We start from the raw sequence: 113475 nt of genomic DNA, 5'->3' as shown, positions 1-113475 counted from the left end.
CGTGCCCGCCGCCGTCGGGACCCCGGACCCGGGAGCGGACCCGGCCGGTGCCGCCGACGTGCTCGCCCGCGAGCTCGCCGCCCACCTCGACCCGCTGTACGCGGCCGTCGGTGCGCGGGTGTCGGTGTCGGAGCGGGTGCTGCGGGGCAACGCGGTCTCGGCGATCGCCGGGGCGGCCCGGCTGGTCGAGTCGGCCCGGCGCCCGGAGGACTCCGCACGGCCCGGGACGGTCGGCCCACCGCGACGGTCGGGCCAGGCGGGACCGTCCGCGCTCCCCGAGTCCCCGGCATCGTCGCGATCGCCGATGCTGCTGGCGGCGCTCGTCGGGCACCCCGCGCTGCGCGGGCCGCTCCCGGAGGGGGCGACGGGTGCGGTGCGTCGGACCGGCGCCGCGGGCTCCGGCTGGTCCTTCCGCCGCCGGTCGTGCTGCCTTTACGTGCGGGTGCCCGGCGGGGGGCTGTGCGGCGACTGTGTTCTCGCCCCGTGACCGGGCGTGCGGCCACGAGAGGTACCCGAGCGTCGCCCACCCGGGATCGAACCGCGCTGAGGTACCGCTCGTGCGGTGCGTCGGTGCGGTGCCCGGTGGGTGGGGCTCAGCTGGGCAGCTCGATGTCGGCGACCGTCACCAGCACCCGGGCCGGGCGGCCGGTCACGGCGGCGAGCTCCTCGGCGACCTCGCGCCGGACCCGGTCCGCCAGGTCCGCGAGCGGGGTCCCGAACCGGGCCCGGACGGTCACCCGGACCTCGATCTCCCGCTCGTGCACGACGGCGACGACGCCGTGCGCCCGCAGCTCGGCGGGTACCGGGCGGCGGGGCAGCCGGTCGGTGGCCAGCCCGAGCAGCGTCTGCTGCAGGTCGCCGAGCAGCGCGACCACGCCGGGCACCGCGCGGGCCCGGCGGGCGGCGACCCGGGCCGCGGCCAGGTCCGAGACACGGAGACGGACGGTGCTCATCGTCGTGCCACCTCCGGCTCCTCCCACACGTCCTCCACCAGGATGTCGACCTCGGACACCGGGAGCCCGAGGGCGCCGTCCGCGGCCGAGACGACCATCTGCCGGACCCGCGCGGTGACCGAGGCGAGATCGACGCCGAACCGGGCCGTGACCGTCAGCCGCACCTGGACCGGGGGCACCTGCGGGTCGTCGCCGCGGAGCTGCTCGACCCGGCAGCGCCGCGCGCGCACCCCGCCCATCGAGTCGACGACGTGCCGCAGGGCCGCCTCGGCGGCCGGCCGGCCGAGCCAGGCGTCCGGCCCGATCCGCAGCAGCTCGTGCGGCCGCAGCTCGGCGGCGACCGCGTCGGTCACCTGCTCCAGCAGCGACGGCGGCGGCCGCAGCGGCTCGGCCGCCATCCGGCCGACGAGCCCGCTGAGCCGGTCGTGGTCGGCGCGGGCCACCGCGCAGTGCGGGCACGAGCGTTCGTGCTCGTCGAGGGTGCCGGCGTCGGCGTGGTCCCAGACGTCGGCGGCGTCCCGGCCGCAGGCCAGCGGCTCCACCTGCTCTACCGCCATACCCGCATCCTCTCCGCCAGCGCCGTCCGCGCGCGGTGGATCCGGCCGCGGACCGCGGTCTCGGTCGCGCCGGTGATCTGCGAGATCTCCGCGTAGCCCAGGCCCTCCAGCTCGCGCAGCACCCAGGAGGTGCGCTGCTCCTCGGGCAGCTCGGCGAGCGCCCCGGACAGCGCGGTGAGCTCCGCGTCGACCTCCGCCGCCCGCTCCGGTGACCCGGAGACGGCGACCAGCGCGTCCTCCGGTGGGAGCGGCTCGGTGCGCCGGGCCCGGCGCACCAGCGCGGTGCAGCGGTTGGTCACGATGCGGTACATCCAGGTGGAGAAGGCGGCCTCGCCGCGGAAGGTGCCGATCCGGCGCCAGGCGTCGATCAGTGCCTCCTGCAGCGCGTCCTCGGCGTCGGCGCGGTGGCCCAGCACCCGGACCGCGACCCGGAACAGCGCGTCCTGGTGCCGCGCGGCGAGCTCGGCGAACGCGTGGACGTCCCCGTCCTGGGCCCTGGCCACCAGCTCCGCCTCACCGGCCGGCGAGCGGCGCGCGGGGAGCGGGACCGGCCCGGCCGCACCGGGGCGGCCCGCGTCGTCCGGGCGCCGGGCGCCGGGTGCCGCGGGCGGTGGCCCCTCGGGGGGCGTCCGGTGGGTGGCCTGCACGTCCGTCCGTCTCGGTCGGCGGGAGCGTCGGTGTCGGTGTCGGGACCGCGCGGCCCGAGGGTTGAGCGACGGGCGATCGGGTACTCGACCCCTCGAACGACCGTAGCGAGCGGCATCGGCCGTCGCGCGTCGGACACGCAGAGGAAGCGGGTGAGCCCCATGGGTCTCGGAGACAAGATCGACAACAAGGCCGAGGAACTCGGCGGCAGGGCCAAGGAGGCCGCCGGCCGGGCGACCGACGACCGGGAGCTGCAGGCCGAGGGCAAGAAGGACCAGGCCACCGGCAACCTGAAGCAGGCCGGCGAGAAGCTGAAGGACACCTTCAAGAGCTCGCGCGACTGACCGCAGCAGCCCGGCGACGGCGGCATCCCCGATGACGGGGGTGCCGCCGTCGTCGTGTGCGGGGCCTAGGGTCGCGGTGTGACCGACAGCGCCGGCCCGGGGGCCGCCGATCCGACCGGGGAGTCCCTGGTCTCGGCGGTGGCCGCGGCCGTCCTCGCGCACCCGTCGGTGCTGCGCCTCGACGGCGGCCCGTTCGGCTCGGTCGCGTCCTACCTGCCCGGCCGGCGGGTGTGGGGGGTCAAGGTGGGCGACCCCGTCGAGATCGCGGTGGTCGTCGCGCTCGGTGCCCCGTTCACCGAGATCGCCGACGAGGTCGCGCGACGGGTACGCCGGGTGCTCGGCGACGACGACGTCGCGGTGGAGGTCACGATCGCCGACGTCGGCGGAGTCACGGCGGCCGGGAACGCCCGGCCCGACACGCCGTGACGCGCCTCGCCTAGACTCGCGCGGGCCCCCGCCGTCGCCGGGTACGCCCGGCGTACCCGCACCCGGATCGCCGGTGGCGTCCGGATGCGTGTGGAAGCGTCCGCAGGATCGTCCGCCGTCCGCGGCGGGCGGGGGAGTGACAGGACCGGGGCCGCGCGCGGCGCGGCCCGGTGAACCAGCCCGTACCGGCAAGGAGTTCCACCGTGAAGAGCACCGTCGAGCACCTCAGCCCGACGCGCGTCCGAATCAACGTCGAGGTGCCGTTCGACGAGCTCAAGCCCGACTTCGACCGCGCGTACAAGAAGATCGCCCAGCAGGTCCGGATCCCCGGTTTCCGGCCGGGCAAGGCCCCGGCCCGCATCCTGGAGGCCAGGATCGGGCGGGGCCCGGTGCTCGACGAGGTCGTGAACAACGCGATCCCGGCGAAGTACCAGGAGGCCATGGTCTCCGCCGACGACGTCAAGCCGATCGGCCGCCCGGACATCGAGGTCACCGAGATCGCCGACGGCGAGCGCCTGGCGTTCACCGCCGAGGTCGACGTCCGCCCGGAGATCGAGCTGCCCGAGCTGGACGGCCTGGCCGTCGAGGTCGACGAGACCGAGGTGACCGACGACGAGGTCACCGAGCAGCTCGACCAGCTGCGCGCCCGGTTCGGCACCCTGGCCGGTGTCGAGCGCCCCGCGGCCACCGGCGACTACGTCCAGATCGACCTGTCGGCCGCGGTCGACGGCACCGAGATCGAGGAGGCCGCCACCACCGGGTTCTCCTACGAGGTCGGCCAGGGCGGTCTCGTCGACGGCATCGACGAGGCGCTGAAGGGCATGTCGGCCGGCGAGGAGAAGACCTTCACCTCGAAGCTGGTCGCCGGCGAGCACGCCGACCGCGACGCCGACATCACCGTCAAGGTGACGACGGTCAAGGAGCGCCACCTGCCCGAGGCGGACGACGAGTTCGCCCAGCTGGCGTCGGAGTTCGACACGCTCGACGAGCTGACCGCCGACCTGCGCGAGCGGCTCGGCCGGTCGAAGCGGATGGAGCAGGCCGGGCAGGCCCGTGACCGGCTGCTCGACCGGCTGGTCGAGGGCGCCCGGGTCGGCGACGACACCGTGCCGGTGCCGGAGTCGATCGTCCAGGCCGAGGTCGACAACCGCCTGCACGACGCCGTGCACGCCTTCGACCACGACGAGGAGCGCTTCGCGGAGTTCCTGTCCACCCAGGACAAGACCCGCGAGCAGTTCGACGCCGAGTCGCGGGAGGAGGCCGAGAAGGCCGTCCGCTACCGCCTCGTCCTCGACGCGCTGGCGGACTCCGAGGAGGTCTCGGTCAACGACCAGGAGATCACCGAGCGGATCCTCTACCAGGCCCAGCAGTACGGCATGGCGCCCGAGCAGTTCGTCCAGCAGATCCAGCAGGCCGGCCAGATCGGCGCGATCTACCAGGACGTCCGCCGCTCCAAGGCGCTGATCACCGCCGTGCGCTCGGCGTCGGTCACCACCCCGGACGGCACCGCGGTGGACCTGTCCGACCTGCTCGGTGACGACGACGCGCAGGCCCCGGCCGACAGCGACGACACCGCCGACGACACCGCCGCCCCGGCGGCCGACGAGTCGGCGGAGAAGGCCGAAGCCAAGGCCTGAGCAGGCAGTTCGCCCGCGACCACACGCGATGTGGTGCGCTCTCGGCGAACATCGGGCGTGGTTCCCTACGCGGTCCGTCCGGTCCGCGTAGGGTCGGCCACGAACCGGCCCGGAGAGGGTCGTGAACGGGTTCGCAGGACCCACACCGGAGACCGAGAGCGATCCAAGAGGAAGACTTCCGGGAACTGGCCGGGGCGGCGCCGCCGCCCCGGCCCGGGCCCGACTTCGGAAAGCAGGGTGAAGTGAGCCAGCAGGACACCGGCCCGCTCGCGGGCCTCGGGACCGGGCCGCAGATGCGGTCCGGACACAGCGTGATGTCGCTGTCGGACTCGGTGTACGAGCGGCTGCTCCAGCAGCGGATCATCGTGCTCGGGCAGCAGGTGGACTCGGAGATCTCGAACCGGATCGCGGCGCAGATGCTGCTGCTCGCGGCCGAGGACCCCGAGACCGACATCCAGCTCTACATCAACTCGCCGGGCGGTTCGGTCAACGACGGCATGGCCGTCTTCGACACGATGAACCTGATCCCGTGCGACGTGGCGACCTTCGCCATGGGCATGGCGGCGTCGATGGGGCAGTTCCTGCTCTCCGCGGGCACCCCGGGCAAGCGGCACGCGCTGCCGCACGCGCGGATCATGATGCACCAGCCGTCCGGCGGCATCGGCGGCACCGAGGCCGACATCACCATCCTGGCCGAGCAGCTCCGCCGCACCAAGCGGGAGATGGCCGAGCTGATCGCCCAGCACACCGGGCAGACGCCGGAGACCATCGAGCGGGACTCCGACCGCGACCGCTGGTTCTCCGCGCAGGAGGCCAAGGACTACGGCTTCGTCGACCACGTGGTGTCCCACGTCGGACGCATCGTCGGCTCGCAGAACGGGAGCGCCTGATGAGCACCTTCGACCCGCGGCACCCCGAGTCGGCCGCCGACCTGCGGGGCCCCGGCGGCTACGCGCCGGACCCGGCCCGCATGCGGTACGTGCTGCCGTCCTACGTGGAGCGCACCAGCTACGGGGTCAAGGAGTCGAACCCGTACAACAAGCTCTTCGAGGAGCGCATCATCTTCCTCGGTGAGCAGATCAACGACACCTCGGCGAACGACACCATGGCCCAGCTGCTGGTGCTCGAGTCGCTGGAGCCGGACCGCAAGATCTCGCTCTACATCAACTCGCCCGGCGGGTCGTTCACGTCGCTGATGGCGATCTACGACACGATGCAGTTCATCCGGCCGGACATCGAGACCGTCTGCCTCGGGCAGGCGGCCTCGGCCGCGGCGGTGCTGCTGTGCGCCGGGACGCCGGGCATGCGGATGGCGGTCGAGAACGCGCGCATCCTGATCCACCAGCCGGCCACCGAGGGCACCTACGGTCAGGCGTCGGACCTGGAGATCCAGGCGGCCGAGATCTCCCGCATCCGGCGCCGGATGGAGGAGATCATCGCGCGGCACTCCAACCGCACGGCGGACCAGGTGCACGAGGACATCGACCGGGACAAGATCCTGATGGCCGAGGAGGCCAAGGAGTACGGCCTGATCGACGCGATCCTCCAGAGCCGGAAGCTGTCCGTCACCGGCGGACGCTGAGGAGACACCCGGGTCACCGCCGGCCGGGCCGGCCGGCGGTGACCGCCTGCCGACCCGCCCCCGATTTCGGATCGCCGAGTAGTCCCCGGGGGCGGGTCCGGGCAGGTACCGTCTTCCCCACAGGAGTGGGAGACGACGGCACGACGCGAGTACGCCGGACCAGAACTGGGGATCGACACCTATGGCACGCATCGGCGACGGCGGGGACCTGCTCAAGTGCTCGTTCTGCGGGAAGAGCCAGAAGCAGGTCAAGAAGCTCATCGCCGGCCCCGGCGTCTACATCTGCGACGAGTGCATCGACCTCTGCAACGAGATCATCGAGGAGGAGCTGGCCGAGGCCGGTGAGGTGAAGCTCGACGAGCTGCCCAAGCCCGCCGAGATCCACGACTTCCTCGACCAGTACGTCGTCGGCCAGGCCACCACGAAGCGCACGCTGTCGGTGGCGGTCTACAACCACTACAAGCGCATCCAGGCCGGTGAGCGCAGCCGCGCCGCCGGTGGTGACGCGGGCGACCAGATCGAGATCGCCAAGTCGAACATCCTCATGCTGGGCCCGACCGGCTGCGGCAAGACCTACCTGGCGCAGACGCTGGCCAAGATGCTCAACGTCCCGTTCGCGATCGCCGACGCGACCGCGCTCACCGAGGCCGGCTACGTCGGCGAGGACGTCGAGAACATCCTGCTGAAGCTGATCCAGGCCGCCGACTACGACGTGAAGCGCGCCGAGACCGGCATCATCTACATCGACGAGGTCGACAAGATCGCCCGCAAGTCGGAGAACCCGTCGATCACCCGTGACGTGTCCGGCGAGGGCGTGCAGCAGGCACTGCTGAAGATCCTCGAGGGGACGACGGCGAGCGTCCCGCCGCAGGGCGGCCGCAAGCACCCGCACCAGGAGTTCATCCAGATCGACACGACGAACGTGCTGTTCATCGTGGCCGGCGCGTTCGCCGGGCTGGAGCGCCTGATCGGGGAGCGGGTCGGCAAGTCCGGCATCGGCTTCGGCGCCGAGATCCGGTCGAAGAAGGAGCTGGACCCGTCGGCCAGCTTCGCCGAGACGCTGCCCGAGGACCTGATCAAGTTCGGCCTGATCCCCGAGTTCATCGGCCGGCTGCCGATCGTGGCCTCGGTGACCTCGCTGGACAAGGAAGCCCTGGTCAAGATCCTCACCGAGCCGCGCAACGCGCTGGTGAAGCAGTACCGCAAGCTGTTCGAGATGGACGGCGTGGAGCTCGACTTCGCCGACGACGCGCTGGAGGCCGTCGCGGACCAGGCGATCCTGCGCGGTACCGGCGCCCGCGGCCTGCGGGCGATCATCGAGGAGGTCCTCCTCCCGGTCATGTACGACATCCCCAGCCGGGACGACGTGGCCAAGGTCGTGATCACCGCCGAGACGGTCAAGGAGAACGTCAACCCGACGATCGTCCCGCGCCAGCAGCCCCCGCGGCGGGAGCGTCGCGACCGCTCCGCCTGATCACGGAGCGGGGCCGGTCGTGCCGGTTCCGCATCCCGGCATCGTCACGATGTGACCACGACGGCCCCGCTCCGGCGGGGCCGTCGTCGTTCGTCGCCGTGTTCGGCGCACGCCACGGACCGGCCACGGACCCGATGCACGATCGATGCATGATCAGGTTGCCGTCCGGGCGGCAACTACTTAGCGTTGCTCCGTCAACGTTCGATGAAGGAGTACCATGGCCGGTTTTCTGACGCGGGAGCGCATCATCGCTCCCCCTGGATGGAGCAGGTGGCTCGTCCCACCGGCCGCACTGTCCATCCATCTGGCGATCGGCCAGGCGTACGCGTGGAGTGCGTTCAAGGCTCCGCTGGAAGCCGGGCTGGACATCTCCGGGGTCGCCAGCGCGCTGCCGTTCACGCTGGCGATCATCATGCTCGGCCTGTCCTCGGCGCTGTTCGGGACGAAGGTCGACGCCAACGGGCCGCGCTGGGCGATGGTCGTGGCGACCTCGTGCTTCGTCGCGGGGTTCCTGATCTCCGGGGTCGGCCTGCACCTCGGCTGGTACTGGCTGGTCGTGCTCGGTTACGGGTTCGTCGGCGGCATCGGCCTGGGCGTCGGGTACATCTCCCCGGTGTCCACGCTGATCAAGTGGTTCCCGGACCGCCCCGGTCTGGCGACCGGTCTCGCGATCATGGGATTCGGTGGTGGTGCGCTGATCGCGTCCCCGCTGACTGCGTCGCTGCTCTCGACGTTCGGTGCCTCCGGAGACACCCCCTCGGTCCCCGGCATCGGCAACACGTTCCTGGTCATGGGCGTCATCTACCTGGTCTTCATGTCGGTCGGCTGGCTGCTGATCCGCGTCCCGGCCGAGGGCTGGGCGCCCGCGGGCTGGTCGCCGGAGCAGGCCAAGAAGTCCGGGATGATCTCGACCGGTCAGGTGTCGGCGGCCAACGCGATCAAGACGCCGCAGTTCTGGCTGCTGTGGGTCGTGCTGTGCTTCAACGTCACGGCGGGCATCGGCATCCTGGAACGGGCCAACCCGATCTTCAAGGACTTCTTCGCCGGCTCGTCGCCCGCGGAGACACTGGCCGCCGCGGCGGTCGGGTTCGTGTCGATCCTCTCGCTGGCGAACTCGGCGGGCCGGATCGCCTGGTCCTCGCTGTCGGACGTGCTGGGCCGCAAGAACATGTACCGGATCTACCTGGGCGTCGGCGCGCTGCTCTACCTGCTGATCACGCTGATCCCGAACTCGAACCGGGCGTTGTTCATCATCGCGGCGGTGCTGATCCTGTCGTTCTACGGCGCCGGGTTCGCGACCGTGCCCGCCTACCTGCGGGACCTGTTCGGCACCTACCAGGTCGGTGCGATCCACGGCCGGCTGCTGACCGCGTGGTCGACCGCCGGTGTGCTCGGGCCGCTGATCGTCAACGCGATCGCCGACGCCCGCATCGAGGCCGGGATCGAGGGTCCGGCCCGGTACACGCTGGCGTTCTCGATCATGATCGGGCTGCTGGTGATCGCGTTCGTGTGCAACGAGCTGATCCGTCCGGTCGATCCGAAGCACCACCAGCCGGAGTCCGGTGACACGGCGGCCGCTCCGGCCGACCGCCGACGTGAAGGGAACGCAGGCATGAGCACGTACGAGGCGACCGGCTCCCCGGCGTGGAGCCCGCTGCAGTGGGCCGGCGCCGTGCTGGCCTGGGTCTGGGTGGGCGTCCCGTTCGTCTACGGGCTCTACCAGCTGGTCCTGAAGATCCCGGCCCTGTTCGGCTGAGGTCCACCGCACCACGGCCACGCCCCCGGACCCCGCGACGCACCGGCGATCTCGTCGGCGTCGCGGGCTCCGGGCGGCGTGGCCGTTCGCGTTCGGCGGGCACGAGCGTTTCATCCGGCGTTCACCCGGAACGTCCGGATCGCGGTCACCCGTACGGGTTACAACCCCGGGTGTGGTCCTGTCACGACGCTCCCTGCTCCGCGCCACCGCGCTCACCCTTCCGGCCGCCGCGGCGGCCACGGCCCCGGGGACACCCGGGCTCGTCCGCTCCGGGCGCCCGGTCCTCACCCACGGGGTCCAGGCCGGCGACGTCCGCCCCGGGTCCGGCCTGGTGTGGACCCGCGCCGACCGGCCGTCCCGGATGGTGGTCGAGGTCGCCGGCGATCCTGGTTTCCGCGACGTCGTCCGGGTGCCGGGTCCGGTCCTCACCCCCGACACCGACTTCACCGGCAGGCTCCGGGTCCCCGCGACGCACGGGCGGGTGCACTACCGGGTCACGGCCGAGTCCCTCGACGACGGCACCGCCGGCGAGCCGCTGACCGGGTCCTTCCGGGCGGTGCCGGGGCCCGGCGAGCCGGTCCGGATCCAGTGGTCCGGCGACGTCGCCGGGCAGGGCTGGGGTATCGACCGCAGCCACGGCGGCATGCGGATCTTCTCCGCGATGGCCGACCGGAACCCGGACCTGTTCCTGCACTCCGGTGACACCGTCTACGCCGACGGTCCGCTGCAGGAGTCGGTCACCCTGCCGGACGGGCGGATCTGGCGCAACGAGATGACGCCGGAGAAGGCGAAGGTCGCCGAGACCCTCGCCGAGTTCCGCGGCCAGTTCGCCTACAACATGCGCGACGACAACCTGCGCAGGTTCGCCGCCTCGGTGGGCCAGATCGTGCAGTGGGACGACCACGAGGTCACCAACAACTGGTACCCCGGGGAGATCCTCACCGGCGAGGTGGGGGAGAAGTACTCCGAGAAGCGGGTGGACGTGCTCGCGGCCCGCGGGTTCCGCGCGTTCCACGAGTGGCAGCCGCTCGACCCGCGTGCGGCCGTCGACGGGCGGGTGTACCGGAGGCTGTCGTTCGGCCCGCACGTCGAGGTGTTCGTGCTGGACATGCGCAGCTACCGCAGCGCGAACTCGGCGAACACCGGCGCGGGGGAGCGGATCCTCGGCGAGGCGCAGGCCCGGTGGCTGGTGGACTCGCTGGCGGACTCCCGGGCGAGCTGGAAGATCGTCGCCTCGGACATGCCGATCGGGGTGCTCGTGCCGGACGGCGACACCGCCTGGGAGGCCGTCGCCAACGGCGAGCCGGGCCCGCCGAGCGGCCGGGAGTCCGAGATCGCCGGGGTGCTGGCCGGGCTGGCGCGCCGGCGGGTCCGCAACGTCGTCTGGGTGACGGCCGACGTCCACTACACCGCCGCCCACCACTACGCGCCGGAGCGGGCCGCCTTCACCGAGTTCGACCCGTTCTGGGAGTTCGTGTCGGGACCGTTGCACGCGGGCGCGTTCGGTCCCAACGAGCTGGACCCGACGTTCGGGCCCTCGGTCGAGTTCGTGCGCGGGCCGTCGCGGCAGGAGGCGTCGCCGCTGGAGGGGTTCCAGCACTTCGGCGAGATCGATGTCGCGCCCGACGGGTCGGTACTGGACGTGCACCTGCGCGACCAGGACGGTGCCTCGCTCTGGACGACCACGCTGCACCGGGCCTGACCCGGCGCGGCCCCTCGGGCGGGGACGCCGGTCCGTCGGTGCGCCGCTTCGCGGAGCGGTGTGTCGTCGCCACCCGAGAACCCTGATGATCGAGTGCTCTCGTCTCGACGGGCGGTCAGAGCGCGGTGCTCCGGCCCGGGCCGTCCGTGCACAGTGCGGGCACGCTCGTCGTGGGGGGACCCGCGGGCACCGGCTCCGCCTCGTCCGGGTGCCGGGAGCCGGGCATCCCCGCGACGATCGGGGCGATCCCGCCCGGGACCCCGGAGACCGTCCCGCCCGCGGGTGCACCCGGGAGCGCGGCCCCGGGGCCGCCGCCGGTGTCTCCGGCCGTCGCCGGGCCGTACCCGCCGGTGGGGGCCGGTCCTGGCGCGTCGCCGGGCGTCGCACCGCCGCCGTCCTGCGCAACCGGTGCCTCGACGTAGGCCGTCGACAGCCTCCGGTACGGCCGCGACGCCAGCGCGGCCAGGGTCAGCACCAGCCCGAGCGCCCCGGCGACCACGAAGACCAGCGCGATCGCCCGGGCGGTCCCGGTGCCGAACCAGCTCCCGACCGCGGCGGCGCCCGCACCGCCGTCGCTCATGAACGGCACGACCACCAGCTCCGTGAACGGTGCCAGGAGGAACGCCGTCAGCGGCGACGCGGCCTGCTCGACACTCTGCGCGAACCCGAACACGCGGCCCTGCCGGCCGTAGGGCACGACCCGCTGCAGCACCGTCTGCTCGGCGGCCTCGGCGAACGGCATGAGCAGCATGAACGCGAGCATCCCGAGCGTCAGCAGCACGATCGACGCCTGCAGCGGGAACAGCATGGTCGAGGTCCAGAGCACGGCGTTGACCAGCAGCAGGGTCCGCACCGGACGGGTCCCGAGGCCGGTCCGGGCGACCAGCAGGCCCCCGACGATCACCCCGGTCGACAGCGCACCCCACAACAGGCCCCAGGCCTGCACCGACATCATCGACAGGCCGTAGGGGTCCATCAGCGCCATGAACACCCCGCCGATCAGGTTGTTCACGCAGGAGAACACGATCAGCGCCGGGAGCCCCGGCACCGAGCCGACCACCCGCAGCGTCCCGCGCAGGTCGACCCGGCCGCTGCCGGGTGCGCCCGGCTCCGCCGCCGGTGCGGCCGGTACCGGCACCCGGGCCAGGTGCAGCAGTGACAGCGCCAGCACGACGATCGCCAGCACCAGCACCGAGCGCATCCCGTCGAACGCGACGAGCAGCCCGGACACCACCGACGTCACCAGGAACGACACCCCGGTCGCCGTGCCGACGAGGCCGTTCGCCCGGTCCCGGACCCCGGCCGGGACGAGCAGCGTCACCAGCGTCGGCAGCGTGATCGTCCGCAGGTTCCCGGTGATGACGCCGAGCATCAGCGCCACCACGAAGATCCACAGCAGCGGGCTCCCGGCGTCGGAGAACGACTCCGCGGGCGTCACCAGGTAGCCGGCCAGGCAGACCGCGTAGAACAGCAGCGACACGATCGCCGACCCCTGCAGCACGGACTTCTTGGCGAACCGGTCGACGATGCTGCCGAACCAGATCCCGGTCGACGACGTCGCGGCCAGGAAGATCCCGGCGATGATCCCGGTCGCCATCACCGAACGGGTCTCGACGAACACCCAGAACGTCACGGCGAACCACACCGTGAAGTTAACGACCGAGACGGTCAGGGTGCTCGCCAGCAGGTGCGCGAAGGTGCGCTGCGAGCCGTGCCGCAGGTCCAGCCGCGTGGTGTCCATGTCCGTGGTCCTCTCGTCGGGAGCTGTGACCGGCCCGGACGCCGGAACTCATCGCTCCCGCGAGCGACCCTGGGACATGAACGTCGCTTCAGGTCAAGGGATCAGGCGGTCATGTCCAGCGCGGCGATCACCTTCGTCGGCCGGATCCGCACCACGAGTTCGCCCGGCACGCCGTTGCGCCGGCCGAACTCCTCGGCCCGGTCGGCGCCCATGTACCGGGCGCCGAGCGCGGTGGCGGTGCGCAGCAGCTCGGCGGGATCGTCGCTGGTCTCGGCGATGCCCTGGACCTGCACGAACCCGTACGGCGGCGCGGGCAGGTCCGCGGTGAGCACGACCCGCGGGTCCCGGGCGATCGCCCGGCCCTTGGCCGTGCCGGCCCCGGTGTCGAAGACGATCGTGTCGTCCTCGACGAGGAACCAGACCGGGGCGACGAGCGGGCGGCCGTCGGCCGCGGTCCAGCCCAGCATTCCGGTTCGGGTGCCGTGGGACAGGAACGCGACGACGTCGGGTGTGAGGGAGGTCATGGCCGTCGAGCCTAGGACCGGAAATCGGATGGCCGCGCGCGGGAGCCCGTGCTGGAGCCGGGCCGGGAGGGGTGATCGATGACCATCGGGACCGGGACCCGGCCGGGTGTGCGGCAGCCGGTGCCACGCGTCGTCACGGTGCTGGCGCTGAGCATCTTCGTGCTCGGCACCAGCGAGTTCGTGCTGACCGGCCTGCTGTCGGACATGGCGGCGGACCTCGGGGTGACGATCTCCGACGTCGGGTACCTGATGTCCGGGTTCGCCGTGGGGATGATCGTCGGGGCGCCGCTGATGGCGGTGGTGACGCTGCGGCTGCCCCGGTTCACCACCCTGGTCGTCATGCTGGTGGCGGTCGTCGTCCTGCACGTGCTCGGCGCGCTCACCTCCAGCTACCCGCTGCTGATGGTGGTCAGGGTGCTGTCCGCGGTGGCGACCGGCGGGTTCTGGTCGGTCGCGGCCGTCGTCACGGTGTCCTCGGTCGGGCCGGCGGACCGGGCGCGGGCGCTGTCGCGCCTGCTCGCCGGGCTGATCGTGTCCAACATCGCCGGTATCCCGCTCGGCACCGTGGTCGGCCAGCAGTTCGGCTGGCGCGCCACGTTCTGGCTGATCGCGCTGCTCGCCGTGGCCGGGCTGATCGGGGTGGTGGCACTCGTCCCGCGGTCCTGGGGCAGCGGCGAGCAGCGACGGCTGTCGACCGAGCTGACGGCGTTCCGGAGCGGCCGGCTCTGGCTGGCACTGGCGACGACCGCGTTGTACCAGGCCGGGATGATCGGGATGCTCGTCTACCTGGAACCGCTGCTCACCCGGGTCGCCGGCCTCGACCCCGGCTGGGTCCCGGCGGTCCAGTTCGGGTCGGGCGTCGGGGCGCTCGGCGGCATCGTGCTCGGCGGCCGCATCGCCGACCGGTACCCGTGGCCGACCCTGTTCGCCGCGCTCGGCGGTTCCGCGGTGCTGCTGGCGTCGCTCGGGCTCACCGCGGCGCTGCCGGGGGCGGCGCCGGTGCTCGCCGTCGGGCTCGGGTTCGTCGCGTTCGTGGCCGCGGCGCCGCTGAACGCCCGGGTGTTCGCCCTGGCCGGGTCCGCGCCGACGCTGGCGAGCGCGACGAACACCTCGGCGTTCAACGTCGGGAACTCGCTCGGCCCGGCGCTGGGCGGGCTCGCGATCGCCGCGGGCTGGGCGCTGACCACGCCGTCGCTGCTCGGGGCGGTGCTGACCGCCGGTGCGCTGGTGCTGGCCGGGGTCGCGGTGCTCGCCGACCGGCGGACGGGATCGCCGTGGTGAGGCCGGACGGTGCCCCGGCCGCGGGGCCGGGCCGGCAGGCCGACCGGTTCTCCTGCGGCCCGGCGGTCCTGCTCGTCACGGCCGCGATGCTCACCGCCCGGGGCACTGCGCCGGGTGCGGGGCCCACCGCGACGACGGGACCCGACGGGTCGGCCCGGTCCGCGGGACGGGCGCCGCACGGCGCGTCCCCGCCCGCCGGTTCCGCCGGGACCGCCGACGCGCAGCGGGCCGCCCACCGGCAGGCGAACCTGATCTGGCCCCGCCTGCTCGGCACCACGCCGTGGGGGATGCGGGCCTGGCTGCGCCGGACCGCGCCCGGCCGGTACCGGATCCGCCCGGCGACCCCCGCCGCGCTGCGCCGGGCCGCGGCGACCGGGCTCCCGGTGCCCGTGCTCGTCGGCTCGGCGCTGCTGCCGCGGCACTGGGTGCTGCTGCTCGGGACCGCCGCGGACGGCCGCTGGCGGGTGTACGAGCCGGGCGCGGGGACCGTCCGGACCTGCGCACCGGGCCTGCGGGCCCCCGGCGTCGCGCGCGAGCTGGGCTGGCCCCGGCCGTGGGGTGTGCTGCTACCGGTCTGAGCCCGGGACGCCGCCGCGCCCGCCGAGGCGCCGGCTCAGGTCCCCGGCGTGCCGCAGTAGCAGCTCGGTGACCTCGGGGACCCGTTCCGGGGTGAGCCGCTGCCGCGGGCCGACCACCCCGAGCGCCCCGACGAACCGGGAGTCCATCCCGAACACCGGGACCGCCACGGCCGCGGTCTCCGGGCTCCGCTCACCGTCGGACCAGGCGTGCCCGGCCGCCCGCACCCGCTCCGCGGCGGGACCCTCGTCGCCGGTCCACGCGGCGAGCACCCGGCCGCCGGCGCCGCGGTCGAGCGGCAGCACGGTGCCCTCGTCGAGATGGTGGCGCATCGGCCGGTCGGTGTTGACCCGGTACAGCACCACCCGCTGGTCGCCCTCGCGGACGTAGAACGCGGCGCTCTCCCCGGTGTCGGCGGCGATCGCGGTCAGCGCGGGGCGGACGTGGTCGGCGAGCCGGAACGACCGCTGGTACTGCGACCCCAGCCGCCACAGCGTCGGGCCGAGCCGGTAGCGGCCGTCGTCCTCGCGGAGCAGGTAGCCCATCCGCTGCAGGGACGCGGCGAGCCGCAGGATCGTGCTCCGGTAGTACCCGGTGGCGCGCGCCAGCTCGGCGAGCGAGAGCCGGTCGGCCCCGTTCCCGAACGCGTCGAGCAGGGTCAGCGCCCGCTCGACGGACTCCACCCGCTGCTCCCGCGGCTCCTGGCCGGTCCCCGCCACTCGTCCCCTCCGTGGTGCGCCCCGTCGTCCACAGTCTGGCACGCCGCGCCGACGGCCTTGACGACCGTGCCGGACGACACCTAGCGTTCTCTTCAACGCACTAGCATTCTGCTAGACAGAACATTGGAGTGTGCAACGATGGTCGTTCCGGACCGGGCCTCACGTCGCTCGCCGGTGGACGTCCTGGTCAGCGAGGTCGGCCCGCGGGACGGGCTGCAGAGCGTCGCCGCGACCATGCCGACCCCGCTCAAGCACCGCTGGATCGCCGCGCTCGCCGCCGCCGGGCTGCGCGAGATCGAGGTGGCGTCGTTCGTGTCGCCGCGCCGGCTCCCGCAGATGGCCGACGCGGCCGAGGTCGTCGCCGTCGCCGGGGAGATCCCGGACCTCACCGTCCTCGCGCTGGTCCCGAACCTCGTCGGCGCGCGCAACGCGGTCACCGCGGGCGCCCGGTCGATCACGGTCCCGGTGTCGGTGTCGGACGCGCACAGCCGGGCCAACGTCGGGATCGGCACCGACGCGGCGATCGAGCAGCTGGCCACGATCACCGGCCTGACCCGCGACACCCCGGGGCTGCGGGTCGAGGTGGGCCTGTCGACGGCGTTCGGCTGCACGATCGAGGGCCCGGTGCCCGAGGACCGGGTGATCGACCTCGCGGTGCGCGCGGCCGCGGCCGGAGCCGACGCCGTCGGGCTGTCCGACACGACCGGCTACGCCGACCCGTCGGCGATCCGGCGGCTGTTCACCCGGCTGCACGCCGAGCTCGGCGACCGGGCCGGCGGCGCGCACCTGCACAACACCCGGGGCCAGGGGCTGGCGAACGTGGTGGCCGCGCTGGACGTCGGCGTGCGCACCTTCGACTCCTCGCAGGCCGGGCTCGGCGGCTGCCCGTACGCGCCGGGGGCCAGCGGCAACCTCGTCACCGAGGACCTCGTGTTCCTGCTGGAGTCCTCCGGGCTGCGCACCGGCGTCGACATCGACGCGCTGCTGGCGGCCCGGGAGGTCCTCGCCGCGGCGCTGCCCGGCGAACCGCTGCACGGGCACCTCGCCGACGCCGGGCTGACCAAGGGTTTCCGGTACGCCGGCGGTCCGGGCGGGGCCGCCGCATGAGCGCCCCGGACGCCACCGGGGACCGCCCGCTGCCGCTGGCCGGTGTCCGGGTCGTCGAGTTCTCGCACATGGTCATGGGCCCGTCCTGCGGGCTCGTGCTCGGTGACCTGGGGGCCGACGTCGTCAAGGTCGAGCCGGTCGGCGACGGCGACCGCACCCGCAGGCTGCCCGGCTCCGGAGCCGGGTTCTTCGCGATGTACAACCGCAACAAGCGGTCGGTGGCGGTGGACCTGCACAGCGCCGAGGGACTGGAGTACGCCCGCCGGCTGGTCGCGACGGCCGACGTCGTCACCGAGAACTTCCGCCCCGGGGCGCTGGACGCGCTGGGCCTGGGCTACGACGACCTGCGCGAGGACAACCCGGGGCTCGTCTACTGCAGCCTGAAGGGCTTCCTGTCCGGCGCCTACGAGCAGCGCACCGCGCTCGACGAGGTCGTCCAGATGCTGGGCGGTCTCGCCTACATGACCGGCCCGCCCGGACGGCCACTGCGGGCCGGGGCGTCGGTGAACGACGTGATGGGTGGGGTGTTCGCGGCCGTCGGCGTCCTCGCGGCGCTGCACGAGCGCCGGGGGACCGGACGCGGGCAGCTGGTCCGCAGCTCGCTGTTCGAGAACAACGTGTTCCTCGTCGGCCAGCACATGGCCCAGTACGCGGTCACCGGCCGCGCGGCGGCACCGATGCCGGCCCGGCTCTCGGCCTGGGCGGTGTACGACGTGTTCGACACCGCCGACGGCGAGAAGCTCTTCCTCGGTGTCGTCACCGACACCCAGTGGCGCGCGTTCTGCGCCGGGTTCGGTCTCGACGATCTCGCCGCGGACACCTCGCTCGCCACCAACACCGGCCGGGTCGCCGCGCGGGACCGGGTGCTGCCCCGGATCCGGACGACGGTCGGGGCGCTGGACCTCGACGAGGCCGCGCGGCGCTGCGCGGAGATCGGCCTGCCGTTCGCCCCGATCCAGCGCCCGGAGGACCTGGCCGAGGACCCGCACCTGGCCGAGCCGGGCGCGCTGGTCGACCTGACCCTGCCCGACGGCCGCGGGGTGCGGCTCCCGGCGCTGCCGCTGGAGCTGGCCGGGCACCGGCTGCCGGTACGGCACGACCTGCCCGGCCCCGGCGAGCACACCGCCCAGGTCGCCGCGGAGATCGGCTACACCCCGGACGAGGTGGCGGCGGCGGTCGCCGCCGGCACGTTCGGGTCCACCACCGGACCGGGCTGACACCGGCCGTCGGCGCGTCCGGCTCCGCAGGCGCGGGGCCGGTGACGGTTCACGAAGGAGTGATCGTGTCGAAGAGAGGCTTGCTGTCCGCACTCGGCGTCACCGCGACGCTGGTGCTGACGGCCTTCGCGGCGGTCGACGCCGCCGGGTCCGCGACCGGGGCGGACCCACGCTCGTCGCTGACCCTGATGGCCCCCGCGGCCCCGGGCGGCGGCTGGGACCTCGCGCTGCGCGAGGCCCAGCAGGTGATGCGGGCGGAGTCGATCGTCAACAACGTCCAGGTCGTCAACGTGCCCGGGGCCGGCGGCACCATCGGACTGGCCCGGTTCGCCGACATCGGGCCGGACCCGACCCAGCTGATGATCACCGGCACCGTGATGGAGGGCGCGATCACGGTCAACGGCTCGGCGACGACGCTGCGCGACACCACGCCGATCGCCCGGCTGGCCGAGGACTACCTGGTGTTCGTGGTGCCCGCGGACTCGCCGTTCCGCACCCTGGAGGACTTCCTCACCACCTGGCGGGCCGACCCGCACGCGCAGGCGATCGGCGGCGGCGGGCTGGGCGGCGCCGACCACCTGCTGACCGGGCTGACCGCCCGCGGGGCCGGCATCGACCCGGGCCGGATCAACTACATCGCCTACTCCGGCGGTGGTGAGGCGCTCACCGCGCTGCTGTCCGGGACGGTCGCGGTCGGGGTCAGCGGCTTCCACGACTTCTCCGACCAGATCGCGGCCGGGAACCTGCGGGCACTCGCCTTCTCCGCCCCGGAGCCGGTGGCGGGCATCGAGGTGCCGACGCTGGTCGAGCAGGGGGTGCCGGTGACGCTGGCGAACTGGCGCGGGCTCGTCGCCCCGCCGGGCATCGCCCCCGAGGACCGGGCCCGGCTGACCGAGCTGGTCACCGAGCTGGCCGCGAGCCCGGGCTGGGCCGACACGCTGGCCCGCAACAAGTGGTCCGACGCGTTCCTGGCCGGCCCGGAGTTCGACCGGTTCATCGTGCAGGACCAGGCCGACATCGACCGCATCGTCGCGGAGCTGGGGCTGTGAGCGCGCCGGTCACCGATCCCACGGGGGTCTGGCTGCGCAGGCGCTCCGGGCTCCTGATGCCCGCGGTGCTGCTCGCGGCGGGCGTCGTGCTGGCGGTGGGGACGCTGGTGATGGAGGTGCCGTCGACGGCGACGGCGCCCGGCCCGCAGGTCTTCCCGGCGATCGCCGCGCTCGCCTGCACGGTGCTGGCCGTGCTGCTCGCGGTGGACGTGGTCCGCCGGCCGGAGCCCGCGACGGCCGCCGCACCGGGGGAGCCCGGCACCCCGGGCGCGCTCCGGCCGCGGGCGAACCGGCGGGCGCTGGCCGAGGTCGTCGGCACCGTCGTCGTGTTCGTGGCGGCGTTGCAGCCGGTGGGCTGGCTGCTCGCGGCGGCGTTCCTGTTCTGGGGCACCGCCCGCGCGCTCGGCAGCCGGCGCCCGGTGTTCGACGTGTTCGTCGCGCTGTCGACGGCCTCGGCCGTCCAGCTCCTCTTCTCCGGCGGGCTGGGGCTCACCCTGCCGCCCGGGCTACTGGCAGGGATTCCCGGATGACCGTGCTGACGCAGCTGGGCGAGGGGTTCGCCACCGTCCTCACCCCGATGAACATGCTCTGGGTGGTGGTCGGCGCGCTGCTCGGCACCGCCGTCGGCGTCCTGCCCGGCCTCGGGTCGGCGATGGCGGTGGCGCTGCTGCTGCCGGTCACGTTCTCGCTGGACCCGATCGGCGCCTTCATCATGTTCGCCGGGGTGCTGTTCGGCGGCCTGTTCGGCGACTCGATCTCCGGGATCCTGATGAACACCCCGGGCAACTCGACGGCGATCGCCGGCTCGATCGAGGGCCACGCCATGGCCAAGGACGGCCGGGCACCCCAGGCGCTCGCCGCCTCGGCGATCGCGTCGTTCGTCGGCGGCATCGTCGCGGCCGTGCTCGTGGTGTTCTTCGCGCCCTCGCTCGCCGCGCTGGCCACCGTGTTCGGGCCGGCCGAGTACCTGGCGCTGGCGGTCGTCGCGTTCGTCGCGATCTCGGCCGTGGTCAGCGACTCGGTGGTGCGCGGGCTGACCGGGCTCGCGCTCGGGCTGGCCGTCGCCGTGGTCGGCATCGACGGGATCTCCGGCGCCGCGCGGCTCACCGGCGGGCGGCCCGAGCTGTTCGACGGCATCGACATCGTGGTCGTCACCGTCGGGCTGCTCGCGCTGGCCGAGGTGTTCCACCGGGCCACCCGGGTCGGCGCCACCGAGGACCACGGCGTGCTGGTCTCCCGTGGCCGGCCGTGGCTGAGCCGCGCCGAGTTCCGCGCCGCCCTGCCGGCCTGGCTGCGCGGGACGGCGACCGGGCTGCCGTTCGGGATCATCCCGGTCGGTGGCTCGGAGGTGCCCACCTTCCTGTCCTACGGCACCGAGCGGCGGCTCGACGCCCGGCGTGCGCGGCCGATGTTCGGCCGCGGTGCGATCCAGGGCGTCGCCGGTCCGGAGGCCGCGGGCAACGCCACCGCCGGGACGGCGATGGGTGCCCTGCTCGCACTCGGGCTGCCGACCTCGGCGACGGCGGCGATCCTGCTCGCCGCGTTCCGCCAGTACGGCCTGCAGCCGGGGCCGCTGCTGTTCGAGCGGGCACCCGACCTGGTCTGGGCGCTGCTCGCCAGCTTCTTCGTCGGGCTGGTCGTGCTGCTGATCCTCAACCTGCCGTTCGCCCCGCTGTGGGCGGCGCTGCTGCGGGTGCCCCGGCACTACCTCTACGCCGGCATCACCGTGTTCGCGATGCTCGGGGTCTACGCGACCAGCGCGAAGATCCTCGACCTGGTCCTGGTGGTGCTGATCGGCCTGCTGGGGACGGCGATGCGCCGCTACGGCGTGCCGGTCGCGCCGATGCTGATCGCGATCATCCTGGGGCCGCTGGCCGAGACCGAGCTGCGCCGCGCGCTGGCGGTGAGCGAGGGCGACCCGGTCGCCCTGGTCGCCAGCCCGGTGGCCGGGAGCCTGTACGCGGTGCTGGTCGTCGTGGTGGTCGCACTGGTCGTGCGGGCGGTCCGGAGGCGGCGCAATCCCGTCGCGGCCGACTCGTAGACTTGACATGTGACCGAGACCCTGCCAGCGCGTACCGCCGACCTGCCCGCCAAGTGGACTCCTGGCGAGGTAGAGGGCGACATGTACCGCCGCTGGGTCGACGCCGGGTACTTCCGCGCCGACCCGGCGTCGGGCAAGCCCGGCTTCTGCATCGTCATCCCCCCGCCGAACGTCACCGGCAGCCTGCACCTGGGGCACGCGATGGACCACACGCTGATCGACGTCCTGACCCGGCGCCGCCGGATGCAGGGCTACGACGCGCTGTGGCTGCCCGGGATGGACCACGCGGGCATCGCGACCCAGACGATCGTCGAGCGGCGGATGGCCGCCGCGGGCGAGCCGGACCGGCACGCGATCGGCCGCGAGCGCTTCGTCGAGAAGGTCTGGGAGTGGAAGGCCGAGTCCGGGGGCTCGATCCTGGGCCAGATGGAGCGCCTCGGCGACGGCGTCGACTGGTCCCGGGAGCGGTTCACCCTCGACGCCGGGCTCTCCCGCGCCGTCACCACGGTGTTCAAGAAGATGTTCGACGACGAGCTGATCTACCGGGCCGAGCGCCTGGTCAACTGGTCCCCGGCGCTGCGCTCGGCGATCTCCGACATCGAGGTCGACCACATCGAGACCGAGGGCGAGCTCGTCTCGATGCGCTACGGCGACGGGGACGCCTCGGTCGTCGTCGCGACCACCCGGGTCGAGACGATGCTGGGTGACACCGCGATCGCCGTCCACCCCGATGACGAGCGCTACGCCGCGCTGGTCGGCACCGAGATCGAGATGCCGATCACCGGCCGGCGGATCCCGGTCGTCGCCGACGACTACGTCGACCCGGAGTTCGGCTCGGGCGCCGTCAAGATCACCCCGGCGCACGACCCGAACGACTTCGAGCTCGGCCGCCGGCACGACCTCCCGATGCCGACGATCATGGACGAGACCGGCACCATCGCCGGGTCCGGCACCCGGTTCGACGGGATGGACCGCTTCGAGGCGCGGCGCGCGATCCGCGAGGAGCTGGCGGCACAGGGCCGGATCGTCGCCGAGAAGCGGCCCTACCTGCACTCGGTCGGGCACTGCTCGCGCACCGGCGTCCCGGTCGAGCCACGGCTGAGCCTGCAGTGGTTCGTCCGCGTCGAGCCGCTGGCCCGCTCCGCGGCCGAGGCGGTCCGGTCGGGCGAGACCACGCTGCACCCGGCCGAGCAGGAGAAGCGGTACTTCGACTGGGTCGACAACATGCACGACTGGACGATCAGCCGTCAGCTGTGGTGGGGGCACCGCATCCCGGTCTGGTACGGACCGGCCGGCGAGGTCGTCTGCGTCGGGCCCGACGAGCAGCCCCCGTCCGGGGACGGCTGGCGCCAGGACCCGGACGTCCTCGACACCTGGTTCTCCTCCGGGCTGTGGCCGTTCTCCACGCTCGGCTGGCCGGACGCCACGCCGGACCTGGGGCGCTACTACCCGAACTCGGCCCTGGTCACCGGCTACGACATCATCTTCTTCTGGGTCGTCCGGATGATGATGTTCGGGACGTACGTGCTGGGGCAGGCCCCGTTCCGTGACGTCTACCTGCACGGGCTCATCCGCGACGAGCACGGCAAGAAGATGTCGAAGTCCAAGGGCAACGTCATCGACCCGCTGGAGCTGATCGACGCCTACGGGGCGGACGCGCTGCGGTTCACGATCGCCCGCGGCTCCAACCCGGGCACCGACATGTCGCTGTCGGAGGAGTGGGTCGCCGGGTCGCGCAACTTCACCACGAAGCTGTGGAACATCACCCGCTTCGCGCTGGCCAAGGGGGCCGACCCGACGCTGCCGCTGCCCGCCGCGGCCGACCGGACCGACGCCGACCGCTGGATCCTCGGCCGGCTCGGCGAGGTCCGTGCGCAGACCGACGAGCTGCTCGAGTCCTACCAGTTCGCGAAGGCGACCGAGGGGCTCTACCACTTCGCCTGGGACGAGCTGGCCGACTGGTACGTCGAGCTGGCGAAGACCCAGCTGGACGACGCCGCGACCGCACCCGGCACCCGGGCCGTCCTCGGGCACGTCCTGGACGCGCTGCTGCGCCTGCTGCACCCGATCACGCCGTTCGTCACCGAAGCGCTGTGGACCGCCCTGACCGGGCGCGAGACCGTGGTCACCGCGGCCTGGCCGACCGCGGAGGACACCGGGGCGGCCGTCGACCCGGCCGCGGTCACCCGGGTCGCCGACGTCCAGCGGGTGATCACCGAGGTCCGCCGGTTCCGCACCGAGCAGGGCCTGCCGGACCGCCGCTCCGTCGCCGCCCGGCTGCCCGGGCTGGCCGAGGCCGGCCTGGCCGGGAACGAGACCGCGCTGCGGTTCCTGACCCGGCTCGACCCGGCGGGCGAGGAGTTCGCCGCCACGGCGACCTTCGAGGTCACGACGGCCGGTGGCCCGGTCACCGTCGAGCTGGACACCTCCGGCGCGATCGACGTCGCCGCCGAGCGGGCCCGGCTCGGCCGGGACCTCGCCGCCGCGGAGAAGGAACGCGACCAGGCCGAGAAGAAGCTGACCAACCCGAAGTTCACCGAGAAGGCCCCGGCCGAGATCGTCGACGGGATCCGCTCCCGGCAGGCGACCGCGGTGGCCGACATCGAGCGGATCGGCGCCCGCCTCGCGGCGCTGCCGGAGTCCTCGTGACCACGGGACCGGGCGGGCACGGGTACGACCAGTTCGACGAGGAGGACTCGCCGACCTACGGTGGGGACCGCTGGGCCGAGGGCGGCTTCGGTGACGAGGCCACCGCCGACGCCCCGGCGGCCGACGCACCGGGGACCGCCGACGACCCGAACCGCTCCGACGCGGCCACCGCGGACGCGGCGACCGACGAGCCGCCGGAGCGCGACACCCAGGAGGCCGTGATCGCGGCCGTGCTGGACGAGATCCGCGGCGGGGACACCCCGGACGTCGTCCCCGCACAGTCCACCGTGGCCGGGTACGCGGAGTTCCTCGCCGTCGACGCCGCGCTGGACCGGCGCTGGCCGGAATCGGTCATGGAGCCGTCGCTGGACCGGATGCTGGCGCTCTGCGACGCGCTGGGCGAGCCGCAGCGCGGCTACCCGGTCGTGCACCTGACCGGCACGAACGGCAAGACCTCGACGTCGCGCATGATCGACGCGCTGCTCACCGAGGTCGGCCTGCGCACCGGGCGCTACACCAGCCCGCACCTGCAGCGGGCCACCGAGCGGATCAACCTCGACAACCGCCCGGTCACCCCGGAGCGCTACGTCGCGGCCTACCGCGAGGTGGAGCCCGTGGTGGAGCTGGTCGACGCCAAGCGCGGCGACGACCCGGCGCTGTCGAAGTTCGAGGTGCTCACGGCGATGGCCTTCGCGGCGTTCTCCGACGCCCCGGTCGAGGCCGCGGTGATCGAGGTCGGGCTGGGCGGGCGGTGGGACGCCACCAACGTCGCCGACGCCGACGTCGCGGTGATCCTGCCGATCGGCATGGACCACGCCGAGTACCTCGGCGACGACCTGCTCGGCATCGCGCGGGAGAAGGCCGGGATCATCAAGCCGGGATCGGTCGCCGTGCTGTCCGCCCAGGACAAGGACGTGGCCGAAGTCCTCATCGCGCGGTGCGCCGAGGTCGGTGCGCAGGTCGCGCGGGAGGGCGCCGAGTTCGGGGTCCGGGAGCGCGAGATCGCGGTCGGCGGCCAGCGCCTGGACCTGCAGGGCCTGTCCGGGCGCTACGACGACGTCTTCCTGCCCCTGCACGGCGAGCACCAGGCGTCCAACGCGGTGGTCGCGCTCGCCGCGGCGGAGGCGCTCGTCGGGGCCGGGACCGCGCAGCTGCTGGACCCGGACGCGGTGCGGGCGGCGTTCGCGTCCGTCCGCTCCCCGGGCCGGCTGGAACCGGTCGAGGGCGGCCCGGACACCCCGACCGTGCTGCTCGACGCCGCGCACAACCCGGCCGGGGCCGCCGCCCTGGCGACCGCGCTGACCTCGGAGTTCCGCTTCACCCGGCTGGTGGGGGTGCTCGGCGTGCTGCACGGCAAGGACGCCAGGGGCATCCTGGAGGGCCTCGAACCGGTGCTGCACGAGGTCGTCGTGACCACCAACTCCTCGCCCCGGGCGATGGACGCCGACGAGCTCGGCGCGCTGGCGGCCGAGGTGTTCGGCTCCGAGCGGGTCAGCGTGGAACCGGTGCTGGCCCAGGCGGTCGAGCAGGGCCGCGAGATCGCCGAGGAGGGCGGTGCGTCGGGGGTCGGCGTCGTCGTCACCGGGTCGGTCGTCACCGCGGGCGAGGCCCGCGCGCTGTTCGGCAAGGAGCCCGAGTGAGCACCGGCGAGCCGGGGGACGCCCCGCGGATCCCCGGCGTCCCCGACGGCGTGCGACCGCCCGCGACCGACCCGATGAAGGGCGCCCGCGGGGTCGTCGCGGCGACACTGATCCTCGAGGCGATCGTGGTGCTGCTCGCGCTGCTGGTGCTGCCGCGGTTCGGCACCGGCTCGACGGCACTGGGCGCCGTCGTGATCACCGCGCTGGCCGTGGCGATGATCCTGGTGTCCGGTCTGCAGCGGCGCAGCTGGGGGCTGCTCGCGGCGCTCGGCCTGCAGGCGCTGCTCGTCGTCGCGGCGCTCCTGTTCGTCCCGTCGCTGCTGGTGGTCGCGGGTGCGTTCGTCGTCGTGTGGGGTGTCCTCATGTGGATGCGCCGCGAGGTGGAGCGGCGGATGGCGGCCGGGACGCTGCCGTCGCAGCAACAGGAGTGACCGCCTCCGGGGCGCTCACCGGGCGTGGTTACCCTGGCCCGCGTGACTGAACGCACTCTCGTCCTGGTCAAGCCCGACGGTGTCGCGCGCAAGCTCGTCGGAGAGGTCGTCTCCCGGATCGAGCGCAAGGGCCTCGACATCGTGGCCCTCGACCTGCGCACCGTCGACCGTGAGCTGGCCACCCAGCACTACGCCGAGCACGACGGCAAGCCCTTCTTCGAGGAGCTGATCTCCTTCATCACCTCCGGCCCGGTCCTCGCCGCGGTCGTCGAGGGCCCGCGCGCCATCGCCGCCTGGCGGCAGGTCGCGGGCGGCACCGACCCGGTCGAGAAGGCCACCCCCGGCAGCATCCGCGGGGACCTGGCCCTGGAGACCGGGTCGAACCTGGTGCACGGCTCGGACGCCCCCGAGTCCGCCGACCGCGAGATCAAGCTCTGGTTCCCGAACCTGTGAGCGCCGGCGCCCCGGTCACCCACCGGGTCGCCACCCCGCAGCCCGGCGCGGCCGAGGCGCTCGGCGAGCTCTGGATCGCCGTCACCGAGGCCGGCGGCGCCGTCGACTTCGTGCCCGGTGCCGATCCCGGTGAGATCCGGGCCCTGGCCGCGGCCACGATCGACGACGTCCGTGCCGGTGCCGCACACATGATCGTCGCCGGCGAGCAGACCGCGCCGCTGGGCACGGTCCTGCTCGTCCCGGGCCGGGGTCTCGTCGCGCACCGGGCCGACGTCCAACGCCTGATGGTCCGCCCGGACCACCAGGGGACCGGCCTCGGGACGGCGTTGCTGGCCGCGGCCGTCGAGCTCGGCCGCGAGATCGGGGCGGAGCTGCTCACCCTCGGCGCCCGGGGCGGGACGCCGTTGCCGGCGTTCTACGCCGCCCGCGGGTTCGCCGAGTACGGCCGGCTCCCCGGCGGCGTCCGCCTCGCGCCGGGCGACGACCGCGACATCCACCTGTTCGCGCGCCCGCTGGACCGATCCGGGCGGTGATCCGGCCCGGTCCGTCGATCACGTCGCCCGACGGCCGGATGGCAGGCCCGGCCCGCGGGGGTCACCATGTGCGTCATGACCGTGCTCACCCCGCGCCCGACCACCACGGACCTGGTCCGGGGTGCCGTCGTGGCGGCACTGGCGATCGTGCAGGTACTGGTCTCCGCGTTCGGCGGAGCCGGGATCGGGGAGGTGGCCCGTTCCTACGACACGCCGTTGCTGGCGGCGGGCTGGGCCTTCTCGATCTGGGGGCTCATCTACCTGGGGTTCGCGGTGTACGCGGTGTACGCGCTGCTCCCGGCGCAGCGCGGGCGGCCGATCCACCGGCGGACCGGCTGGTGGCTGGCCGCCTCGGCGGTGCTCAACCCGCTCTGGATCCTGGCGTTCTCCGCGCGCTGGGTGGTCGCCGCGGAGCTGGTGCTGGTCGCGCTCGTCGCGGTGCTGGCCGTGGCGTACTCCCGGCTGTCCCGGGAGGAGGCACGTGACCTGCCGGAACGGCTGGCCTTCCGGCTCCCGGTCTCGCTGTACCTCGGCTGGTCCTCGGTCGCGCTGGTGCTGGGCCTGATGGCGGCCGGGAGCTCGGTGGGACTGCCCGCCGAGGGCGTCCTGCCGCAGACGGCGGCGGTGCTGCTGCTGGTGATCCTCACCGCGGTCGTGCTGTCGGTGATCGGGTCGACGTCCGGGTTCGCCGGGTTCGCCGCGGGTGTCGTCTGGGCGCTGGCCGGGGTGGCGGCGAACGACCGCCCGATCGCCGTCACCGTCGTCGCGGTGGTGGCGGCGGTGCTGGTGGCGGTCCAGGCCGTGCGCCGGGTCCGGCGCTCGGTCCAGCCGGCCCGGCTGGCACTGGGCTGAACCCGCTGGGGACGGCCCGGAACGCTTGCTACCGTCCTCCGGGCCACGCAGCACACCAGGGGAGGGCCGGAATGATCACCGGAAGCATCGTCGCCATCGTGACGCCCATGCGCGCCGACGGCGAGGTCGACCACTCCGCTCTCGGCGAGCTCGTCGAGCGGCAGATCGACGCGGGCACCGCCGCGATCGTCTCGGTCGGCACCACCGGTGAGTCGTCCACACTGTCGGTGCTGGAGCACACCGAGGTCATGCGGCGCACCATCGACGTCGCCAAGGGGCGGGTGCCGGTCATCGCCGGTACCGGCGCGAACTCCACCGACGAGGCGATCCACCTCACCCGGGCCGGCCGGGCCGCGGGTGCGGACGGCGCCCTGCTGGTCACGCCGTACTACAACAAGCCTCCGCAGGAGGGGCTCTACCAGCACTTCCGGCGGATCGCCGAGACCGTCGACATCCCGCAGTACCTCTACAACGTTCCCGGCCGCACCGGCTGCGACATGCTCCCGTCCACGGTCGCCCGGCTCGCCGAGATCCCGAACATCGTCGGGCTCAAGGAGGCCAAGGGCGACCTGGACCGGGTCCGCGAGCTCGTGGCGCTCGGCCTGGAGGACTTCGCCCTCTACTCCGGCGACGACGGCACCGCCCGCGCGGCGATGCTGGCCGGGTTCCACGGCGACATCTCGGTGACGGCGAACGTCGCCCCCGAGCCGATGGCCCGGATGTGCAAGGCCGCCGTCGCCGGGGACGCCGAGACCGCATCGGCCCTGGACGCCGACCTGGCCGGGCTGCACTCGGCGCTGTTCTCCGAGCCGAACCCGATCCCGGTGAAGTGGGCGCTGGCCGAGCTGGGACTCATGCCGGGCGGGATCCGGCTGCCCCTGGTCCCGCTGGACGAGTGGCACCACGAGGACGTGCGGGCGGCGCTGCGGTCCGCGGGGCTGCTGAGCTGACGCCCGGCGGGCCGCCCGGCGCCATCGCCGCTCAGCCCTCGGTGGCGTCCGGGGCGGTCGCGGGTGCGCTGGAGGTGCGGACGTTGCGCACGATGTCGCGGCCGAACGTGACGTCGACCCGCTCGGCGACCGCCAGTTCCAGGACCGCGATCATGACCTCGCCGGAGATCCGGCGCATCCGCTCGATCGTCTCGTAGACCCGCGGCCACTGGTCGTCGGGCCGGCCCGAGGCGTCGAACGGCTGCCAGATCTCGCCGAGGAAGAGATCGACGTAGAGCTTCGCGACGGCGTCCGCGTGCTTGCGGAGCTGCTCGACGACGTCGAGCGAGCGGGTGATCGGGATCCCGAGGCCGGTCAGCTCGGCCGCGGCGTTCATCAGCCGCGGGCTGATCTCCTCGTAGGTGTCGTCGCCCAGCTCGCGCAGCAGGCCCATCTTCACCCCGCGCCGGGCGACGCCGACGTCGGTGGTCTCGTACCGCTCGGCGAGCTCCCCGAGCTGGACCAGCTGGCGGTCCTCGGGTGCGAACAGCTCGCGCACGGTCCGGATGAACTGCACGACCTGCTCGGTGGAACCGCCGGTGGTGTCGAGCAGCTTCTTGATGGTGTCGAGCTTGACGCCCTCGTCCTGCAGGTCCTGGATCAGTTCCAGGCGGGCCGCATGGCCGGGCCCGTAGTACCCGGTACGCGCCTTGACCTGGGGCGGCGGCAGCAGGCCCCGGGACTGGTACGCGCGGATGTTGCGCACCGTGACGCCGCTGGTCCGCGCCAGCTCGTCGATCGTGCGCCACTGTTCGTTCGGGTCCGCCCCCTCCATGACACGGAGGCTAGCACCAGTACATGTGACACTAGACTCGGGAAAACTCCACTTGCGATGTGACATCGGTTTGTGGAGAGTCCATGTCATGTTCCGACGCGCTCCTGCGGCACCCGGCCGACGCCGCGGCCTGCTCGCCGCCGTGCACGCCGTGGGTGCCCTGACCAGCCCGCTGCTGCCGGAGGACTTCCTGACCCTGGTCGACCCGCTGTGGTCGACCACGTCGCTGCGCGGCCGGGTCGTCGCCCGCCGCCGGGAGACCGGCCGGGCGGTCTCGGTGGCCATCGAGCCGGGGCGGGCCTGGGCGGGGCACCGGGCCGGGCAGTACGTCGGCCTCGCCGTCGAGGTGGACGGCGTCCGGCACCGCCGGACCTACTCGCTGTCCTCGCCGGAGGGGGCCGAGCACCTCACCGTCACCGTGCAGGAGGTCCCGGACGGCGTCGTCTCGACCCGGCTGGTCCGCAACCTGCCGATCGGCACGATCGTCGAGCTCGACCAGGCGGCCGGGGAGTTCACCCTGCCCGACCCGCTGCCGGAGAAGCTGCTGTTCGTCACCGCGGGCAGCGGGATCACCCCGGTCATGGCGATGCTGCGCACCCTGGACCGGGCCGCCGCGATGCCGGACGTCGTGCTCGTGCACGCCGCCCGCAGCCCGGAGGACACGATCTTCGCCGGGGAGCTGACGGCGCTCGCCGCGCGGCACCCGTCGCTGCGGGTGGTGCTGCGGCACAGCGGGGTCACCGGCCGGCTCGATCCGGGCGGCGTGGACCGGACCGTTCCCGACCGGGCCGACCGGGCGGTCTACGCCTGCGGCCCGGCCGGTCTGCTCGACGCCCTCGACGAGGCGTGGGACGGCGTCCGGGTGGAGCGGTTCCGGCCGGCCGGACGCGCGTCGGTCGAGGGGACCGGTGGTGTCGTCGAGCTCGGCGGGACCCGGGTCGAGGTCGAGCCCGGGCGGAGCCTGCTCGACGCCGGCGAGGCCGCCGGGAAGCTCATGCCCAGCGGCTGCCGGATGGGCATCTGCTTCGGCTGCGTGCTACCGCTGCGCGAGGGCCGGGTCCGTGACCTGCGCACCGGCGAGGAGCACGGCGAGCCCGGCGACCTCGTCCAGACCTGCGTCAACTCCGCGTGCGGGCCCGCCCGGATCGACCTGCCCTGACCCGACCCGCACCACCGGACGCGGTGCACCTGCCGGACCCGCGCCGACCGACCCGCCCCGTCGTACCCGACCTGCCCTGCCCGACGGCACGGCAGCCCGCACCCGGAGCCGCCCGGCCCCGGCCCGATCCGAGGAGGTCCGCCGTGACCGCCGTTGCCGACACCCCCGCCGTCCCCGCCGAGCCCGGTCCCTAGGAGACCGGCCGCGAGCAGCACCCGCAGCGCCCGGTCCTGGAGCTCGTGCCGTCCTCGCGCCGGGAGGACGTGCGCGCGGCCACCGACCTGTCGGCCGAGCAGATCGAGGAGCTGGGCCGCCGGCTCGACGCCATCCGTGACCGGGTGCTCGCCGAGCGCGGTGCCTCCGACGCCGAGTACATCCGCGGCGTGATCCGCACCCAGCGGGCGCTGGAGGTCGGTGGCCGTGCGGTGCTCTTCGCCGGTGCGCTGCCGCCGGCCTGGATCGCCGGGACCGCCATGCTCTCGATCGCCAAGATCCTGGAGAACATGGAGATCGGGCACAACGTCATGCACGGCCAGTGGGACTGGATGCGCGACCCCAAGATCCACTCGTCGGCCTGGGAGTGGGACAACGTCTCCTCGTCGGCCGAGTGGAAGCACTCGCACAACTACCTGCACCACACCTACACCAACGTCGTCGGCAAGGACCGCGACGTCGGGTACGGGATCCTGCGCCTGTCCGAGGAGCAGAAGTGGAACCCGTACTACCTGGGCAACCCGCTCTACAACTTCCTGCTGTCGCTGTTCTTCGAGTACGGCGTCGCGCTGCACGACCTGGAGGTCGAGAAGCTCGTCGCCGGGGAGAAGCCCTGGTCGCGGGTGTGGCAGCAGATCAAGTCGATCGGGCGCAAGACCGGGCGGCAGATCCTCAAGGACTACGTCGCCTTCCCGGCCCTGGCCGGTCCGTTCTTCCTGCCCGTGCTGGCCGGGAACGTGACCGCGAACCTGGTGCGCAACGTGTGGTCGCACGCGGTCATCTTCTGCGGGCACTTCCCGGCCGGCGCGGTGCAGTTCACCGAGGAGCAGCTGGCCGACGAGAGCCGCGGCGAGTGGTACGTCCGCCAGCTCCTCGGCTCGGCCAACCTCGACGGCGGCCGCTACTTCCACCTGATGACCGGCCAGCTCAGCTTCCAGATCGAGCACCACCTGTTCCCGGACCTGCCCAGCAACCGCTACGCCGAGATCGCCCCGGAGGTGCGGGCGCTGTGCGCGGAGTACGGGCTGGAGTACACGACCGGGCCGCTGTGGAAGCAGTACCTGCAGGTGCTCGGCACCATCAACCGGCTGGCACTGCCGAACGGCAGGCGCTGACGACGCCCGCTCAGCCGGCCGGCATCACGTCGAGGAAGCCGCGGACCTCGCGGATCCGGCCGTCGGTGCCGACCACGACGACGTCGAACCCGACCACCGGGGCGTCCCCGCCCGCGGCGTGGACCTCCGGCGGTGCGGCGGCCCAGCGGAACCGGGCCTGGTCGTGGTGCGCGTCGACGGCGCCGACCAGCCGGAACGCGCACCCGGCCAGCTGCTCGCGGGCCGCGGTGACGAACCCGGCGACGCCCTCGTGCCCGGTGACGTCGGCCAGCGGGTCGACGTAGCGCACGTCCGGGGCGAACAGCTCGGCCACCCGGTCGGCCCGGGCGGCGGGATCGGCCTCGTCGAAGACGGCGACGTAGCGCTCGGCGAGTGCGGTGAAGTCGGTCATCGGTGATCTCCCTGCGGTGTGGTGCGGTGCCGGTCCGGTGCGGAGCGGCCGGTACCGACCCTGCCGGGCCGCGGGAGCGGCCGCGATGACGTCGGAGGTAACGGGAACTGGCTACCTCGCGGGTAGTCGTACCGGTGCGCCCGCCCGGCTAGCGTCGGGCCGGTGACCAGTTCCCCGGCCCGGCCGTCGCGGCACGCGGGCCCCGGCGGGATCCTCCGCTTCTGGCGGGCCCGCACCCGGCGCAGCCAGCTGGACGTGGCGCTCGCGGCCGGCGTCTCGGCCCGGCACCTGAGCTTCGTCGAGACCGGGCGCGCCGGAGCGAGCCGCGAGCTCCTGGGTGCGCTGGCCGAGGAGCTGGACATCCCGCTGCGCGAACGCAACGCCCTGCTGCTCGCCGCGGGCTACGCCCCCGGCTACACCGAGCGCCCGCTCGACGACCCGGACCTCGCGCCGGTCCGCGAGGCGCTGCAGCGGCTGGTGAGCGCGCACGAGCCGTACCCGGCGCTCGTCGTCGACCGCTGGGGGGACGTCCAGCTCGCCAACCCAGCGGCGTCGGCGATGGTCGCCGATCTCGCTCCGGAGGCGCTGGGCCCGCCGCTGAACGTGCACCGCGCGTGCCTGCACCCGGGCGGTCTCGCGCCGCGGATCCGGAACCTGGCGCACTGGCGCGAGCACCTGCTGCACCGGCTCGAACGGCAGGTGCGGATGACCGCGGACCGGCGGCTCACCGCGCTGCTGGCGGAGTGCCGGGCCTACCCGGCGCCGCCGGAGACCGCGCTGCCCGCGCCCGCGTCGGACGTCCTGCTGCCGCTGGTGCTGGACACGCCGGAGGGGACGCTCACGTTCCACTCGGCGATGACGACGTTCGGCGCGCCGCACGACGTGACCCTCGCCGAGCTGGCGCTGGAGACCTTCCTGCCCGCCGATGCGGCCACCCGGGCGGTGCTGACGGCCCGCGGCCGGGCCGGGGCGGGCTGACGGCGCGACCGCCGGGTCAACCGGCCCGGTACCGGGCGTGCGGCGTGGCGAGTGCCCGGACCGCGTCGAACGCCGACCGGCACAGCTCGATGTCGGCGGGGTCCGTCGAGGTCGTCTTGGCCGTCCCGAGGCCGCTGCCCGCGTAGTGCAGGAACACCACCAGGCGGTCGTCGAACAGGTAGAAGTCGTTGCCGGGGAACGCGATCGAGGACACGGCCCGGCGCGCCACCCAGCGGATGTCCTCGCCGGCGTCGACCATGGGGCCGGCGATGCCGTGCGACCAGCGTTGGTAGTCGCTCAGTGGCTCGGACACGACGCGCACCCGTTGCACGGCCCGGCCCGCGGCCACGTGCGCGCGCACCGTCGCGCACCACCCGTCGAGCCACGACAGGTCGTCCGGCTCGCCGGCCTCCCACCGGGCGAGGTACGGGAGCTCGGTCGCCGTGCCGTAGGCGTCCCGCGTCTCCAGGTGTACCGAGCGCCGGGTGAAGGTGCTCAGCAGCTCGTCGAACCGGTCGTCGTCGATGGTGGCCACGGCCCCTCCTGGTGATCGTCTTCCTGGCGGCGTCCGATGCCGTCCGCGGCACCGGACGCCGCCAGAAAGACGATCATCGCCCGGTACCCGGGGCGGGGGAGCGGACCACCGACCCGCCCGTCGGCCGGTCGGTGACGCGGCTACGCTGGTGCAGCGTGGCACCCACCTCCCTCTTCCCCGCCCTGGAGTCGATCCTGCCCCGGGTCTCCAAGCCGGTGCAGTACGTCGGCGGTGAGGGGAACGCGCAGGTCAAGCCCTGGGACGAGGCAGCGGTCCGGTGGGCCCTGCTGTATCCGGACGCCTACGAGGTCGGCCTGCCGAACCAGGGCGTCCAGATCCTCTACGAGGTACTCAACGAGCGCTCCGACGCGCTGGCCGAGCGCTGCTACTCGGTCTGGCCCGATCTCGAGGAGCTGATGCGCTCCACCGGGGTGCCGGCGTTCACCGTCGACGCCCACCACCCGGTCGGGGCGTTCGACGTGCTCGGCGTGTCGTTCTCCACCGAGCTGGGCTACACGAACCTGCTCACCACCCTGGACCTGGCCGGGATCCCGCTGCACGCGACCGACCGCGACGAGAGCCATCCCGTCGTCGTCGCGGGTGGGCACGCGGCGTTCAACCCGGAGCCGGTGGCGGACTTCGTCGACGTCGCGGCGCTGGGCGACGGCGAGGAGGTCGTCGGCGACATCACCGACGTCGTCCGGGACTGGAAGGACGAGGGCCGCCCCGGCGGCCGCCGCGAGCTGCTGGTCCGGCTGGCCGGCACCCCCGGCTGCTACGTCCCCTCCCTCTACGACGTCGGCTACGCCGAGGACGGAACGATCGCGGCCGTCACACCGGCCGAGGACCGGGTCCCGGCCACGGTCCAGAAGCGCACCACGATCGAGCTGGACGAGTGGCCGTACCCGAAGAAGCCGCTCGTCCCGCTGGCCGAGACGGTGCACGAGCGGGCCTCGGTGGAGATCTTCCGCGGCTGCACCCGCGGCTGCCGGTTCTGCCAGGCGGGCATGATCACCCGGCCGGTGCGCGAGCGGTCCCTGCAGGGGATCGGCGAGATGGTCGACGCCGCGGTGCGCACCTCGGGCTTCGACGAGGTCGGCCTGCTGTCGCTGTCCTCGGCCGACCACTCCGAGATCGCCGAGGTCACCAAGGGCCTCGCCGACCGCTACGAGGGCACGAACACCTCGCTGTCGCTGCCGTCGACCCGGGTCGACGCGTTCAACATCGACCTGGCCAACGAGATCTCCCGCAACGGGCGCCGCTCGGGGCTGACCTTCGCCCCGGAGGGCGGGTCGGAGCGGATCCGCCGCGTGATCAACAAGATGGTCTCCGAGGACGACCTGATCCGGACCTGCGCGGAGGCGTTCTCCCAGGGCTGGCGGCAGGTGAAGCTGTACTTCATGTGCGGGCTGCCCACCGAGACCGACGAGGACGTCCTGGAGATCGCCGGGATGGCCTACCGGGTGATCCAGGCCGGGCGGAAGGCGTCCGGCCGCAACGACATCCGCTGCACGATCTCGATCGGCGGGTTCGTCCCGAAGCCGCACACCCCGTTCCAGTGGGCGTCGCAGTGCCACCCCGAGGTCGTCGACTCCCGGTTGCGCAAGCTGCGCGAGGCGGTGAACGCCGACCGGAAGATCGGGCGCAACATCGGCATGCGCTACCACGACGGCGAGCCCTCGCTGATCGAGGGCCTGCTGGCCCGCGGTGACCGCCGGGTCGGCGCCGTCATCGAGCGGGTCTGGCGCGACGGCGGCCGGTTCGACGGCTGGTCGGAGCACTTCTCCTACGCCCGGTGGGTCGAGAGCTCCGCCGCGGTGCTGGAGCCGATGGGCGTGTCCCTGGACTGGTTCACCACCCGCGAGCGCGGGATGGACGAGATCCTGCCGTGGGACCACCTGGACTCCGGCCTGGAGCGGGACTGGCTCTGGGAGGACTGGCAGGACGCGCTGGCCGGCCGCGAGCAGGACGACTGCCGCTGGACCCCGTGCTTCGACTGCGGCGTGTGCCCCTCCACCGGCACCGACATCGAGGTCGGGCCGAGCGGGACGACCCTCGGACCGGCGTCCGGCATCGCGTTGCTGCCGCTGACCGTGGTCGGCGCGGACGGCTCCGCGGAGCGGGAGCAGGGCCAGGGACCGGGATCGGGTGGCTGACAACGGCCTGTCCTCGATCCCCGACGCGGGCCTCGGTGACGGCTCCGACGGCGGGACCTGGGAACACGGCGGGCGCGCCCTGCGCGTCCGGGTCGCCGACGAGCGCGACGTCGCGGCGCTCGGCCGGCTGCGCCGCCAGTGGCTGGAGGAGCGGGCCGGGCGGGCCGTCCCGGACGCCTCGTTCGAGGAGGCCTTCGCCGCCTGGTGGCGGGTCGAGCAGCCGCGGCGCGCGTTCTGGGTCGCCGAGGCGGGCAGCGACCGTGCCGGCTGGACCCCGGTCGGGTCGATCAACGTGCTCGAGACGGTGCAGATGCCGCGCCCCGGCGGGCGGGGGGCCCGGACCGGGCAGGTCGGCAACGCGTTCGTGCTGGCCGCGTTCGCCGAGGCCGGGGTGCCCCGGGTGCTGCTGTCCGCCGTCGTCGGGCACGCCCGCCGGCGCGGGTACCGGCGGTTGATGCTGGCGCCGACCGCGGGCAGCGCCGCGTTCTACCGGCGGGCCGGGTTCGTCCCGGCCGGTGACTCGCTGCTGGTGCTGGAGCAGTAGCCCGGCCGCTCTACACTCCGCCCCATGGCGCGTGTGAAGGCGGGGCAAGCGGCGAATCCGGCACCCCCGACGGTGCAGCGGGTACGGCTGCGTTTCGCCAAGCGCGGCCGGTTGCGCTTCCTGTCGCACCGCGACGTCGCCCGCAGCTTCGAGCGGGCCGTGCGCCGGGCCGGCGTCCCGGTGTCGCACTCGCACGGGTTCAGCCCGCACCCGCGGCTGTCCTGGGTCGGCGCGGCCCCGACCGGGGCGGCCAGCGAGGCCGAGTACGTCGAGCTGGGGCTGACCCGGGAGGTCGATCCCGCCCTGCTGCGGGAGGCGATGGACCGGGTGCTGCCGGACGGCATCGACGTGCTCGACGCGGTCGTCGCCGAGCCGCCGGCGCTCGCCGACCGGATCGACGCCGGCCGCTGGCGCCTGGAGATCCGCGGGCTCGACGTCGGCGCGGTCCGGGGTGCGGTCGCCGCCCTGATGGAGCGCGAGTCGGTGGTGGTGACCCGGGTCACCCCGTCGGGCCGTAAGGAGATCGACGTCCGAGCCGCGCTGGTGAGCCTGTCGGTGGAGCCCCGGCCGGGTGACGACGGGGCGGTTCCGGAGGCGGCTACCCCGGATCCGGCTACCGACTGTGCGATACTGACGGCGGTCGTTCGGCAGATGACACCGACCGTTCGACCCGACGACGTGCTGGGTGCGCTCGGTGTTGTCGCAGACCTGACGCCGCCGGTACCGGTGACGGCCACCCGGTTGGCGCAGGGCCTGCTCGATGACCGGGGTGACCTGCTGGACCCGCTCGGTACGGCACCGGCGACCCGTGGTCGGCCGGCCGGGTCCTGACACGGCCGGCGCGAACGGGCGTCGGCACGGCGTCGAGGCACCACCCCGGGGATCCGGGAAAGCGACACCAGATGTGCCGCACCTGCGCACCCCGCGCAGGCCGCGGAACGAGAACGCGCAAGGTCCCTGCGCGGCCGCCTCCGTTTTCCGAGGCGCCCGGGGGCGAAGGAGCTGAATGTCCGTGAACGACGCGCCCGCCGGTGACACCGGCGGGCCCTCCGGCGAGCCTGCCCAGAACCTCGAGCTGCCGGCGAAGATGCGGGTACACGCACTCGCGAAGCTGCTCGGCCGGGCGAGCCGGGATGTGCTCGGCGCGCTGACGACCCTCGGTCACGAGGTCCGCAGCGTCCAGTCCAGCATCACCCGGGAGATCGCCGAGCAGGCGGTCGCCGCGCTGGCCCCGGCCCCGGCCGACGGCGCCGCGGAGCCCGCGGAGGCGATCCCCGCCGAGCCGGTGGAGCCTCCCGCGACGGGGCGGCGGAAGGGGCGGGCCCGCTCCGCCGCGTCGGCCGCGGCGAACCCCTTCGGCCTTCCCGCGGAGGACCCGCGCCCGGCGCCGGCCGAGCCGGCTGCGGTCGCTCCGGCGTTCGCCGTCCCGATGTTCCAGGCGCCGACCGCTCCGCCCGCGCCCGCACCCGCCGCGGCCGGTGGCCCCGACGAGCCGGAGACCGGTGCGAAGAAGGGCCGCAAGAGCCGCCGCAAGCGCGACGCCGATGCCGCACAGCCCGAGGACGAGGCCACCGGCACCCCGGCCACCGGCGCCGACCGCGCCGACGACCGGGCCGACTCCGACGACTCCGAGGACACGGCCGACCGGGCCGACGCCGGGGACGCCGACGACGACGAGGACGGCAACGCCCGCCGCCGCCGCCGTCGTGGCCGTCGTGGCCGTGGCCGGGGCAAGGGCGGCGACGAGCCGGGCGAGAACGAGCAGGACGCCGGGGACACCCCGGACGGCGACGCCACCGAGCGCGACGGCGACCGGACCGACACCGGGAGCGACTCCGGTGCCGACTCCGGCGACGCGGACGACTCCGACGGGACCGACGGCGACGACGAGCAGTCGCCCGGCTCCCGGCGTCGCCGCCGCCGCCGGCGCAAGGGCGGCTCCGACGTGGAGGGCCGCTCCGAGGACGACCCGCCGAACACCGTCACCAAGGTCCGCGAGGCCCGCTCGGACTCCGGCTCGTCGTCCGACGACCAGGTGCAGGGCGTCCGGGGGTCCACCCGGCTGGAGGCCAAGCGCCAGCGCCGCCGCGACGGGCGGGACGCCGGTCGCCGCCGTCCGCCGATCCTGTCCGAGTCGGAGTTCCTGGCCCGCCGGGAGTCCGTCGACCGGCAGATGGTGATCCGCCAGCTCGCGGACCGCACCGAGATCGGGGTGCTGGAGGACTCGGTCCTCGTCGAGCACTTCATCACCGGTGGTGGCTCCGGCAGCGCCAGCATGGTCGGCAACATCTACCTGGGCCGGGTGCAGAATGTCCTGCCGTCGATGGAGGCGGCGTTCGTCGACATCGGGCGCGGCCGCAACGCCGTGCTCTACGCCGGTGAGGTGAACTGGGACGCCGCCGGCCTCAACGGCAAGGCCCGCAAGATCGAGCAGGCGCTGTCCTCCGGCGACCAGGTGCTGGTGCAGGTCACGAAGGACCCGGTCGGGCACAAGGGTGCCCGGCTGACCACGCAGATCTCGCTGGCCGGCCGGTTCCTGGTCTACGTGCCCTCCGGCGGTGCCGCCGGCATCTCCCGCAAGCTGCCCGACACCGAGCGCAAGCGGCTCAAGGAGATGCTGAAGGAGATCGTGCCCGCCGAGGCCGGCGTGATCATCCGGACGGCGTCCGAGGGCGTCTCGCACGAGTCGCTGGAGCGCGACGTCCGCCGGCTGCAGGCGCAGTGGGAGGTCGTCAAGGAGAAGTCCGAGAAGACCGGCAAGGGTGCGCCGAAGGCGCCGACGCTCCTCTACGAGGAGCCGGACATGCTGGTCAAGGTCGTCCGCGACCAGTTCAACGAGGACTTCTCGAAGCTCATCGTCTCGGGCAACGGGGCGTGGGAGACCGTCTCCGGCTACGTGGACCACGTCGCACCCGAGCTGTCGGACCGGATGCACCGGCACACCGGCCCGTCCGACGTGTTCACCGAGTACCGGATCGACGAGCAGCTGCTCAAGGCGCTGGACCGCAAGGTCTGGCTGCCGTCGGGCGGCACCCTGGTCATCGACCGCACCGAGGCGATGACGGTCGTCGACGTCAACACCGGGAAGTTCACCGGGTCCGGCGGGAACCTCGAGGAGACGGTCACCCGCAACAACCTGGAGGCGGCCGAGGAGGTCGTCCGCCAGCTGCGGCTGCGCGACATCGGCGGGATCATCGTCGTCGACTTCATCGACATGGTGCTGGAGGCGAACCGCGACCTCGTGCTGCGCCGCCTCACCGAGTGCCTCGCCCGGGACCGGACCCGGCACCAGGTGGCCGAGGTGACCTCGCTGGGCCTGGTCCAGATGACCCGCAAGCGGGTCGGCGGCGGGCTGCTGGAGCACTTCTCCACCCCGTGCGAGCACTGCCGCGGCCGTGGGGTGATCGTCTCGACCGACCAGGCCGAGCCCCAGCACCACCACGGTGGCGGGCACGGCCGTGGCGACAACGGCAACGGCAACGGCCGCAGCAACAACGGCAACGACGGCAACGGGGACGGTGGCGGCCGCAGGCGTCGCCGCCGCGGCGGGAACGGCGACTCCGGCGCCGACGACGCCGTGCACTCCGACCGCAACGGCAACGGCAACGGCGGCAACGGCGACTCCGGTGCCGACCCGGCCGACCGCCCGGTGGACGTCGGTTCCGCGATGGCCGGTGTCGCCGCCGTGGCGGCCGGCCGGACCGCGCGGGGCGACGACGGCGGCACCGCGGGCGCCGACCCGGCGGGCAACGGGGTGGCCCCGCCCGCACCGTCGGCCGGCACGTCCGACGCGCCGGGTGCCGGTGCCACGACCGCGGCCGACGCGGCCCCGGCACCGGTGACCGACCCCGGCTCCGCCGCGGTCCCCGAGCCGGTGCAGGAGCTGACCGGGTCCGCGGACCCGGTCGTCGCGGCCCCGGCGCCGGTGGCCGACCCGGTGCCCGAGCCCTCCGGGGCGGGTACCGGCAGGTCACGCAGGCGGCGCAAGCGGGACGCCGAGGAGACGCCCGCCCCGGACGGGGGCGCCACCGCCACCGCCACCGACGGCGCCACGCCGCCGGTGGACACGGTCCCCGCGATCGCCGCTCCGGCGCCCGCGGAGACCACGGACGCCGAGCGCCCGGCCCCGCGCCGCCGCCGGGTGAGCCGGTCCGCCGGTTCGCCGACGACGACCGCCGAGCCGGTCGTCATCACCACGGCACCCGCCGAGCAGTCCGCACCGGTGGTGGCCGCCGCGACGGCGCCCGGCGCCGCCGCGTCCTCCGCCGCCGTCGAGCCGGTGACCGGGTCCCCGGTCCCGGAGCAGCCGGAGGCGGCGGCCGCCGCCCGGCCGCGGCGCCGCCGCCGGGCGGCGTCCCGTCCCGCGGGCCCCCCGCAGGACGGGGGGTGAGTGCGGCCCCGTAGGCGGGGTCGCGTACCCTTGACCAACAGAAGCCACGCCCCTGTGCCCGATGCGGAGGCGGTGGCGTGAGCGCCGGGACCGGCGCGAGCTGTGATGACCCGAGCGCGATGCAAGCGCCCCCCGATTTTCAGGAGTCGTGCGTCAACGATGTACGCGATCGTCAAGACCGGCGGCAAGCAGTACAAGGTGGCCGTCGACGACGTGGTCACCGTCGAGAAGCTCGACGGTGAGCCCGGCGCCGAGATCGTCCTTCCCGCCGTGCTGCTCGTCGACGGCGACCAGGTGAGCACCGACGTCAGCGGACTCACCTCCGCGGTGACCGCCACCGTCGTCGAGCACACCAAGGGTCCGAAGATCCGGATCCACAAGTTCAAGAACAAGACCGGGTACCACAAGCGTCAGGGGCACCGTCAGCCGCTGACGAAGGTCCAGGTCACCGCCATCGGCAAGTAAGGAGTCCCGTCATGGCACACAAGAAGGGTGCATCCAGCTCCCGCAACGGCCGCGACTCCAACGCCCAGTTCCTGGGTGTGAAGCGCTTCGGTGGCCAGACCGTCAAGGCCGGTGAGATCCTCATCCGCCAGCGTGGCACCAGCACGCACCCGGGCGTCAACGTCGGCCGCGGCAAGGACGACACGCTGTTCGCCCTCGCCGCCGGCACCGTCGAGTTCGGTTCCAAGCGCGGTCGCAAGACCGTCAACATCGTGCCGGCCGAGGTCTGAGCGACCCGCCAGCCACAGCGACGCCGACGGCGGGTCCACCCCATGGGTGGCCCGCCGTTCGTCGTGTAGAGACCCGTTCAGCAGAGGAGCACCACCATGTCCCGGTTCGTCGACCGCGTCGTGCTGCACGCGACCGCGGGGGCCGGCGGCAACGGCTGCGCCTCCGTGCACCGCGAGAAGTTCAAGCCGCTCGGCGGGCCGGACGGCGGTAACGGCGGCCGCGGCGGTTCGGTCGTCCTCGTCGTCGACCCGGGGGTGCACACGCTGCTGGACTACCACCACCGTCCGCACGCCGCCGCGCAGAGCGGGACCCAGGGCCAGGGCTCGTTCAAGCAGGGCGCCAACGCCCCGGACACCGAGCTGCGGGTCCCGGACGGCACCGTCGTGCTGGACCAGGACGGTGAGGTGCTGGCCGACCTGGTCGGCGCGGGCACCCGGTTCGTCGCCGCCGAGGGCGGCCGGGGCGGGCTCGGCAACGCCGCGCTGGCGTCGGCCGCGCGCAAGGCGCCCGGGTTCGCGCTGCTGGGCGAGCCGGGTGACGACGTGCAGTACACCCTGGAGCTGCGCAGCCTCGCCGACGTCGGCCTGGTCGGTTTCCCCAGCGCGGGTAAGTCCTCGCTGGTCGCGGCGGTGTCGGCGGCCCGCCCGAAGATCGCCGACTACCCGTTCACCACGCTCGTCCCGCAGCTCGGGGTGGTCAGTGCCGGGGACGAGACGTACACCGTCGCCGACGTGCCCGGCCTCATCCCCGGCGCGGCCGGTGGCCGCGGGCTGGGCCTGGAGTTCCTCCGGCACATCGAGCGGTGCTCGGTGCTCGTGCACGTCGTGGACTGCGCGACGTTCGAGACGACCCGTGACCCGGTGTCCGACATCGAGGCGCTGGAGACCGAGCTGGCGCACTACGCCGACCAGCTCGGCACCAGCGCGCTGGGTGAGCGGCTCGACCAGCGCCCGCGGCTGATCGCCCTCAACAAGATCGACGTCCCGGACGCGGCGGATCTCGTCGACCTTGTCCGTGCCGATCTCACCGAACGGTTCGGCTGGCCGGTGTACGCGATCTCCACCGCGTCCCGGGCCGGGCTGCGCGAGCTGACGTTCGCGATGGCCGAGCGGGTCGCGGCGGCCCGCGCCGCGCGTCCGGAGGTCGAGCCGACCCGGATCGTGCTCCGGCCGAAGGCGGTCGACGACGCCGGGTTCACCGTCGAGCCGGACACGGCGGTCGAGGACGGGTTCATCGTGCGCGGGGAGCGCCCGGAACGCTGGATCCGGCAGACCAACTTCGACAACGACGAGGCGGTCGGCTACCTCGCGGACCGGCTCGCCCGGCTCGGGGTCGAGGAGGCGCTGGCCAAGGCCGGTGCCGTGCCCGGGTGCCCGGTGACGATCGGCGACATGACCTTCGACTGGGAGCCGTCCACCCCGGCCGGGATGGCGGCCCTGCTGACCGGCCGCGGCACCGACGTCCGGCTGGAGAGCCACGAGCGGGTCGGTGCCTCCGACCGCAAGGCGGCCCGAGCCGCGCGCCGGGCGCACCTGTCCGATGCCGAGCTGGCGGCGGGAGCGCAGTACTCCTCGGACCGTGAGCTCGACACGTGAGCACCCGGGCATGAGCACGACCCGGGCCGCGCTCGGCGCGGCCCGCCGGGTCGTCGTCAAGGTGGGGTCGTCCTCGCTGACCAGCCTCAGCGGCGGGCTCGACCCGGACCGGCTCGACGCGCTGGTCGACGCGCTGATGACCCGGCGCGGGGCCGGCGGGCAGGTCGTGCTCGTCTCCTCCGGGGCGATCGCGGCCGGGCTGGCCCCGCTGCAGCTGCGCAGGCGCCCCCGCGACCTGGCGACCCAGCAGGCCGCGGCCTCGGTCGGCCAGCTGCTCCTGGCGCACGCCTACTCGGCGTCGTTCGCCCGCTACGGGCAGGGGATCGGCCAGGTCCTGCTGACCGCGGACGACATGATCCGCCGCTCGAACTACCGCAACGCCCAGCGCACCCTGGAACGGCTGCTGCAGCTCGGGTCGGTACCCGTCGTGAACGAGAACGACACCGTCGCGACCGCCGAGATCCGGGTCGGGGACAACGACCGGCTCGCCGCGCTGGTGGCGCACATCGTCGGTGCGGACGCGCTGGTGCTGCTCTCCGACGTCGACGGCCTCTACGACGGCGACCCGCGCGACCCCGGCTCGGCACTGGTCACCGAGGTGGACGACCCGGCGGAGCTGGCCGGGATCAGCGTCACCCGGCCGGGCTCGGGGCTCGGTACCGGGGGGATGGGGACCAAGGTCACCGCGGCCGCCATGGCGTCGGCGGCCGGGATCCCGGTCCTGCTCGCCTCGGCCGAGCAGGCCGCCGGGGCGCTCGACGGCGGCGCCGGCGGGCCCGGGGTGGGCACGGCCTTCCGCGCCCCGGGGACCCGGATGAGCGCGCGCCGGTTCTGGCTGCGGCACGCCGCCGACGTCCGCGGGGCCCTGGACCTCGACGACGGCGCGGTCGAGGCCGTCCGGAAGCGCCGGCGCTCGCTGCTCGCGGCCGGTGTGCACGGGGTCTCCGGCGAGTTCGTCGCCGGGGACGTCGTCGAGCTGCTGGCGCCGCACGGCCGGGCGATCGCCCGGGGCGTGGTCTCCTACGACGCCGGCGAGCTGCCCGCGATGATCGGCCGCCGGACCCGGGAGCTGCCCCCGGAACAGCGCCGGGAACTGGTGCACGCCGACGATCTCGTGCTGGTCTGAGCCTCGTCACCGGGCCCGGTGGTTGTCCTGCCGCCGTCCGGGGGCGAAGATGCGCGCATGCGGACGGCCGACGACGAGCGGGCCCGGCTGATCGACGACCTGGTCCGTGACGGCCGGGTGTACGACCCGCGGATCCGCGCCGCGCTCGACGCGGTGCCCCGGCACCTGTTCCTGCCCGGCCTCGACCCGGGCGCCGCGTACGCGGACGAGGCCGTCCCGATCAAGACCGACGGCGGGGTGACCGTCAGCTCGGTGTCCCAGCCCTCGATGGTGGCGATCATGCTGGAGCAGCTGGCCCCGGCACCCGGGCACCGGGTGCTGGAGATCGGCGCGGGCGCCGGGTGGAACGCCGGGCTGCTCGCCCACGTCGTGGGACCGGCCGGCTCCGTGACCACCGTGGACATCGACGCCGACCTCGTCGACGGCACCCGGGACAACCTCGCCGCGGCCGGGGTGCAGGGGGTCACGGCCGTCGTCGGGGACGGGGCCGGCGGGTACCCGGCGGCGGCGCCGTACGACCGGATCGAGCTGACCGTCGGCTCCACCGGGGTCCGGCCCGAGTGGGTCACCCAGCTGACCCCGGACGGGCGGCTGCTGCTCCCGCTCACGGTGCGCGGCAGCCAGCTGTCGGTGGCGTTCGACCGCACCGGCCCCGACCGGCTGGTGTCGGCGTCGGTGCGCAGCTGCGCGTTCGTGCGGCTGCGCGGCGCCGGGGCCGATCCCGGCGCGGACGCGGCGCTGCCCGGCGGCGGGTGGACGGTGCAGCCGGCCGGCCGGGACGTGCCCGGGACGGCGGACCTGCCGACGCTGGAGCGGGTGCTGCGCGAGCCGGGCGGGGACCGCGCGGCGCCGGCACCCGGCTCGGTGTCGGACCTGTGGGACGGACTGGGGCTGTGGTGCGCGCTGGCGGACCCCGGCGTGCTGCGGCTGCTGGGGCCGGAGGACTCCCGGCTCGGTCCGGCGCTGTTCGCGGTCGCCGGGGCCAGGGCGGCACTGGGGATCGCGACGGCGGAGGGCTGCGCGCTGCTGCTGGCCGACCCGGCCGCGACCGTCCGGGCGTTCGGACCGGACGGGGACGCCGCCGCCGAGCGGTTGCTGGCGCTCGCCGACGGCTGGGTCCGGGCGGGCCGTCCGCACGCCGCGGACCTGCGGATCGAGGCCGTCGTGCCGGCGCCCGGGGACGGCCCGGCGCCGGGGGAGATCGTGGACACGGCCGGGACCCGCCTGCGGATCTCCTGGGGCACCGGTCCCGGCTGAGCCGCGCGGGCTCAGGCCGGTTCGAGGTGCACCAGCGGGATCTCGCGCTCGGTGCTGCGCTGGTACCCGGCGTAGTTGCGGTAGCGCCCGGTGATCTGCGGCCAGAGCCGGGCCCGTTCGTCGGGGTCGGCGATCCGCGCCCGCATCGGGACCGCGGGCCCGCCGCCGACCGCGACCCGCACGTCCGGGTCCGCCCGCAGGTTGAGGAACCAGGCGGGGTGCCGGTCGTCGCCACCCCGGGAGGCGACGACGACGTAGCTCCCGTCGCCGTGCACCGGGGCGGTCAGCAGCACCGTCCGCGGCTCGCCGGAGCGCCGCCCGGTCGTCGTCAGCTCCACCACCGGCATCCCGCCGGCCGAGTATCCGACCTTCCCGCCGGTCAGCCTGATGACCAGGCGGTGCGCGGCGTTCATCGCCTTGAGGGCGAAGTCGGGCGGGTTCATGGATCCCGACCCTACTGGCGGGTTCGCCGTATCGCCGGTCAGCCGGCGGCGGTCCGCTCCAGGGACGGGCGCAGCTGCTCGAGCAGCCACGGCGTGGACACCAGGTTCGGCGACTGCAGGGCGATCGCGAGGTCCAGCGAGGTGGGGACGTACTCGGCGCCGGCCAGCGCGGGCCGGACGACCGGCGAGCCCTCGAACCGGGTCCGGTCCCCGGTCGAGACGAACGTCATCAGCAGCAGGTCGGCCTCGGCGAGCCGGCCTGCCTCCTCGTAGGAGAGCCCGACGGTCCCGGGCGCGAGCCCGCTGTCGCCCGCGTCGCCCCGGAACGACGGCGGGACCTGCAGGCCGAGCGCGGTCATGAAGACCGTCGACTGGTTGTCCGCGCCGACCACCATCGGCAGCACGTCACCCCGGGCCTGGCCGAACAGGTAGCTGCGCCCGGCCAGACCGGGCAGGTCCCGGCGCACCTGCGCGATGCTCTCCTCGGCCCGGGACACGAGCCCCTCGACCTCCGCGGAGCGGCCGAGCGCACGGCCGATCTGGCGGGCGTCCTCCTGCATGGACGCGGCGTACAGCGAGGCGGTGTAGGAGACGGTCGGGGCGATCGCCGCCATCCGCCGGTAGGTGGCCTCGTCGGTGACCAGCGGGGAGGCGACGGCGAGGATCAGGTCCGGCCGCAGCGCGGCGACGGCCTCCGGGGAGACCTGCTCGGCGGCGTCGATCGTGAGGACGTCGGCGGGCAGCGCCGGGGCGTACGGCACGCCGGGCCCGCTCTCGCCCTCGTTGCGCAGCCCGCCGACGACCGGGGCACCGACGGCCTGGGCGATCGCGAGGTCGTTGAGGCCGAGCGCGACCACGCGCTGCGGGCGGGCCGGGATCGTCGTCTCGCCGTAGGCGTGCGTGACGGTCACCGGGTACCCGGTCTCCCCGGAGCCCCCGGCCGGAGCGGGAGCCGGTGCACCGCCACCGCAGGCGGCCGACAGCAACGCCGCGACGACCGCCGCGGCGAGAACGGAGAACCGGCGGCCCGGCGTTGCACCCATCACCACTCCTCGAATCAGGTGAGGCAAACCTAATCCGAACCGGTGACGGGGGGAAGCTCAGCCCGCGACGGCCAGCGTGAGCGGCAACACCTCCGGCGCCCCGGCGGCCCGCAGCGCCCGCGCCGCGACCGTCATCGTCCAGCCGCTGTCGACGAGATCGTCGACGAGCAGCACCGGCCCGCCCGCACCGGACAGGTCGGGCAGCGCCGCGGTGTCCAGCCCCGACCACACGGCGGCGAGCCGCTGGGCCGAGTTCTCCCGGGCCCCGGGACGGTCGCCGGCCGGCGGGAGGGTGCCGAGCAGCGGCAGCCGGCCGATCTCGGCGATCCGGCGGGCCAGGTGGTCGAGCTGGTGCGGGCGGGTACGCGAGCCGATCCCGACCACGCCCACCGGGCGCTGCGCCCACTCCCAGCCGGCCAGCACCCGGACCAGCGCGTCCAGCACGTCGGCGGGGACCGGATCGTCGCCGCCGGTCAGGAGCTCACGCAACCGCGTGCCCCAGCCGATGTCGGACAGCCGCCCGATCGCCCGCCCGGACGCGGCCTGCTCACCGGCGGCGATCCGGCCGGAGAGCGGGACCCCGAGGTCCGCCATCCCGGACGGCCACATCTTGCGCGGCGCGATCTCGATCCCCGGGCGGGACAGCCGCTCCTGGGCGGCCCGCTCTCCCTCGGCGCCGGCCTCGTCGGACAGCGCGGACCACACGGTGCCGGTGCAGGTGTCGCACCGGCCGCACGGTGTCGGGTCCGGGTCGTCGAGCTGGCGGCGCAGGAAGACCAGCCGGCACTCGGAGGTCGCGATGTAGTCGAGCATCGCCTGCTGCTCCGCCCGGCGGGCCTCGTTCACCCGCTCGTGCCGCTCGGTGTCGTAGATCCACTCGGCCCCGGTGCTGACCCAGCCGCCCTTGACCCGCTTCGCCGCGCCGTCGGCGTCGAGCACCTTGAGCAGCATCTCCAGCCGGGTCCGGGACAGGTCGACCTGGGTCTCGATCGACGCCGTCGAGCGCGGGTGCCCGGACAGCACCCCGAGCGTCTGGCGGACCAGCGGCTCGGGCGGGAACGCCAGCGAGGCGAAGTACGCCCAGATGTCGCGGTCCTCCCGGCCCGGCAGCAGCACCACCTCGGCCCGCTCCAGCGCGCGGCCCGCGCGGCCGATCTGCTGGTAGTACGCCACCGGTGACGCGGGCGCCCCGAGGTGCACCACGAAGCCCAGGTCGGGCTTGTCGAAGCCCATGCCGAGCGCGGACGTGGCGACCAGGGCCTTGACCCGGTTCTCCTGCAGGTCGGACTCGGCCGTCAGCCGGTCCTCGGGTGCGGTCTTGCCGGAGTAGGAGCGCACGGCGAAGCCGCGCTCGGTGAGGAACCCGGCCACCTCGTCGGCGGCCTGCACGGTGAGCGTGTAGACGATCCCGGCCCCGGGCAGCTCGTCGAGCTTCGCGGCCAGCCAGGCCAGGCGCCGGGCCGGGGTCGGCAGCTGCACCACGGCCAGCCGCAGCGACTCCCGGTCCAGCGAGCCGCGCAGCACCAGCGTGTCCTGCTGGTCCCGGCCCATGCCGAGCTGCTCCGAGACGTCGGTGACGACCCGGTCGTTCGCGGTCGCGGTCGTCGCCAGCACCGGGATACCGGACGGCAGCTCGGCGATCAGCGTGCGCAGCCGCCGGTAGTCGGGCCGGAAGTCGTGCCCCCAGTCCGACACGCAGTGCGCCTCGTCGACCACCAGCATCCCGGCGCTCGCGGCGAGCCGCGGCAGCACCCGGTCCCGGAAGTCGGGGTTGTTGAGCCGCTCCGGGGACACGAGCAGCACGTCGACGTCGCCGTTCTCGATGTCGGCGTACACCGCGTCCCACTCGTCGGCGTTCGCGGAGTTGACCGTGACCGCGACGATCCCGGAGCGGATCGCGGCGTCGATCTGGTTGCGCATCAGCGCGAGCAGCGGGGAGACGATCACCGTGGGCCCGGCGCCCTGCTCGCGCAGCAGCGCGGTGGCCACGAAGTAGACCGCCGACTTGCCCCAGCCGGTGCGCTGCACGACCAGCGCGCGACGGTGCTGCGCGACCAGCGCCTCGATCGCGGTCCACTGGTCCTCGCGCAGCCGGGCGCCGTCGCCGGCGAGCTGGGCGAGCACCGCCTCGGCGCGCTCGCGCAGCTCGGCACTACCCGGCAGGTCGGTCTCCGATGCGGTCGTCACGGTACCCATGGTGGCCCCGACCCCCGACAGTCTCCGTGCCGGGCACCTGACGCCGGGGCGCGCGGCAGGGCAGGATGGCGCCGTGCCTCCCGGGAGCCCCGACCACCAGCCCGCCTTCGGCTCCGTCGCCGACGTCTCCGAGCGGCTCGGTGCGACCGGATACCTGACGTCCACCGCCGTCGCCACGACCGTCTTCCTCGCCGACCGGCTGGGCAAGCCGCTGCTGGTGGAGGGCCCGGCCGGGGTCGGGAAGACCGAGCTGGCCAAGGCCGTCGCGGCCGCCACCGGCTCCGGGCTGGTGCGGCTGCAGTGCTACGAGGGCATCGACGAGGCCCGCGCGCTCTACGAGTGGAACCACGCCAAGCAGCTGCTGTGGATCACCGCGGCGAAGGACAGCGAGGGCTGGGACGCGACCCGCGACGACGTCTTCTCCGAGGAGTTCCTGCTCCCGCGGCCGCTGCTCACCGCGATCCGGCAGACCGACCCGACGGTGCTGCTCGTCGACGAGATCGACAAGGCCGACGTCGAGGTCGAGGGGCTGCTGCTGGAGGTGCTGTCGGACTTCCAGGTGTCGGTGCCCGAGCTGGGCACGGTCACGGCGACCCGCCGCCCGTTCGCGCTGCTGACGTCGAACTCCACCCGCGAGCTGTCCGAGGCGCTCAAGCGCCGTTGCCTGTTCCTGCACCTCGACTTCCCGGACGCGGAGCTGGAACGGCGCATCCTCGGCGTCCGGGTGCCGGAGCTGACCGAGCAGCTGGCCGACTCGCTGGTCCGGACGGTGCGGGTGCTGCGCGCGATGGAGCTGCGGAAGGTGCCGAGCGTCGCCGAGACCATCGACTGGGGCCGCACGCTGCTCGCGCTGGGCATGGACACGCTCGACGACGACACCGTCCGGGCCACCCTCGGCGTCGTGCTCAAACACCGGTCCGACGCCGAGAAGGCGACCGCCGAGCTGCGGCTGAACTGAGCCGGTTGCCCGGGCCGTCGCGCATGATGGACGCGTGAGCACCCCGGATCCGGTCCTCGAGGTGTCCGGGCACGGTCTGCCCGGGCACCTCGTCGACTTCGTGTCGGCGCTGCGCACCCACCACGTCGCCGTGGGGCCGGGGGAGACGGTGGACGCCGCCCGCGTCCTCGGTGCGCTGGACCTGCTGCACCGCGAGGAGCTGCGGGAGGGCCTCGCGGCGGCCCTGCTCCGCCGGTCCGGCCAGCGGGCGACCTTCGACGCCCTGTTCGACCTGTGGTTCCCGGCCGCGCTCGGCGCCGGGGCGTCCGGGACCGAGGTCCCCCGGACCGGCGACGGGAGCGCGGGGGAGGGCCCGGTCGACGTGGACGCGCTGCGCGAGCTGCTGGCCGCGGCGCTCACCGCCGACGACACCGCCCGGCTGCAGGACCTGGCCAGGGCCACGGTCGAGGCGATCGGTACCTCCGGAGCCGCCGGGAGCGCCGTCCGCGGCTCGGCGGCCCTGCCGAACCGGTCGGCCTACCAGGTGCTGAGCGCGCTGTCCCCGGACACGCTGCTCGCCCGGATCCTCGCCGCCACGGCCGACGAGTCGGACTCCGCCTTCGTCTCCGAGGTCCGCCGCCGCGAGATCCGGGACCGCATCGCCCGGTTCCGGGACACCGTCCGCGCGGAGGTCGGCCGCCGCACCGCCGAGGAGCGCGGGCGCGAACGGGTCGCCCGCTCCTCAACGCCGGTGGCGCCGGAGCGGGCCGAGTTCCTCACCGCGAACGCCGTCACGCTCGCGGAGCTGCGCCGCACCGTCGCGCCGCTCGCCCGGCGGCTCGCCGCCCGGCTGGCGGCCCGGCGCCGGCGGGCCCACCGCGGGCGGCTCGACCTGCGCCGGACCCTGCGGCGCTCGATGTCCACCGGCGGGGTGCCGATGTCCCCGGCGTACCGGACACGGCGTCCCGGGCGGCCCGAGCTGGTCGTGCTGTGCGACGTGTCGGGCTCCGTCGCCGGCTTCAGCCACTTCACGTTGTTGCTGGTCCAGGCACTGCGCGAGCAGTTCTCCCGGGTTCGGGTGTTCGCGTTCGTGGAACGGGCCGACGAGGTGACCGACTTCTTCGCGCCCGGCGCCGAGCTGTCCGGGGTGATGCAGCGGGTGCTGCGGGAGGCCGACCTCACCGCGTTCGACGGGCACTCCGACTACGGCGCGGCGTTCGGCGACGTCCTGGAGCAGTACGCCGACGCGGTCACCCCGCGCACCTCGTTGCTCGTGCTCGGCGACGGGCGCACCAACTACCGCGACCCCGGCCTGCGGGCGCTGGGGACGCTCGTCGGCCGGGCCCGGCACGCGCACTGGCTCAACCCGGAACCGGAGCGGATGTGGGGCACCGGCGACTCCGACGCCACCCGGTACGCCGAGGTGCTGCCCGTGCACGAGTGCCGCTCGGCCGCACAGCTCGCCGCCGTCGTCGAGGGCGTGCTCGGGGAGTAGCGGTGCGGCCGCCGCCGGGGGCATCCGGATCACCCTGGCGGGTGCAGTTGACAGCGCCACCGAGCGGCGGATTCCGTTGTGCCGTCAGGGTGTCGGCATGACGTTCAAGAGTGCAACGCTCGCGGCCGGGCTCCTCGCGACCGGCCTGCTGCTCGCCGGCTGCGGCGGCGACCCGGGCACCGCGGCGACCGGCCAGATGTCCGCACCGGCGGAGCAGCCCGCCGCCACCGCGCCCGAGGCCGCCGGGGAGGATGCCGGTGCCATGGAGCAGGGGGTGCAGCGCTGCACCGACGCCGATCTCACCGCCTCGCTGAACGCGCCCACCGGTACCGGGCAGCAGAACAGCGTCCTCGCCTGGCGCAACGTCTCCGACGCCCCGTGCGCGATGACCGGCTTCGGCGGGGTGGACCTGCGCGGCCCCGCCGACCCGACCTTCGGGCCGTCGTACTCGCTGCCGCGGTCCTCGGCCGAGCCGACGACCATCACGCTGCAGCCCGGCGGCACCGGCATCACCACGATCACCACGCTGTCGGGCGGGGAGTGGACCCCCACCGAGATCGTCGTGACCGCTCCGGACGAGACGGTCTCGAAGACCGTGCCGTGGCGCGGCGGCCCGGTCCAGCGCCAGGACGGCGCGACCGCGCCGGGCAGCTACATCGGCCCGGTGGAGCAGGGCTCGATCTGACACCCGCCGGGCCGGCCCGGACGTGTGATCCGTGCCGGCCCGGTCTGCGGGGACCCGCGAGCGGCGGGAGGGTGGGCCGCATGACCATCGTGCGTGCCCCGCTCGCGGCCGGGCTCCTCGCGGCGGGCCTGCTGCTCGCCGGGTGCGGCGGTGACCCGTGGCCGTCGGCCGCGGGTCCGGTGTCGACACCCCCGCCGACCTCCGCTCCCGCCCCGCCGACGACCACGGCACCACCGGTCGACGGCGGCGGCGATGCCGGCGGTGACGGCGGTGGCGACGGCGGTGGCGATGCCGGTGGTGGCAGCGGCGGCGGAGGTGACGGCGGCGGTGGCAACGGCGGTGGTGGCGGTGGCGGTGCGCCCGGGCGGTGCACCGACGCCGGTCTCGGCGCCGCGCTCGGCCGCACCACCGGCGAGGCCGGGCAACGGCACACCACGGTCGTGTGGACCAACAACTCCGGCCGTCCGTGCACGATGACCGGCTTCGGCGGTGCCGACCTGCGCGGCCCGGACCACCCGGTGCACGGCCCGAGCTACTCGCTGCCGCGTGCGGAGAAGCCGTCCGCGGCGGTCCGGCTCGAACCGGGCGGGACCGCGCACACCGTGATCACCTGGCTGCCCGGCGACTGGAAGCCGGCCCGGCTGGTCATCACCCCGCCGGACGAGACGGCGTCGAAGACGCTGCCCTGGCCCGGCGGATCGGTGTCCCGTCAGGACGGGGCCACCCGCCCGGGGACCTACATCGATCCGGTGGCACCCGGGAGCGGGTGACCCCCGGTCCGGCCGGCCCGGGTCTCCCCGGCCGGCCGGACCGCTCGCGTCACCGATCTTGACCGGGCGGCCAGTCAGGCGTAGACCGGAGGTATCCCGACAGGGGCTCACAGAGAAGAAGGTGTATCGCGATGGCAGGGACCACTCAGCGGTCGTGGCAGCGGTGGCAGGACTGGGCCGCGCTGGTGATCGGTGTGCTCACGGCTCTCTCGCCCCTCGTGACGACGACGAACGCCGCCGCCGCGTGGACGATGGTCGTACTCGGTGTGGTGCTCGCCGCCACGTCGCTCTGGTCGCTTGGCGTACCGGGGTCGGTGGCGAGCGAATGGGTGCACGGCGTGCTCGGGGTGCTGCTGTTCCTGGCCCCGTGGGTGATGGGCTACAGCGCACTGACCGGGGCGTCGTGGACGTCCTGGGTCGCTGGGGTGCTGGCCGTCGTCGTGGCCGCGTCGGCACTGCCGGCGGCCACCGCCGAGCACCGCGGACTGGCGGCGCACTGACCACCGCCGGCGGCACGGGGAGGGCCGCGGCCGCACGGGCCGCGGCCCTCGCCCGCGTCTGCGGCCGGGCGCGGGGAGGATCGAGGCGTGAGCAGCGCAGCCCCGGACGGCAGCCCGGCCCGGCGCCGGATCCTCGACGCCGCGGAGGCACTGTTCGCCGAGCACGGTTTCGACGCGACGCCCACGTCCCGGATCGCCGGGCACGCCGGGGTCCCCAAGGGCCTCGTGCACTACTACTTCCGCCGCAAGCCGGACCTGCTGGAGGCTCTGGTCGAGCGGCTCCCGCACCCGGTCCGCGGCCGCGACGTCGCCGTCCCCGGTGATCCGGGCGCCGGGCTGCGCGCGCTGGTCACCGAGCTGGACCGGGTCCAGGACTCCTCGGCGTTGCTGTCGCACCTGCTCTGGCGCGAGGCCGACACGCATCCGGTCGTGCGCCGGGCGCTGCAGCAGCGGGCCGCGGAGCTGGAGGACGCCGTGCTCGAGGTCCTCCGGTGCTCCGGGGCCCGGCCGGACCGGGTCCCCGGCGCCGCCCGGCTGCTCGCCGCGGCGATCGGGCACCGGCACGCGACGGCCCGGCACGACCGGGCGGGACGCGACGACATGGAGGCCGAGCTGGCGTTCGTGCTCGCCGGGCTCGGCTGCTGATCACGGCCAGGGGCGCCAGGGTGCCCCGGACCCGGCGAACCGCGGCACCGTGTGCCTGCCGTCCGCGGCCCGGTGCAGCCGGTACGCCGACCAGGTCCGCCAGGCCAGCGCCGCGAGCAGGAGCACGATGAGCGCCGCGGTCAGCGGGCCGAGCGGGCCGCTGGTGTGCGCGACGGCGACCACCAGCGGGCCCAGCACCCCGAACATCGCGCCGGTGACCAGCGGGAGCTTGGCGTCCGCGAGCACCTCGACGGCGACCAGCCTGCGCTGCTCGCCGTCCGGCGTCGCACCGGACAGCAGCAGCCTGCGGGCCGCGACCCGGTCGGCGACCAGCCCCATCCCGGGCCCGCGGCGCGGTTCGACCCGGGCCGGGACCCGGTCGGCGTGCGTCCAGAGCAGGACCGCGCCGGTGACACAGAGGACGGCACCGAGGAGCAGCCCGCCGAGCAGGTGCGGTGCGCGGGACAGCACGTCGGAGGCGACGGTGTAGACCACGGCGAACCAGCCGAGCACGCCCAGGGCGGCGGCCCGGACGGCGAGCACCGCACGGGTGGACGGCGGCCGCACGGTCGGCCAGGGCCCGCCCGTCGGGTCGGGGGAGTGGTGACCGGGCTCGGAGGTCTCCCGGTCGCCGGTGTCCGGGGCACGCATGGCGGGGACGCTACCCGCCCGTCATCCGGGCGCTCCGGGCCGTTCGGCCGGGACGGCGGCGACCAGCGTGCGGGTGTACTCGTGCCGGGGTGCGCCGAGGACGTCGTGCGTCCGGCCGGTCTCGACCACCCGTCCGCGGTACAGCACCACGACGCGGTCGGTCATCTGCCGGACGACCGCCAGGTCGTGGGTGATGAACAGCATGCTCATCCCCTCGCTGCGCCGCAGCTCGCGCAGCAGCTCCAGCACCTGGGCCTGCGCCGACACGTCGAGGGCGGCCACCGGCTCGTCGCAGATCAGCAGCTCCGGGCGCATCGCGATCGCCCGCGCGATCGCGACCCGCTGCCGTTCGCCGCCGGACAGGGCGGCGGGCAGCAGCCCGGCGTAGGACGCCGGGAGCGCGACCCGGCCCAGCAGCTCCGCGGCCCCGGTCCCGCCACCCGCCTGCTCCGCGGCCTCGCGCAGGGTGGCGCCGACCGTCAGCGAGGGGTTGAGCGAGGAGTACGGGTCCTGGAACACCACCTGCACGACGCGCCGGACTCGGCGCCGGTCGGCCCGGGAGAGCCGGCGGTAATCGCTCGCGTCGATCCCGGCGAGGTCGATCCGGCCGGAGTCGGGCGTGGCCAGGCCCAGTAGCGACCGGGCGATCGTGGTCTTGCCCGATCCGGTCTCGCCGACCAGCCCGAGGGACTCCCCCCCGGGCGATGGTGAACCCCACCCCGTCGAGCGCGACGGTGGTCCGGGCCCGGCCGAACAGCGGCCGCGTCCGGAACGTCTTCCCGAGCCCCTCGACGGTCACGAGCGGCGCCCCGCCGGGCACCGGAGGGGGCGTCGCACGGACGTGCCGGTGCCCGGCGACCGCCTGCGCCAGCTCGCCGGAGATCCCGGGGAGCCGCACGCACGCGGCGTCCGACCCGTCCTCCAGGGGGACCAGGGGTGGCGCCGCGGTCCGGCAGGCGTCCTGCGCCCAGTCGCAGCGCTCGGCGAACGCGCAGGTCCCGCCGACGTCGTCGGCCCGCGGCACGCTGCCCGGGATCGAGACGAGCCGCTCGGCGTAGTGCCCGGCCGGTGGTTCGGCGAGCAGCAGGCCCACCGAGTACGGGTGCCGCGGCCGCGCCGCGATCCGCTGCGCGGGGGCCCGCTCGACCACCGAACCCGCGTACATCACGTGGATCCGGTCGCACACCGAGAACGCCACCCGCAGGTCGTGCGTGATCAGCACCAGGGCCATGCCGCGCCGGCGCTGGACCTCGGAGAGCAGCGCGAGGATGCCGGCCTGCGTCGTGGTGTCCAGCGCGGTCGTCGGTTCGTCCGCGACGAGGATCTCGGGGTCCTTCGCGAGTGCCGCGGCGATGGCGACCCGCTGGCGCATGCCGCCGGAGAGCTGGAACGGGTGCTTCCCGGCGACGTCCGGGCCGAGGCCGACCTCGGCGAGCCGGCGGACGATCTCGGCCCGGTCCCGGCGCCGGTTCCGGGGCAGCGACTCGGCGAGATGGCGGCCCGCGGTCTGCAGCGGGTTGAGCATGGTGAACGGGTCCTGCATGAGCAGCGCGACCCGGGTACCACGGATCCCGCGCAGCGCCTGCTCACCGGCGGTCAGCAGGTCCGTACCGTCGTAGGTCACCGACCCGGTCGCGGACAGCCCGTGCGGCAGCAGCCCCACCAGCGCCCGCGCGGTGAGGGACTTCCCGCTCCCGGACTCACCGACGATCCCGAGGGTCCGGCCGCGGGACAGGCTCAGCGCCACGTCCCGCACCAGCACCCGGTCCCCGGCCCGCACCGTGAGGTGCTCGGCGCTCAGCACCGTGTCCCCGCCGGCCCGCGCCGGTCCGCCGGCCCGGGGGCCCGGGGCGTCGTCCGGCGGCGCGCCCGTCGCCACCTCGGGTCCGTTCACCGGTGTCCTCCGTTGCGGGCGAGACGTTCGTGGGCCCAGTCACCCAGCAGCGTCGCGCTGGCCGCGGTGAGGATCAGCAGGACCGCCGGTGCGACGGACAGCCACGGGTTCACCGCGATCAACGGCTGACCCGCGCCGAGCAGCCGTCCCCAGTCGGGGCTGCCCGGGGCGACCCCGATCCCCAGGAAGCTCAGCGCCGCGAACCCGATCAGTGCGGCCACGAAGTCGAGCAGCACGGTCGCGACCAGGGTCGGGACGACGTTCGGCAGCACGTGCCGGACGATCGTCCGGGCCGGGGACAGCCCGATGGTCCGGGCGGCGTCGACGTAGGGCAGCCGTACCTGGACCAGGGCCGCGCTGCGGCACAGCCGGATCACCGATGGCACCGACAGCACCAGCAGCACCGCCGCCATCACCCAGTAGCCGCCGCCCACCACCCCGACCACGACGATCGCCACCAGCAGCGCCGGCATCGCGAAGACCAGTTCGGCGAAGCGGTTGGCCAGCGCGTCCGTCCAGCCGCCGAAGTAGGCGGCCGCCAGCCCGACCGTGCCGCCGATCAGCCCGCAGCCGAGCGCGACGACCACCGGTCCGGTCAGTGCCCACCGGGCCCCGACGACGAGCTGGGAGAACACGTCCCGCCCGAGCTCGTCGGTGCCGAGCAGGTGGCCGTCACCCGGACCGGCGGCGCCACGCAGCGGGTCCTGGGCGGCCGGGTCGAACGGCACGAACAGCTCGCCGGCGACGGCGCACAGCAGCACCACCGCCAGGAACGCGGCGCACGCCGTGGCGAGCGGCGGGAGCCGCCGGTGCCGTACCGCCGGTGCGGGGAGAGCCTGGGCCATCGGTCACCCTCTCGTCGCGGACCGCGTCCGCGGGTCGATGAGCAGCATCAGGAGGTCGACGAGCAGGTTGACCAGGACCACGAACCCGCCGACGACGAGCGTCAGTCCCTGCACCACGGGGACGTCCTTCGCGTTCACCGACTGGATCATCAGGTTCCCCAGCCCCGGCAGCGAGAACACCGTCTCGACCAGCACCGCGCCGGAGACCGCGGTGATCAGCAGCAGACCCGCCGCGGTGACCACCGGGAGCGCGGTGTTGCGCAGCGCGTACTGGACGAGGGTCCGGCGCCGGCTCAGGCCCCTGGCCCTGGCGAAGGTGATGTAGTCCTGGCGCATCACGTCGAGCACCGCGGCCCTGGTCTGCCGCACGACGATGGCCGCCAGCCCGGTGCCGAGCGCCACCGCGGGCAGCGTGAGGTGCGAGACCCGGTCCACCAGGTCGTCGTTCCCGGCGCCGAACACCGGGAACAGGGCGAACCGCACGCCGAACAGGTAGATCAGCAGGATCCCGACCGCGAACCCCAGCGCACTCATCCCGACGACGGCGAGGCCGGAGACACCGCGGTCGAGCCGCCCGCCCCGGCGGATCCCGGCGAGCATCCCGGCCGGGATGCCGACCACCAGCACGAGCAGCAGCGCGTAGCCGGCCAGCCCGAGCGTCACCGGCAACCGGTCGCCGATGACGCTCACCACGGCCGCGCCGGACTGCGTCGACCGGCCCAGGTCACCCTGCAGGACGTCCTGCAGCCAGGCGCCGTAGCGCACCGGGAACGGGTCGTCGAGGCGGTAGCGCGCGGTCAGCTCCGCGATCATCTGCGGCGTCGACGGCCGGGTGCCGATCAGCGTCGCGAGCATCGACCCGGGACTGAGCAGCAACAGGGTGAACACCAGCAGGCTCACCGCGAACATGATCACCACGGCACCGAGCAGCCGTTTCAGCACGAACAGGGCGATCGGCACGATCCCTCCCAGCAGGTCGTCGCGGGATCAGCCGGCGGTCAGGGCGTGCACCCAGCTGCCGTTGATGTAGAGGTCGAAGAATCCCGGCGGCCGGTCGAAGGTGAACCCGTCGCCGAGGACCGCGACGGTGTTCAGCCCGAACAGCGGCAGGTAGGGGACCTCCTCGGCGATGCCGCGGAGCAGTACCTGGCTCGCCTCCCACCGCTGCGCCCGGTCGGTCGAGGTCTCCAGCCGCCGGAAGGCCTCCTCGGCCGCGGGCGGTGACCAGTTGGCGAGGTTGAAGCCCTGCGGGCGGATGTTCTCCCGGCCGGTCACCGCCCCGAGCACGCTGGACGGGTCCGGGATCGAGGGGACCAGTGCCATGGTCTGCATCCCGATGTCGTCGCCGTGCGCGTACACCGTCGACGTCCACTGGCTCGACGTCACCGGGCGCGGCGTGATCGTGACCCCCAGGCCGGCCATGTTCCGGGCGAGGTTCTGGACCACGAGCTCGGACGCCGGGTTCCCGGTGATGACCGGGACGTCCAGGGTGAACCCCTGCGGGTACGCCGACCGGGCCAGCTCGTCCCGTGCCGCGGCCGGGTCCAGGTCGTACTGCGGGAGGCCGTCGAGGAACGCGTCGACGGCGTCGGTGGACGGCGCGACGCTCGCCAGCAGGCCCGGCGGGGCCAGGCCGCGCAGCAGCGTCGCGTAGGAGCCGTAGCCCGCCGACAGGACACCGGCACGGTCGACGGAGTGGGCGATCGCACGGCGGACGTGGACGTCGTCGAGCGGCGCGGTCGTGGTGTCCATCGTCAGGAACGTGGTGTAGAGCGACGGCATCTCGTACGGCGTCGTCCCGGGGATCGCCCGCCACTGGTCGACGGTCTTCAGGTTCGACGCGACCGCACCCTGCAGCGCGCCGGACCGCATCGCGAGCTGGGCGGAGTTGTCCTGCGGGATGAAGGTGAAGTGGATCGTCGCGACCCGGGGCGCGGGGCCGCGGAAGTGCGGGTTGCGTTCCAGGGTGATGCGGTCGGGGGTGTTCGCGGCGATCCGGTAGGGCCCCGTGCCCACCGGGGAGGCCGCGGGCGTCCCCAGGTCCTCGGGGTGCGCGCGGCCGAACGCGGCCTGCTGGACGAACCCGACGACGGCGATGCTGCCCCGGGCGTTCGGTACCGGCTGCGTCGTGCGCACCGTCACCTCCAGCGGGCCGGTCGCCGTCACGCTCTCGATCCAGGTGATGTTCCCCGCGGTCTGCGCCCCGGCGGCCGTGTCCGCGGCGTGCTTCAGACTCCAGACGACGTCGTCACTGGTCAGCGGGGCGCCGTCGGAGAACCGCACGTCCGGGCGCAGGGTGTAGACCAGCGTCGTCGGGTCCGGTTCGGCGACCGACGCCGCGAGGCCGGGGGAGACCTCGCCGGTCTCGGACACCAGTTCCAGCTTCTCCGTCACCGGCGCCACGACCTGCATGGTGTTGCCGACGAAGTCCTTGACGACGTCCAGCGAGATCGGCGCGGCCGGCAACGCGAAGGTGAAGGAGTCCGCCGTACCCCCGGGCCCGGACGGCGTGGACGAACCGGTGCACGCGGTGGCGAGGACCACGGTGCAGACGACGGCCGCCACGAGGGCCGGCACCCGGCGTCTTCTGCTGCGCATGCTGGCTCCTCGTCGCGGTCCGGTGGTGCGGATCGGGATCAGTGTCATGGGTCACATCGGTGCGGGCCCATGGACAGCTGTCGTCCTGCTCGGCACGCCGGCTGGACGGATGTCGCAACTCGACGGATGTCGTGTCCGGCCGGGCCCGGCCTGGACGGATGCCGCTGGTGGCCCGGCCCGCCGGGCCCGCAGAGTCCGGGGCATGGACCGGGACCAGCTCGACGGCACCGGGCGGGCCCGCTGGCTCACCGGGGCCACCGTCGTCGACGGGACCGGGGCCGATCCGGTCGCCGACCGCTCCGTCGTCGTGGCGGACGGGCGCATCGTCGCGCTCGGCGGCCGGCCACCGGCCGGTGCGGACGTCCTCGACCTGACCGGGCTGGTCCTGACCCCGGGCCTGATCGACGCACACGTCCATCTCGGGCTCTCCAGCGACCTGGACCGGATGATGGCCCACCGGATCCCGGTCGCCGAGCTGGCGGCGGACGTCTTCGAGAACTGCCGGCGCACGCTGGAGTCCGGGTTCACCACGGTGCGCGACACCGGGGGGCTCGACCGGGGGGTGGCGCAGGTCGTCGCGGACGGCCGCGTCCCCGGCCCCCGGATCCTGCAGTGCGGGCCGGCGCTGGCCCAGACCGGCGGGCACGGCTACCTGGGCGCCGTCTGGGAGGACCCCGCCCACTGGCCGTCGCACCACGTGCCGGGGCTGACGGCGCTGTCGCTGGTGGCCGACGGCCCGGACGAGGTGCGGCGGACGGCCCGGGAGGTGTTCCGGCGGGGCGCCGACTTCCTCAAGATGTGCGTGACCGGCGGCGTGGTCTCGCACTTCGACGAGCTGTCCGACACCCAGTTCACGTTCTCCGAGATCGCCGCCGCGGTCGCCGAGGCGAGCGCCCGCGGGACGTACGTGACCGTGCACGCGCACAACACCGCCGGCCTGCGCACCGCGATCGACGCCGGGGTGCGGTGCGTCGAGCACGGTTCCGGCATCGACGAGGGGACCGCGGCGCTGATGGCCGCGCGGGGTGTCGCGCACGTCCCGACCCTCGCGGTGGCCGAACGGCTGCTCACCGGAGCGGCGGCGGCCGGGCTGCCGGCGCACGTCGGTGACCGGGTGGCCGGGATCCTGGAGGCGCAGGGCGAGGCGGTCCTGGCGTCCCGGGCGGCCGGCGTGCTCGTCGGTTCCGGATCCGACTACACCGGGCCGGACCAGGACCGGCGTGGTCGCGAGCTGCTGTTGCGGTCCCGGATCGAGTCCCCGATGGCGGCCCTGCTGTCGGCGACCCGCGACAACGCCCGGATCCTCGGCATCGCCGACGACGCCGGGACCGTCGAACCCGGCAAGGTCGCCGACCTCACCGTCTTCGCCGCCGATCCGCTGGCCGACCCGGAGGTGTTCGACCGGCCCGGCGAGGTCGTCGTCGTGCTCCGGGCCGGGCGGGTCGTCAAGGACACCCGCTGAACCCGCCGTCCACACGGAGGTCGTCACCGATGCAGGAATCGACCCAGCCATCGACCCAGCCATCGACCCAGCCATCGACCCAGCCGTCGGCGCAGCTCGCCGAGCGCTACCGGCGGGCCGGGGCGCTGGTCCCGGAGAAGCTGCCCGGCCTGATGCGCAACCGGCGGGTGGTCCCCGAGTGGACCGGCGACGGCGACCGCTTCTGGTACCGCCGCGACGCCGACGGCGGTGGGTTCGACTACGTGCTCCTCGACCCGGACGGGCTCCGGCGCGAGCCCCTGTTCGACGCGGCCGACCTGGCGGTGCGGCTCACGACGGTGCTCGGTGCGCCCGCCGACCCGGCCACGACGGCCGTCGTGGAGTACCGGCGGGCGGGTGACGAGGTCGTCGTGGGGCTCGCCGACGGCCGTCGTGCCGTGCTGTCCCCGGCCGGTGACCGGATCGCCGTCGCCGCGGACCCCGGGGTGCTCGACTCCCCGGACGGCCGGCGCCGGCTGTTCCGCCGCGACGACGACCTGTGGCTGCGCGACCGTGCAACGGGCACGGAACGGCGGCTCACCGCGGACGGCGAACCGTTCCGGGCCTGGGGTGCGCCGCCGGACCTCGGCCGGGCGCTGCTGCCGCTCGCCGCCGCGGACCGGGTGCTGCCGCCCGCCATGACCTGCTTCTCCCCGTCCGGCCGCCGGGTGCTCGCCGGCCGGCTGGACGAGCGCAGCACCCCCGAGCACCCGTTCGTCGACCAGTTGCCCCCGGACCGGGCCGGGCCGCGATCCCGGCCGTTCCGCTACCACCACGAGGACGAGATCCCGGACGGTGCGCACGAGCTCGTGGTCGTCGACGTCGAGACCGGGGTGCGCACGGTGCTCGACGCCGGGAACGACCTGGTGACGGGCCTCGCGCGGGTCGGGACGGACACGGTCGCCTGGGCCCCCGACGAGTCCGCCGTCTACCTGCTCGACCACGTGCCGGGTGCGCGGACGGCGGCCCTGGTCCGGCTCGACACCGGCACGGGGGAGCGCACGGTGGTGCTCACCGAGACGGCCGAGCCGATGTACGAACCCAACACCTTCCTCTACGCGCTGCCGCTGGTCCGGGTGCTCCCCGCGTCGAACGAGGTCGTCTGGTTCTCCCAGGAGGACGGCTGGGGGCACCTCTACCGGCACGACCTCACCACCGGCCGGCGGCTGGGGGCGATCACCAGCGGGGCGCTCGTCGTCCGCGACATCCTCCGGGTGGACGAGCGGGAGCGCGCGGTCGTCGTCGTCGCGGGCTGCGACGAGGACGGGCGCAACCCGTACTGGCGTACCGTCCTGCGGGCCGACCTGGACGGCGGCGGGCAGACGGTGCTCACCCCCGAGCCCGCCGACCACGAGCTGATCGCGCCCGCGCCGTCCTTCTTCACCGCCGTCTTCGGCGGCCGCGCGGGCAGCTCGATCAGCCCGAGCGGCCGCTGGTTCGTCGACCACGTGTCGACGGTCTCCACCCCGCCCGCGGTCCTGCTGCGCGACGCCCGGACCGGCGCCGTCGCCGCCGAGCTGGAGCGCACCGACGTCACCGCGCTGCTCGACGCCGGCTTCCCGGTGCCCGAACCGTTCCTGGTCACCGCCGACGACGACGGCTCCGAGCTGCGGGGGGTGCTCACGATGCCGCCCGGGATCCGGCCCGGGGCCAGGGTGCCGGTGATCGACCTGATGTACGCCGGATTCCAGGTCTCCGCCCAGCCCGCCGGCTGGCTGACCGGCGGTGCCAACGCGGCGTGGGGCCAGATGGGCGCCGCGTACGCCGCGCTCGGCTTCGCGACCGTCGTGCTCGACGGCCGGGGGACCCCGGGCCGGCACCGCACGTTCCGGCAGTGGACGCACGGCGCCCCGGACGAGCCGCGGGGCCTGGCCGACCACGTCACCGCGATCCGGGCGCTGGCCGCGCGCCATCCCCTCGATCTCGACCGCGTCGGCGTGACCGGCCACTCCTACGGTGGCTACAACACGGTCCGCTCGATGCTGTACTTCCCCGATCTCTTCCGGGTCGGGGTCAGCTCGGCCGGTGTGCACGACGCCCGCAAGATGCCCCGGGGCAGCTGGGACTGGTTCCTCACCGACGGCGGCGGTCGTCCGCACGATCCGCGGGCGCTCGACGCGCTCGGCAACCTGCACCTGGCGGACCGGCTGCGCGGGCGCCTGCTGCTGCTCTGCGGGGACCGCGACGCGAACGCCACGATGGACCACACGTTCGCGCTCGTCCGGGCCCTGATCGCCGCCGACCGGCGGTTCGACATGAAGGTGTGGCCGGGCGGGGACCACTACGACGTCGTCACGCCCTACATGCGGACGGTCATGTGGGACTACTTCGTGGAGCACCTGATGGGGGAGCGGCCACCGTCGGACACCGGCTGAGGGAGTCAGGGTTAGGGTTGCCTTCCCTAGTGTCCGTGAGGGAGTCACCGTGCCCGTCGTACCGTCCGCCCGTGCCGTGAACCGCCGCGGTGTCCTCGCCGGGGCCGCCGGCCTGTTCCTGCTCGGCGGCTGCTCGACGGAGGGTCCGGCCGGGGCCGGCGGCGCGGCGGCCGGGCCGGTCGCCGAGGGTTTCCCGGTCACGGTCCGGCACGCGCTCGGCGAGACGGTCGTCCCGGACCGGCCGCGGCGGGTCGTCACCCTCAGCGCGGCCAACGCCGACGTCGCACTCGCGATGGGGGTCGTGCCGGTCGCCATCCCGCGGACCGTCTACGGGGGCGACGCCGAGGGCGTCCTGCCCTGGGTGCGCGACGCGATCACCCGGGCCGGTGGCGCGTTCCCGCGGGTGATCGGCTCCGACGATCTCGCGGCTGTCCCGTTCGAGGAGGTCGCCGCGGCCGGTCCGGACCTCGTGCTCGCGACCTACTCCGGGCTCACCGCGCCGGAGTACGCGCAGCTGTCGGCGATCGCCCCCACGATCGCCTACCCGGACGCGGCGTTCTCCACCGGCTGGCAGGACCAGACCCGGATCGCCGGGCAGGTGTTCGGCGATCCGGCGCGGGCCGCCCGGCTGGTCGAGGACACGACGGCGCTGCTCACCGGGGCGGCCCGGGAGTACCCGCAGCTGGCCAGGCGGACGTTCGTCTACACCGGGGGGATGGACGGCGGTGCCCTCGGTGTGTTCCGGGCCGGCGACGTCCGGGTCCGTCTGGTGACGGACATGGGTCTGACCCTGGCTCCGTACGTGGAGCAGAACGCCCCCGGCTCCGGCGAGGTCTACTACACGGTCAGCACCGAGCTGCTCTCGCGGGTCGACGCGGACCTGCTGATCGGGTTCTTCGGGTCCCCCGAGGAGGAGCAGGCGTTCCGGTCCACACCCGGCCTGGAGCTGCTGCCGGCCATGGCGCGGGACGCGTTCGCCCCGGTCGTCGGCGCCGACCGGGTGGTGGCGAGTTCGGCGCCGTCGGTCCTGTCCATCCCGTGGGTGCTGGACTCCTACCTGCCGATCCTGGCCGCGGCCGCCGGGCGTGCCGCGGGCTGAGCGGGCGTCGGCGGCGGCTTTCGATGGCACTGTGATGCCATAGGATCTCCGGGTGGCGAGGCAGAGGGACCCGGCGGTGCGCACCCAGCTGCTGGAACGCGCGGCCAGGATGCTGCGCGAGCGGGAGCCGATCACGTTGCGGTCGCTCGTGGCCGGGACCGGGGTGTCGACCATGGCCGTCTACACCTACTTCGGCGGTATGGACGGGGTGTGGCGGGCGCTGCGCCAGGAGGGCTTCACCCGGCTGGCGGTCCGGATGGACGCCCTGGTCGTGCCGGCCGACCCGGTCGAGGACCTGGTGGCGGGGGTGGCGGCCTACGCGGTCAACGCGCTCGAGCACCCCGACCTCTACCGCGTGATGTTCGACGCGACCGTCGAGCTGGAGGACGTCGAGGCGGCCCGGGCCACCCTCGGGTACCTGGTGCGGGCCGCCCGGCGGTGCCGGGACGGGGGCCGGATCGGTGCGGACGCCGATCCCGAGCGGCTGGCCACCGAGGTCTGGACGGTCTGTCACGGGGTCGTGTCGCTGGTCGTCAGCCGGGTCGCCTCGCGGCGCACGCTCGCCTCGGCGGTCCCGTTGCTCACCGCGGTGATCGTCGCCGCCGGTGACGAGCCGGCGGCGTGCGGGGAGTCGGTACGCGCCGGGTGGGCCGCGCTGCGCCCGCCCCGGACGGCCGTGGAATCGTAGTCGAACCCATGTTCGATCCGGGGTAGTCTCGACCCGGTGGACGCCTGCTGGCAGGGATCGCTGTTCGAGACCGTCGGTGCCGACGAGCGGGAGCCCGCGCCGGTGTTCCGGCACGAGCTGGCGCACGGCGCCTGGGTGGACGTGGCGCCCGGCTGGGTCCCGGCGCCGGCAGCGGTGTTCGACCACCTGCGCCGGACCGTGCCGTTCCGGGGGCACCGGCGCCGGATGTACGACCGGGTCGTGGACGAACCGAGGCTGACCCACCGCTGGGTGCTCCCGGACCCGGCGGTGCCGGACCGGTTGCTCGCGATGGGCCGGGAGCTGGGCGAACGCTACGGCCGGGCGTTCACCCAGATCGGCGTGAACCTCTACCGCGACGGCAGCGACGGAGTGGCCTGGCACGGGGACCGGGTCGCCAGGGAGCGCCCGGAGGCCGTGGTCGCGCTGGTCGCACTCGGTGCGACCCGCCCGCTGCGGCTGCGGCCCACCGGGGGCGGCGCGTCCGTGTCGTTCCCGCTCGCGTCGGGGGACCTGCTGGTGATGGGCGGCAGCTGCCAGCGGACCTGGCAGCACAGCGTCCCGAAGGTCACGGCCTCCGGGCCGCGGATCAGCGTCCAGTTCCGGCATCTCTACCCGGGGGCGCCGGGGATTCCGCCGGTCGGGGCGTCCGCATAGTCTGCGGCGATGAAGCGCAAGATCGGCGTGATGGGCGGGACGTTCGACCCCGTGCACCACGGTCATCTGGTGGCGGCCAGCGAGGTGGCGGACCGGTTCGCCCTCGACGAGGTGATCTTCGTGCCGACCGGGCAGCCGTGGCAGAAGTCCGACCGCGCGGTCTCCCCCGCGGAGGACCGCTACCTGATGACGGTCGTCGCCACCGCGTCGAACCCGCGGTTCTCGGTGAGCCGGGTCGACATCGACCGCGACGGCCCCACCTACACCGCCGACACGCTCGCCGACCTGCACGCCACGATGCCCGACGCGATGTTGTTCTTCATCACCGGTGCCGATGCGCTGCAGCAGATCCTGTCCTGGCGCAAGGTCGACGAGCTGTTCAGCCACGCGCACTTCGTCGGCGTCACCCGGCCCGGCTACGAGCTGGTCGACGGGCACCTGCCGGACGGCTCGGTGACGCTGGTCGAGGTCCCGGCGATGGCGATCTCCTCCAGTGAGTGCCGCACGCGCGTCGCGGCGGGGCGGCCGGTCTGGTACCTCGTGCCGGACGGGGTCGTGCAGTACATCTCCAAGCGCAGTCTCTACCTGAACCCGGACGTCTGACCTGCGGTTTCGGTCGCAGAACTGGAGCGCCGCAGCATGAGGTACACCGTGTCGATCGAGATCGCGCTGCCGCGGGAGCGGGTCGTCCAGCTGCTCGCCGACCCCACGCACCTGCCGATGTGGCTGCGCGGCCTGGTGCTGCACGAGCCGTTGAACGGGCTGCACGGGCAGGTCGGGACCGAGTCACGCGTCGTGCTGCGGACCGGGAAGCAGGACATGGAGGGCACCGAGACCATCACCCGCCGGGAGCCGGCGGACCTGCACGCGATCCCGGCCGGCACCGTCGTCCACTACGACCGCGAGCTCGTCGCCGAGGGGATGTGGAGCGCCGCGCGCGAACGGCTGACCGAGGCCGGCCCGGGGGCGACCCTCTGGGTGAGCGAGAACGAGTACCGGTTCGACGGCACGCCCATGCGGCTGCTGGCTCCCGTCCTGCGCGGCGTGTTCCGTGCGCAGTCGCGACGGCACATGCGGGACTTCAAGGCGTTCGCCGAGCACGGGACGGACGTCCGGGACACGGCGGGCTGAGCCGCTGCGGCCCCACCTGTCCGAGCCGGACATGACCGGTGTCCGTGGCCGGAACCGCTCACCCGGTCAGCGATGTCGCGGCGTGGGTGTGGCCGGGGCCCGGGACCCTGCGCCGGGTGGGCGGGCGCGGGGTCGGGTCGACGGCGCGCCCGTCAGGTCCGGCCGCCGGAAGGGTGGACCGCGGCGATGCCCGCCAGGATCAGGTCGATCCCGGCCAGGAACTGCTCCCGGTCGTCGTGCTCGCGCAGCTGGCCCGCCACGGCGCGCACGAAGGCGAACTCGGTGGGGTCCAGCCCCTCCCAGGTCGTCGCGACGGTGTCGAGGAACCCGGAGCGGGAGCCGTCCCGCTCGCTCCCGGCCCGGCCGTTCGCGGCGTTCTGACCCGCGGCGCCCAGGACGTAGTTCACCAGGGTCGACGCCGTCGTGAACCACGTGGCCTCGGGAGCGCCGAGCGCGCGGACCGGGCGGCCGACCCGCTCGAGGATCACCGTCGGTGCCGGTCCCGCCGGCCCGCGGGCGAACTGCGTGCCGAGCCGGGTGGCGAGCCACGGGTGGTCGTCGACCGCGTCGAACAGGGCGAGCGCGACGGCGTGGATCTCCTCCGCCGGGGTGCGAACGGGTGCGCCGGGGCCGGGGGAGAGCGCGGTCGCGACGACGGACTCGGTGGCGGCGGCGAGCAGCTCGTCCTTGTTCGCGACGTGCCAGTAGAGCGCGCCGGGGCCGGTGGCGAGCCGGTCGGCGAGCGCCCGGAACGTCAGGCCCGGCTCACCGGCGGCGTCCAGCAGGGCGACGGCCGTGTCGACGATGAGTCCGCGGGAGAGCCCCTGGGCGCGCCGCGGTGTCCGGGATGCCATGGACGTCATCTTGACAGCTCTGGAACATCGTTCCAACATGGTGTGGAACGCTGTTCCAGAGATGAGGAGTCGTCATGTCCGTTCCGGTCACGATCGTGGGCGCCGGTCTCGGTGGTCTCGTGCTGGCGCGTGTGCTGCACCTGCACGGTGTCCCGGTCACGGTGCTCGAGGCGGAGGCCTCGCCCTCGGCGCGGTCCCAGGGCGGGATGCTCGACATCCACGACGACACCGGGCAGCCCGCGCTGGCGGCCGCCGGCCTGCTCGACGGGTTCCGCGCCCTGGTCCTGGAGGGGCGCGAGGCGACGCGGGTCCTCGCGCCGGACGGGACCGTGCTGCTCGACGAGCCCGACGACGGGACCGGCACCCGTCCGGAGGTGCAGCGCGGCGAGCTGCGCCGGTTGCTGCTCGACGCGCTGCCGTCCGGGACCGTCCGGTGGGGATGCAAGGTCACCGCGATCCGCGCCCTGGGCGGCGGCCGGCACGAGGTGACGCTCGCCGACGGCACCCGGCTCGGCACCGATCTGCTGGTCGGGGCGGACGGTGCGTGGTCCCGGGTCCGCCCGTTGCTCTCCGGGGCGGTACCGGGGTACGTGGGCACCGCGTTCGTCGAGACCTACCTGTACGACGCCGATACCCGGCACCCGGCGGCCGCCGCCGCGGTCGGGTCCGGGGCCCTGCTCGCGAACGTCCCCGGCCAGGGGATCCAGGCCCACCGGGAGAGCGGCGACACCCTGCACGCCTACGTGGCGCTCACCCGCCCGCGAGCCTGGTTCGACGACATCGACTTCGGCGACCCGGGCGCGGCGACCGCGCGGATCGCCCGGGAGTTCGACGGGTGGGCCCCCGAGCTCACCGCGCTGATCACCGACGGTGACACCGCACCCGTCCTGCGCCCGCTGTACGCGCTGCCGGTCGGGCACCGCTGGGACCACACGCCGGGCGTGACGCTGGTCGGGGACGCGGCGCACGTCGCGGTCCCGAACGGTGAGGGGGCCAACCTCGCGATGTACGACGGGGCCGAACTCGCGCGCGCGATCGTCGCGCATCCGGGCGACACCGGGGCCGCGCTCGCCGAGTACGAACGGTCGCTGTTCCCGCGGATCGCCGAGGCGACCGCGGAGGCGGCCCGGGACTTCGACCTGTGCTTCGGCGAGCACGCACCGGCCGGCATGATCGATCTCCTCACCGGCGCCGCCGCGCACCGGTGAGTAGGACGGTCCTGCTCCGGTTGCCTGACCATCAGCCCAGGTCGTGCGCGTAGCGCAGCTCGCCGACCTCCACGCCCGCGATCCGCTCGTGCCGGGCGGTCCCGTCCGGCCGCCATCCGGTCGCCGCGTAGAAGTGCTGTGCCCGCGAGTTGGTGTCCAGAACCCAGAGCACGGCGCTGCGGTAGCATCTCGCCAGTGCGTGGACGCTTCCGCGCATCAGCGCCCGGCCGCATCCGTGGCGCCAGGCCTCCGGCGCCACGTAGAACGACCGGACCTCCCCGACGAGCCGCGGGTCCCGATCCTCGTCACGGACCGGGGACAGATCGGCGAACCCGGCGATCGAGCCGTCGTCCGGGGTCACGACGAGGGTCCCCTGCCGGGGCCAGGACGCGGCGGTCAGCGTCGAGCGCCACCGGGGGAGACGCTCGGCCGGGTCGAGCCCGTCGAGCACCTCGTCGGGGAGCAGGCCGCGATAGCCGGCCCGCCAGGCCCGGACGTGCACCCCGGTGATCGCCGCGGCGTCGTCGGGACGGGCCGGGCGCACCCGCACGCCGGGCACCGGCTCAGCGCCCGGCGAGCCGGTCGACCTCGTCCTTGGCCTCCTTGAGGCCGGCACCGGTCGCGTCGCGGTACGCCTTGACCGCGGCGACGGTCTTCCCCTCCCCGAGCAGCTGCTCGACCCGGCCGAGCTCCGGCTGCTCGTAGGCGATCCCCAGGTGGTCGAGCAGGCCGTCGAGCTTGCGCTCCACCCGCGCGAGCCGGGCCTGCTGCCCGGCCCGCTCCCGGCGCTCCCCGCTGAGCGCACCGCCGGCGGCGAGCAGCAGGCCGACGCACGCCAGCGCTCCGGCGACGATCACGACGTAGTCCATGCGGCACAGCGTAGGAGTGACCGTGTCCGCGCCGGGAACGGTCGGGTCCGCCGGGGACCCGGTGCGGGCGGTCACACCCAGCGACATCGATCTTGCACGACGACACGACAGGCGGAACAACAGTGGCTTGCGATCCCGTGACGCGTTGTCCAGGTATGAACGTCGACGCTGACGACCACACCGCCCCGATCCTCGACCGAGCCCAGGTGGCCGAGCTGCGCCGGGCGGAGCACCGGCGGACCGAGGTCGAACCGGCGCCGCCCCCGGAGGATCCCGACCCGGCGACCGGAGCGTGGCTCGTGCTCGTCGTCCTCGGCAACGTCGTGGTGCTCGTGATGCTGGCCCTCATGTTCCTGCTGGGCTGAGGCGTCCGGGTCAGCCCGGATCCAGGTAGAACTCCACGGTGCGCGCCGCGGCAGCCGCGGCGGCGTCCCCGGTGACACCGTCCACCCCGGACGCGCCGTGCGCCGTCCCCCACAGGGTCGCGCAGTGCCGGGTCCGCTCCCGGCCGAACTCCGTGTCCTCCAGGACGTCGGACGGGCGTCGCGGGTCCCCGGCGAGATGCATCGCCAGCGGGACGAGCGAGAACTCCCAGCCGATGCCCGCCGCGGCCGGGCCGAACCGGTGCCAGTGCTCGTCGGCGGGGACCTCGTGGCACAGCTCGAGGTCGGTCCCGCCGGAGACGGCGGCCAGCGTGAGCCGCACGGTGCTCACGCTGCCCTCGTACTCCCAGCTCACCCGCAGGGTGTGCGGCGGGCTGCACTGCTGCACGGTGCCCTCGGTCCCGCTATCGGTCAGGGTGTAGCGACCGCCCTCGCGCAGATCGCCGGAGACCGGCTCGAACCAGCGGGCCAGCCGGGCCGGATCGGTCCACGCCTGCCACACCTCGTCCGTCCCGGCGGGGTAGTGGCGGTACAGGGTGATCGTGCGGGTCGGTCCCGAACCACCGACCGCGCGGCGGTTCCGGTCGAACTCGGCGACGAGGTCCACGGCAACTCCATTCGTTCTGACTTATATCAAGCAAGAACTATAGAGCACGGCCCGGTCGACACCGGACTCGGCGAGTGATGATCCTTGTGCCCCGCGTCACAATCGGGGAGGGTCGACCCACCGTCGCAGGGGCGTCGCAGGGGAGAGGAACACGGATCCATGGCGATCGAGAACCCGTACTACACCCACGAGTTCCACGGCGACTACGACCTCGTCGGGCTCGGTGAGTTCGCGCTGGAGGAGGGCGGGGTCATCCCCGACCTGCAGCTCGCCGTCGCCACCTTCGGCACGCTGAACGCGGCGAAGGACAACGCGATCCTGGTGACCACCTGGTACTCCGGCACCCACCAGATCTTCCGGGACGTCTACATCGGTCCCGGGCACGCGCTGGACCCGGAGCGGTACTTCGTCGTCGTCGTCAACCAGATCGGCAACGGCCTGTCCACCAGCCCGCACAACGCGTCCGGTGCGAACTCCGCGATCGCCATGTCGCGGTTCCCGCGGGTCCGGATCGGCGACGACGTCCGGGCCCAGGAACAGCTGCTCCGGGAGCACTACGGCATCGAGTCCCTGGCGCTCGTCGTGGGCGGTTCGATGGGGGCCCAGCAGACCTACGAGTGGATGGTCCGGTTCCCGGGCCGGGTGCGGCGGGCCGCGCCGATCGCCGGTACCGCGCAGAACACCCCGCACGACTTCCTGCACACCAAGGCGCTGGTCGAGGCGATCACCTCGGATCCCGGATTCGCCGGCGGCGAGTACACCTCGAACGCCGACGTCGTCGACGGGCTCCGCCGGCACGCCGGCATCTGGGCGGTGACCGGGTTCTCCACCGAGTTCTGGAAGCAGGAGCTGTGGCGCGGGCTCGGGTTCGAGTCCCGCGACGGCTTCCTGGAGGGGTTCCTCGAGCCCTACTTCACCGTCATGGATCCGAACGACCTGCTGTGCATGGCCTGGAAGTGGCAGCGCGGCGACGTCGCCCGGCACACCGGCGGGGACCTGGCCGCGGCGCTGGGCCGCAACGAGGCGGTGGCCAGGATCCTGCCGATCAGCGAGGACATGTTCTTCCCGGTGCGCGACCACGAGTCCGAGCTGGAGCTGACCCCGCACGCGACGATCCGGGTGATCGACGACCTGTGCGGGCACCTCGGGCTGTTCGGGCTCGTGCCGACCTACCTGCCCCAGATCGACCGGCACCTGCAGGAGCTGCTCGACACCGAGGCGTGAGGGGTCACGCGCCGGGGCGGACCGGCCAGCCCCCGGTCCGCAGCGCCTCGGCGAGCCGCTCCCGGTGTTCGGTGAGGGTGTGCCCGGACGCGGCGACCTCGTCGGTGACCACCCGGAACGCGGCGTTCACCGAGGCAGCGAGCAGGCGCACCGCCGGTTCGTCCGGGGTGCGCCCGAGCCGGGCCGCGAGCATCTCGGCGAGCGTCGGCTCGGCCTGCTCCTGCAGGACCAGCCACACCGCGCGCAGCGCCGGGGAGTCGTGGGTCATCCGCACGACCGCGAGCACCGCGTCGGTGTCCTCCCGCTGCGGGCCGGGCACGAAGGTGTAGGCGTCGCGCAGGTGCGGGGCCAGCTCGCCGCCGGGCGGCCAGGACCGCAGCACCTCCCGGAACCCGTCGATCGACGCCGTCAGCAGCGGCTCGACGCAGCTCTCCTTCGTCCGGAACAACCGCCACAGGGTCCGCTCGGAGATGCCGGCGGCGCGGGCGATGTCGGCCCCGGAGGTGCGGGTGACGCCGTGCTCGCGGAACAGCCGGACGGCGACCCGGGAGATCGCCAGCCGCTGGGCGCCCCGGTCACGTTCGGTCACCGGCGGGCGGCCGCGGCGGGTGGTGGTCGCGTCCTGGTCCGGCACGGCTACCTCCTTCCCGGGATCCGGGTGTTCGTGACGTCGACACCCTAAGCGGTCACATTTATGGCAGATAGTGCCAATAAATCGTAGGGTGAGGGCACCACCACCCAGGGAGGACGCCCGATGACCCTCGCCGCCGAACGCCCGCAGCTCCCGTTCACCCGGCCGAACCTGCTCGAGATCGCCCCGTTCTACGACGTCCTGCGCCGGGAGGCGCCGATCGCAGCCGTCACCACCCCGGCCGGTGATCCGGCGTGGCTGGTCACCCGGTTCGCCGAGGTCCGCGACCTGCTGGGGGACAAGCGGTTGGGCCGCTCGCACCCGGAGCCGGAGAAGGCGTCGCGGATCCACGCGGCCGCGGTGCTGGACGGCCCGTCGGGTGACTACGACTCCGAGGAGCAGGAGCACACCCGGATGCGCCGGCTGCTCACGCCGGCGTTCTCGGCGAAGCGGATGCGCCGGCTGTCCGCGCACGTCCAGGAACTGGTCGACGGCTACGTCGACGCGCTGGTCGCCGACCGGGAGAGCGCGTCCGACGGCGTCGCCGACCTGCACACCCACCTCGCCTTCCCGCTCCCGGTGGCCGTCATCTGCAGCCTGCTCGGGGTGCCCGAGGCCGACGGCGACTACTTCCGCGCGCTGTCGGACCGCATGGCCACCTACTCCGGGCAGGACGCGCACGACGCCCGCGAGGAGTTCGGCCACTACATGGCGGGCCTCGCCGAGGGCAAGCGGGCCGAGCCCGGTGAGGACGTCATCTCCGACCTGGTGCAGGCACAGGCGCAGGACGAGACGTTCGGCTACCCGGAGATGGTCCGGCTGTGCGTCGGCCTGCTGTTCGCCGGGCACGAGACGACGGTGAACCGGATCGGCCTCGGCGTCCTGTTCCTGATGAGCAACCGCGACCAGTGGGACGCCCTGGCCGCGGACCCGGACGGCCGGATCGACGCCGTGATCGAGGAGATCATGCGGCTCGGTGCCCCCGGGGACCTCGGACTGCTGCGGTACGCGCACACCGACGTCGAAGCCGGCGGGGTCGTCATCGAGCGCGGGGACGCGGTGATCCTCTCGGTCAACGCGGCCAACCGGGACGCCGGGGTGTTCGACGACGCCGAGACGTTCGACCCGGACCGGGCCGAGCGCGGCCACGTCGGTTTCGGGCACGGCCCGCACTTCTGCATCGGCGCGAGCCTGGCGCGCACCGAGCTGCGGGCGGTGTTCGCGACGCTGGCCCGGCGACTGCCGGAGCTGCGCCTGGCCGTCGGGATGGACGAGCTGGACGTCCGGACCGACCACATCACCGGCGGCGTCCGCAGCCTGCCGGTCACCTGGACGGGGGCGGCCCGATGAAGGTGGCGGCCGACCAGGAGCGCTGCGTCGGGTCCGGGCAGTGCCTGCTCACCGCGCCCGAGGTGTTCGACCAGCGCGACTCCGACGCGATCGTCGAGCTGCTCGACGCCGAGCCGCCGGAGTCCGAGCACGCCGCGGTGCGGCACGCGGCGGCGGGCTGCCCGGCCGCGGCGATCACCGTCCACGAGGGCTGACCGTCCTCCGATGAGTCCGGGACGCCTCCACGGTCTGCCCTCGTGTACGACGACGGACGACCGTGGAGGCACCTCGTGCGCACCCTGGCCATCACCCAGAACATCACCCTCGACGGAGCCGTGGAGATGCTCGGCTCCTGGTTCGACCCGACCGCCGGGACCGGCACCGACCTGCACGCCGAGATGCTCCGGCACGACGAGACCTGCGACGCCGTCCTGCTGGGCCGCCGGACCTTCACCGACTTCCGCGGGTTCTGGCCGGAGCAGACCGCCGACGAGACCGGTGTCACCGACTACCTGAACCGGGTCGCCAAGTACGTCGTCTCCTCGACACTGACCGACCCGCGGTGGCGGAACTCCAGGATCCTCTCCGGTGACCCGGTCGCCGAGGTCCGCGCGCTGAAGGAACAGCCGGGCCAGGACATCGTGGTCACCGGCAGCATCACGCTCTGCCACACGCTGATCGCCGCCGGGCTGGTGGACGAGCTGCGCCTGTTCCACTACCCGGTCGTGCAGGGCGCGGGGCGCGGCCTGTTCCCGGCCGGCTGGTCGCACGAGAAGCTGACCCGGACCGACGCGAAGTCGTTCACCGGCGGCGTGACCTACACCTGCCACCGCGTGGTCTGACCGGGCTCACTCCTCCTGGGCCGCGGCGCGCTCGACCCGGTTGCGCACGGCCCGCGACACCAGGAGCCCGGCGACGACGGCGACCACCAGGCCGACCCAGGAGAAGCGCTTCAGCCAGGTCTCGGCCACGATGCCGAGCGCGTAGATCGCCGCGACCGTGCCACCGGCCCACAGCACGGCACCGGTCGCGTTCGCGGCGAGGAACGCCGGGTAGCGCATCTTCATCGTCCCGGCCAGCGGTCCGGCGAGGATGCGCAGGATCGCGACGAACCGGCCGAACAGCACCGCCCAGACGCCGTGCCGGTCGAAGATCCGGCGCGCGACCCGGATGTGCCCCGGGCCCATGTGCTTGGGGAACCGGCGGCCGAGACGGTCGAGCAACCGGGTGCCGTATCGGCGTCCGACGGAGTACCCGATCGAGTCGCCCACGATCGCCCCCGCCGCCGCGCACGTCGCGACCAGCACCGGGTCGACGGCCGATCCGGGCCGCGCGGCCAGCAGCGCGGCTCCCACCAGCACGATCTCGCCGGGCAACGGGACCCCGATGCTCTCCACCCCGACCACGCCCGCGCAGAGCAGGTAGACGGCGAGCGGGGGGATCGTCAGCAGGAGCGAGTCGACGTGCACGCCCCCCAGTTCATCACGATGCCGTATCGGTGCTGCGGGGAGCGCCGACTCAGGGCATCATGCGCGCACGTGAGCACACCGCTGGAACACGTGTTCCTGGCCGCGCACGAGGACCTGCCGCGCGAGGCGCCCGGATCGGAGGAGACGACGGCGCTGCTGCTGCAGCTCGCCGGCGAGCTGCCCGACCGGCCGCGGATCGTCGACATCGGTTGCGGGACCGGACCGGCGACCCTGCCGCTGGCCGCGGCGACCGGTGGCACGGTGACCGCGGTGGACACCCACGAGCCGTACCTGCAGCGGCTGCGCGGCCGGGCCGCGACCGCCGGCTTCGGCGACCGGGTCCGGACGCTGGTGGCGCCGATGGACGACCTGCCGCTGCCGGACGGGGAGGCCGACGTCGTCTGGTCGGACGGGGCGGCCTACATCATGGGCTTCGACGCGGCGCTGGCCGCGTGGCGCCGGCTGCTGGCCCCGGGCGGGGTGCTGGTGCTGACCGAGGCGGAGTGGACGACGCCCGAACCGTCGCCGGGGGCCAGGGAGTTCTGGGACGAGGCGTACCCGGCGATGCGGACCACCGCCGACAACGTCGCCGCGGCCCAGCGCGCCGGGTACACGGTGGCGGCCACCTACCTGCTGCCCGACGCCGACTGGGCCGCCTACTACCGGCCGCTGGCGGCCCGCATCGAGCTGCTGCGCGAGGAGGGCGTCGACCCGGCCGGCCTCGACGCGGTCGGCCGGGAGATCAGGGTCCGCGAGCAGCACGGGACGGAGTACGGCTACACCGCCTTCGTGCTGCGCCCGCGCTGAGCCCCCGCCGCGGCGAGGTGCACGTACCGGATCGCCTGCCGGTAGTAGGTGTAGGCGACGTGCAGCCCACCGTCGGCGGCCGGGAGCACGCTGGGGTAGGAGAACTCCCGGTTCCGCCGCCCGCGTGAGTCGTTGACCAGGCAGAAACCGTCGCCGGTCTCCAGGTCGCGGCGGTCCGGCCAGGTCCGGCCGCCGTCCGCGGACAGGGCGAGGGTCATCGGGGCCCGGGGGGCTCCCCAGAATGCGCCCTCCCGGACGGCGTCGGGGGTACCGACGGCCCCGACGGCGCCGCTGTCGGAGATCTCGTCGTAGAGCGACGCCCGGCGGGCGGTCGCGTCGGCCCGCGAGCTGGGGTTGCCGACCAGGGCGAGACGGCCGTCGGGCAGCGCGGTCACCTGGATCGAGGAGTTGTTGTTCGGCAGGTTGACCGGCTCGGGAACCGTCCAGGTGTCGCCGTCGTCGGTGGAGACCGAGCGGTGCACCGCGTCGGCCCGGCGGCTGCGGTAGAACGCGGCCAGCGAGCCGTCCGGGAGTGCCACCACGTTCATGTGCACCTGGCCGGTGCTCCCCGGCACGGTCACCTCGCGCCAGGAACCGCCGTCGTCGTCGGAGACCAGCACGACGGAGGTGTCGAGGTCACCGGCCCACCGTCCCTCCGGCGGGGTGACGCAGTGCCAGACCGGCAGCAGCCACCGGCCGGTGCCGGTGACCACCACCGGCTGCCGGACGAACAGCCCGCCGCCGTCGCCGGCCGGGAACAGGGTGCGGGGTGCGTCCCAGGTCCGGCCGCCGTCGGCGGAGGTCCGCAGCCGGACCTCCGCGGTGTCCTGGTTGCCCGCGACCTGCGCGGTCCACAGCAACCACACCGTGCCGGACGGGCTCAGGAACAGCAGCGGGTTCTGCTCCGAGCGGTCCGGGTCGTGCGACAGCACGACCGGCTCGGTCCACCGGTCGGCGCCGGGCTCCAGCCGGGACAGCCGCACCCCGATGTCGCCGACACCCTCCTGGGTGCCGCCGAACCAGACGCAGGCCAGCACCCCACCGGGCAGCTCGGCGAGGTTCGCGGCGTGGTTCTGCACGTCCAGGACCGAGAGCAGGGCGTCCCGGCGGTCCGGCTCACCGGGGTGCGGGCGGAGCAGGCCGTCGGTGGGGCCGGGCAGCTCGGCCGGGGCGCCGCCCGCCCCGCCGGCGGCGGTCACGGGGTGACCCCGGAGGCCGCGGGGACGGCACCGGCGAGCGCGGAGCGCGGCTTGCGCCCCCGGATCGCGGCGGGATCGAGCGCGGCCGCACGCAGCTGCCGGGTGACCTCGTGCGCCGGCGAGCCGAGGACGTCGGCGGTCCGGCCGGACTCGACGACCCGGCCGTGGGACAGGACGACCACGTGCTCGCTGATCTCCCGCACCACCCCCAGGTTGTGCGCGATCACCACGAACGTCAGCCCGGTGTCGCGGCGCAGCTCGCGGAGCAGGTCGAGCACCTGGGCCTGCACCGAGACGTCGAGCGCCGAGGTCGCCTCGTCGCAGACCAGCAGCTCGGGGTCGCTGGCCAGGGCGCGGGCGATCCCGATCCGCTGGCGCTGGCCGCCGGAGAACTCGGCGGGCCGCCGCTGGGCCGCCGAGGCGGGCAGCCCCACCCGGTCCAGCAGCTCGACCGCCCGGCGGTCCCGCTCGGCCCGGCCCCGGATCCCGCGCAGGGCGAGCGGCTCGCCGACGATCCGCCCGGCGGTGAGGTGCGGGTCCAGCGAGCCGTACGGGTCCTGGAAGATCATCTGGACCTTCCGGCGGTGCGCCCGCAGCCGCCGTTCGGGCAGCGTCGCGACGTCGACGCCGTCGAGCTCGATACTGCCGGCGTTCGGCCGGATCAGCCGGACCAGGCTGCGGGCGATCGTGGACTTGCCGCAGCCGGACCCGCCGACCACGGCCAGGGAGCCGCCGCGGTCGACGGACAGGTCGACGCCGTCGACCGCCCGGAACGGGCCGAAGTCCACGGTGAGACCGCGGACGGCGAGATGCGGGGTCATGGGGTCGCTCCCTGCAGGGTGGGGACGGCGGCGATCAGCGCCCGGGTGTATTCCTCGCGCGGCGCGCCGACGACCTGCTCCACCTCGCCGGACTCCACGAACACCCCGGAGCGCATGACGTGGATCCGGTCCGAGACGAGCCGGGCGACGCCGAGGTCGTGGGTGATGAGCAGCATCCCGACGCCGGTGCGTTCCTGCAGCTCCAGCAGCAGGTCGAGGATCCCGGCCTGCACCGTGACGTCGAGCGCGGAGGTCGGTTCGTCCGCGACGATCAGCCGCGGTTCCCCGGCCAGCGCGACCGCGATCAGGACCCGCTGCAGCATGCCGCCCGACAGCTGGTGCGGGTAGGCCCGCCACTGCGTCTGCGGGCGCGGCACGTGCACCTGCTCCAGCAGCGCGATCCCGCGCTCGCGGATCGCGGCCCGGCCGGCCCCGGGAGTGCGCAGCCGGAGTGCGTGCCCGAGCTGCGCGCCGACGGTGTGCACCGGGGACAGCGCCGTCATCGGGTCCTGCGGGATCAGCGACACCCCGCGACCGCGGATCGTGTCCAGCGCCCGCGGGTCGGCCAGCACGTCGACGGGGCCCGCGTCCGCGCCGAGCGCGTAGCGCACCACCCCGGTGACGACGGCGGTGCCGGCCGGCAGCAGCCCGAGCACGGCCATCGCCGTCGTCGACTTGCCGGAGCCGGACTCCCCGATCAGGGTCACCGTCTCACCCGCGCCCACGTGCAGGTCCACGCCGTCGACCGCGCGGACCACGCCGCGCCCGGTGACCAGCTCCACCTGCAGGTCCGCGACCTCCAGCAGCGGCGTCACGACGTGGCCCCCTTCGCCCCGAAGCCGAGGAACCGGGGCCGGCCGACGCCGCCGGAGCGGTCGCGCAGGCCGTCGCCCAGCAGGTTCACCCCGACCACCAGCAGCACGATCACCAGGCCGGGCAGCGTGGCGATTCACCACGACGTCGTCACGTAGTCCTGGCCGTCGGAGACGATCCGGCCCCAGGTCGCGAACGGCCGCTCCGGCCCGGCGCCCAGGTAGGACAACGCGCTCTCCAGCAGCACCGCCTGGGCGAGCAGCAGCAGCACGACCAGCGACGCCGGCTTCACCACGTTCGGCACCACGTGCCGGACGAGGATCGCGGCCCGGCCGAGCCCGAGCGTGCGGGCCGCGTCGATGTAGGGCTTCCCCCGCTCGACGAGCACCAGCGACCGGGTCAGCCGGAACACCTCGGGCCACTGCGCCACCGCGATCACCGCGGTGATCACCGGGATCGACGACCCGAACAACGCGACGACCAGCAGCAGCATCATGAGCAGCGGCAACGCCATCTGGGCCTCGGCGAGCCGGGACGCCAGCGCGTCCATTCAGCCGCCGCCGAACCCGGCCAGCGAGCCCAGCACCAGGCCGATCAGGCCGGACACGCACACCGCGAGCACCCCGACGGTGAGCGACACCTGCCCGCCGGACAGCACCCGCGCGAGCAGGTCGCGGCCGAGCTGGTCGGTGCCGAGCAGGTGCCCGTCGGTCAGCGGCGGGAGGCGGCGGGCGGACAGCTCGGCCGCGTTCGGGTCCGGCAGCGGGAGCACCCGGGCGAACAGCACGGGCAGCACGACCAGCGCCGTGCACACCGCGCCGATCCAGATCTTCACCCGGGACGCCCTGGCCTGCCGGTGGGCGGGCGCGGCCGCGGCGAGCCGTGGGGTGACCGCGCTGGGCCGCGGTTCGCGGGTGTCGGGCACGGTGGCGGTCATGCGGACTCCTTCCCGAGCCGCACCCGCGGGTCGAGCAGCGGGTAGGCGAGGTCGATCAGCAGCTGGACGCCGATCGCGAGCGCGGCGGTGACGAGCACCGTCGCCTGGATCAGCGGGTAGTCGCGGGTCTCCAGGGCGCGGACGACGAGCGAGCCGACGCCGGGCCAGGCGAACACCACCTCGACGACGACGACGCCGTTGAGCATCGCGGCGAACCGGGTCCCCAGCGCCGTCAGCACCGGGATCGCCGAGTTGGCCATCGCGTAGCGCCAGACGAGCGAGCGTTCGCCCGCGCCACGGGAGCGCGCCACGGTCAGGTACGGCGCGGACAGCGCACCCGTCATCTCGCGGCGGACCAGCCGGGAGATCAGGGCGATCTGCAGGACCGCGACGGTCAGCGTCGGCAGCACCAGCCCGGACCACGTCGCGAAGCCCGAGGCGGGCAGCACCGGGACCAGCACCGAGAACAGGGTGAGCAGCATGACGCCGCTCCAGAAGTCGGGCATCGACTGCCCGGCGACGGTGAGCACGTCGCGCCCAGCTCGCGGCCGGTGTCGGCGCGCCGGGCCATCCAGATGCCCAGCGGCACCGCGACCAGCGTGGTCACCACGACCGCCGACACGGCGAGGGTGATCGTGTACGGCACCCGGCCGAGCACCACGTCGAGTGCCGGTGCGGCGAAGGAGTAGCTGGTCCCCAGGTCCCCGCGCAGCAGGTTGCCCAGGAACGTCAGGTACTGGGTGAGCAGCGGCTCGTCCAGCCCGAGCTGGGCCCGGATCCGGTCCAGGTCCTCCGGCGACGCGGTCGGCCCGGCGTAGGCCGCAGCCGGGTCCCCGGGGGCCAGCCGGACCAGCACGAACACCGTCGAGACGGTGAGGAAGATCGTGAGCAGGCCCTGACCGACGCGTAGCAGCGCGTACCGGGCGAGCCCGGCCGCCCGGGACCGGTGCCGGCCCGCCGCGGCGGGCCGGCCCGGCCGGGCCGGCGGGTGCGGTCGTGGCGGTCATGCCGATGCCCCCAGCGCGACGGTGGTCAGGTCGTAGGAGTTGGTGGGCAGCAGCTCGATGCCCGACACCCTGGCCCGCCGGGCCTGCACGACGTCGGGGACGAACGCCCACAGGCACGGCCAGGTGTCCCAGATCTGCTGCTGGGCCCGGTCGAGCACGGCCTGGCGGCGGGCCGGATCGGTCTCGGTGGCCGCCGCGTCGAGCGTCCTGGCGACCTCCGGCACGACGTAGCCCTGGTAGGTGTCGCGGGTCCGCTCCTTCTCGGCGGTCCCGCCGTACATGCCCTGCAGGACCGTCGCGGCCTCGCCGGTCGGCCCGGCGAAGCCGTTGCCGAGCACGTCCCAGTCGCCGCCGCGGCCCTGCCGCCAGGCGGAGATGTCGCCGCCTGGCTGGAACTGCTGCAGCCGGGTGCGGACCCCGACCCGGCCGAGCATCCCGGCGACCGACTCCATCACCGAGGTGTCGGCCGGGAACTCGCCGGACTCCCAGATGATCGTCAGCTCCAGGTCGGTGACCCCGGCCGCGTCGAGCAGCTGCCGGCAGCGGCCCGGGTCGTAGCGGTACCCGCCGGTCTCGACCGCGCCGGTGAGCGCGGAGGCGACCACCCCGCGGGCGGGCTGGACCGAGCCGACCAGCACGTCGCGGGCCAGCGCCTCGCCGTCGACGGCGTAGCTGAGCGCCTCGCGCACCCGGGGGGCGGCCAGCGGGTGCCCCGGCAGCTTGCGGAAGTTGTAGAACAGCTGGTTGGTGCGGGTGCTGGGGGAGCGGTCCAGGACGACCGACGGCAGCCCGGCGAGCTGCTCGGCCGAGTCCGGGGTGATGCTGTCGATGACGTCCAGCTCGCCGGAGCGGATCGCGACGACCCGGCTGGACTCCTCGGGCACGAACCGGACCTGCACCGCGTCCAGGGCGGCCGGGCGTCCCCAGTAGTTCTCGTTGCGGACCAGCGTGTAGTCCCCGGTCCCGCTGTTCGCCTCGGCGACCCGGAACGGGCCGGACCCGACCCCCTCGGACAGTTCCTCGGGCCGGTTCGCGGCCGCCGGGGTGATCATGACGTTCGCCATGAGCAGGTCGAGCACCGGGACCGGGGCCATGGTCCGGAGGCGGAACGTGCGCGCGTCCACCGGGACGACCGTCGGCAGCTCGGGGAACAGGCTGGCGATGAAGCCGCCGTTGACGGCGCCGTAGCAGCGCAGGGCGACGTCCACGTCGGTCACGGTGACCGGGCTGCCGTCGGAGTAGCGGACGCCCTCGCGCAGCCGGACCGTCCACTCGGCCGGGCCGGTGCGGACGAACCGGTCGGCCAGCACGGGCTGGGCGACGAGGCCCGGGCCGACCCGGGTGAGTGCCTGGCGGACGGCGCGCTGCACGGTGACGGCGCCGTCGAACTGGTTGAGCTTGTTGTCCAGGCTGACCAGCGAGCGGTTGAGCCCGAGCACGAGCGTCCCGGGGCCGGGGGCGCCGGTCGGGCCGGCGCAGCCGGTGAGCGGGACGGCGGCGGTCCCGGCGACGGCCAGCGCGGTCCACCGCAGGAACGCCCGGCGGTCGAGCCGCGGGCCGGCCTGTCGGTCAAGGGTCATCGTCGACCTCCGGAGCGGATGAGGGTCACGGCGGGAGACCGCCGGACCCGGCGGCTCCTACGTTCGCACTGATTGCGCGTTGTGCGCAAGAGTTGATGTGAGTCGCGCATTGCGCGCATATGTGGGCACAGTGGGTGAGCCCGACGAGCAGAAGTGGATCAGGGCGCGTGAAACGCGCAGATGATCAGGCGGCGCCGTCGGCCGTGTCGGCCACCGTGACCGCGACACCGGTGCCGCGCAGCGCGGCGAGCTGGGCGGTGTCCGCGGCCGGGTCGGTGATCAGCGTCCAGCCGGGTTCGAGCCGGGCCCAGGCGTGGAACGGCCTGCGGCCCAGCTTGTCCGCGTGCGCCAGCACGTAGACCGCCGCGGCGCGGCGGGCCATCAGTTCCTTCAGCCGGGTCTGGGCGAGCTCGGCCTCGCAGAGACCGCCGTCGGTGGTGACCCCGTCCGCACCCAGGAAGGCCCGGTCGAAGCTGAGGTGCTCCAGGGCGGCCTCGGCCAGCGGCCCGACGAAGCCCTGGCTCACCGGGCGCAGCGTGCCGCCGAGGCAGTGCACGGTGACGCCCTCGGCGTCGGCCAGCTCGCCGAGCGCGGTCAGGCCCGTGGTCACCACGGTCAGGCCGGGGATCCCGCGCAGCTCGTGGGCCAGCGCCCCGACCGTCGAACCGGCGTCGAGCAGGACGGTCTCCCCGGGCCGCACGAGCGCCGCCGCGGCCCTGGCGATCGCGCGCTTGGCGCCGAACGCCTCACCGATCCGCTGCCGCAGCGACGTCTCGGGATGCGCGGACAGTGCCATCGCGCCGCCGTAGGTGCGGGCCAGCCGCCCCTCGGCGGTCAGCTGGGCGAGATCGCGCCGGATCGTGGACGCGGTGACGTCGAAGACCTGGGAGAGCTCCTCGACGCTGGCGAGGCCACTCGTCGTGGCGAGCCGGACGATCTCGTCCCGGCGGGCCCGTGATCCGCGGGGCGGCATGCGCGTCACGCTACCGGTCGGGCGGCGAGCTCCACGGCCTGGCGCAGCGCCTCGACCATCGACCCGGCGTCGGCCCTGCCGGTGCCGGCGATGTCGAACGCGGTGCCGTGGTCCACCGAGGTGCGGATGACCGGCAGCCCCACGGTGAGGTTCACGCCGTTCTCGATGCCGAGCACCTTGACCGGCCCGTGCCCCTGGTCGTGGTACATCGCGACGATCAGGTCGTAGTCGCCCCGCCCGGCCAGGAAGAACGCGGTGTCGGCCGGGAGCGGGCCGCGGACGTCGATCCCGTCGGCGCGCAGCACCTCCAGCGCGGGGACGATCTTCTCGTCCTCCTCGCCGTAACCGAACAGGCCGTTCTCCCCGGCGTGCGGGTTGATCCCGCAGACGCCGATCCGCGGTGCCGGGGTCCCGGCGCGCACCAGCGCGTCGTGCCCGCGGCGCACGGTCCGCTCGACCAGGCCGGGCTCGATCCGGGCCACCGCGTCGATCAGGCCGATGTGGGTGGTCACGTGCACGACCTTCACCGTCGGCGTCGACAGCATCATCGACACCTCCTCGGTGCCGGTGAGGTGGGCGAGCAGCTCGGTGTGCCCGGGGTAGCGGTGGCCCGCGGCGTGCAGGGCCTCCTTGTTCAGCGGTGCGGTGCAGATGGCCTGCACCCGCCCGGCGACGGCGAGCGCGGCCGCGGTCTCGACGTAGCGGTACGCGCCCTCGCCGGCCACCGCGGAGACCTCGCCCCACGGCAGGTCGGCGGGCAGCTCGCCGACCCCGAGGACGCACACCCGGCCGGGGCCCGGCTCGGCGTCCTCCACCCGGTCGACGGCGACGATCTCGGCCGGGTGCCCGAGCACCTGCGCGGCCCGGCGCAGCCGCCCGGCGTCCCCGATCACGACGGGCCGGCAGCGGCCGAGCACGTCCGGGTGCACCAGTGCCGGGACGATCACCTCGGGTCCGATCCCGGCGGCGTCGCCCATGGTGACGGCGATGGTCGGGAGGGGTACGCCGGACCCGGCGGGAACCTGCGGGGGGACGGTGGCGGTCATGCGGCTGCCTTCCGATCGGTCTGTCCGGTGGGGATGGTCGGGGGCCCGGCCGGAGCCGGTCGCGCGGTCGGCCCGGTGGGCGCCGACGGCGGCGGCCATCGCGGTCAGCGAGCCGTCGTCGCCGAAGCTGCCGGGCCGGGTGACGACCTGCCGCCCGCCCGCGCCGGCGCTGCGGACCGCGCCGTGCGCGACCTGGCCGAGCGGGACGAGCCGGTCGGTGTCCAGCGCGTCGAGCACCCGGCGGGCGGTCTCGCCGCCGGTGAGGAGCAGGTGCGGGCCGCCGGGGCCGCCGGCGAGCGCGGTCGCCGCCGCGGTCAGCGCGGCGCCGACCGCGGCCGGGTCGGCCCGCAGCTCCGGGTCCGGTCGCAGCACGGTCACGCCCGGTGCGACCGGGCCGGTCGGCACCGGGTCACCGGGGCGCAGCCGGAACTCGGTCGCGCCGTCGGCGAGCAGCCGGGCGACCTGGCGGGCGGCCGCCGGCTCGGCCGAGCCGACCACGGCGAGCACCGGCCGCGGCGTTCCGCCGGGCCGGTCCCCGGCGCCGAGGCCGGGCCGGCCGGTGGCCCGGCCGAGTGCCGCGGCGAACCCGCCGGAGCCCGCGGTGGCGGCACCGGCCGCCACCGCGGCGGTGGCGATCCGGTCCAGGTCGGCGTCGGTCTCGGCGTCGCACAGCACGACGGCGTCGCGGTACAGCGCCCGCACGATCGCGAGCTGCGGGTCGCGGCGCAGCTCCGCCACCCCGACCACGGCGGCCCCCGGTCGCCCGGTGGCGGTTCGCAGGTCGGCCGGGGCCGGGCCGGGCTCCATCCGCCACGCGTCGGTGTGGTGCAGCGGGACGCCGTCCAGGTGCACGACGCCGTCGCGCACGGTGCGCCCGGCCGCCGGGAGCGCCGCCGCGACGACGACCGGCTCGTGCCCGGCGAGCACCCCGATCCCGGCGGCGACCGCACCCCGCAGCAGCGAGTCGATCTTGAGGAAGACGTGGGTGCCGGGCGCCGCGGTGCCGAGCGCGCGCCGGGTCCGCTCCGCGGCGACGCCGGCGGGTGCGGCCCGGCAGTGCAGGTCGACGACCGTCAGACCGGCCGGCCGGACCCGCTCGCGGACACCCGGAGCAGCCGGGTCGGCGGAGCCGGTGGGGTCGGCGGGTTCGGTGGGTTCGGTGGGTTCGGTGGGGAGGTGCAGCAGGATCGCTGCGGGCTCGCCGGGTACGGCCAGCACGGCCGCGGTCTCGGCGGCGCCGGAGAGGTCGTCGGCCAGCACGAGGACGGGCGGACGGGTCACGGGGCACCTCCCTCGGGCGTCGTCGCGGGGCGCGGATCGCTGCGCCGGTCGTGCACATCATGCAGGAGATGCGCGCTCCGTGCGAGTATTTCTGCGCACATCGAGCGGATTGGTCGGCGTTCTTGCGCGAACCGCGCAGACTGTGTCATGTTTCTGGCCGCGCATTCGCGCCCACCGACCCTCCGGCGGCCGACCCCGGCGCCGCCGCCACGGACCAGAACGGGATGTCGATGACGACGACCGACGACACCGCGGACCCCGCCCGGACCGGCTCGCCCGATCCGTACGCGCTGGACCCGGTCGACGTCCGCCCGCCGCCGACCACGTTCGGCGGCCGCCTGCGCCATCTCGGCCCCGGGCTGATCCTCTCCGCCGCGGTCGTCGGGTCCGGTGAGCTGATCACCACCACGGCGCTCGGCGCGAAGGCCGGTTTCGTGCTGCTGTGGCTGGTCGTCGCCAGCACCGCGGTCAAGGTGTGGGTGCAGATGGAGCTGGCCCGCTGGGCGATCCTCTCCGGCAAGCCCGCTCTGGAGGGCTACGCGCAGGTCCCGCCGCGGATCGGCCGGATCAGCTGGATCAACGTGCTGTGGATCCTGATGGACGGCGCGAAGATCCTGCAGCGCGGCGGCATCATCGGCGGCACGGTCGCGGCGCTGAGCATCCTCTGGCCGATCGTCGGTGAGCCGCTGTCGTTCCCGTCGCTGCTCACCTGGACCGTGATCACCGTCGCGAGCGTGCTGTTCCTGTTGCGCACCAACCGCTACAGCGTGGTCGAGAAGGCCTGTTTCGTGGCCGTCGTGCTGTTCACACTGGCCACCGTCGGGCTCGCGCTGGGCCTGCCGCTCACCCCGTTCGGTTACGGCGGCGACGACCTCGCCCTCGGTTTCGAGTTCCTGATCCCGGCCGGGACCCTCGGCTTCGCGATCGCGATGTTCGGCATCACCGGCGTCGGCGCCGACGAGATGACCACCTACTCCTACTGGTGCCTGGAGAAGGGCTACGCCCGCTGGACCGGCCCGGACGACGGCACCGAGGAACGCGCCCGGCGCGCCGAGGGCTGGCTGCGGGTGATGCGCCTGGACGTGTTCGTGTCCTGGCTGGTGTGCACGGTCTGCACGCTGTCGTTCTACGTGATCGGCGCGTCGGTGCTGCATCCGCAGGGCCTCGTCCCGTCCGGGAACGAGATGATCACGACGCTGTCCCGGATGTACACCGACACGCTCGGCGAGTGGGCCATGTACGCGTTCCTCGTCGGCGCCGTCGCGGTGCTGTACTCGACGTTCGTCGCCTCCACCGCCAGCGTCCCGCGGCTCTGGACGCACACCCTGTCGCTGCTCGGTGTGCTGGACTGGCGGGACCGGGCGGCCCGCGAGCGGTGGATCCGGATCCTGACGATGACCATGCCGCCGGTGTGGGCCCTCGGGTACCTCCTGGTGCAGTCGCCGGTGCTGATGGTGCAGATCGGCGGCATCGCCGGCGGGGTGTTCCTGCTCGCCGTCGTGGTCGCCGTCTGGTACCTGCGCACCACCGAGGTGGACCGCCGGGTCCGGTCCAACCCGCTGCTCACCGTCGCGCTGGTCGTCTCCAGCGTCGCGGTCACCGCACTGGCCGTCTACTCGCTGCTCGACACGCTCGGCGTGGACTTCGGAGGATGACCCGCATGCCCCGTGTACTGATCACGACCCCGAGCTTCGGCGCACGCTCGGACGCGCCGTGGGCGGCGCTGAAGGAGGCCGGGCTGGAGGCGGTCGTGCACACCGACCGGCACCCGCTGCCCGCCGCCGAGCTGGCCCCGCTGCTGCTCGGGATCGACGCCGCGATCGTCGGGCTGGACGAGGTCACGGCGCCGGCGCTCGGGGCCGCCCCGCAGCTGAGGGTGCTGGCCAAGCACGGCGTCGGGGTCGACAACATCGACGTCGCGGCCGCCGTGGCCCGCGGCGTGACGGTCGTCAACACGCCCGGGGCGAACACCGGGGCCGTCGCGGATCTCGCGTTCGCGCTGCTGCTCTCGCTGGCCCGCCGGGTCCCCCAGGCGCACGCCTCCACGGCGGCCGGGCGCTGGGAACGCTTCTTCGGCCCGGAGCTCGCCGGGCGCACCCTCGCGGTGATCGGGTTCGGCCGGATCGGGCGGGCCGTGGCCCGCCGCGCCGCTGGCTTCGACATGGACGTCGTCGCGCACGACCCGTTCCTGCCCGGCACCGAGGCCGCGGGCGTCCCGCTGCTCACCCTCGACGAGTGCCTGGCCCGGGCCGACGCCGTCACCCTGCACCTGCCCGGCGGCTCCGGGGCACCGCTGATCGGCGCGGCCGAGCTCGCCGCCATGCGGCCCGGCTCGTACCTGGTGAACACCGCGCGCGGCGACCTGGTCGACGAGGCCGCACTGGCCGCCGCCCTGCACGACGGCCACCTGGCCGGGGCGGGCGTGGACGCGTTCGCCGTCGAACCACCGGCCGGGAGCCCGCTGCTCACCGCGCCGAACGTCGTCCTCACCCCGCACGTGGGTGCCGCGAGCGACGACGCCAACGCCGCGATGGGCTCGATGGTCGTCGCGGACATCACCCGGGTGCTCAGCGGTGAGCCGCCCGCCCACCCCGTCGGCTGAGGGAGAACGCGCATGCAGACCACCGAGGTGCCCGGCACCGACCTGGCGGTGTCCCGCCTGGTCCTGGGCACGATGAACATCGGCGACACCGTCGACGCCGACGGCGCCGCCGCGATGCTGGACGCGGCCGCCGAGGCCGGCATCACCATGATCGACACGGCGAACGGCTACTCCGGGTCGCGCTGCGAGCCGATCCTCGGCGAGCTGCTTCGGGCCCGGCCGGGCCGGTTCGACGTGGCCAGCAAGGTCGGCATCCCGCACCCCGACGCCGGGGGAGCACCACCGCTGTCGCGCAAGGCGATCCACGCCTGCGTCGAGGGCTCGCTGAGCCGGCTCGGGGTCGAGAAGCTCGACGTCTACTACCTGCACCAGCCGGACCGGGCCACGCCGGTCGCGGAGACCCTGGAGACGATCGCCGAGCTCGCCGACGCGGGCACGATCGGCGCGCTGGGGGTCTCCAACTTCGCGGCCTGGCAGATCTCCGAGCTGCGGCACGCCGCGCTCGCGGCCGGGGCCCCGCAGCCGGCGTTCTCCCAGCCGCTCTACAACCTGCTCGCCCGCCGGATCGAGGAGGAGTACCTCGAGTTCTCCCGGACCGCGGGCCTGTTCGACATCGTCTACAACCCGCTGGGCGGCGGCCTGCTGTCCGGGCGGCACTCGTTCGACGCGCCGCCGTCGGACGGCCGGTTCGGCTCGTCCGGGCTGGCGACGATGTACCGCGACCGCTACTGGAACGAGGGCCTGTTCCGGGCCGTCGAGGCGCTGTCCCGGGTCGCTGCCGACGCCGGCCTCGGGCTGCCCGAGCTGGCCCTGCGCTGGCTGGTCGGCCGGGAGGACGTCGGCGCGATCCTGGTCGGCGCGTCGAGGGTCGAGCAGCTGCACGCCAACGTGGCCGCCGCCGAGCGCGGCCCGCTCCCGGACGACGTCGTCGCCGCCTGCGACGCCGTCGGGGCCGACCTGCGCGGGCCGGTGCCCGCCTACAACCGCTGAGAGGTGCACACCATGACTGCTGCCGACGGTTTCGCCGCCCGGATCCGGTCCGGGCAGAAGACGATCGGGTACTGGGTGGTGCTCGACAACCCGGTCGGCACCGAGCGGATCGCCCGCACCGGTTACGACTACGTCTGCATCGACGCCCAGCACGGGCTCGTCGACTCCCGTGCGGTGCTCTCGACGATCACCGCCGTCGACACCTTCGGTGTCGCGAGCCTGGTGCGGGTGCAGGCCAACGACGCCTTCTGGATCGGCCAGGCGCTCGACACCGGCGCCCGCGGCGTGATCGTCCCGATGGTCGACACCGTCGCCGACGCCGAGTCCGCCGTCGCCGCCACCCGGTACCCGCCGGTCGGGCGGCGCAGCTACGGCCCGATGCGGGCGCAGCTGCGGGTCGGCCCGACGCCCGCGGTGTCCGACGACGAGGTCGCCTGCCTGGTGATGATCGAGACCCCGGACGGCCTGGCGAACGTCGAGCGGATCGCCGCGGTGCCCGGCGTCGACGGCCTCTACGTCGGCCCCTCGGACCTGCGCCTGGCCCTCGGCGGGAGGACCTCGACCGATCCGGACCTCGACGCCGACTTCGACGCGGCACTGCAGCGGATCCTCGCCGCGGCGGACGCGGCCGGGATCGCCTGCGGCATCCACTGCCCGGACGGCGCCACCGCCGCCCGCCGGCTGGCGCAGGGCTTCTCCTACGCCAGCGTCGCCTGCGACGTCGTGCACCTCGAGCAGATCGCGAAGTCGCACCTGGACGCGGCGCGCAACGGTGGTGCCGCGTGAGGATCGAGCGGATCCGCATCGACAGGGCGAAGTTCGACATGGTCGACTTCGCCAAGCACCCGACCGGCTTCTCGCTGGTCTACGAGCCGGGCAGCCGCAAGCCCACCAGCGCCTACGCGATCCGGATCTACACCGACGACGGCGTCGTCGGCGGCTACGTGGGTGGCAACTCGGTCGCCGTCGCCCAGGTCGCGATGTTCGGCGACTACCTGATCGGCAAGGACCCGCTGCAGCGCGAGCTGATCTACAACGACGTGAAGCGCCAGCTCCGCAAGTTCGACAAGATGGGCATGGGCTTCGTCGACATCGCGCTGTGGGACCTCGCCGGCCGCACGCACGGTGCGTCGATCCGCACGCTGCTCGGCGGCTGGAAGACCCGGGTCCCGGCCTACGCCTCGACCGCGGCGGGCGACCGCAACGGCGGCCTGGACTCGCCCGGGGCCTACGCCGACTTCGCCGTGCAGTGCAAGGAGCTGGGCTACAGGGCCTACAAGCTGCACGTCTGGGACGTCTACGAGGTCTCCGAGGTCGTCGAGACGATCCAGCGGGTGCGCGCGGCCGTCGGCCCCGACATGGACCTCATGCTCGACCCGGGCTGCAAGCTGGAGACGTTCGCGCACGCCGTGCAGGTCGGCCGGGCCTGCGACGAGGCGAACTTCCTCTGGCTGGAGGACCCGTACAAGGACACCGGGATCTCGATCTTCGGGCACAAGCGGCTGCGGGAGCTGATCCGGACGCCGCTGCTGCAGACCGAGCACGTGCGGGGGCTGGAGCAGCACGTGGACTTCGTGGTCGGCGGCGGCACCGACTTCGTGCGCGCCGACGCCGAGTACGACGGCGGCATCACCGGCGCGCTCAAGATCGCGCACGCCACCGAGGGGCTCGGGCTCGACGTCGAGCTGCACACCCCGGGCCCGGCCCAGCGCCAGCTCATGGCGTCGCTGCGGAACACGAACTACTACGAGATGTCGTTCGTGCACCCGAAATCCAGCGAGATCGGCCGCAGCCAGCTCGTCTACGCCGACGACTACCGCGACGGCCTGGCCGCGGTCGACGCCGACGGCTGCGTCCCGGTGCCCGACGGGCCCGGGCTCGGCGTGGAGTACGACTGGGACCGCATCGAGGCGCACACGGTGGAGACCGTGGAGTACCGCTGAGTACCGCTGAGTGCCGGTGAGTACGGCCGAGTGCCGCCGAGCAGGGCCGGTTTCGCGACACCGGCTCCGGATGTGGTCACCCAGCGCTGATCGGGTGATGACGGAGCGCGAAATCTGACCGCTGGTGACGCCGGACTGGCCTGATCGGGTTACCGTGGGGTTCGTGATCGAGGTTCCGACCCCGGCCATCGCCGGGCTGCTGCTGCGCGCGGTACCTCAGCACGTCCGCCGGGACGCGCACGTGGCGATGCACGCGCTGGCGTCGTGGGGTGCGGCGTCGGCCCAGCTCGTGCAGGACTCCGGGGGCGGGGTCGCCGACCACGACGTGCACGTGGACGGCGACCCGCTGCAGATCCCGTACCGGATCGCCTACCCGTGGCCGTCGGCCGGGTACCTGGCCCGGCTCACGCCGCGCCGCCAGGCCGTCGTCGCGGCGTGGATGTCGCGCAACGAGAACGCCGGCATCCGCCAGCGTGCGGTGCGTGAGCTGTTCGGCGTGCACGAGCCGTGGGTGGTGCCGTTCGTGGTGCAGCTGTGCGGGGAGTACGTACACGAGATCGGAGCGGACGTCGCCCGGTTCGTCCGCTCCGAGCTGCCCCGCCACCCGGAGCTGCGGCACGCGTTCGCCCGGTTCGTCCGGGACAACCCCCGGTACCTGGCGACCACCCGGCACCGGGCCGTCGCCTTCCGGGATCTCGACCACCGCTGGCCGCACCGGGCGGACCCGGGCCGCGCCTACCCGCAGATCGAGGCGCTGGACGTCCTGTCCGCGCTCGCCTACCAGGGTGGTGCGGACTACCCCGGCGACCCGGCGCCGCCCCGGGTCCCGGCCGTCGCGTCCTGACCACGGACCCGGCGGCCGGCCGGGGTCAGGCGAACTCGGCCGAACCGCGGTCGAGGACGGTCGTCCCGCCGGCGACGGTCCGGAACGCCGCGCCGTCCCCGGTCCGCCAGACCGACACGGTCAGGTCCTGGCCGGGCACGACGGGGGCGGTGAACCGCGCGTCCATGCCGACGAGCCGCGTGGGATCGCCGTCGCAGACCGACGCGACGAGCGCGCGGGCGGTGAACCCGAAGGTGCACATGCCGTGCAGGATCGGGCGCTCGAAACCGCCCTTCGCGGCGAACACCGGGTCGCTGTGCAGCGGGTTCCGGTCGCCGGTCAGCCGGTAGAGCAGGGCCTGGCCGGGCGAGGTCCGGTAGGTGACCTCGTGGTCGGGCGCCCGGTCCGGGACCGGGGACGGCCCGGAGGTGCCGCGCCGGCCGCCGAAGCCGCCCTCGCCGCCCAGGAACAGCGACCGGGTCGCCGACGCCAGCGGCACCCCGGTCTCGGCGTCGACGGCCTCCGCGCAGGTCCGGACCAGCGCGCCGGTGCCCTTGTCCAGGACCTCGGTGACGGTCGCGGTGACCCGCGCCCTGCCCTCCACCGGCAGCGGCGCGTGCAGCCGGAACGACTGCTCGGCGTGCACCAGGCGGGACCGGTCGACGTCGCCCAGCGCGACGACCGCGGTGCGGGTGAACGTCTCGACGAACGACGGCAGCACGACGTTCCGGACGCCGTCGGTGTTCTCGGTGGTCAGCGACAGCTCGGCGGTCGGCTCCTCGGCGCCGGCCCCGACGGCCAGCGCGTAGAGCAGCACGTCGTCGCGCGCCCACGCGACGTTGACCGGCTCGCACTGCGTGCCCTCCAGATCGGCTTCCAGAGCCATGCAGGGCCTCCTCCGACAGCGCCTCGGTGATCACGAGAACCTATCCTGTGGGGAGCCCGGGACCCAACCCCCTGTCCGGTGGCTGACACACTGGTCGGCGGCCCGGCCGAGCACGGCCGGGCGCAGCTACCACGCAGGAGACTGAGGCGCAGTGACGGCATCACCGGAGGCGATCGAGCTGACGAAGGTGGCCGCGGCCGCCGCGGCGGACAAGAAGGCCGCCGACATCGTCGCCATCGACGTGTCCGACCAGCTCGCGCTGACCGACTGCTTCGTCCTCGCCTCCGCGCAGAACGAGCGGCAGGTGCAGGCGATCGTCGACGCGGTGGAGGAGAAGCTGCGCGAGCGCGGCAGCAAGCCGACCCGGCGCGAGGGCGACGCCGACAACGGCTGGGTCCTGCTCGACTTCACCGACATCGTCGTGCACGTCATGCACACCGAGCAGCGCGGCTTCTACGGTCTGGACCGGCTGTGGAAGGACTGCCCGACGATCGAGGTCCCGGCGCCGGACCCGGCCGCGACGGACGGCGACGGATGACCCTGAGCCGGCTCACCCTGCTGCGGCACGGCCAGACCGAGTACAACGCGGGCGGCCGGATGCAGGGCCATCTCGACACCCGGCTCACCGAGCGGGGCCGGGCCCAGGCCGCGGCGGCGGCCCCGCTGCTCGCCGGGTTCCCGTTCGACCGGATCATCACCTCGGACCTGAGCCGCGCGCACGACACCGCGTCCGCCGTCGCCGGGGCGACCGGGCTGCCGCTGTCGGTGGACAAGCGCCTCCGCGAGACGCACCTGGGTGACTGGCAGGGACGCACGGTCGACGAGATCGAGGCCGACGAGGCGGGCGCGATCGCCCGCTGGCGGTCGGACCCGCGCTGGGCGCCGCCGGGCGGGGAATCCCGGGTGGACGTCGTCGACCGGTCGATGCCGGTGGTCGACGAGCTCGACGCCCAGTACGCCGACGACCCGGCCGAACGCTCGGTGCTGCTCGTCGCGCACGGCGGCATGATCGCCGGGCTGGTCTGCGGGCTGCTCGACCTCCCCGAGTCGGCCTGGCCGGTGATCGGCGGGATGGGCAACGCCAAGTGGGCCGTCGTCGCCCGCCGGTCCGACCATCCCCGGTGGCGGCTCTCCGGGTACAACATCGGTGCCTGACCTGCTGGTCGTCGCCGACTCGCTGGCGTTCCACGGTCCCGAACGGCCCTACCCCGCCGACGAGCCGCGGTTGTGGCCCAACGTCGCTGCGGCCCGGCTCGGCGGCTCGGTGGAGCTGGTCGCCAGGGCCGGCTGGACGGCCCGGCACGCCTGGGCGGCGGTCAGCGGCGACCCCCGGGTCTGGGCGGCACTGCCGCGGGCCGGCGCGCTCGTGCTCGGCGTGTCCGGGATGGACGCGCTGCCCTCCCCGCTGCCGACGGCGCTGCGGGAGCTGATCCCGGTGCTGCGCCCCGCGCCGCTGCGGCACGCGGTGCGCTCGGCCTACCGCCGGGCCCAGCCGCGGCTGGCCCCGGCACTGGCCCGGCTGCCCGGCGGTGGCCCGGCCACGCTGCCCAGCCGGCTCACCGTCGCCTACCTGGAACGGTGCCGCGCCGCGGTGCACGCGATCCGGCCCGGGCTGCCGGTCGTGGCGCTGCTGCCGTCGGTGCACCGGGCCGCCGACTACGGGTTCGCGCACCCGCACCGGGCCGCGACCGAGGCCGCGGTCCGGTCCTGGGCGGCCGCCGCCCCGGACGTCTCGGTCCTGGACGTCCCGCGGCTCGTCGGTGCGCACGTGCTCGGTGGGCACGGCAACCCGGACGGCATGCACTGGGGCTGGGCCGGGCACCGGCTGGTGGGCGAGGCGCTGGCCGCGCAGCTGGACCCGGCGCCCGTCCCGGCCGGGGAGGAGCGGGCGTGACCCTGCTGGGCATCGATCTGGGTACCACCTCGGTGAAGGCCGCGGTGTTCGACGAGGACGGCGTCCGGGGCGCCGGCGCGGCCCGCCGGCACCCGACGCACCGGCCACGGCCCGGCCACGCCGAGCAGGACCCGGCGGACTGGTGGGCCGGGCTGTGCGGGGCCGTGGCCGATCTCGGCGCCGCGGGAGCGCTGCGCGGGGTGACGGCGGTCGGTCTCTGCTCGCAGGTCAACACGCACCTGGTCGTCGACGCCGGCGGTGTCCCGGTGCACCCCGCGATCACCTGGCAGGACGGCCGGTGCTCGGCCGTCGCCGCGTCCCTGGGGGACCGGCTCGCCCCGGCGGAGCGCGCGCGGGTGCGCGGCGGGCTCGGCGTCGTGGACGCCTCGCACCCGGTGGCCCGCGCCGCCTGGCTGGCCGGGCACCGGCCGGACGCCTGGGCCCGCGCCACCCGGCTGCTCGCGCCGAAGGACTGGCTGCTGCTCCGGCTCACCGGCACGGCGGTGGCCGATCCGCTGTCGGCGGTCGGGCTCGTCGAGCCGGACGGCGCCGGGTACCCGGACTGGCCGGACCTGCTGGTCCCCGGCCTGCTCGACCGGCTACCGCCGCTGGCCGACCCGGCGTCGGTGGCGGGGGAGACCACCGGTGCCGGGGGTCTCCCGGCGGGCCTGCCGGTCGCCGTCGGGACGATGGACGCCTGGTCCGCGCTGCTCGGCGGCGGGATCGCCGCCCCGGGCGACGCCATCGACATCGCCGGGACGTCCGAGGTGCTCGCGATGGCGGCCCGGCCGGGCGGCACGGCACCGGGCGTCGTCACGTTCCCCACCTGGCGCGGGCTGCACGTGCACGCCGGGCCGACCCAGGCCGGTGGCGACGCGCTGGTCTGGGCCGCCGGTGCGCTCGGCCTCGGCGTGCCCGAGCTGCTCGACCTCGCCGGGACCGCGACCACGGGCAGCGACGGACTGCTGTTCCTGCCGCAGCTCGCCGGTGAGCGCGCACCGGTGTGGGACCCGGAGCTGCGCGGGCACTGGCTGGGCGCGACGTTCGGCACCGGGCGGGCGGAGCTGGCCCGCTCGGTCCTCGAAGGGGTGGCGCACGTGGCCCGGCACGTCCTCGGACCGCTGGAGCAGGCCGCCGGGCACCCGGCGCAGGCACTCACGGTCTGCGGCGGGGGATCCGCGAGCGACCTGTGGTGCCAGGTCAGGGCGGACGTGCTGGACCGGCCGCTGCGCCGGGCCGCCGAGCGGGACGCCGGGGTGCTGGGTGCGGCGATGCTCGCCGCACTGGCCACCGGCACCGCCGGTTCGGTGCCGGAGCTGGCGGCACGGATGGTCCGCACCGAGCGCGAGTTCCGGCCCGATCCCCGGGTACGGGCCCGGTACGACGAGGCGCACGAGCGGTACCGCGCCGCCCAGCGGGCGCTGGCCCCGCTGTTCACCGGGGGCGCCGGTCCCGGCCGGTAGTCTCCGCCGGGTGCCCAGCCCGCCGGTCGCCGTGGTCACCGACTCCACCGCCCACCTCCCGCCCGGTGCGGCGCGGCGGCGCGGGATCCGGGTCGTCCCGCTGGAGGTGCGTCTCGGCGACCGGACCGCGCGCGACGGCGTCGACGTCACCCCGGACGAGCTGGTCGCCGCGCTGGCCGAGCGGAACCTGCTCGTGCAGACCTCGCGGCCCTCGCCGGCCTCATTCGCGGAGCGCTACCGCGAGATCCTCGACGCCGGGGCGCCCGGGATCGTGTCGGTGCACCTGTCCCGGGAGCTGTCCGGCACCTGGGACGCCGCCCGCGCCGCGGCCCGGGAGATCGCGCCGGACCGGATCCGGGTGGTCGACTCCCGGGCGATCGCGATGGGGCTGGGCTTCGCCGTGCTCGCCGCGTCGGACGCCGCCGCGGCCGGTGCCGACGTGGCCCGGGTCGAGGCCTGCGCGGCGTCCGTGGCGGCCCGGTGCCGGGTCCTGTTCGCGGTCGCCGACCTGGAGCGCCTGCGCCGCGGCGGGCGGATCGGCGCGGCGCAGGCGTTGGTCGGCGCCGCGCTGTCGGTCAACCCGCTGCTGCACCTGACCGAGGGGCGGATCGCCCCGCTGGAGAAGGTCCGGACCCGGTCGCGGGCCACCACCCGGCTGGTGGCGCTCGCGGTCGCCGCGGCCGGCGGGCCCGGGGCCCGGTTGGCGGTGCACCACCTCGGGGCGCCCGAACGGGCGGAAGACATCGCCGACCGGCTGCGCGAGGAGCTTCCGGAGGCGTCCGAGCTGCACGTCTCGGAGGTCGGCGCCGTACTCGGCGCGCACACCGGGACCGGTGTGGTGGGCGTCGTGGTCGTCCCCGCCGGGTCGACGGACGAGGAACACCCCGGCGGAACCTAGCACCGGGCCCCGACACCCGGGTCCGGTGCAGGCCTGCCGGGCGCGATCGGTCCCCAAGCCGTCGATCGATCCACAGCCCCGCGGATCGCCGGTGCACCCGGCCGGATCGTTCGTAGCGTCGGGGAGGTGACGCACCCGGCCCTGTCCCGTGACCCGTCCCGGCGTCTCGCCGGGCTGGGCGGGCGCCCGGGGCCCGGTCCGCGCCCGCCGGAGGGTCCCCGGCCCGACCCACCGACGGTGCCGCTCCCGCTCCCGCGCCCGGGCGGCGGCCACCGTGGCCCGGTCCCGGGCCGCGCGGAGCCGCCCGGCGCGGGGCCGGACCGCCCACCGCCCGGTGGCCGCCCGTCCTGGTGGCGCCGCGCCCTGCAGCGGTGGCTGCCGCCGTCGCTGCAGGGCGCGCGGGTGGATCCGGGGCGGCCGGGGGCGGTCGCCCTGGTGGCCGTGGTGCTCGTCGGTGCGGTCGTCGCCGGCGTGGGTGTGTGGTCGGGCCGGCCCGTCGCGCAGCCCGTGACCGGGCTCCCTGCGGTCACGGCCTCCGACGGGCCCGGCCCGGCCGACCCGGTGGCCGCCCCGCCGGCGGCGCCCGGACCGCTGGTGGTCAGCATCGTCGGCCGGGTGAGCAGGCCGGGGCTGGTCCGGGTGCCCGCCGGGGCCCGGGTGGCCGACGCGGTCCAGGCGGCGGGCGGTGCGCTCCCGGGCACCGATCTCGCCGTGCTCAACCTGGCCCGCCGGGTCGGCGACGGCGAGCAGATCGCGATCGGCGTACCGCCCGCCGCCGACGGATCGCCCGTGCTGCCCGAGCCCGGCGGGGAGCCGGCGTCCGGGGCCGAGCCCGGCACCCGATCCGGCACCGAGCCCGGAGCCGGAGCCGCCGCGGCGGGTGGATCGGGCGGTGCACCCGGTGCCGCGGTGGACCTCAACACGGCCACGGCCGCCGATCTCGACGCGCTGCCGGGCGTCGGGCCGGTGACCGCCGGGAAGATCATCGACTGGCGGGCGGCCAACGGCCGGTTCAGCCGGGTGGAGCAGCTGCGGGAGATCGACGGCATCGGTGAGCGCCGGTTCGCGAACCTCCGGCCGCTGGTGCGGGTGTGACCGCCCGGGCCGGGCGCCGGGGCCGCGCCCGCGAGAGCGATCCGGCGGACCGACCGGCTCCGCCGGACCTGCGGCTGGTCCCGGCGGCGCTCGCCACCTGGGCGGCGGTGCTGTGCGGACTGCTCGGCGGCCCCGCCGGGGGGATCGCCGCCGCACTGGTGGCGGCGGCCCTGGTGATCACGGCGGTGCTGCGGTCCCGGATCAGCGCCCGGGCCGCGGCTCCGGCCGCGACCGTCCTGGCGGCCGGTGGCTGTGCCGTCGTGGCCGCGGTGCTCGTGACCGGCCACGCGTCCGGGGTGGCCGGGCACCCGCTGCGTGCGCACGCCGACCGCGGCGCCGCAGCGGAGGTGCGGGTGGTGCTCACCGACGACCCGCGGGAGCTGCGGTCCGCGGCCGGTGCGCAGGCGCCGGGGCGGGCCACCGCACTGGTCCCGGCGGAGCTGGTGTCGGCCACGGCGGGGGACACGCGCTGGGTGAGCGGCGGGCGGATCCTGCTGCTGGTCCCGGCCGAGGGCTGGACCGGCCTGCTGCCCGGCCAGGAGGTCTCCGCGGCCGGGCTGCTCGCCCCGGCGCAGCGCGCCGACCTCACCGTCGCGGTGCTGCGGGTCCGGGGTGCGCCGCAGGACGTCGCGGCCCCGCCGTGGTGGCAGACCGGCGCCGGTGCCCTGCGCGACGGGCTGCGCGCCGCGGCGTCCGCCGCGCTGCCGCCGGCACCGGCCGGGCTGCTGCCGGGTCTCGCGATCGGCGACGTCCGCGCCCAGCTCCCGGAGACCGAGGAGGACTTCCGCACCGCCGGGCTCGCGCACCTGGTCGCGGTCTCCGGAGCCAACGTCGCGATCCTGACCGGCGCCGTGCTGCTGGTCCTGCGGCTGTTCCGGGCCGATCCGCGGATCGCCGCGGCGGCGGCGATGCTCGCACTGGTCGGCTTCGTCGTGCTCGCCCGGCCCTCCCCGTCGGTGCTGCGCGCCGCGGTGATGGGGGCGGTGGTGCTGCTGGCGCTCGCGGCCGGGCGGGCCCGGTCGGCGGTCCCCGCACTGTCGACGGCGGTGCTGGTCCTGCTGCTCCACGACCCGGCGCTCGCCGTGGACGCCGGGTTCGCGCTCTCGGTCGTCGCCACCGGGGCGCTGGTGCTGCTCGGGCCCGGCTGGGTGGCCGCCCTGCGCGCGCGTGGCCTGCCGCCCGGCCCGGCCGAGGCGCTGGTCGTGCCGGTGGCCGCGGCGATCGCGACGGCACCGCTGATCGCCGGGCTGAACGGGCAGGTCGGGCTCGTCACGATCGCGGCGAACCTGCTGGCCGCCCCGGCGGTGGCGCCGGCGACCGTGCTCGGCGTGCTCGGCGCGGTCCTGTCGGCGGTCTCGCCGGAGGCGGCCTGGCTGTGCGCCTGGCTCGCCGGGCCGTTCGTGCGCTGGCTGGTGCTCGTCGGGGACCGGGCGGCGGCGGTGCCGGGTGCGACCGTGCCGTGGCCGGCCGGCACCGGGGGCGCGCTGCTGCTCGCGGGGCTGCTGCTCGCGCTGCTGGGGATGGGCCGGGTACCGCGCTGGCGGGCGCTGCTGGTGGCCCTGCTCGTCGGGGCGCTGGTGGTGCTGGTCCCGACCCGGTTCGCCCCGCCCGGCTGGCCGCCCGACGGGTGGCGGATCGTGGCCTGCGACGTCGGCCAGGGCGACGCACTGGTCCTCGCGACGGCCGTCGCGGGGCACGCGGTGCTCGTCGACGCCGGGCCCGCCGACGACGCGGTCGACGCCTGCCTGGACCGGCTCGGGGTCGAGGTGCTGGACCTGGTCGTCCTCAGCCACCTGCACGCCGACCACGACGGCGGGCTCGCCGGGGCGCTGCGGGGCCGGGCGGTCGGTGCGGTGGCGGTGGGACCGGTGCGGGATCCGGCGTCCGGCCTGCGCGCGGTCGCCGCCGCGGCGGCGACCGCGGGCGCTCCCGTCGTGGGGCTGAGCCGGGGCGTCGTGCTGGAGCGGCCGGGCCTGCGGCTGGAGGTGCTCGGCCCGGTGCACCCGCCCGCCTCCGTCGACGGCGAGGACGGCACGGCCGTGAACGACGGCTCGCTCGTCGTCCGGGCGAGCACACCGGTCGGCACCGTCCTGCTGACCGGTGACGTCGAGCTGGCCGCGCAGGACGACCTGCTCGCCTCCGGCGCGGACCTGCGGGCCGACGTGCTCAAGCTCCCGCACCACGGTTCGCGCAAGACCCTGCCCGAGCTGCTCGGCGCGGTCCGGCCCCGGGCGGCGCTCGTCAGCGTGGGGAACGGCAACACCTACCGGCACCCGGACCCGGAGCTGGTCGACCGGTTGCTGCGTTCGGGCGTCGCCGTCGCGCGGACCGACCGCTCCGGCGACGTGGCGGTGGCCGGAGCGGACCCGGCGTCGCTGCAGCTGGTCGCCCGGGGCGGGCCACGCCCCGCTCCCGGGCGGCGGAACCGCCGGGCCGGTCGTGCGGGATCAGCCGCGGCCGGCCAGCGCCTCGCGCACCGCGGCGCTGGTCGACGGCACGGTCGCGGTCGGCCCGACCTGGCCGGACACGGCGTCGAGGGTCTTCAGGCCGTCCCCGGTGATCATGAGGACGGTCTCCGCGTCCGGGTCGAGCGCGCCGGCCTCGAGGAGCTTCCTGGTGGTCGCCACCGTCACCCCGCCCGCGGTCTCGGCGAACACGCCCTCGGTCTCGGCCAGCAGCCGGATGCCGGCGACGACCTCCTCGTCGGACACGTGGCCGATGGAGCCGCCGGTGCGCCGCACCGAGTCCAGCACGTAGGGACCGTCCGCCGGGTTGCCGATGGCCAGCGAGCGCGCGATGGTGTCCGGCTTCTGCGGCTGGATCACGTCGTGCCCGGCCTCGAACGCCGACGCGACCGGCGAGCACCCGGTCGCCTGGGCACCGAAGACCGTGTACGGGGTCGGCTCGACCAGGCCGAGCGTGCCCAGCTCGGTGAAGCCCTTGTCGATCTTGGTGAGCTGCGAGCCGGACGCGACCGGCACGACGACCTGCTGCGGCAACCGCCAGCCGAGCTGCTCGGCGACCTCGTAGCCCAGCGTCTTCGAGCCCTCCGCGTAGTAGGGCCGCACGTTCACGTTCACGAACGCCCAGTCCTCGTGCTCGGCGGCGAGCTCGGTGGCGAGCCGGTTGACGTCGTCGTAGTTCCCGTCGACCGCGAGCAGCGTCCCGCCGTACACCGCGGTCGTGATGATCTTCGGCTGCTCCAGCGAGGACGGGATGAGCACGACCGAGTCCCAGCCGGCCCGGGCCGCCGCCGCCGCGACGGCGTTCGCCAGGTTGCCCGTGGAGGGACAGCACAGCACGGAGAAGCCCAGCTCACGGGCCGCGGCCAGGGCGACCGCGACGACGCGGTCCTTGAACGAGTGGGTGGGGTTGCCGGTGTCGTCCTTCACCCAGATCTTGCGGACCCCGAGGGCCTTGGCCAGGTTGTCGGCCTGGATCAGCCGGGTCAGGCCGGGCTCGGTGTTGGGGTGCTCCTGCACGGTGGAGGGCACCGGGAGCAGGTCCTTGTAGCGCCAGATCGACTTCGGCCCGGCCTCGATCCCCGCGCGGGTGACCTTCGGGAAGTCGTAGGCGACCTCGAGCGGCCCGAAACAGCGGGGACAGGCGAACTCCGCGGCCAGCGGGACCTGGTGCCGGCACTCGCGGCAGGACAGGGCCCGGGCGGAACCCAGGTCGTAGGACGTGGTTTCGGGGACAGCAGTGAGAGTCACGAGATCTCCTCATCTGTCCCGCCGGAAGCGGCGGGCGGAATTGGCACCGTGTTCGTCGACGTCCTCGCCACGCGGGTGCGCGGCTCGGGCGGATCGTCGTGCGACGCCGGTTGCCGGGGCTTCAACGGGCCGTTCCCTCTGCCCCTCTGGATGAGCCATATTCGGTTGTGGCCGAGCGAAGATCACCCGGCTGTGTGTCCGGGACGGTACTGGACACGGTGCGCGGCTGGCCAGCGGATCCACCCGGATCGGGACGCGGCTCACCGGTTGTCGGGGGTGTGGGCCACGATGGTGGGCGTGAGCAGGACTCGTGACACCGGGCCGCCCGCACCGCTGCAGCTGGTGGTCGGCGACGAGGAGTTCCTGGCCGAACGGGCGGTGTCCGAGCTGGTCGGCCGGATCCGCGCCCGCGATCTCGAGGTCGAGCTGCGGCACTTCCGCACCTCCGAGGTCGTGCCGGGGGAGCTGGCCGGGCACCTGAGCCCGTCGCTGTTCGCCGAGGGTCGGGTGATCGTGCTCACACATGCGCAGGACGCGACGAAGGATCTCGTCGCGGCCGTCGCCGACTACGCCAGGGACCCGGCGGACGGGATCGTCCTGGTGGCGCTGCACGCCGGGGGAGCAAAGGGCAAGGCCCTGCTCGACGTGATGAAGAAGGCCGGGGCGCACGTCACCACCTGCAACCGGATCACCAGGGCGGACGAGCGGTCCGACTTCGTGCACGCCGAGGTGCGGCGGCACGGCGGGAGCATCACCAACGGCGCGCTCGCGACGCTTGTCGAGGCGGTCGGCTCGGACCTCCGGGAACTCGCCGCGGCGGCCGGGCAGCTGGTGGCCGACACCGGCGGGAAGATCGGCGAGCCCGAGGTGCGGCGCTACCACCGGGGCCGGGCGGAGTCCTCCGGGTTCGCCGTCGCCGACGCCGCCGTGGCCGGCGACCGCCGGGGGGCGCTGGAGGCACTGCGCTGGGCGCTGGTGCTCGGCGTCCCGCACGTCCTGGTCGCCGACGCACTGGCAGATGCGGTGCGCACGCTGGCCAAGGTCGGTTCCGCCGGCCGGGGCGACCCGAACCGGCTGGCCGGGGAGCTGGGCATGCCGCCGTGGAAGATCCGCAAGGCCCAGGGCGTGGTGCGCCAGTGGCGCCCGGAGCAGCTGGCGGTCGCCATCGCGGCCGCCGCACAGGTGAACGCCGAGGTCAAGGGTGTGGCCGCCGACCCGGAGTACGCACTGGAGCGGGCCGTCCTGGCCGTCGTGAACGCCCGCACCCCGCGCTGAGCGGGCGGGCCCGCGACGTGCGGACCACGACCGGAACACGACGGCGGCGCCACCCCGGATCCGGGATGGCGCCGCCGTCGAGCTGGTTCAGGTGGCTCAGGAGCCGATCTTGTTCAGCTGCTTGGCCATGGCCGACTTCCGGTTCGCGGCCTGGTTGCGGTGGATGACGCCCTTGCCGGCCGCCTTGTCCAGCGCCTTGGCCGCCTTGCGGTGCAGCTCGACGACGGTGTCGGTGTTGCCCTGGTCGGCAGCCTCACGGAAGTTCCGGATGGCGGTCTTGACCGAGGACTTCACCGACTTGTTGCGCTGCCGACGCTTCTCGTTGGTCTTGACCCGCTTGATCTGCGACTTGATGTTGGCCACGTTCGCCTCTGGTCTTCCTGCCTGCTGGATTCGGCTGGTCTGCTTGCTCTGCGTCCGGTTCCGCTCCGGCGGCACCGAACGGCATGGCTGGAGAGAGGGTCCAGAACCGTTCCGGGCGAGCACGCCGAGCGCTCGACGGACAAGGTTACCAGCGGCGCCCGGGGCGTCCGCCCCGGGTCGGGCGGGGCACGTCCTGCGGCACCGGGCGCCCCGCACGTGGTGCCGCGCCGCCCGCCGCGCCCGACATGGGACGATGGCCCCAGTGCCCGCACCCCCGACGCATGAGCGAAAGCCGAGTACAGCCGAGTGACGACGTACGCCGACCGCACGTTCACCCCGCCGGAGCGCATCCGGAACTTCTGCATCATCGCGCACATCGACCATGGGAAGTCCACTCTGGCCGACCGGATGCTGCAGGTGACGGGGGTGCTCCAGGCGCGTGACGCCCGGGCCCAGTACCTGGACCGGATGGACATCGAGCGCGAGCGCGGGATCACCATCAAGGCGCAGAACGTGCGCCTGCCGTGGACGGCGAAGGACGCCGACGGCGTGGCGACCGACCACGTGCTGCACCTGATCGACACCCCCGGCCACGTCGACTTCACCTACGAGGTCTCCCGGGCGCTGGAGGCGTGCGAGGGCGCGATCCTGCTGGTCGACGCGGCGCAGGGGATCGAGGCGCAGACCCTGGCCAACCTGTACCTGGCCATGGAGAAGGACCTGCACATCATCCCGGTCCTGAACAAGATCGACCTGCCCGCCGCCGACCCGGAGCGCTACGCGGCCGAGATCGCGCACATCACCGGCTGCGACCCCGGCGACGTGCTGCGCTGCTCGGCCAAGACCGGTGAGGGCGTCGAGGCGGTGCTGGACGCCGTCGTCGCGCAGGTCCCGGCCCCGGTCGGGGACGCCGACGCACCGGCCCGGGCGATGATCTTCGACTCGGTCTACGACACCTACCGCGGTGTCGTCACCTACGTCCGTGTGGTCGACGGCACGCTCTCGCCGCGCGAGCGGATCAAGATGATGTCCACCGGGGCCGAGCACGAGCTCCTGGAGATCGGCATCGTCTCGCCGGAGCCCAAGCCGAGCGTCGGGCTCGGTGTCGGTGAGGTCGGGTACCTGATCACCGGGGTGAAGGACGTCCGGCAGTCCAAGGTGGGCGACACCGTCACGTCCAAGCGCAACGGGGCGCAGCAGCCGCTGACCGGCTACCGCGAGCCGAAGCCGATGGTCTACTCCGGGCTCTACCCGATCGACGGCTCGCAGTACCCGGACCTGCGCGAGGCCCTGGACAAGCTGCAGCTCAACGACGCGGCGCTCACCTACGAGCCGGAGACGTCGGCGGCACTGGGCTTCGGCTTCCGCTGCGGCTTCCTCGGCCTGCTGCACCTGGAGATCACCCGGGACCGGCTGGAGCGCGAGTACGGGCTCGACCTCATCTCGACCGCGCCGAACGTCGTCTACCAGGTCACCACCGACGACGGCGAGGAGCTCGAGGTCACCAACCCGAGCGACTGGCCGGTGGGCAAGGTCGGCGAGGTCCGCGAGCCGATCACCAGGATCACGATCCTGGCGCCGTCGGAGTTCGTCGGCACCATCATGGAGCTCTGCCAGAGCCGGCGCGGCCAGCTCGGGGGCATGGACTACCTCTCCGAGTCCCGGGTCGAGCTGCGCTACACGATGCCGCTCGGTGAGATCATCTTCGACTTCTTCGACAACCTGAAGTCGCGCACCCGCGGTTACGCCAGCCTCGACTACGAGGAGTCCGGCGAGCAGGTCGCGGACCTGGTGAAGGTCGACATCCTGCTGCAGGGTGAGGCGGTCGACGCGTTCTCGGCGATCGTGCACAAGGAGTCGGCCTACGCCTACGGCACCTCGATGGCGACGAAGCTGCGCGAGCTCATCCCCCGCCAGCAGTACGAGATCCCGATCCAGGCCGCCGTCGGCTCGCGGGTCATCGCTCGGGAGACGATCCGCGCGATCCGCAAGGACGTGCTCGCCAAGTGCTACGGCGGCGACATCAGCCGCAAGCGCAAGCTGCTGGAGAAGCAGAAGGAGGGCAAGAAGCGGATGAAGACGATCGGCCGGGTCGACGTCCCGCAGGAGGCCTTCGTCGCGGCGCTGTCCACCGGCGGCGGGCAGGCCACGGAGAAGCCCAAGAAGTAGGGGCGGGACACGAGAGCGGGCCCGGATCCCTCAGGGGGTTCCGGGCCCGTGCTGTACGTGGTGGGGGCGGGGAGCGGGAGCCGGCGGCCTACATGACCGAGCCTGCCCGGGGTCCGGGGATCGTGCTGTCGCACGGGGCGGAACGGCCGGGTGCACGTCGGGGGGAGAGGATGCGCTGCACGCGCTGGCACACCGACTCCACGACGGTCCGTCCCTCCGCCGACAGGTGCACCAGTACGCGCCGCCGGTCGAGCGGGTCGGCCGACCGGTAGGCCAGCTTCTTCTCGACCAGACGATCCACGATGCGGGTCGCCGTCGGGGCGGGCAGCGCCGTGTGTCCAGCGACCTCGCCCATGCTGCGGCCGTTGCCGCGGGCGAGCATCAACAGGACCCGCCAGCCGTCGCGGCTGACGTCGGTCGCTGAGGGGTTGGTGGACAGGGCGGTGACCACGGCGTGGTCGACCCGGTCCAGGAACTCGACGACACCCGTGGCTCCAGGCGCGGGTGCGGCCACCGTGGCCGTACCCGACGCCCGTCGACTGTAAGGCTCGGTCACGATGACGCACTGTACTTGTCAATCGCCCGAAATCCGATGCTGTCCTGCGGAAACCGCCCCCGGGCGCCGGGCGGTCGTCACACTGCGGTGACGAACGCGCCCTCGACCAGCACAGACACATACCGTACGGCGCAGTGACCCCGCATCACGACAGAATCACACACCCATCACGTAACGCCTCGGCGCGCAGTACCGATGGACGGACTCAACGGGTCAGTACGATCTTGCCCGCGGTCCGCCCCTCGGCGATCGCCGCGAAGGCCTCCGGCGCCGAGGTCATCGGCAGCTCCGTGCCGATCTCCGGCGCGATGCCCGCGGTGGAGACGAAGCGCACGAGGTCGGCCAGCTCCTGCCGGGTGCCCATCGTCGACCCGACGACCTCGAGCTGCAGGAAGAACAGCCGCTGCAGGTCGGCGGGCGGGTTGGGACCCGACGTCGAACCGCAGATGACGATCCGCCCGCCGGGGCGAAGGGCCCGCATCGAGTGCTTCCAGGTGGCCTCGCCGACCGACTCCATGACGGCGTCGACCTTGCCCGGCAGCTTCGCCCCGGACTCGAACGTGGCGTGCGCGCCGAGCCGCTCGGCGAGGGCACGCTTCTCCTCGTCCCGGCCGGTGACCCACACCTGGAAGCCCGCGGCCCGGCCGAGCTGGACCAGTGCCGTCGAGACGCCGCCGGAGGCGCCCTGCACCAGCACGGTCTGTCCCGGCTGCAGGCCCGAGCGGGTGAACAGCATCCGGTAGGCGGTGAGCCACGCGGTGCCGAGCACGGCGCCCTGGGCCGGGCTCAGGCCCTCCGGGGCGGGGACGGCGTTGCGCGCCGGCACGACGACCTTCTCCGCCATCGTGCCCTGGTGGCGCTCGGTGAGCAGGGTCCGCTTCGGGTCGAGGGTCTCGTCGCCCCGCCAGTCGGGGTCGCCGATGATCGGGTAGAGCACGACGGGCGTGCCGTCGTCGAGCGTCCCCGCGCCGTCGCAGCCGAGGATCATCGGGAACTGGTCGGGCTTGATGCCGACGCCGCGCAGCGTCCACAGGTCGTGCATGTTGAGGCTGGCGGCGGACACGTTCACCGAGACCCAGCCGTCCGGGACCTCGGGATCGGGCCGCTCACCCACGACGAGGGAGTCGAGCGGAGCATCGGCGTCGGGCTCACGGGCGTACACGGCGAACATGGGCCCGAACCTAACGCGTGAACGGACGTACTACCGTGTGGAGCGTGCGCACGATCATCGACGCCTGGGACGCGTTCGAGCTGTGGCTGACCCAGCTGCCGTTCGGGTTCCAGGTCGTGTTCGTGACCGTCGTCGTGCTCCCGCTGTGCGCCGCCGTCGCGCTGGGCCTGGACCGGGTGACCCGGCGCTTCGACCGGGCCCCGGACGGGCGGGACTGACCGGGCGGCTCAGACCGGCTGTGCCGCCAGGGCGCCGAGCGTCTCCGAACAGCCGGCGTCGATCCGCAGGTCGGCGAGGTCGTCGCCGCGAGTGACCCCGCGGTTCACGATCACCACCGGCACCCCGGCCCGGTGCGCGGCCCGGACGAAGCGCAGCCCGGACATCACGGTCAGCGAGGACCCGGCGACCAGTAGCGCGCCGTCGTCCGGGGTCAGCGACGCGACCAGGGCGTAGCACCGTGCGACCCGGTCCTTCGGCACGTTCTCCCCGAAGAACACCACGTGCGGCTTCAGCACCCCGTGGCAGCTGGCGCAGCCGGCGATCCGGAAGCCGTCGGTGATCTCGACGGCGGCGTCGCCGTCCGGAGCGGTCTCCACGGTGGCGCTGTGCGCCTCGGTGAACCCGGGGTTCAGGACGGTGAGCCGCTCCTGCAGCACGTCGCGCGCCGTGGTGCGCCCGCAGTCCAGGCAGACGACCTGGTCGATCCGCCCGTGCAGGTCGACGACCCTGCGGTGCCCGGCGACGTCGTGCAGGCCGTCGACGTTCTGGGTGATCAGGCCGTCGACGACGCCGGCCGCCTCCAGCGCCGCCAGCGCGACGTGCCCGGCGTTCGGATCGGCCCGGCGCATCCGGGCCCAGCCGACGTGGCTGCGCGCCCAGTAGCGGCGCTGCGCCGTCGGCCCGGAGACGAACTCGGAGTAGGTCATCGGGTTGCGCGGGCGGGATCCGGGACCGCGGTAGTCCGGGATCCCGGAGTCGGTCGACAACCCGGCCCCGGTGAGGACGACCAGCCGGCGCCCGGACAACAGCTCGCAGACCGCGCCCGGATCCGCGCTGAGGACCGTCATGGATCCGAGGGTAGACACACCCCGGGCCGGCCGCTCCCGGTCGAACGGCACACCCGTCCCGGCGGGGCGTCGTCGCGCCACGGGGGTGTGCCGTCCGGCGGTGGCGCTCAGACCGGGCGGACCCAGGACGGCGGGCGCTTCTCGCCGAAGGCGCGGATGCCCTCCTGGCCCTCCTCGGAGGCGAAGTACCCGGCGGACAGGTCGTTCATCGCCGCGAAGTCCTCGGCCATCGAGTCCGGCCGGGTACGGCGCAGCATCCGCTTGGCACCGGCCAGCGCGGCGGGTGCACCGAGCCGCAGCATGCCGGTGTAGCGCTCGACCTCGGCGTCCAGGCCGTCGTCCGGGACGGCGCTGTTGACGAGCCCGATCGCGGCGGCGCGCCGGGCGTCGAACGTCTCGCCGGTCAGGAACAGCTCGTGCGCGGCGCGCGCGGACAGGCGCGGCAGCACGGTCACCGAGATGACGGCGGGGACCAGGCCGATCCGGACCTCGGAGAACGCGAACGTGGCCGACTCGGCCGCGACCGACAGGTCGCAGGCCGCGACGATCCCGACCCCGCCGGCCCTGGCGGGCCCGGCGATCCGGGCGACCACCGGCGTCGGGGAGTCCCACAGCGTCGTGAGGATCCGGGGCACCTCGGTCACGCCCTGGTCCCGCGCACCGGCGCCGCGGGACTCCTTGAGATCCATGCCCGAGCAGAACACGGTCCCGGTGTGGGTCAGCACCACCACCCGGACGGCGTCGTCGGCGATCGCGGCGTCGAGGTGGGCGAGCAGCTCCCGGCGCAGCTGCGCGGACAGCGCGTTGCGGTTGTGCGGCGAGTCGAGGGTGATCGTCGCGATCCCGTCGGCGACGTCGAGACGGACCAGTTCGGCGGCATCGGTGCTCACACCCGCACCGTAGCGCCGCGACGGACGGGACCGGCCCGCACGCGAGGGCTCAGCAGCGGTACTGGCGCGGCATCGCCCGCAGCACGGCGAGTTGCTGGTCGAGCTCGGCGGCGATCAGCTCGGCGTGCAGGTTCGCACTGCCGCCGTCGTGCGCGACGAGTGCCCGGTGCCTGCGGACCAGCTCGTCGAGGGAGTCGAGCAGCCGGTGGACGGCGGTCCGCCCGTGCGGCTCGGCCGGGGTCTCGATCGGTGCCGGTTCGGGCGGGGCGGCGGGGACGGGTGCGGCCGGCCGGGTCAGCTCTGCAGTCATGCGACGTTCTCCGTTGAACGTGTCGGGATCGTTCCGGGGCTCAGCGGTCGATCAGTGGCTGATGAGTGGTTGATCAAGGGGCTCGTACTCCGTTGTACCCCTCCCGAGCGACTTTTACGTCCGGTAGAACACAGGTGCGACGCAGGACACGGTGACCGGGCGCGCGGCGTCGGTGACCGGTCGTGGTCGCAGTCCAGCGCAGCCTGCACATTCTGCGCCGGACGGGCGTCCGGCGGCGCCGTCATCACCGGATCGGGTAGACATCGGACGATTCGGACGAGTAGCACCCGCACGGTCACCGGCCCGCCGATGGGTGGCCACGGACGGTCCCGCGGCCTACCGTGGAGACGTGGAGCTCCGCCTGGTCAAGCGGCGGCACGTCGATCTCTGCCGCCTGCGCCCCGGCGTGTCGGACACGGTCCCCGCCGTCCGTCCCGTCGCCCAGGAGTGCCCGTGCCCCGTGTCGCGTCGTCGTCCCGAGCCCCCTCCGTCGTGATCGTCGGCGCCGGTCCCCGCGGGACCGGCCTGCTGGAACGAATGGTCGCCAGCGGCCCCGAGCTGTACGCCCGCGCGCTCGACGGGCCAGGGCTCGACGTCCACCTCGTCGATCCGTTCCCGCCCGGCGCCGGGCGGATCTGGCGTTCGGCGCAGTCGTCGTTGCTCGCGATGAACTCGATGGCCGCCGACGTCACCATGTGGACCGACGACTCGGTGGTGTGTGCCGGGCCGGTCACCCCCGGACCGTCGTTCTGGGACTGGGCGCGGGAGCTGCGCGAGCACGGCGACCCGGTCGCCGAGCTGGGGCCCGCGGCGGCCGCCGAGCTGGCCACGGTCACGGCGTCGACGTTCCCGACCCGGCGCCTGCAGAGCCACTACCTCGCCGCGGTCCTGCGCGAGGTGATCGCCCGCGCGCCCGCCGGGATGCGGGTGCACCTGCACCGCACGGGCGCGGAGTCGCTCACCGAGGACGGGCCCGACCAGCTGGTCGGGCTGGCCGACGGCAGCACGCTGCGGGCCGACGCCGTCGTGCTCGCCTCCGGCCATCTCGACGCCACCCCGACCGACGCGGAGCGGGCGCTGCAGGACCGGGCCCGCGAGCTCGGGCTGCGGTACCTGCCGCCGGAGCAGACCTCGGACTCGGACCTGTCGGTGATCGAGCCGGGGGAGCGGGTGCTGGCCCGCGGGCTCGGCCTCGCGTTCGTCGACCTGGCCGTGCTGCTGTTCGAGGGCCGCGGCGGCCGGTACGTCGTCGACCCGTCGGACCCCGCCGACCCGCAGGCCCTGCGTTACGTCCCCTCCGGCCGGGAGCCGGTCCTCGTCGCCGGGTCGCCGCGCGGCGCGACGTACCACTCCAAGACGCACTACCAGCTGCGCGGCGGGCGCCCGCCGCTGCCGCACTTCCTCACCCCGGAGGTCACCGACGCGCTGATCGACGGCGGCGGCCCGGTCGACGTCGGTGGGCAGGTCTGGCCGCTGATGGCCAAGGAGATCGGCTGGGGCTGGTACCACGAGCTGTTCCACGGCCACCCGGACCGCGTCCGCACCGGCTGGGCGGACTTCGCCACCCGGTTCGAGGCCGCGGCGCACGGCTCGGCGGAGGAGGCCGCGCTCGTCGAGCGCACGGTGCCGGACCCGCTGGACCGGCTGGACCTGACCGCGCTGGACCGGCCGCTCGACGGGATCACCGCACCCGATCTCGGCACCCTGCAACCGCTGGTCCGCGCCCGGATCGCCGAGGACCTGCGCCAGCACGTCGACGAGCGGCACACCCCGCACCTCGGTGCGTTCGTCGCGATGCTGTCGGTCTACACCGAGACGACCCGGCTCGCCGGTTCCGGGGTGCTCTCGCCCCGGTCGCGGGCCCGGGACCTCCCGTGGTGGCAGAGCTTCTTCAACTCCGTCGCCTCCGGGCCGCCCGGCTTCCGGGTCCGCGAGCTGCTCGCGCTCTCCCGTGCCGGCTTCGTGCAGTTCCTCGGTGCCGGGATGGACGTGACGCTCGACGACCGCGGGTTCCACGCGACCAGTGCGACGCTGGCCGGTGCCGGGCCGGTGACGGCCGCGGTGCTCGTCGACGCCCGCCTCCCGGACCCGAGCCTGGCGCGCACCGCGGACCCGCTGCTGGCCGATCTGCTGGCCCGCGGGGAGGCGGTCGAGGAGATCCTGCGCGACGACGACGGGGCGGTGCTGCGCAGCACCGGCCTGCTGTCCGTACGCCCGGCCGACGGCGCGCTGCACACCGCGTCCGGCGGGGTGCACGAGCAGCGGTTCGCGGTCGGGCCGCACACCACGGTGAAGGTCGCCGGGGCCTTCACCCGGCCCGGGATGAACGCAC

113 protein-coding genes, 2 pseudogenes and 1 riboswitch (2 of these 116 cut by a window edge) are annotated in these 113475 nt (G+C 74.5%); of the genes and pseudogenes, 73 read left to right on the top strand and 42 right to left on the bottom strand.

Annotation, left to right across the window (positions count from 1 at the left end; translation table 11 throughout):
* Positions 1 to 487: the 3' portion of a (2Fe-2S)-binding protein gene (locus AFB00_RS03310; RefSeq protein WP_068795984.1), read on the top strand. 344 nt of this gene lie to the left of the window's left edge; only the last 487 of its 831 coding nucleotides appear in the window; its start codon lies off the left edge, out of view; it ends in the stop codon at positions 485 to 487.
* A gap of 106 nt (positions 488 to 593) precedes the next feature.
* Here the strand turns inward: AFB00_RS03310 and AFB00_RS03305 are convergent, their stop codons facing one another.
* The 3 genes from AFB00_RS03305 to AFB00_RS03295 are packed head-to-tail and all read right to left on the bottom strand — an operon-like array spanning position 594 to position 2157.
* The gene (locus tag AFB00_RS03305; protein ID WP_068795983.1) at positions 594 to 953 is read right to left on the bottom strand and encodes an Asp23/Gls24 family envelope stress response protein; all 360 of its coding nucleotides are present in this window, start codon (positions 951 to 953) and stop codon (positions 594 to 596) included.
* The gene (locus tag AFB00_RS03300; RefSeq protein WP_068795982.1) at positions 950 to 1510 is read right to left on the bottom strand and encodes an Asp23/Gls24 family envelope stress response protein; all 561 of its coding nucleotides are present in this window, start codon (positions 1508 to 1510) and stop codon (positions 950 to 952) included. The genes AFB00_RS03305 and AFB00_RS03300 overlap by 4 nt, the downstream gene beginning before the upstream one ends.
* Positions 1501 to 2157: an RNA polymerase sigma factor gene (locus AFB00_RS03295; RefSeq protein WP_083275226.1), complete on the bottom strand. Its 657-nt coding sequence runs from the start codon at positions 2155 to 2157 to the stop codon at positions 1501 to 1503. The genes AFB00_RS03300 and AFB00_RS03295 overlap by 10 nt, the downstream gene beginning before the upstream one ends.
* Positions 2158 to 2316: 159 nt before the next feature.
* Between AFB00_RS03295 and AFB00_RS03290 the strand changes: the two genes are divergently transcribed.
* From AFB00_RS03290 to AFB00_RS03255, 8 genes are all read left to right on the top strand, one after another.
* A complete protein-coding gene (locus tag AFB00_RS03290; protein WP_068795981.1) occupies positions 2317 to 2499 on the top strand; it encodes a CsbD family protein in 183 nt (60 codons plus the stop codon).
* 78 nt (positions 2500 to 2577) lie between these two features.
* The gene (locus AFB00_RS03285) at positions 2578 to 2925 is read left to right on the top strand and encodes a hypothetical protein (RefSeq protein ID WP_068795980.1); all 348 of its coding nucleotides are present in this window, start codon (positions 2578 to 2580) and stop codon (positions 2923 to 2925) included.
* 203 nt (positions 2926 to 3128) lie between these two features.
* The gene (gene tig, locus AFB00_RS03280) at positions 3129 to 4562 is read left to right on the top strand and encodes a trigger factor (protein WP_068795979.1); all 1434 of its coding nucleotides are present in this window, start codon (positions 3129 to 3131) and stop codon (positions 4560 to 4562) included.
* Positions 4563 to 4855: 293 nt separating this feature from the next.
* Complete coding sequence (locus tag AFB00_RS03275; protein WP_068799967.1) at positions 4856 to 5452, top strand: ATP-dependent Clp protease proteolytic subunit; 597 nt, start codon at positions 4856 to 4858, stop codon at positions 5450 to 5452.
* Entirely contained in the window at positions 5452 to 6144 is a 693-nt protein-coding gene (locus tag AFB00_RS03270) for an ATP-dependent Clp protease proteolytic subunit (protein ID WP_068795978.1), read from the top strand. The genes AFB00_RS03275 and AFB00_RS03270 overlap by 1 nt, the downstream gene beginning before the upstream one ends.
* A 181-nt stretch (positions 6145 to 6325) precedes the next feature.
* Positions 6326 to 7618, top strand: coding sequence for an ATP-dependent Clp protease ATP-binding subunit ClpX (gene clpX, locus AFB00_RS03265; RefSeq protein ID WP_068795977.1), 1293 nt, complete (start codon positions 6326 to 6328; stop codon positions 7616 to 7618).
* A 217-nt stretch (positions 7619 to 7835) separates the two neighbouring features.
* Positions 7836 to 9374 carry an OFA family MFS transporter gene (locus AFB00_RS03260; protein ID WP_083275225.1) on the top strand — a complete coding sequence of 513 codons (1539 nt, stop codon included), beginning with the start codon at positions 7836 to 7838 and terminating at the stop codon, positions 9372 to 9374.
* A gap of 172 nt (positions 9375 to 9546) precedes the next feature.
* On the top strand, positions 9547 to 11076 hold the full coding sequence (locus AFB00_RS03255) for an alkaline phosphatase D family protein (protein ID WP_068795976.1): 1530 nt from the start codon (positions 9547 to 9549) through the stop codon (positions 11074 to 11076).
* Between the two features lie 115 nt (positions 11077 to 11191).
* On the opposite strand, the gene AFB00_RS03250 is transcribed toward AFB00_RS03255, so the two are convergent.
* Together AFB00_RS03250 and AFB00_RS03245 are read right to left on the bottom strand one after the other, a co-directional pair.
* A complete protein-coding gene (locus AFB00_RS03250) occupies positions 11192 to 12817 on the bottom strand; it encodes an MFS transporter (RefSeq protein WP_068795975.1) in 1626 nt (541 codons plus the stop codon).
* 101 nt (positions 12818 to 12918) lie between these two features.
* Positions 12919 to 13341, bottom strand: a complete 423-nt coding sequence (locus AFB00_RS03245; protein ID WP_068795974.1) for a PPOX class F420-dependent oxidoreductase — start codon at positions 13339 to 13341, stop codon at positions 12919 to 12921.
* Between the two features lie 78 nt (positions 13342 to 13419).
* Between AFB00_RS03245 and AFB00_RS03240 the strand changes: the two genes are divergently transcribed.
* Together AFB00_RS03240 and AFB00_RS03235 are read left to right on the top strand one after the other, a co-directional pair.
* Positions 13420 to 14622, top strand: a complete 1203-nt coding sequence (locus AFB00_RS03240; RefSeq protein WP_068795973.1) for an MFS transporter — start codon at positions 13420 to 13422, stop codon at positions 14620 to 14622.
* On the top strand, positions 14616 to 15200 hold the full coding sequence (locus AFB00_RS03235) for a hypothetical protein (protein ID WP_068795972.1): 585 nt from the start codon (positions 14616 to 14618) through the stop codon (positions 15198 to 15200). The genes AFB00_RS03240 and AFB00_RS03235 overlap by 7 nt, the downstream gene beginning before the upstream one ends.
* Here the strand turns inward: AFB00_RS03235 and AFB00_RS03230 are convergent.
* Complete coding sequence (locus tag AFB00_RS03230) at positions 15189 to 15917, bottom strand: IclR family transcriptional regulator (RefSeq protein WP_068795971.1); 729 nt, start codon at positions 15915 to 15917, stop codon at positions 15189 to 15191. The genes AFB00_RS03235 and AFB00_RS03230 overlap by 12 nt on opposite strands.
* 138 nt (positions 15918 to 16055) lie before the next feature.
* On the opposite strand from AFB00_RS03230, the gene AFB00_RS03225 reads away from it, so the two are divergent.
* The 12 genes from AFB00_RS03225 (at position 16056) to dapA (ending at position 28839) form a co-directional block, all read left to right on the top strand.
* Positions 16056 to 17024 carry a hydroxymethylglutaryl-CoA lyase gene (locus AFB00_RS03225; RefSeq protein WP_068795970.1) on the top strand — a complete coding sequence of 323 codons (969 nt, stop codon included), beginning with the start codon at positions 16056 to 16058 and terminating at the stop codon, positions 17022 to 17024.
* A complete protein-coding gene (locus AFB00_RS03220; protein WP_068795969.1) occupies positions 17021 to 18241 on the top strand; it encodes a CaiB/BaiF CoA transferase family protein in 1221 nt (406 codons plus the stop codon). Before AFB00_RS03225 ends, AFB00_RS03220 begins: the two co-directional genes overlap by 4 nt.
* Positions 18242 to 18306: 65 nt before the next feature.
* Positions 18307 to 19290 (top strand): Bug family tripartite tricarboxylate transporter substrate binding protein, encoded by a 984-nt coding sequence (locus AFB00_RS03215; protein ID WP_068799966.1) that lies wholly within the window; start codon positions 18307 to 18309, stop codon positions 19288 to 19290.
* Positions 19287 to 19820, top strand: coding sequence for a tripartite tricarboxylate transporter TctB family protein (locus tag AFB00_RS03210; RefSeq protein WP_068795968.1), 534 nt, complete (start codon positions 19287 to 19289; stop codon positions 19818 to 19820). Before AFB00_RS03215 ends, AFB00_RS03210 begins: the two co-directional genes overlap by 4 nt.
* A complete protein-coding gene (locus AFB00_RS03205) occupies positions 19817 to 21331 on the top strand; it encodes a tripartite tricarboxylate transporter permease (RefSeq protein WP_068795967.1) in 1515 nt (504 codons plus the stop codon). The genes AFB00_RS03210 and AFB00_RS03205 overlap by 4 nt, the downstream gene beginning before the upstream one ends.
* Positions 21332 to 21340: 9 nt before the next feature.
* Positions 21341 to 23980, top strand: a complete 2640-nt coding sequence (locus AFB00_RS03200) for a valine--tRNA ligase (RefSeq protein WP_068795966.1) — start codon at positions 21341 to 21343, stop codon at positions 23978 to 23980.
* A complete protein-coding gene (locus AFB00_RS03195; protein WP_442965843.1) occupies positions 23977 to 25620 on the top strand; it encodes a bifunctional folylpolyglutamate synthase/dihydrofolate synthase in 1644 nt (547 codons plus the stop codon). The genes AFB00_RS03200 and AFB00_RS03195 overlap by 4 nt, the downstream gene beginning before the upstream one ends.
* A complete protein-coding gene (locus tag AFB00_RS03190) occupies positions 25617 to 26051 on the top strand; it encodes a DUF4233 domain-containing protein (RefSeq protein ID WP_231974199.1) in 435 nt (144 codons plus the stop codon). The genes AFB00_RS03195 and AFB00_RS03190 overlap by 4 nt, the downstream gene beginning before the upstream one ends.
* 42 nt (positions 26052 to 26093) lie before the next feature.
* Positions 26094 to 26504, top strand: a complete 411-nt coding sequence (gene ndk, locus AFB00_RS03185) for a nucleoside-diphosphate kinase (protein WP_068795965.1) — start codon at positions 26094 to 26096, stop codon at positions 26502 to 26504.
* On the top strand, positions 26501 to 27037 hold the full coding sequence (locus AFB00_RS03180; RefSeq protein ID WP_068795964.1) for a GNAT family N-acetyltransferase: 537 nt from the start codon (positions 26501 to 26503) through the stop codon (positions 27035 to 27037). Before ndk ends, AFB00_RS03180 begins: the two co-directional genes overlap by 4 nt.
* A gap of 75 nt (positions 27038 to 27112) precedes the next feature.
* Positions 27113 to 27889 (top strand): tryptophan-rich sensory protein, encoded by a 777-nt coding sequence (locus tag AFB00_RS03175; RefSeq protein WP_068795963.1) that lies wholly within the window; start codon positions 27113 to 27115, stop codon positions 27887 to 27889.
* Between the two features lie 71 nt (positions 27890 to 27960).
* Complete coding sequence (dapA, locus tag AFB00_RS03170; protein ID WP_068795962.1) at positions 27961 to 28839, top strand: 4-hydroxy-tetrahydrodipicolinate synthase; 879 nt, start codon at positions 27961 to 27963, stop codon at positions 28837 to 28839.
* 31 nt (positions 28840 to 28870) lie between these two features.
* On the opposite strand, the gene AFB00_RS03165 is transcribed toward dapA, so the two are convergent.
* Positions 28871 to 29653 (bottom strand): MerR family transcriptional regulator, encoded by a 783-nt coding sequence (locus AFB00_RS03165; RefSeq protein ID WP_068795961.1) that lies wholly within the window; start codon positions 29651 to 29653, stop codon positions 28871 to 28873.
* Positions 29654 to 29741: 88 nt separating this feature from the next.
* Between AFB00_RS03165 and AFB00_RS03160 the strand changes: the two genes are divergently transcribed.
* Both AFB00_RS03160 and AFB00_RS03155 read left to right on the top strand, forming a co-directional pair.
* The gene (locus tag AFB00_RS03160) at positions 29742 to 30812 is read left to right on the top strand and encodes a ferredoxin reductase (RefSeq protein WP_083275222.1); all 1071 of its coding nucleotides are present in this window, start codon (positions 29742 to 29744) and stop codon (positions 30810 to 30812) included.
* Between the two features lie 263 nt (positions 30813 to 31075).
* Complete coding sequence (locus AFB00_RS03155; RefSeq protein ID WP_068799962.1) at positions 31076 to 32140, top strand: fatty acid desaturase family protein; 1065 nt, start codon at positions 31076 to 31078, stop codon at positions 32138 to 32140.
* Between the two features lie 10 nt (positions 32141 to 32150).
* On the opposite strand, the gene AFB00_RS03150 is transcribed toward AFB00_RS03155, so the two are convergent.
* On the bottom strand, positions 32151 to 32531 hold the full coding sequence (locus AFB00_RS03150) for a nuclear transport factor 2 family protein (protein ID WP_068795960.1): 381 nt from the start codon (positions 32529 to 32531) through the stop codon (positions 32151 to 32153).
* 162 nt (positions 32532 to 32693) lie between these two features.
* Between AFB00_RS03150 and AFB00_RS03145 the strand changes: the two genes are divergently transcribed.
* Complete coding sequence (locus AFB00_RS03145; RefSeq protein ID WP_068795959.1) at positions 32694 to 33509, top strand: helix-turn-helix domain-containing protein; 816 nt, start codon at positions 32694 to 32696, stop codon at positions 33507 to 33509.
* Between the two features lie 16 nt (positions 33510 to 33525).
* Here AFB00_RS03145 and AFB00_RS03140 read toward each other — a convergent pair whose 3' ends face one another.
* A complete protein-coding gene (locus AFB00_RS03140) occupies positions 33526 to 34044 on the bottom strand; it encodes a DUF6879 family protein (RefSeq protein WP_068795958.1) in 519 nt (172 codons plus the stop codon).
* A gap of 155 nt (positions 34045 to 34199) precedes the next feature.
* Between AFB00_RS03140 and AFB00_RS03135 the strand changes: the two genes are divergently transcribed.
* From AFB00_RS03135 to AFB00_RS03095, 9 genes are all read left to right on the top strand, one after another.
* Positions 34200 to 36200: a TIGR03960 family B12-binding radical SAM protein gene (locus AFB00_RS03135; RefSeq protein ID WP_068799961.1), complete on the top strand. Its 2001-nt coding sequence runs from the start codon at positions 34200 to 34202 to the stop codon at positions 36198 to 36200.
* On the top strand, positions 36193 to 36744 hold the full coding sequence (locus tag AFB00_RS03130) for a GNAT family N-acetyltransferase (protein WP_068795957.1): 552 nt from the start codon (positions 36193 to 36195) through the stop codon (positions 36742 to 36744). Before AFB00_RS03135 ends, AFB00_RS03130 begins: the two co-directional genes overlap by 8 nt.
* Positions 36745 to 36768: 24 nt before the next feature.
* On the top strand, positions 36769 to 37575 hold the full coding sequence (locus tag AFB00_RS03125; RefSeq protein ID WP_197519733.1) for a TIGR03936 family radical SAM-associated protein: 807 nt from the start codon (positions 36769 to 36771) through the stop codon (positions 37573 to 37575).
* Positions 37576 to 37750: 175 nt separating this feature from the next.
* Positions 37751 to 41134 carry a translation initiation factor IF-2 N-terminal domain-containing protein gene (locus tag AFB00_RS03120; RefSeq protein WP_068795955.1) on the top strand — a complete coding sequence of 1128 codons (3384 nt, stop codon included), beginning with the start codon at positions 37751 to 37753 and terminating at the stop codon, positions 41132 to 41134.
* Between the two features lie 159 nt (positions 41135 to 41293).
* Positions 41294 to 41599 (top strand): 50S ribosomal protein L21, encoded by a 306-nt coding sequence (rplU, locus tag AFB00_RS03115; RefSeq protein ID WP_068795954.1) that lies wholly within the window; start codon positions 41294 to 41296, stop codon positions 41597 to 41599.
* Between the two features lie 11 nt (positions 41600 to 41610).
* Positions 41611 to 41868 carry a 50S ribosomal protein L27 gene (gene rpmA, locus AFB00_RS03110; RefSeq protein ID WP_068795953.1) on the top strand — a complete coding sequence of 86 codons (258 nt, stop codon included), beginning with the start codon at positions 41611 to 41613 and terminating at the stop codon, positions 41866 to 41868.
* Between the two features lie 96 nt (positions 41869 to 41964).
* Positions 41965 to 43464 carry a GTPase ObgE gene (gene obgE / locus AFB00_RS03105; RefSeq protein WP_068795952.1) on the top strand — a complete coding sequence of 500 codons (1500 nt, stop codon included), beginning with the start codon at positions 41965 to 41967 and terminating at the stop codon, positions 43462 to 43464.
* 10 nt (positions 43465 to 43474) lie between these two features.
* The gene (proB, locus tag AFB00_RS03100; protein ID WP_068795951.1) at positions 43475 to 44590 is read left to right on the top strand and encodes a glutamate 5-kinase; all 1116 of its coding nucleotides are present in this window, start codon (positions 43475 to 43477) and stop codon (positions 44588 to 44590) included.
* A 57-nt stretch (positions 44591 to 44647) separates the two neighbouring features.
* The gene (locus AFB00_RS03095; RefSeq protein ID WP_068795950.1) at positions 44648 to 45847 is read left to right on the top strand and encodes a methyltransferase domain-containing protein; all 1200 of its coding nucleotides are present in this window, start codon (positions 44648 to 44650) and stop codon (positions 45845 to 45847) included.
* 11 nt (positions 45848 to 45858) lie between these two features.
* Here the strand turns inward: AFB00_RS03095 and AFB00_RS03090 are convergent, their stop codons facing one another.
* Genes AFB00_RS03090 through AFB00_RS03080 form a run of 3 tightly spaced genes read right to left on the bottom strand, consistent with a single transcriptional unit; the run spans position 45859 to position 49529 of the window.
* Complete coding sequence (locus AFB00_RS03090) at positions 45859 to 46290, bottom strand: nitroreductase/quinone reductase family protein (RefSeq protein WP_068795949.1); 432 nt, start codon at positions 46288 to 46290, stop codon at positions 45859 to 45861.
* A 38-nt stretch (positions 46291 to 46328) separates the two neighbouring features.
* Positions 46329 to 47333, bottom strand: a complete 1005-nt coding sequence (locus AFB00_RS03085) for an ABC transporter substrate-binding protein (RefSeq protein ID WP_156819347.1) — start codon at positions 47331 to 47333, stop codon at positions 46329 to 46331.
* Between the two features lie 57 nt (positions 47334 to 47390).
* The gene (locus tag AFB00_RS03080) at positions 47391 to 49529 is read right to left on the bottom strand and encodes a RecQ family ATP-dependent DNA helicase (RefSeq protein ID WP_068795947.1); all 2139 of its coding nucleotides are present in this window, start codon (positions 49527 to 49529) and stop codon (positions 47391 to 47393) included.
* 73 nt (positions 49530 to 49602) lie between these two features.
* Here AFB00_RS03080 and AFB00_RS03075 point away from each other — a divergent pair, with 73 nt between their 5' ends.
* The 6 genes from AFB00_RS03075 to AFB00_RS03050 all read left to right on the top strand — a co-directional run bounded on the left by AFB00_RS03075 (position 49603) and on the right by AFB00_RS03050 (position 54561).
* Positions 49603 to 50487 (top strand): AAA family ATPase, encoded by an 885-nt coding sequence (locus AFB00_RS03075; RefSeq protein WP_068795946.1) that lies wholly within the window; start codon positions 49603 to 49605, stop codon positions 50485 to 50487.
* 34 nt (positions 50488 to 50521) lie between these two features.
* Positions 50522 to 51961, top strand: a complete 1440-nt coding sequence (locus AFB00_RS03070; protein WP_068795945.1) for a VWA domain-containing protein — start codon at positions 50522 to 50524, stop codon at positions 51959 to 51961.
* Positions 51962 to 52058: 97 nt separating this feature from the next.
* The gene (locus AFB00_RS03065; protein WP_068795944.1) at positions 52059 to 52646 is read left to right on the top strand and encodes a DUF4232 domain-containing protein; all 588 of its coding nucleotides are present in this window, start codon (positions 52059 to 52061) and stop codon (positions 52644 to 52646) included.
* An 80-nt stretch (positions 52647 to 52726) separates the two neighbouring features.
* On the top strand, positions 52727 to 53416 hold the full coding sequence (locus AFB00_RS35465; RefSeq protein WP_068795943.1) for a DUF4232 domain-containing protein: 690 nt from the start codon (positions 52727 to 52729) through the stop codon (positions 53414 to 53416).
* Positions 53417 to 53547: 131 nt separating this feature from the next.
* Positions 53548 to 53916, top strand: coding sequence for an SPW repeat domain-containing protein (locus AFB00_RS03055; RefSeq protein WP_068795942.1), 369 nt, complete (start codon positions 53548 to 53550; stop codon positions 53914 to 53916).
* 87 nt (positions 53917 to 54003) lie between these two features.
* The gene (locus tag AFB00_RS03050) at positions 54004 to 54561 is read left to right on the top strand and encodes a TetR/AcrR family transcriptional regulator (protein ID WP_068795941.1); all 558 of its coding nucleotides are present in this window, start codon (positions 54004 to 54006) and stop codon (positions 54559 to 54561) included.
* On the opposite strand, the gene AFB00_RS03045 is transcribed toward AFB00_RS03050, so the two are convergent.
* Positions 54562 to 55212, bottom strand: a complete 651-nt coding sequence (locus AFB00_RS03045; RefSeq protein ID WP_068795940.1) for a hypothetical protein — start codon at positions 55210 to 55212, stop codon at positions 54562 to 54564.
* Between the two features lie 21 nt (positions 55213 to 55233).
* Positions 55234 to 55860, bottom strand: coding sequence for an ABC transporter ATP-binding protein (locus AFB00_RS34565; protein WP_231974391.1), 627 nt, complete (start codon positions 55858 to 55860; stop codon positions 55234 to 55236).
* A 56-nt stretch (positions 55861 to 55916) separates the two neighbouring features.
* Between AFB00_RS34565 and AFB00_RS34560 the strand changes: the two genes are divergently transcribed.
* Positions 55917 to 56270 (top strand): hypothetical protein, encoded by a 354-nt coding sequence (locus AFB00_RS34560; RefSeq protein WP_231974527.1) that lies wholly within the window; start codon positions 55917 to 55919, stop codon positions 56268 to 56270.
* Here AFB00_RS34560 and AFB00_RS34555 read toward each other — a convergent pair.
* The 4 genes and pseudogenes from AFB00_RS34555 to AFB00_RS03025 all read right to left on the bottom strand — a co-directional run.
* Positions 56168 to 56959: pseudogene (locus AFB00_RS34555) on the bottom strand (ABC transporter ATP-binding protein); the annotation flags it as partial. The gene AFB00_RS34560 and the pseudogene AFB00_RS34555 overlap by 103 nt on opposite strands.
* A gap of 143 nt (positions 56960 to 57102) precedes the next feature.
* Positions 57103 to 57951, bottom strand: coding sequence for an ABC transporter permease (locus AFB00_RS03035; protein ID WP_068795939.1), 849 nt, complete (start codon positions 57949 to 57951; stop codon positions 57103 to 57105).
* Between the two features lie 3 nt (positions 57952 to 57954).
* Positions 57955 to 58911 (bottom strand): ABC transporter permease, encoded by a 957-nt coding sequence (locus tag AFB00_RS03030; RefSeq protein WP_231974197.1) that lies wholly within the window; start codon positions 58909 to 58911, stop codon positions 57955 to 57957.
* Positions 58912 to 58938: 27 nt separating this feature from the next.
* On the bottom strand, positions 58939 to 60549 hold the full coding sequence (locus AFB00_RS03025; RefSeq protein ID WP_197519732.1) for an ABC transporter substrate-binding protein: 1611 nt from the start codon (positions 60547 to 60549) through the stop codon (positions 58939 to 58941).
* 202 nt (positions 60550 to 60751) lie between these two features.
* Between AFB00_RS03025 and AFB00_RS03020 the strand changes: the two genes are divergently transcribed.
* The 7 genes from AFB00_RS03020 to AFB00_RS02990 are packed head-to-tail and all read left to right on the top strand — an operon-like array spanning position 60752 to position 67997.
* Positions 60752 to 62011 (top strand): metal-dependent hydrolase family protein, encoded by a 1260-nt coding sequence (locus AFB00_RS03020; protein ID WP_068795937.1) that lies wholly within the window; start codon positions 60752 to 60754, stop codon positions 62009 to 62011.
* Between the two features lie 29 nt (positions 62012 to 62040).
* Positions 62041 to 64404 carry a S9 family peptidase gene (locus tag AFB00_RS03015; protein WP_068795936.1) on the top strand — a complete coding sequence of 788 codons (2364 nt, stop codon included), beginning with the start codon at positions 62041 to 62043 and terminating at the stop codon, positions 64402 to 64404.
* 49 nt (positions 64405 to 64453) lie between these two features.
* Entirely contained in the window at positions 64454 to 65503 is a 1050-nt protein-coding gene (locus AFB00_RS03010; RefSeq protein ID WP_068795935.1) for an ABC transporter substrate-binding protein, read from the top strand.
* A 52-nt stretch (positions 65504 to 65555) separates the two neighbouring features.
* On the top strand, positions 65556 to 66191 hold the full coding sequence (locus AFB00_RS03005; protein WP_068795934.1) for a TetR/AcrR family transcriptional regulator: 636 nt from the start codon (positions 65556 to 65558) through the stop codon (positions 66189 to 66191).
* A 36-nt stretch (positions 66192 to 66227) separates the two neighbouring features.
* Positions 66228 to 66866, top strand: coding sequence for an alpha-ketoglutarate-dependent dioxygenase AlkB (locus tag AFB00_RS03000; protein WP_068795933.1), 639 nt, complete (start codon positions 66228 to 66230; stop codon positions 66864 to 66866).
* A 9-nt stretch (positions 66867 to 66875) separates the two neighbouring features.
* On the top strand, positions 66876 to 67469 hold the full coding sequence (nadD, locus tag AFB00_RS02995; RefSeq protein WP_068795932.1) for a nicotinate-nucleotide adenylyltransferase: 594 nt from the start codon (positions 66876 to 66878) through the stop codon (positions 67467 to 67469).
* A gap of 36 nt (positions 67470 to 67505) precedes the next feature.
* Positions 67506 to 67997: an SRPBCC family protein gene (locus AFB00_RS02990; protein WP_068795931.1), complete on the top strand. Its 492-nt coding sequence runs from the start codon at positions 67506 to 67508 to the stop codon at positions 67995 to 67997.
* Between the two features lie 152 nt (positions 67998 to 68149).
* On the opposite strand, the gene AFB00_RS02985 is transcribed toward AFB00_RS02990, so the two are convergent.
* Complete coding sequence (locus tag AFB00_RS02985; RefSeq protein ID WP_197519731.1) at positions 68150 to 68851, bottom strand: TetR/AcrR family transcriptional regulator; 702 nt, start codon at positions 68849 to 68851, stop codon at positions 68150 to 68152.
* Between the two features lie 74 nt (positions 68852 to 68925).
* Between AFB00_RS02985 and AFB00_RS02980 the strand changes: the two genes are divergently transcribed.
* Entirely contained in the window at positions 68926 to 70059 is a 1134-nt protein-coding gene (locus AFB00_RS02980) for an FAD-dependent oxidoreductase (protein ID WP_068795929.1), read from the top strand.
* A 31-nt stretch (positions 70060 to 70090) separates the two neighbouring features.
* On the opposite strand, the gene AFB00_RS02975 is transcribed toward AFB00_RS02980, so the two are convergent.
* Positions 70091 to 70609, bottom strand: coding sequence for a GNAT family N-acetyltransferase (locus AFB00_RS02975; RefSeq protein WP_068799959.1), 519 nt, complete (start codon positions 70607 to 70609; stop codon positions 70091 to 70093).
* A gap of 13 nt (positions 70610 to 70622) precedes the next feature.
* Positions 70623 to 70928 carry a hypothetical protein gene (locus tag AFB00_RS02970; RefSeq protein WP_068799958.1) on the bottom strand — a complete coding sequence of 102 codons (306 nt, stop codon included), beginning with the start codon at positions 70926 to 70928 and terminating at the stop codon, positions 70623 to 70625.
* Between the two features lie 155 nt (positions 70929 to 71083).
* Here AFB00_RS02970 and AFB00_RS02965 point away from each other — a divergent pair, with 155 nt between their 5' ends.
* A complete protein-coding gene (locus AFB00_RS02965) occupies positions 71084 to 71293 on the top strand; it encodes a hypothetical protein (RefSeq protein WP_068795928.1) in 210 nt (69 codons plus the stop codon).
* A 10-nt stretch (positions 71294 to 71303) separates the two neighbouring features.
* On the opposite strand, the gene AFB00_RS02960 is transcribed toward AFB00_RS02965, so the two are convergent.
* A complete protein-coding gene (locus AFB00_RS02960) occupies positions 71304 to 71918 on the bottom strand; it encodes an SRPBCC family protein (RefSeq protein WP_068795927.1) in 615 nt (204 codons plus the stop codon).
* A 159-nt stretch (positions 71919 to 72077) separates the two neighbouring features.
* Between AFB00_RS02960 and AFB00_RS02955 the strand changes: the two genes are divergently transcribed.
* On the top strand, positions 72078 to 73142 hold the full coding sequence (locus AFB00_RS02955) for an alpha/beta fold hydrolase (protein WP_068795926.1): 1065 nt from the start codon (positions 72078 to 72080) through the stop codon (positions 73140 to 73142).
* 4 nt (positions 73143 to 73146) lie between these two features.
* On the opposite strand, the gene AFB00_RS02950 is transcribed toward AFB00_RS02955, so the two are convergent.
* Positions 73147 to 73776 (bottom strand): TetR/AcrR family transcriptional regulator, encoded by a 630-nt coding sequence (locus AFB00_RS02950; protein WP_231974195.1) that lies wholly within the window; start codon positions 73774 to 73776, stop codon positions 73147 to 73149.
* A gap of 120 nt (positions 73777 to 73896) precedes the next feature.
* Between AFB00_RS02950 and AFB00_RS02945 the strand changes: the two genes are divergently transcribed.
* From AFB00_RS02945 to AFB00_RS02935, 3 genes are all read left to right on the top strand, one after another.
* On the top strand, positions 73897 to 75123 hold the full coding sequence (locus AFB00_RS02945) for a cytochrome P450 (protein WP_068795925.1): 1227 nt from the start codon (positions 73897 to 73899) through the stop codon (positions 75121 to 75123).
* Complete coding sequence (locus AFB00_RS02940; protein ID WP_068795924.1) at positions 75120 to 75317, top strand: ferredoxin; 198 nt, start codon at positions 75120 to 75122, stop codon at positions 75315 to 75317. Before AFB00_RS02945 ends, AFB00_RS02940 begins: the two co-directional genes overlap by 4 nt.
* A 75-nt stretch (positions 75318 to 75392) precedes the next feature.
* Positions 75393 to 75944, top strand: coding sequence for a dihydrofolate reductase family protein (locus AFB00_RS02935; protein ID WP_068795923.1), 552 nt, complete (start codon positions 75393 to 75395; stop codon positions 75942 to 75944).
* Positions 75945 to 75950: 6 nt separating this feature from the next.
* Here AFB00_RS02935 and AFB00_RS02930 read toward each other — a convergent pair whose 3' ends face one another.
* The gene (locus AFB00_RS02930) at positions 75951 to 76571 is read right to left on the bottom strand and encodes a DedA family protein (RefSeq protein ID WP_068795922.1); all 621 of its coding nucleotides are present in this window, start codon (positions 76569 to 76571) and stop codon (positions 75951 to 75953) included.
* A gap of 69 nt (positions 76572 to 76640) precedes the next feature.
* Between AFB00_RS02930 and AFB00_RS02925 the strand changes: the two genes are divergently transcribed.
* A complete protein-coding gene (locus AFB00_RS02925; RefSeq protein WP_068795921.1) occupies positions 76641 to 77378 on the top strand; it encodes a class I SAM-dependent methyltransferase in 738 nt (245 codons plus the stop codon).
* Here the strand turns inward: AFB00_RS02925 and AFB00_RS02920 are convergent.
* The 10 genes from AFB00_RS02920 to pdxA all read right to left on the bottom strand — a co-directional run bounded on the left by AFB00_RS02920 (position 77348) and on the right by pdxA (position 87035).
* The gene (locus tag AFB00_RS02920) at positions 77348 to 78577 is read right to left on the bottom strand and encodes a sialidase family protein (RefSeq protein ID WP_197519730.1); all 1230 of its coding nucleotides are present in this window, start codon (positions 78575 to 78577) and stop codon (positions 77348 to 77350) included. The genes AFB00_RS02925 and AFB00_RS02920 overlap by 31 nt on opposite strands.
* Positions 78574 to 79398 carry an ATP-binding cassette domain-containing protein gene (locus AFB00_RS02915; RefSeq protein WP_068795920.1) on the bottom strand — a complete coding sequence of 275 codons (825 nt, stop codon included), beginning with the start codon at positions 79396 to 79398 and terminating at the stop codon, positions 78574 to 78576. Before AFB00_RS02915 ends, AFB00_RS02920 begins: the two co-directional genes overlap by 4 nt.
* Positions 79395 to 80213, bottom strand: coding sequence for an ABC transporter ATP-binding protein (locus AFB00_RS02910; protein WP_068795919.1), 819 nt, complete (start codon positions 80211 to 80213; stop codon positions 79395 to 79397). The genes AFB00_RS02915 and AFB00_RS02910 overlap by 4 nt, the downstream gene beginning before the upstream one ends.
* 134 nt (positions 80214 to 80347) lie before the next feature.
* Positions 80348 to 80761: an ABC transporter permease subunit gene (locus AFB00_RS34550; protein WP_231974193.1), complete on the bottom strand. Its 414-nt coding sequence runs from the start codon at positions 80759 to 80761 to the stop codon at positions 80348 to 80350.
* Positions 80762 to 81148 carry a hypothetical protein gene (locus AFB00_RS34545; RefSeq protein WP_231974191.1) on the bottom strand — a complete coding sequence of 129 codons (387 nt, stop codon included), beginning with the start codon at positions 81146 to 81148 and terminating at the stop codon, positions 80762 to 80764. It lies immediately after the preceding gene.
* The gene (locus AFB00_RS34540) at positions 81145 to 81630 is read right to left on the bottom strand and encodes an ABC transporter permease (protein WP_231974189.1); all 486 of its coding nucleotides are present in this window, start codon (positions 81628 to 81630) and stop codon (positions 81145 to 81147) included. The genes AFB00_RS34545 and AFB00_RS34540 overlap by 4 nt, the downstream gene beginning before the upstream one ends.
* Positions 81543 to 82010, bottom strand: coding sequence for an ABC transporter permease (locus AFB00_RS34535; RefSeq protein ID WP_231974187.1), 468 nt, complete (start codon positions 82008 to 82010; stop codon positions 81543 to 81545). The genes AFB00_RS34540 and AFB00_RS34535 overlap by 88 nt, the downstream gene beginning before the upstream one ends.
* A gap of 141 nt (positions 82011 to 82151) precedes the next feature.
* On the bottom strand, positions 82152 to 83735 hold the full coding sequence (locus AFB00_RS02895; protein WP_068795918.1) for an ABC transporter substrate-binding protein: 1584 nt from the start codon (positions 83733 to 83735) through the stop codon (positions 82152 to 82154).
* A 184-nt stretch (positions 83736 to 83919) separates the two neighbouring features.
* Positions 83920 to 84708 (bottom strand): DeoR/GlpR family DNA-binding transcription regulator, encoded by a 789-nt coding sequence (locus AFB00_RS02890; protein ID WP_068795917.1) that lies wholly within the window; start codon positions 84706 to 84708, stop codon positions 83920 to 83922.
* A 5-nt stretch (positions 84709 to 84713) separates the two neighbouring features.
* Positions 84714 to 87035, bottom strand: a complete 2322-nt coding sequence (gene pdxA, locus AFB00_RS02885) for a 4-hydroxythreonine-4-phosphate dehydrogenase PdxA (RefSeq protein WP_068795916.1) — start codon at positions 87033 to 87035, stop codon at positions 84714 to 84716.
* A 230-nt stretch (positions 87036 to 87265) separates the two neighbouring features.
* Between pdxA and AFB00_RS02880 the strand changes: the two genes are divergently transcribed.
* From AFB00_RS02880 to AFB00_RS02855, 6 genes are all read left to right on the top strand, one after another.
* On the top strand, positions 87266 to 88690 hold the full coding sequence (locus AFB00_RS02880) for an Nramp family divalent metal transporter (RefSeq protein WP_068799955.1): 1425 nt from the start codon (positions 87266 to 87268) through the stop codon (positions 88688 to 88690).
* A gap of 5 nt (positions 88691 to 88695) precedes the next feature.
* Positions 88696 to 89637, top strand: coding sequence for a phosphoglycerate dehydrogenase (locus AFB00_RS02875; RefSeq protein ID WP_068795915.1), 942 nt, complete (start codon positions 88696 to 88698; stop codon positions 89635 to 89637).
* Positions 89638 to 89649: 12 nt separating this feature from the next.
* Positions 89650 to 90627, top strand: coding sequence for an aldo/keto reductase (locus tag AFB00_RS02870; RefSeq protein ID WP_068795914.1), 978 nt, complete (start codon positions 89650 to 89652; stop codon positions 90625 to 90627).
* Positions 90628 to 90639: 12 nt separating this feature from the next.
* Entirely contained in the window at positions 90640 to 91413 is a 774-nt protein-coding gene (locus tag AFB00_RS02865; RefSeq protein ID WP_068795913.1) for an HpcH/HpaI aldolase family protein, read from the top strand.
* Positions 91410 to 92570 carry an enolase C-terminal domain-like protein gene (locus tag AFB00_RS02860; RefSeq protein WP_156819346.1) on the top strand — a complete coding sequence of 387 codons (1161 nt, stop codon included), beginning with the start codon at positions 91410 to 91412 and terminating at the stop codon, positions 92568 to 92570. Before AFB00_RS02865 ends, AFB00_RS02860 begins: the two co-directional genes overlap by 4 nt.
* A 163-nt stretch (positions 92571 to 92733) precedes the next feature.
* Positions 92734 to 93414, top strand: coding sequence for a hypothetical protein (locus AFB00_RS02855; protein ID WP_156819345.1), 681 nt, complete (start codon positions 92734 to 92736; stop codon positions 93412 to 93414).
* Positions 93415 to 93439: 25 nt separating this feature from the next.
* Here AFB00_RS02855 and AFB00_RS02850 read toward each other — a convergent pair whose 3' ends face one another.
* Positions 93440 to 94279 (bottom strand): MaoC family dehydratase, encoded by an 840-nt coding sequence (locus AFB00_RS02850; protein ID WP_068795911.1) that lies wholly within the window; start codon positions 94277 to 94279, stop codon positions 93440 to 93442.
* 151 nt (positions 94280 to 94430) lie between these two features.
* Between AFB00_RS02850 and rsfS the strand changes: the two genes are divergently transcribed.
* From rsfS to AFB00_RS35720, 7 genes and pseudogenes are all read left to right on the top strand, one after another.
* Positions 94431 to 94817, top strand: a complete 387-nt coding sequence (gene rsfS, locus AFB00_RS02845) for a ribosome silencing factor (protein WP_068795910.1) — start codon at positions 94431 to 94433, stop codon at positions 94815 to 94817.
* Positions 94814 to 95434, top strand: a complete 621-nt coding sequence (locus AFB00_RS02840; RefSeq protein ID WP_068795909.1) for a histidine phosphatase family protein — start codon at positions 94814 to 94816, stop codon at positions 95432 to 95434. The genes rsfS and AFB00_RS02840 overlap by 4 nt, the downstream gene beginning before the upstream one ends.
* On the top strand, positions 95427 to 96173 hold the full coding sequence (octT, locus tag AFB00_RS02835; protein ID WP_068795908.1) for a diglucosylglycerate octanoyltransferase: 747 nt from the start codon (positions 95427 to 95429) through the stop codon (positions 96171 to 96173). Before AFB00_RS02840 ends, octT begins: the two co-directional genes overlap by 8 nt.
* Positions 96170 to 97636: a xylulokinase gene (locus AFB00_RS02830; RefSeq protein WP_068795907.1), complete on the top strand. Its 1467-nt coding sequence runs from the start codon at positions 96170 to 96172 to the stop codon at positions 97634 to 97636. The genes octT and AFB00_RS02830 overlap by 4 nt, the downstream gene beginning before the upstream one ends.
* Positions 97637 to 97646: 10 nt before the next feature.
* A complete protein-coding gene (locus AFB00_RS02825) occupies positions 97647 to 98534 on the top strand; it encodes a DegV family protein (protein ID WP_068795906.1) in 888 nt (295 codons plus the stop codon).
* Positions 98535 to 98660: 126 nt separating this feature from the next.
* Positions 98661 to 99629, top strand: coding sequence for a helix-hairpin-helix domain-containing protein (locus AFB00_RS02820; RefSeq protein WP_231974185.1), 969 nt, complete (start codon positions 98661 to 98663; stop codon positions 99627 to 99629).
* Positions 99626 to 101812, top strand: a pseudogene (locus tag AFB00_RS35720) (ComEC/Rec2 family competence protein); the annotation flags it as partial. The gene AFB00_RS02820 and the pseudogene AFB00_RS35720, both read left to right, overlap by 4 nt.
* Positions 101813 to 102076: 264 nt before the next feature.
* Here the strand turns inward: AFB00_RS35720 and thrC are convergent.
* Positions 102077 to 103342, bottom strand: coding sequence for a threonine synthase (gene thrC / locus AFB00_RS02810; protein ID WP_068795904.1), 1266 nt, complete (start codon positions 103340 to 103342; stop codon positions 102077 to 102079).
* A gap of 6 nt (positions 103343 to 103348) precedes the next feature.
* Positions 103349 to 103499, bottom strand: a riboswitch (SAM riboswitch).
* Between the two features lie 131 nt (positions 103500 to 103630).
* Between thrC and holA the strand changes: the two genes are divergently transcribed.
* Positions 103631 to 104617, top strand: a complete 987-nt coding sequence (gene holA / locus AFB00_RS02805) for a DNA polymerase III subunit delta (RefSeq protein WP_083275942.1) — start codon at positions 103631 to 103633, stop codon at positions 104615 to 104617.
* Between the two features lie 96 nt (positions 104618 to 104713).
* On the opposite strand, the gene rpsT is transcribed toward holA, so the two are convergent.
* Entirely contained in the window at positions 104714 to 104980 is a 267-nt protein-coding gene (gene rpsT / locus AFB00_RS02800; RefSeq protein ID WP_068795902.1) for a 30S ribosomal protein S20, read from the bottom strand.
* 306 nt (positions 104981 to 105286) lie between these two features.
* Here rpsT and lepA point away from each other — a divergent pair, with 306 nt between their 5' ends.
* Positions 105287 to 107149 carry a translation elongation factor 4 gene (lepA, locus tag AFB00_RS02795; RefSeq protein WP_068795901.1) on the top strand — a complete coding sequence of 621 codons (1863 nt, stop codon included), beginning with the start codon at positions 105287 to 105289 and terminating at the stop codon, positions 107147 to 107149.
* A gap of 88 nt (positions 107150 to 107237) precedes the next feature.
* Here lepA and AFB00_RS02790 read toward each other — a convergent pair whose 3' ends face one another.
* A complete protein-coding gene (locus AFB00_RS02790; RefSeq protein WP_156819343.1) occupies positions 107238 to 107705 on the bottom strand; it encodes a MarR family winged helix-turn-helix transcriptional regulator in 468 nt (155 codons plus the stop codon).
* A 205-nt stretch (positions 107706 to 107910) separates the two neighbouring features.
* Entirely contained in the window at positions 107911 to 108876 is a 966-nt protein-coding gene (locus AFB00_RS02785; RefSeq protein ID WP_068795899.1) for a zinc-binding dehydrogenase, read from the bottom strand.
* Between the two features lie 44 nt (positions 108877 to 108920).
* Here AFB00_RS02785 and AFB00_RS33825 point away from each other — a divergent pair, with 44 nt between their 5' ends.
* Positions 108921 to 109094 carry a hypothetical protein gene (locus AFB00_RS33825; RefSeq protein ID WP_197520014.1) on the top strand — a complete coding sequence of 58 codons (174 nt, stop codon included), beginning with the start codon at positions 108921 to 108923 and terminating at the stop codon, positions 109092 to 109094.
* 9 nt (positions 109095 to 109103) lie between these two features.
* Here the strand turns inward: AFB00_RS33825 and AFB00_RS02780 are convergent, their stop codons facing one another.
* The 3 genes from AFB00_RS02780 to AFB00_RS02770 form a co-directional block, all read right to left on the bottom strand.
* Complete coding sequence (locus AFB00_RS02780; protein ID WP_068799952.1) at positions 109104 to 109943, bottom strand: NAD-dependent protein deacetylase; 840 nt, start codon at positions 109941 to 109943, stop codon at positions 109104 to 109106.
* A gap of 107 nt (positions 109944 to 110050) precedes the next feature.
* Positions 110051 to 110833, bottom strand: coding sequence for an enoyl-CoA hydratase-related protein (locus tag AFB00_RS02775; protein ID WP_068795898.1), 783 nt, complete (start codon positions 110831 to 110833; stop codon positions 110051 to 110053).
* A gap of 49 nt (positions 110834 to 110882) precedes the next feature.
* A complete protein-coding gene (locus tag AFB00_RS02770; RefSeq protein WP_068795897.1) occupies positions 110883 to 111143 on the bottom strand; it encodes a hypothetical protein in 261 nt (86 codons plus the stop codon).
* A 453-nt stretch (positions 111144 to 111596) separates the two neighbouring features.
* Here AFB00_RS02770 and AFB00_RS02765 point away from each other — a divergent pair, with 453 nt between their 5' ends.
* Positions 111597 to 113475 carry the 5' portion of an FAD/NAD(P)-binding protein gene (locus AFB00_RS02765; RefSeq protein ID WP_068799951.1) on the top strand. Its footprint extends 86 nt past the window's final position, so 1879 of the gene's 1965 nt are visible here — the first part of the coding sequence; its start codon is at positions 111597 to 111599; its stop codon lies off the right edge, out of view.

This window comes from Pseudonocardia sp. HH130630-07 (genome assembly GCF_001698125.1).
Taxonomy (GTDB): Bacteria; Actinomycetota; Actinomycetes; order Mycobacteriales; family Pseudonocardiaceae; genus Pseudonocardia.
The sequence above is the reverse complement of the archived record's forward strand: the minus strand, read 5'-3'. Positions and strand labels throughout refer to the sequence as shown.

Coding starts and splice junctions, on each gene's coding strand:
- AFB00_RS03240 (WP_068795973.1), top strand. CDS start 13,420: ATGACCATCGGGACCGGGACCCGGCCGGGTGTGCGGCAGCCGGTGCCA.
- AFB00_RS02865 (WP_068795913.1), top strand. CDS start 90,640: ATGACTGCTGCCGACGGTTTCGCCGCCCGGATCCGGTCCGGGCAGAAG.
- AFB00_RS03220 (WP_068795969.1), top strand. CDS start 17,021: ATGAGCGCCCCGGACGCCACCGGGGACCGCCCGCTGCCGCTGGCCGGT.
- AFB00_RS03120 (WP_068795955.1), top strand. CDS start 37,751: ATGTCCGTGAACGACGCGCCCGCCGGTGACACCGGCGGGCCCTCCGGC.
- AFB00_RS02985 (WP_197519731.1), bottom strand. CDS start 68,851: ATGGCATCCCGGACACCGCGGCGCGCCCAGGGGCTCTCCCGCGGACTC.
- AFB00_RS03260 (WP_083275225.1), top strand. CDS start 7,836: ATGGCCGGTTTTCTGACGCGGGAGCGCATCATCGCTCCCCCTGGATGG.
- AFB00_RS03080 (WP_068795947.1), bottom strand. CDS start 49,529: ATGGGTACCGTGACGACCGCATCGGAGACCGACCTGCCGGGTAGTGCC.
- AFB00_RS02840 (WP_068795909.1), top strand. CDS start 94,814: ATGACCCTGAGCCGGCTCACCCTGCTGCGGCACGGCCAGACCGAGTAC.
- obgE (WP_068795952.1), top strand. CDS start 41,965: ATGTCCCGGTTCGTCGACCGCGTCGTGCTGCACGCGACCGCGGGGGCC.
- AFB00_RS34545 (WP_231974191.1), bottom strand. CDS start 81,148: ATGACCGCCACCGTGCCCGACACCCGCGAACCGCGGCCCAGCGCGGTC.
- AFB00_RS03055 (WP_068795942.1), top strand. CDS start 53,548: ATGGCAGGGACCACTCAGCGGTCGTGGCAGCGGTGGCAGGACTGGGCC.
- AFB00_RS02970 (WP_068799958.1), bottom strand. CDS start 70,928: ATGGACTACGTCGTGATCGTCGCCGGAGCGCTGGCGTGCGTCGGCCTG.
- AFB00_RS35465 (WP_068795943.1), top strand. CDS start 52,727: ATGACCATCGTGCGTGCCCCGCTCGCGGCCGGGCTCCTCGCGGCGGGC.
- AFB00_RS03165 (WP_068795961.1), bottom strand. CDS start 29,653: ATGGAGGGGGCGGACCCGAACGAACAGTGGCGCACGATCGACGAGCTG.
- AFB00_RS03090 (WP_068795949.1), bottom strand. CDS start 46,290: ATGAACCCGCCCGACTTCGCCCTCAAGGCGATGAACGCCGCGCACCGC.
- AFB00_RS03020 (WP_068795937.1), top strand. CDS start 60,752: ATGGACCGGGACCAGCTCGACGGCACCGGGCGGGCCCGCTGGCTCACC.
- AFB00_RS03025 (WP_197519732.1), bottom strand. CDS start 60,549: ATGCGCAGCAGAAGACGCCGGGTGCCGGCCCTCGTGGCGGCCGTCGTC.
- AFB00_RS03035 (WP_068795939.1), bottom strand. CDS start 57,951: ATGGCCCAGGCTCTCCCCGCACCGGCGGTACGGCACCGGCGGCTCCCG.
- AFB00_RS03270 (WP_068795978.1), top strand. CDS start 5,452: ATGAGCACCTTCGACCCGCGGCACCCCGAGTCGGCCGCCGACCTGCGG.
- AFB00_RS02955 (WP_068795926.1), top strand. CDS start 72,078: ATGGCGATCGAGAACCCGTACTACACCCACGAGTTCCACGGCGACTAC.
- AFB00_RS02850 (WP_068795911.1), bottom strand. CDS start 94,279: ATGGCTCTGGAAGCCGATCTGGAGGGCACGCAGTGCGAGCCGGTCAAC.
- rplU (WP_068795954.1), top strand. CDS start 41,294: ATGTACGCGATCGTCAAGACCGGCGGCAAGCAGTACAAGGTGGCCGTC.
- dapA (WP_068795962.1), top strand. CDS start 27,961: ATGATCACCGGAAGCATCGTCGCCATCGTGACGCCCATGCGCGCCGAC.
- AFB00_RS02780 (WP_068799952.1), bottom strand. CDS start 109,943: ATGACGGTCCTCAGCGCGGATCCGGGCGCGGTCTGCGAGCTGTTGTCC.
- AFB00_RS03250 (WP_068795975.1), bottom strand. CDS start 12,817: ATGGACACCACGCGGCTGGACCTGCGGCACGGCTCGCAGCGCACCTTC.
- nadD (WP_068795932.1), top strand. CDS start 66,876: ATGAAGCGCAAGATCGGCGTGATGGGCGGGACGTTCGACCCCGTGCAC.
- AFB00_RS02895 (WP_068795918.1), bottom strand. CDS start 83,735: ATGACCCTTGACCGACAGGCCGGCCCGCGGCTCGACCGCCGGGCGTTC.
- AFB00_RS03150 (WP_068795960.1), bottom strand. CDS start 32,531: ATGACCGACTTCACCGCACTCGCCGAGCGCTACGTCGCCGTCTTCGAC.
- AFB00_RS03290 (WP_068795981.1), top strand. CDS start 2,317: ATGGGTCTCGGAGACAAGATCGACAACAAGGCCGAGGAACTCGGCGGC.
- AFB00_RS03305 (WP_068795983.1), bottom strand. CDS start 953: ATGAGCACCGTCCGTCTCCGTGTCTCGGACCTGGCCGCGGCCCGGGTC.
- AFB00_RS02990 (WP_068795931.1), top strand. CDS start 67,506: ATGAGGTACACCGTGTCGATCGAGATCGCGCTGCCGCGGGAGCGGGTC.
- AFB00_RS02875 (WP_068795915.1), top strand. CDS start 88,696: ATGCCCCGTGTACTGATCACGACCCCGAGCTTCGGCGCACGCTCGGAC.
- AFB00_RS03125 (WP_197519733.1), top strand. CDS start 36,769: ATGGCGCGTGTGAAGGCGGGGCAAGCGGCGAATCCGGCACCCCCGACG.
- AFB00_RS03275 (WP_068799967.1), top strand. CDS start 4,856: ATGCGGTCCGGACACAGCGTGATGTCGCTGTCGGACTCGGTGTACGAG.
- AFB00_RS03045 (WP_068795940.1), bottom strand. CDS start 55,212: ATGCGTGCCCCGGACACCGGCGACCGGGAGACCTCCGAGCCCGGTCAC.
- AFB00_RS02965 (WP_068795928.1), top strand. CDS start 71,084: ATGAACGTCGACGCTGACGACCACACCGCCCCGATCCTCGACCGAGCC.
- AFB00_RS02770 (WP_068795897.1), bottom strand. CDS start 111,143: ATGACTGCAGAGCTGACCCGGCCGGCCGCACCCGTCCCCGCCGCCCCG.
- holA (WP_083275942.1), top strand. CDS start 103,631: ATGGTGGGCGTGAGCAGGACTCGTGACACCGGGCCGCCCGCACCGCTG.
- proB (WP_068795951.1), top strand. CDS start 43,475: ATGAGCACGACCCGGGCCGCGCTCGGCGCGGCCCGCCGGGTCGTCGTC.
- AFB00_RS02870 (WP_068795914.1), top strand. CDS start 89,650: ATGCAGACCACCGAGGTGCCCGGCACCGACCTGGCGGTGTCCCGCCTG.
- AFB00_RS02940 (WP_068795924.1), top strand. CDS start 75,120: ATGAAGGTGGCGGCCGACCAGGAGCGCTGCGTCGGGTCCGGGCAGTGC.
- clpX (WP_068795977.1), top strand. CDS start 6,326: ATGGCACGCATCGGCGACGGCGGGGACCTGCTCAAGTGCTCGTTCTGC.
- AFB00_RS03160 (WP_083275222.1), top strand. CDS start 29,742: ATGTTCCGACGCGCTCCTGCGGCACCCGGCCGACGCCGCGGCCTGCTC.
- AFB00_RS03095 (WP_068795950.1), top strand. CDS start 44,648: ATGCGGACGGCCGACGACGAGCGGGCCCGGCTGATCGACGACCTGGTC.
- AFB00_RS03225 (WP_068795970.1), top strand. CDS start 16,056: ATGGTCGTTCCGGACCGGGCCTCACGTCGCTCGCCGGTGGACGTCCTG.
- AFB00_RS02890 (WP_068795917.1), bottom strand. CDS start 84,708: ATGCCGCCCCGCGGATCACGGGCCCGCCGGGACGAGATCGTCCGGCTC.
- AFB00_RS02915 (WP_068795920.1), bottom strand. CDS start 79,398: ATGACCCCGCATCTCGCCGTCCGCGGTCTCACCGTGGACTTCGGCCCG.
- AFB00_RS03015 (WP_068795936.1), top strand. CDS start 62,041: ATGCAGGAATCGACCCAGCCATCGACCCAGCCATCGACCCAGCCATCG.
- AFB00_RS03205 (WP_068795967.1), top strand. CDS start 19,817: ATGACCGTGCTGACGCAGCTGGGCGAGGGGTTCGCCACCGTCCTCACC.
- AFB00_RS03245 (WP_068795974.1), bottom strand. CDS start 13,341: ATGACCTCCCTCACACCCGACGTCGTCGCGTTCCTGTCCCACGGCACC.
- rpmA (WP_068795953.1), top strand. CDS start 41,611: ATGGCACACAAGAAGGGTGCATCCAGCTCCCGCAACGGCCGCGACTCC.
- AFB00_RS02785 (WP_068795899.1), bottom strand. CDS start 108,876: ATGTTCGCCGTGTACGCCCGTGAGCCCGACGCCGATGCTCCGCTCGAC.
- AFB00_RS03300 (WP_068795982.1), bottom strand. CDS start 1,510: ATGGCGGTAGAGCAGGTGGAGCCGCTGGCCTGCGGCCGGGACGCCGCC.
- AFB00_RS34560 (WP_231974527.1), top strand. CDS start 55,917: ATGGTGAACCCCACCCCGTCGAGCGCGACGGTGGTCCGGGCCCGGCCG.
- AFB00_RS03065 (WP_068795944.1), top strand. CDS start 52,059: ATGACGTTCAAGAGTGCAACGCTCGCGGCCGGGCTCCTCGCGACCGGC.
- AFB00_RS03085 (WP_156819347.1), bottom strand. CDS start 47,333: ATGGGTGCAACGCCGGGCCGCCGGTTCTCCGTTCTCGCCGCGGCGGTC.
- AFB00_RS02880 (WP_068799955.1), top strand. CDS start 87,266: ATGACGACGACCGACGACACCGCGGACCCCGCCCGGACCGGCTCGCCC.
- AFB00_RS34550 (WP_231974193.1), bottom strand. CDS start 80,761: ATGGACGCGCTGGCGTCCCGGCTCGCCGAGGCCCAGATGGCGTTGCCG.
- AFB00_RS03175 (WP_068795963.1), top strand. CDS start 27,113: ATGACCGTGCTCACCCCGCGCCCGACCACCACGGACCTGGTCCGGGGT.
- AFB00_RS02980 (WP_068795929.1), top strand. CDS start 68,926: ATGTCCGTTCCGGTCACGATCGTGGGCGCCGGTCTCGGTGGTCTCGTG.
- AFB00_RS02945 (WP_068795925.1), top strand. CDS start 73,897: ATGACCCTCGCCGCCGAACGCCCGCAGCTCCCGTTCACCCGGCCGAAC.
- AFB00_RS34540 (WP_231974189.1), bottom strand. CDS start 81,630: ATGCTGCTCACCCTGTTCTCGGTGCTGGTCCCGGTGCTGCCCGCCTCG.